Source organism: Bacillus sp. FSL W7-1354 (assembly GCF_038002405.1).
Classification (GTDB): Bacteria; Bacillota; Bacilli; order Bacillales; family Bacillaceae; genus Bacillus; species Bacillus paralicheniformis.
Map to the genome: position 1 here is coordinate 454,437 of NZ_JBBOCL010000001.1, position 114,811 is coordinate 569,247.

117 protein-coding genes, 6 riboswitches and 1 other annotated feature (2 of these 124 only partly in view) are annotated in these 114,811 nt (G+C 46.3%); of the genes, 83 read left to right on the forward strand and 34 right to left on the reverse strand.

Annotation, left to right across the window (positions count from 1 at the left end; translation table 11 throughout):
- The 10 genes from MKZ04_RS02450 to MKZ04_RS02495 form a co-directional block, all read left to right on the forward strand.
- Positions 1–57 carry the 3' portion of a rhamnogalacturonan lyase gene (locus MKZ04_RS02450; protein ID WP_035338902.1) on the forward strand. The gene continues 1,812 nt to the left of window position 1, outside the view, so 57 of the gene's 1,869 nt are visible here — the last part of the coding sequence; its start codon lies off the left edge, out of view; the stop codon is at positions 55–57.
- A gap of 20 nt (positions 58–77) precedes the next feature.
- Positions 78–1,709 (forward strand): rhamnogalacturonan acetylesterase, encoded by a 1,632-nt coding sequence (locus tag MKZ04_RS02455; protein ID WP_230368371.1) that lies wholly within the window; start codon positions 78–80, stop codon positions 1,707–1,709.
- Between the two features lie 67 nt (positions 1,710–1,776).
- A complete protein-coding gene (locus tag MKZ04_RS02460) occupies positions 1,777–3,663 on the forward strand; it encodes a rhamnogalacturonan lyase (protein WP_033155142.1) in 1,887 nt (628 codons plus the stop codon).
- Between the two features lie 122 nt (positions 3,664–3,785).
- A complete protein-coding gene (gene mgrA / locus MKZ04_RS02465; protein ID WP_020451066.1) occupies positions 3,786–4,778 on the forward strand; it encodes an L-glyceraldehyde 3-phosphate reductase in 993 nt (330 codons plus the stop codon).
- A 15-nt stretch (positions 4,779–4,793) separates the two neighbouring features.
- A complete protein-coding gene (locus MKZ04_RS02470; RefSeq protein ID WP_023856752.1) occupies positions 4,794–5,438 on the forward strand; it encodes a rhamnogalacturonan acetylesterase in 645 nt (214 codons plus the stop codon).
- Complete coding sequence (locus MKZ04_RS02475; RefSeq protein WP_033155141.1) at positions 5,435–7,432, forward strand: beta-galactosidase; 1,998 nt, start codon at positions 5,435–5,437, stop codon at positions 7,430–7,432. The genes MKZ04_RS02470 and MKZ04_RS02475 overlap by 4 nt, the downstream gene beginning before the upstream one ends.
- 178 nt (positions 7,433–7,610) lie before the next feature.
- Positions 7,611–10,202: an exo-rhamnogalacturonan lyase family protein gene (locus MKZ04_RS02480; protein WP_341045228.1), complete on the forward strand. Its 2,592-nt coding sequence runs from the start codon at positions 7,611–7,613 to the stop codon at positions 10,200–10,202.
- An 86-nt stretch (positions 10,203–10,288) separates the two neighbouring features.
- Positions 10,289–11,812, forward strand: coding sequence for an extracellular solute-binding protein (locus MKZ04_RS02485; RefSeq protein WP_033155140.1), 1,524 nt, complete (start codon positions 10,289–10,291; stop codon positions 11,810–11,812).
- Positions 11,813–11,853: 41 nt separating this feature from the next.
- Positions 11,854–12,807 (forward strand): ABC transporter permease, encoded by a 954-nt coding sequence (locus tag MKZ04_RS02490; RefSeq protein WP_020451071.1) that lies wholly within the window; start codon positions 11,854–11,856, stop codon positions 12,805–12,807.
- Between the two features lie 18 nt (positions 12,808–12,825).
- The gene (locus MKZ04_RS02495; protein WP_020451072.1) at positions 12,826–13,710 is read left to right on the forward strand and encodes a carbohydrate ABC transporter permease; all 885 of its coding nucleotides are present in this window, start codon (positions 12,826–12,828) and stop codon (positions 13,708–13,710) included.
- 36 nt (positions 13,711–13,746) lie between these two features.
- Here MKZ04_RS02495 and MKZ04_RS02500 read toward each other — a convergent pair whose 3' ends face one another.
- Positions 13,747–15,075, reverse strand: coding sequence for an APC family permease (locus tag MKZ04_RS02500; protein WP_341045231.1), 1,329 nt, complete (start codon positions 15,073–15,075; stop codon positions 13,747–13,749).
- Between the two features lie 319 nt (positions 15,076–15,394).
- Between MKZ04_RS02500 and MKZ04_RS02505 the strand changes: the two genes are divergently transcribed.
- Positions 15,395–16,348: a ring-cleaving dioxygenase gene (locus MKZ04_RS02505; protein ID WP_262723395.1), complete on the forward strand. Its 954-nt coding sequence runs from the start codon at positions 15,395–15,397 to the stop codon at positions 16,346–16,348.
- Between the two features lie 82 nt (positions 16,349–16,430).
- On the opposite strand, the gene MKZ04_RS02510 is transcribed toward MKZ04_RS02505, so the two are convergent.
- Entirely contained in the window at positions 16,431–17,735 is a 1,305-nt protein-coding gene (locus MKZ04_RS02510; protein ID WP_025812040.1) for a S1C family serine protease, read from the reverse strand.
- A gap of 158 nt (positions 17,736–17,893) precedes the next feature.
- Here MKZ04_RS02510 and proG point away from each other — a divergent pair, with 158 nt between their 5' ends.
- The 11 genes from proG to MKZ04_RS02565 all read left to right on the forward strand — a co-directional run bounded on the left by proG (position 17,894) and on the right by MKZ04_RS02565 (position 30,137).
- On the forward strand, positions 17,894–18,706 hold the full coding sequence (gene proG, locus MKZ04_RS02515; RefSeq protein WP_341045233.1) for a pyrroline-5-carboxylate reductase ProG: 813 nt from the start codon (positions 17,894–17,896) through the stop codon (positions 18,704–18,706).
- Positions 18,707–18,924: 218 nt separating this feature from the next.
- Positions 18,925–19,749: a M55 family metallopeptidase gene (locus MKZ04_RS02520; protein ID WP_195257748.1), complete on the forward strand. Its 825-nt coding sequence runs from the start codon at positions 18,925–18,927 to the stop codon at positions 19,747–19,749.
- Between the two features lie 15 nt (positions 19,750–19,764).
- Positions 19,765–20,691 carry an ABC transporter permease gene (locus tag MKZ04_RS02525; protein WP_101560769.1) on the forward strand — a complete coding sequence of 309 codons (927 nt, stop codon included), beginning with the start codon at positions 19,765–19,767 and terminating at the stop codon, positions 20,689–20,691.
- Between the two features lie 4 nt (positions 20,692–20,695).
- Positions 20,696–21,655 carry an ABC transporter permease gene (locus MKZ04_RS02530; RefSeq protein WP_023856764.1) on the forward strand — a complete coding sequence of 320 codons (960 nt, stop codon included), beginning with the start codon at positions 20,696–20,698 and terminating at the stop codon, positions 21,653–21,655.
- 7 nt (positions 21,656–21,662) lie between these two features.
- A complete protein-coding gene (locus MKZ04_RS02535) occupies positions 21,663–22,661 on the forward strand; it encodes an ABC transporter ATP-binding protein (protein WP_341045239.1) in 999 nt (332 codons plus the stop codon).
- Positions 22,662–22,692: 31 nt separating this feature from the next.
- Positions 22,693–24,318 carry a peptide ABC transporter substrate-binding protein gene (locus MKZ04_RS02540; protein ID WP_341045241.1) on the forward strand — a complete coding sequence of 542 codons (1,626 nt, stop codon included), beginning with the start codon at positions 22,693–22,695 and terminating at the stop codon, positions 24,316–24,318.
- Positions 24,319–24,391: 73 nt separating this feature from the next.
- The gene (locus tag MKZ04_RS02545) at positions 24,392–25,324 is read left to right on the forward strand and encodes a S66 peptidase family protein (RefSeq protein ID WP_223254842.1); all 933 of its coding nucleotides are present in this window, start codon (positions 24,392–24,394) and stop codon (positions 25,322–25,324) included.
- Positions 25,325–25,342: 18 nt separating this feature from the next.
- The gene (locus MKZ04_RS02550) at positions 25,343–26,422 is read left to right on the forward strand and encodes a mandelate racemase/muconate lactonizing enzyme family protein (protein WP_341045243.1); all 1,080 of its coding nucleotides are present in this window, start codon (positions 25,343–25,345) and stop codon (positions 26,420–26,422) included.
- Between the two features lie 14 nt (positions 26,423–26,436).
- Positions 26,437–27,324, forward strand: a complete 888-nt coding sequence (locus tag MKZ04_RS02555; RefSeq protein ID WP_059231328.1) for a C40 family peptidase — start codon at positions 26,437–26,439, stop codon at positions 27,322–27,324.
- Positions 27,325–27,343: 19 nt separating this feature from the next.
- Entirely contained in the window at positions 27,344–28,357 is a 1,014-nt protein-coding gene (locus MKZ04_RS02560) for an ABC transporter ATP-binding protein (protein ID WP_105979000.1), read from the forward strand.
- 64 nt (positions 28,358–28,421) lie between these two features.
- Positions 28,422–30,137 carry a patatin-like phospholipase family protein gene (locus MKZ04_RS02565; RefSeq protein WP_165389268.1) on the forward strand — a complete coding sequence of 572 codons (1,716 nt, stop codon included), beginning with the start codon at positions 28,422–28,424 and terminating at the stop codon, positions 30,135–30,137.
- Between the two features lie 28 nt (positions 30,138–30,165).
- Here the strand turns inward: MKZ04_RS02565 and MKZ04_RS02570 are convergent, their stop codons facing one another.
- Complete coding sequence (locus MKZ04_RS02570; RefSeq protein ID WP_101560773.1) at positions 30,166–31,032, reverse strand: dimethylarginine dimethylaminohydrolase family protein; 867 nt, start codon at positions 31,030–31,032, stop codon at positions 30,166–30,168.
- 190 nt (positions 31,033–31,222) lie between these two features.
- On the opposite strand from MKZ04_RS02570, the gene MKZ04_RS02575 reads away from it, so the two are divergent.
- The 13 genes from MKZ04_RS02575 (at position 31,223) to MKZ04_RS02635 (ending at position 41,525) form a co-directional block, all read left to right on the forward strand.
- Positions 31,223–31,741, forward strand: coding sequence for an acyl-CoA thioesterase (locus MKZ04_RS02575; protein ID WP_023856769.1), 519 nt, complete (start codon positions 31,223–31,225; stop codon positions 31,739–31,741).
- 118 nt (positions 31,742–31,859) lie between these two features.
- The gene (locus MKZ04_RS02580; RefSeq protein WP_003180966.1) at positions 31,860–32,594 is read left to right on the forward strand and encodes a DUF421 domain-containing protein; all 735 of its coding nucleotides are present in this window, start codon (positions 31,860–31,862) and stop codon (positions 32,592–32,594) included.
- A gap of 208 nt (positions 32,595–32,802) precedes the next feature.
- A complete protein-coding gene (locus MKZ04_RS02585) occupies positions 32,803–34,110 on the forward strand; it encodes a pectate lyase family protein (protein ID WP_075212746.1) in 1,308 nt (435 codons plus the stop codon).
- 115 nt (positions 34,111–34,225) lie between these two features.
- Complete coding sequence (locus tag MKZ04_RS02590; RefSeq protein ID WP_020451091.1) at positions 34,226–34,558, forward strand: PadR family transcriptional regulator; 333 nt, start codon at positions 34,226–34,228, stop codon at positions 34,556–34,558.
- 4 nt (positions 34,559–34,562) lie between these two features.
- Positions 34,563–35,312 carry a DUF1129 domain-containing protein gene (locus MKZ04_RS02595; protein WP_020451092.1) on the forward strand — a complete coding sequence of 250 codons (750 nt, stop codon included), beginning with the start codon at positions 34,563–34,565 and terminating at the stop codon, positions 35,310–35,312.
- A gap of 92 nt (positions 35,313–35,404) precedes the next feature.
- Complete coding sequence (locus MKZ04_RS02600) at positions 35,405–35,905, forward strand: small multi-drug export protein (RefSeq protein ID WP_026579828.1); 501 nt, start codon at positions 35,405–35,407, stop codon at positions 35,903–35,905.
- 4 nt (positions 35,906–35,909) lie between these two features.
- Complete coding sequence (locus MKZ04_RS02605) at positions 35,910–36,431, forward strand: DinB family protein (protein WP_020451094.1); 522 nt, start codon at positions 35,910–35,912, stop codon at positions 36,429–36,431.
- 46 nt (positions 36,432–36,477) lie between these two features.
- A riboswitch (guanidine-I (ykkC/yxkD leader) is annotated at positions 36,478–36,580 on the forward strand.
- A 59-nt stretch (positions 36,581–36,639) separates the two neighbouring features.
- Complete coding sequence (locus MKZ04_RS02610) at positions 36,640–36,969, forward strand: DMT family transporter (protein WP_020451095.1); 330 nt, start codon at positions 36,640–36,642, stop codon at positions 36,967–36,969.
- Entirely contained in the window at positions 36,969–37,283 is a 315-nt protein-coding gene (locus MKZ04_RS02615) for a DMT family transporter (RefSeq protein WP_020451096.1), read from the forward strand. Before MKZ04_RS02610 ends, MKZ04_RS02615 begins: the two co-directional genes overlap by 1 nt.
- A 113-nt stretch (positions 37,284–37,396) precedes the next feature.
- On the forward strand, positions 37,397–38,299 hold the full coding sequence (gene purU / locus MKZ04_RS02620; protein ID WP_096748029.1) for a formyltetrahydrofolate deformylase: 903 nt from the start codon (positions 37,397–37,399) through the stop codon (positions 38,297–38,299).
- Positions 38,300–38,354: 55 nt separating this feature from the next.
- Positions 38,355–38,573, forward strand: a binding site (T-box leader).
- A gap of 59 nt (positions 38,574–38,632) precedes the next feature.
- Complete coding sequence (gene proB, locus MKZ04_RS02625; protein ID WP_025812022.1) at positions 38,633–39,730, forward strand: glutamate 5-kinase; 1,098 nt, start codon at positions 38,633–38,635, stop codon at positions 39,728–39,730.
- 12 nt (positions 39,731–39,742) lie between these two features.
- The gene (locus MKZ04_RS02630) at positions 39,743–40,990 is read left to right on the forward strand and encodes a glutamate-5-semialdehyde dehydrogenase (RefSeq protein WP_025812019.1); all 1,248 of its coding nucleotides are present in this window, start codon (positions 39,743–39,745) and stop codon (positions 40,988–40,990) included.
- 109 nt (positions 40,991–41,099) lie between these two features.
- Positions 41,100–41,525: an organic hydroperoxide resistance protein gene (locus tag MKZ04_RS02635; protein ID WP_031305104.1), complete on the forward strand. Its 426-nt coding sequence runs from the start codon at positions 41,100–41,102 to the stop codon at positions 41,523–41,525.
- Between the two features lie 41 nt (positions 41,526–41,566).
- On the opposite strand, the gene MKZ04_RS02640 is transcribed toward MKZ04_RS02635, so the two are convergent.
- Entirely contained in the window at positions 41,567–42,019 is a 453-nt protein-coding gene (locus MKZ04_RS02640; protein WP_020451102.1) for a MarR family winged helix-turn-helix transcriptional regulator, read from the reverse strand.
- A gap of 160 nt (positions 42,020–42,179) precedes the next feature.
- Between MKZ04_RS02640 and MKZ04_RS02645 the strand changes: the two genes are divergently transcribed.
- Both MKZ04_RS02645 and MKZ04_RS02650 read left to right on the forward strand, forming a co-directional pair.
- On the forward strand, positions 42,180–42,593 hold the full coding sequence (locus MKZ04_RS02645; RefSeq protein WP_020451103.1) for an organic hydroperoxide resistance protein: 414 nt from the start codon (positions 42,180–42,182) through the stop codon (positions 42,591–42,593).
- 71 nt (positions 42,594–42,664) lie between these two features.
- Positions 42,665–43,327 carry a hypothetical protein gene (locus MKZ04_RS02650; protein ID WP_035338883.1) on the forward strand — a complete coding sequence of 221 codons (663 nt, stop codon included), beginning with the start codon at positions 42,665–42,667 and terminating at the stop codon, positions 43,325–43,327.
- Between the two features lie 33 nt (positions 43,328–43,360).
- On the opposite strand, the gene MKZ04_RS02655 is transcribed toward MKZ04_RS02650, so the two are convergent.
- Positions 43,361–43,831 carry a nucleoside deaminase gene (locus MKZ04_RS02655; RefSeq protein WP_075213195.1) on the reverse strand — a complete coding sequence of 157 codons (471 nt, stop codon included), beginning with the start codon at positions 43,829–43,831 and terminating at the stop codon, positions 43,361–43,363.
- A 146-nt stretch (positions 43,832–43,977) separates the two neighbouring features.
- On the opposite strand from MKZ04_RS02655, the gene MKZ04_RS02660 reads away from it, so the two are divergent.
- Positions 43,978–44,610 (forward strand): histidine phosphatase family protein, encoded by a 633-nt coding sequence (locus MKZ04_RS02660; protein WP_075213196.1) that lies wholly within the window; start codon positions 43,978–43,980, stop codon positions 44,608–44,610.
- Positions 44,611–44,770: 160 nt separating this feature from the next.
- On the opposite strand, the gene MKZ04_RS02665 is transcribed toward MKZ04_RS02660, so the two are convergent.
- From MKZ04_RS02665 to MKZ04_RS02680, 4 genes are all read right to left on the reverse strand, one after another.
- On the reverse strand, positions 44,771–45,484 hold the full coding sequence (locus tag MKZ04_RS02665; RefSeq protein ID WP_075213197.1) for a hypothetical protein: 714 nt from the start codon (positions 45,482–45,484) through the stop codon (positions 44,771–44,773).
- Positions 45,481–45,795: a DUF5082 domain-containing protein gene (locus MKZ04_RS02670; RefSeq protein ID WP_075213198.1), complete on the reverse strand. Its 315-nt coding sequence runs from the start codon at positions 45,793–45,795 to the stop codon at positions 45,481–45,483. The genes MKZ04_RS02665 and MKZ04_RS02670 overlap by 4 nt, the downstream gene beginning before the upstream one ends.
- 207 nt (positions 45,796–46,002) lie before the next feature.
- On the reverse strand, positions 46,003–48,291 hold the full coding sequence (gene metE, locus MKZ04_RS02675) for a 5-methyltetrahydropteroyltriglutamate--homocysteine S-methyltransferase (RefSeq protein ID WP_341045251.1): 2,289 nt from the start codon (positions 48,289–48,291) through the stop codon (positions 46,003–46,005).
- 149 nt (positions 48,292–48,440) lie between these two features.
- A riboswitch (cobalamin riboswitch) is annotated at positions 48,441–48,629 on the reverse strand.
- A 130-nt stretch (positions 48,630–48,759) separates the two neighbouring features.
- A complete protein-coding gene (locus MKZ04_RS02680; protein WP_023856779.1) occupies positions 48,760–49,713 on the reverse strand; it encodes a S8 family peptidase in 954 nt (317 codons plus the stop codon).
- 292 nt (positions 49,714–50,005) lie between these two features.
- On the opposite strand from MKZ04_RS02680, the gene MKZ04_RS02685 reads away from it, so the two are divergent.
- From MKZ04_RS02685 to MKZ04_RS02695, 3 genes are all read left to right on the forward strand, one after another.
- Positions 50,006–50,161, forward strand: coding sequence for a transcriptional regulator SplA domain-containing protein (locus tag MKZ04_RS02685; RefSeq protein ID WP_020451111.1), 156 nt, complete (start codon positions 50,006–50,008; stop codon positions 50,159–50,161).
- Positions 50,162–50,300: 139 nt separating this feature from the next.
- Positions 50,301–50,465: riboswitch (M-box (ykoK) riboswitch) on the forward strand.
- Between the two features lie 248 nt (positions 50,466–50,713).
- Positions 50,714–52,069: a magnesium transporter gene (mgtE, locus tag MKZ04_RS02690; protein ID WP_020451112.1), complete on the forward strand. Its 1,356-nt coding sequence runs from the start codon at positions 50,714–50,716 to the stop codon at positions 52,067–52,069.
- Between the two features lie 91 nt (positions 52,070–52,160).
- Positions 52,161–52,568: a hypothetical protein gene (locus tag MKZ04_RS02695; protein ID WP_341045252.1), complete on the forward strand. Its 408-nt coding sequence runs from the start codon at positions 52,161–52,163 to the stop codon at positions 52,566–52,568.
- A 30-nt stretch (positions 52,569–52,598) separates the two neighbouring features.
- Here MKZ04_RS02695 and MKZ04_RS02700 read toward each other — a convergent pair whose 3' ends face one another.
- Positions 52,599–52,931, reverse strand: a complete 333-nt coding sequence (locus MKZ04_RS02700) for a MerR family transcriptional regulator (RefSeq protein WP_020451114.1) — start codon at positions 52,929–52,931, stop codon at positions 52,599–52,601.
- Between the two features lie 191 nt (positions 52,932–53,122).
- Here MKZ04_RS02700 and MKZ04_RS02705 point away from each other — a divergent pair, with 191 nt between their 5' ends.
- The 3 genes from MKZ04_RS02705 to MKZ04_RS02715 all read left to right on the forward strand — a co-directional run bounded on the left by MKZ04_RS02705 (position 53,123) and on the right by MKZ04_RS02715 (position 54,197).
- Entirely contained in the window at positions 53,123–53,278 is a 156-nt protein-coding gene (locus MKZ04_RS02705) for a hypothetical protein (RefSeq protein ID WP_020451115.1), read from the forward strand.
- Between the two features lie 104 nt (positions 53,279–53,382).
- Entirely contained in the window at positions 53,383–53,562 is a 180-nt protein-coding gene (locus MKZ04_RS02710) for a hypothetical protein (protein WP_020451116.1), read from the forward strand.
- 173 nt (positions 53,563–53,735) lie between these two features.
- Positions 53,736–54,197: a MarR family winged helix-turn-helix transcriptional regulator gene (locus MKZ04_RS02715; RefSeq protein ID WP_020451117.1), complete on the forward strand. Its 462-nt coding sequence runs from the start codon at positions 53,736–53,738 to the stop codon at positions 54,195–54,197.
- Between the two features lie 5 nt (positions 54,198–54,202).
- Here MKZ04_RS02715 and MKZ04_RS02720 read toward each other — a convergent pair whose 3' ends face one another.
- The 3 genes from MKZ04_RS02720 to MKZ04_RS02730 all read right to left on the reverse strand — a co-directional run bounded on the left by MKZ04_RS02720 (position 54,203) and on the right by MKZ04_RS02730 (position 58,730).
- Positions 54,203–56,053: a DNA ligase D gene (locus tag MKZ04_RS02720; protein ID WP_341045255.1), complete on the reverse strand. Its 1,851-nt coding sequence runs from the start codon at positions 56,051–56,053 to the stop codon at positions 54,203–54,205.
- A 3-nt stretch (positions 56,054–56,056) separates the two neighbouring features.
- A complete protein-coding gene (gene ku / locus MKZ04_RS02725) occupies positions 56,057–56,929 on the reverse strand; it encodes a non-homologous end joining protein Ku (protein ID WP_026579818.1) in 873 nt (290 codons plus the stop codon).
- Positions 56,930–57,077: 148 nt separating this feature from the next.
- Positions 57,078–58,730, reverse strand: a complete 1,653-nt coding sequence (locus MKZ04_RS02730; RefSeq protein WP_149169429.1) for a sensor domain-containing diguanylate cyclase — start codon at positions 58,728–58,730, stop codon at positions 57,078–57,080.
- A 288-nt stretch (positions 58,731–59,018) separates the two neighbouring features.
- Here MKZ04_RS02730 and MKZ04_RS02735 point away from each other — a divergent pair, with 288 nt between their 5' ends.
- The 4 genes from MKZ04_RS02735 (at position 59,019) to MKZ04_RS02750 (ending at position 62,838) form a co-directional block, all read left to right on the forward strand.
- The gene (locus MKZ04_RS02735; RefSeq protein ID WP_149169430.1) at positions 59,019–59,660 is read left to right on the forward strand and encodes a DedA family protein; all 642 of its coding nucleotides are present in this window, start codon (positions 59,019–59,021) and stop codon (positions 59,658–59,660) included.
- 272 nt (positions 59,661–59,932) lie between these two features.
- Positions 59,933–60,700 (forward strand): TerC family protein, encoded by a 768-nt coding sequence (locus MKZ04_RS02740; RefSeq protein ID WP_020451122.1) that lies wholly within the window; start codon positions 59,933–59,935, stop codon positions 60,698–60,700.
- A gap of 294 nt (positions 60,701–60,994) precedes the next feature.
- Positions 60,995–61,753 (forward strand): RNA polymerase sigma factor SigI, encoded by a 759-nt coding sequence (sigI, locus tag MKZ04_RS02745; protein ID WP_023856784.1) that lies wholly within the window; start codon positions 60,995–60,997, stop codon positions 61,751–61,753.
- Complete coding sequence (locus tag MKZ04_RS02750; RefSeq protein ID WP_023856785.1) at positions 61,750–62,838, forward strand: anti-sigma-I factor RsgI family protein; 1,089 nt, start codon at positions 61,750–61,752, stop codon at positions 62,836–62,838. The genes sigI and MKZ04_RS02750 overlap by 4 nt, the downstream gene beginning before the upstream one ends.
- 12 nt (positions 62,839–62,850) lie before the next feature.
- Here the strand turns inward: MKZ04_RS02750 and MKZ04_RS02755 are convergent, their stop codons facing one another.
- Both MKZ04_RS02755 and MKZ04_RS02760 read right to left on the reverse strand, forming a co-directional pair.
- A complete protein-coding gene (locus MKZ04_RS02755) occupies positions 62,851–63,048 on the reverse strand; it encodes an alpha/beta-type small acid-soluble spore protein (protein ID WP_020451125.1) in 198 nt (65 codons plus the stop codon).
- Between the two features lie 130 nt (positions 63,049–63,178).
- Positions 63,179–63,898: a DUF1836 domain-containing protein gene (locus tag MKZ04_RS02760; RefSeq protein WP_341045261.1), complete on the reverse strand. Its 720-nt coding sequence runs from the start codon at positions 63,896–63,898 to the stop codon at positions 63,179–63,181.
- Between the two features lie 141 nt (positions 63,899–64,039).
- Here MKZ04_RS02760 and htpX point away from each other — a divergent pair, with 141 nt between their 5' ends.
- From htpX to MKZ04_RS02785, 5 genes are all read left to right on the forward strand, one after another.
- Positions 64,040–64,933, forward strand: coding sequence for a protease HtpX (gene htpX, locus MKZ04_RS02765; protein ID WP_020451127.1), 894 nt, complete (start codon positions 64,040–64,042; stop codon positions 64,931–64,933).
- A 148-nt stretch (positions 64,934–65,081) separates the two neighbouring features.
- Positions 65,082–66,431 (forward strand): TrkH family potassium uptake protein, encoded by a 1,350-nt coding sequence (locus tag MKZ04_RS02770; protein ID WP_020451128.1) that lies wholly within the window; start codon positions 65,082–65,084, stop codon positions 66,429–66,431.
- Between the two features lie 111 nt (positions 66,432–66,542).
- Positions 66,543–68,543, forward strand: coding sequence for a penicillin-binding transpeptidase domain-containing protein (locus MKZ04_RS02775; protein ID WP_341045263.1), 2,001 nt, complete (start codon positions 66,543–66,545; stop codon positions 68,541–68,543).
- 47 nt (positions 68,544–68,590) lie between these two features.
- Positions 68,591–68,806 (forward strand): hypothetical protein, encoded by a 216-nt coding sequence (locus MKZ04_RS02780; protein WP_023856450.1) that lies wholly within the window; start codon positions 68,591–68,593, stop codon positions 68,804–68,806.
- Positions 68,803–68,985, forward strand: a complete 183-nt coding sequence (locus MKZ04_RS02785; RefSeq protein ID WP_020451131.1) for a hypothetical protein — start codon at positions 68,803–68,805, stop codon at positions 68,983–68,985. The genes MKZ04_RS02780 and MKZ04_RS02785 overlap by 4 nt, the downstream gene beginning before the upstream one ends.
- Positions 68,986–69,247: 262 nt before the next feature.
- On the opposite strand, the gene MKZ04_RS02790 is transcribed toward MKZ04_RS02785, so the two are convergent.
- Positions 69,248–70,273: an acyltransferase family protein gene (locus tag MKZ04_RS02790; RefSeq protein WP_025810280.1), complete on the reverse strand. Its 1,026-nt coding sequence runs from the start codon at positions 70,271–70,273 to the stop codon at positions 69,248–69,250.
- Positions 70,274–70,582: 309 nt separating this feature from the next.
- Between MKZ04_RS02790 and MKZ04_RS02795 the strand changes: the two genes are divergently transcribed.
- From MKZ04_RS02795 to MKZ04_RS02805, 3 genes are all read left to right on the forward strand, one after another.
- Positions 70,583–72,793: a PAS domain-containing sensor histidine kinase gene (locus tag MKZ04_RS02795; protein ID WP_020451133.1), complete on the forward strand. Its 2,211-nt coding sequence runs from the start codon at positions 70,583–70,585 to the stop codon at positions 72,791–72,793.
- Positions 72,794–72,800: 7 nt separating this feature from the next.
- A complete protein-coding gene (locus MKZ04_RS02800; RefSeq protein ID WP_020451134.1) occupies positions 72,801–73,298 on the forward strand; it encodes a methylated-DNA--[protein]-cysteine S-methyltransferase in 498 nt (165 codons plus the stop codon).
- Between the two features lie 91 nt (positions 73,299–73,389).
- Entirely contained in the window at positions 73,390–73,503 is a 114-nt protein-coding gene (locus MKZ04_RS02805) for a hypothetical protein (RefSeq protein WP_023857319.1), read from the forward strand.
- A 6-nt stretch (positions 73,504–73,509) separates the two neighbouring features.
- On the opposite strand, the gene mtnA is transcribed toward MKZ04_RS02805, so the two are convergent.
- From mtnA to MKZ04_RS02820, 3 genes are all read right to left on the reverse strand, one after another.
- Entirely contained in the window at positions 73,510–74,571 is a 1,062-nt protein-coding gene (gene mtnA / locus MKZ04_RS02810) for an S-methyl-5-thioribose-1-phosphate isomerase (RefSeq protein ID WP_026579811.1), read from the reverse strand.
- 5 nt (positions 74,572–74,576) lie between these two features.
- On the reverse strand, positions 74,577–75,773 hold the full coding sequence (gene mtnK, locus MKZ04_RS02815) for an S-methyl-5-thioribose kinase (protein WP_096748035.1): 1,197 nt from the start codon (positions 75,771–75,773) through the stop codon (positions 74,577–74,579).
- A gap of 82 nt (positions 75,774–75,855) precedes the next feature.
- Positions 75,856–75,999: riboswitch (SAM riboswitch) on the reverse strand.
- A gap of 83 nt (positions 76,000–76,082) precedes the next feature.
- Positions 76,083–76,862, reverse strand: a complete 780-nt coding sequence (locus MKZ04_RS02820; protein WP_020451137.1) for a carbon-nitrogen family hydrolase — start codon at positions 76,860–76,862, stop codon at positions 76,083–76,085.
- A gap of 95 nt (positions 76,863–76,957) precedes the next feature.
- Between MKZ04_RS02820 and MKZ04_RS02825 the strand changes: the two genes are divergently transcribed.
- From MKZ04_RS02825 to MKZ04_RS02845, 5 genes are all read left to right on the forward strand, one after another.
- Positions 76,958–78,148 carry a pyridoxal phosphate-dependent aminotransferase gene (locus tag MKZ04_RS02825; RefSeq protein ID WP_096748036.1) on the forward strand — a complete coding sequence of 397 codons (1,191 nt, stop codon included), beginning with the start codon at positions 76,958–76,960 and terminating at the stop codon, positions 78,146–78,148.
- 49 nt (positions 78,149–78,197) lie between these two features.
- Positions 78,198–78,297, forward strand: a riboswitch (SAM riboswitch).
- A gap of 83 nt (positions 78,298–78,380) precedes the next feature.
- Entirely contained in the window at positions 78,381–79,598 is a 1,218-nt protein-coding gene (mtnW, locus tag MKZ04_RS02830) for a 2,3-diketo-5-methylthiopentyl-1-phosphate enolase (protein WP_256163703.1), read from the forward strand.
- Positions 79,595–80,293, forward strand: coding sequence for a 2-hydroxy-3-keto-5-methylthiopentenyl-1-phosphate phosphatase (gene mtnX, locus MKZ04_RS02835; protein ID WP_161513166.1), 699 nt, complete (start codon positions 79,595–79,597; stop codon positions 80,291–80,293). The genes mtnW and mtnX overlap by 4 nt, the downstream gene beginning before the upstream one ends.
- Complete coding sequence (locus MKZ04_RS02840; protein WP_341045267.1) at positions 80,254–80,880, forward strand: methylthioribulose 1-phosphate dehydratase; 627 nt, start codon at positions 80,254–80,256, stop codon at positions 80,878–80,880. Before mtnX ends, MKZ04_RS02840 begins: the two co-directional genes overlap by 40 nt.
- A gap of 15 nt (positions 80,881–80,895) precedes the next feature.
- Positions 80,896–81,432, forward strand: a complete 537-nt coding sequence (locus MKZ04_RS02845; protein ID WP_020451142.1) for a 1,2-dihydroxy-3-keto-5-methylthiopentene dioxygenase — start codon at positions 80,896–80,898, stop codon at positions 81,430–81,432.
- A gap of 27 nt (positions 81,433–81,459) precedes the next feature.
- Here MKZ04_RS02845 and fosB read toward each other — a convergent pair whose 3' ends face one another.
- Together fosB and MKZ04_RS02855 are read right to left on the reverse strand one after the other, a co-directional pair.
- Positions 81,460–81,924, reverse strand: a complete 465-nt coding sequence (gene fosB / locus MKZ04_RS02850; RefSeq protein ID WP_026579806.1) for a metallothiol transferase FosB — start codon at positions 81,922–81,924, stop codon at positions 81,460–81,462.
- Positions 81,911–82,228, reverse strand: a complete 318-nt coding sequence (locus tag MKZ04_RS02855) for a YkvA family protein (RefSeq protein WP_023857313.1) — start codon at positions 82,226–82,228, stop codon at positions 81,911–81,913. The genes fosB and MKZ04_RS02855 overlap by 14 nt, the downstream gene beginning before the upstream one ends.
- A gap of 218 nt (positions 82,229–82,446) precedes the next feature.
- On the opposite strand from MKZ04_RS02855, the gene MKZ04_RS02860 reads away from it, so the two are divergent.
- The gene (locus MKZ04_RS02860; RefSeq protein WP_020451145.1) at positions 82,447–82,689 is read left to right on the forward strand and encodes an aspartyl-phosphate phosphatase Spo0E family protein; all 243 of its coding nucleotides are present in this window, start codon (positions 82,447–82,449) and stop codon (positions 82,687–82,689) included.
- Positions 82,690–82,747: 58 nt separating this feature from the next.
- Here MKZ04_RS02860 and MKZ04_RS02865 read toward each other — a convergent pair whose 3' ends face one another.
- A complete protein-coding gene (locus tag MKZ04_RS02865) occupies positions 82,748–84,259 on the reverse strand; it encodes a PAS domain-containing sensor histidine kinase (protein ID WP_020451146.1) in 1,512 nt (503 codons plus the stop codon).
- 237 nt (positions 84,260–84,496) lie between these two features.
- Between MKZ04_RS02865 and MKZ04_RS02870 the strand changes: the two genes are divergently transcribed.
- A complete protein-coding gene (locus MKZ04_RS02870; protein WP_020451147.1) occupies positions 84,497–84,952 on the forward strand; it encodes a MarR family winged helix-turn-helix transcriptional regulator in 456 nt (151 codons plus the stop codon).
- A gap of 23 nt (positions 84,953–84,975) precedes the next feature.
- Here the strand turns inward: MKZ04_RS02870 and motB are convergent, their stop codons facing one another.
- The 3 genes from motB to MKZ04_RS02885 all read right to left on the reverse strand — a co-directional run bounded on the left by motB (position 84,976) and on the right by MKZ04_RS02885 (position 88,846).
- The gene (motB, locus tag MKZ04_RS02875) at positions 84,976–85,755 is read right to left on the reverse strand and encodes a flagellar motor protein MotB (RefSeq protein ID WP_328066564.1); all 780 of its coding nucleotides are present in this window, start codon (positions 85,753–85,755) and stop codon (positions 84,976–84,978) included.
- Positions 85,748–86,551: a flagellar motor stator protein MotA gene (motA, locus tag MKZ04_RS02880; RefSeq protein ID WP_065644013.1), complete on the reverse strand. Its 804-nt coding sequence runs from the start codon at positions 86,549–86,551 to the stop codon at positions 85,748–85,750. The genes motB and motA overlap by 8 nt, the downstream gene beginning before the upstream one ends.
- A 198-nt stretch (positions 86,552–86,749) precedes the next feature.
- On the reverse strand, positions 86,750–88,846 hold the full coding sequence (locus MKZ04_RS02885) for an ATP-dependent Clp protease ATP-binding subunit (protein ID WP_341045270.1): 2,097 nt from the start codon (positions 88,844–88,846) through the stop codon (positions 86,750–86,752).
- A 220-nt stretch (positions 88,847–89,066) separates the two neighbouring features.
- Here MKZ04_RS02885 and MKZ04_RS02890 point away from each other — a divergent pair, with 220 nt between their 5' ends.
- The 5 genes from MKZ04_RS02890 (at position 89,067) to queF (ending at position 92,714) form a co-directional block, all read left to right on the forward strand.
- Positions 89,067–90,104 (forward strand): YkvI family membrane protein, encoded by a 1,038-nt coding sequence (locus tag MKZ04_RS02890; RefSeq protein WP_020451151.1) that lies wholly within the window; start codon positions 89,067–89,069, stop codon positions 90,102–90,104.
- 81 nt (positions 90,105–90,185) lie between these two features.
- Positions 90,186–90,230: riboswitch (PreQ1 riboswitch) on the forward strand.
- A 138-nt stretch (positions 90,231–90,368) separates the two neighbouring features.
- The gene (gene queC / locus MKZ04_RS02895) at positions 90,369–91,028 is read left to right on the forward strand and encodes a 7-cyano-7-deazaguanine synthase QueC (protein ID WP_020451152.1); all 660 of its coding nucleotides are present in this window, start codon (positions 90,369–90,371) and stop codon (positions 91,026–91,028) included.
- 2 nt (positions 91,029–91,030) lie between these two features.
- Positions 91,031–91,471: a 6-carboxytetrahydropterin synthase QueD gene (gene queD / locus MKZ04_RS02900; protein WP_023857309.1), complete on the forward strand. Its 441-nt coding sequence runs from the start codon at positions 91,031–91,033 to the stop codon at positions 91,469–91,471.
- On the forward strand, positions 91,464–92,195 hold the full coding sequence (queE, locus tag MKZ04_RS02905) for a 7-carboxy-7-deazaguanine synthase QueE (RefSeq protein ID WP_075213208.1): 732 nt from the start codon (positions 91,464–91,466) through the stop codon (positions 92,193–92,195). The genes queD and queE overlap by 8 nt, the downstream gene beginning before the upstream one ends.
- Before the next feature lie 21 nt (positions 92,196–92,216).
- Positions 92,217–92,714, forward strand: a complete 498-nt coding sequence (queF, locus tag MKZ04_RS02910; RefSeq protein ID WP_009328607.1) for a preQ(1) synthase — start codon at positions 92,217–92,219, stop codon at positions 92,712–92,714.
- Between the two features lie 655 nt (positions 92,715–93,369).
- Here queF and MKZ04_RS02915 read toward each other — a convergent pair.
- Together MKZ04_RS02915 and MKZ04_RS02920 are read right to left on the reverse strand one after the other, a co-directional pair.
- Positions 93,370–93,495 (reverse strand): hypothetical protein, encoded by a 126-nt coding sequence (locus MKZ04_RS02915; RefSeq protein WP_023857307.1) that lies wholly within the window; start codon positions 93,493–93,495, stop codon positions 93,370–93,372.
- Positions 93,485–94,615, reverse strand: coding sequence for a response regulator aspartate phosphatase (locus tag MKZ04_RS02920; RefSeq protein WP_020451157.1), 1,131 nt, complete (start codon positions 94,613–94,615; stop codon positions 93,485–93,487). The genes MKZ04_RS02915 and MKZ04_RS02920 overlap by 11 nt, the downstream gene beginning before the upstream one ends.
- 63 nt (positions 94,616–94,678) lie before the next feature.
- Here MKZ04_RS02920 and MKZ04_RS02925 point away from each other — a divergent pair, with 63 nt between their 5' ends.
- The gene (locus tag MKZ04_RS02925; RefSeq protein ID WP_020451158.1) at positions 94,679–94,825 is read left to right on the forward strand and encodes a hypothetical protein; all 147 of its coding nucleotides are present in this window, start codon (positions 94,679–94,681) and stop codon (positions 94,823–94,825) included.
- 295 nt (positions 94,826–95,120) lie between these two features.
- Here the strand turns inward: MKZ04_RS02925 and MKZ04_RS02930 are convergent, their stop codons facing one another.
- The 5 genes from MKZ04_RS02930 to MKZ04_RS02950 form a co-directional block, all read right to left on the reverse strand.
- On the reverse strand, positions 95,121–95,912 hold the full coding sequence (locus tag MKZ04_RS02930) for a DUF817 domain-containing protein (protein ID WP_023857306.1): 792 nt from the start codon (positions 95,910–95,912) through the stop codon (positions 95,121–95,123).
- A 110-nt stretch (positions 95,913–96,022) separates the two neighbouring features.
- Positions 96,023–96,244 (reverse strand): helix-turn-helix domain-containing protein, encoded by a 222-nt coding sequence (locus tag MKZ04_RS02935; protein ID WP_020451161.1) that lies wholly within the window; start codon positions 96,242–96,244, stop codon positions 96,023–96,025.
- 10 nt (positions 96,245–96,254) lie between these two features.
- On the reverse strand, positions 96,255–96,737 hold the full coding sequence (locus tag MKZ04_RS02940) for a DUF2975 domain-containing protein (protein WP_020451162.1): 483 nt from the start codon (positions 96,735–96,737) through the stop codon (positions 96,255–96,257).
- 555 nt (positions 96,738–97,292) lie between these two features.
- The gene (locus MKZ04_RS02945) at positions 97,293–97,625 is read right to left on the reverse strand and encodes a hypothetical protein (RefSeq protein WP_020451163.1); all 333 of its coding nucleotides are present in this window, start codon (positions 97,623–97,625) and stop codon (positions 97,293–97,295) included.
- A gap of 11 nt (positions 97,626–97,636) precedes the next feature.
- Positions 97,637–99,064, reverse strand: coding sequence for a phage hydrolase (locus tag MKZ04_RS02950; protein WP_020451164.1), 1,428 nt, complete (start codon positions 99,062–99,064; stop codon positions 97,637–97,639).
- Between the two features lie 50 nt (positions 99,065–99,114).
- Here MKZ04_RS02950 and MKZ04_RS02955 point away from each other — a divergent pair, with 50 nt between their 5' ends.
- The 3 genes from MKZ04_RS02955 (at position 99,115) to MKZ04_RS02965 (ending at position 101,562) form a co-directional block, all read left to right on the forward strand.
- Positions 99,115–99,459, forward strand: a complete 345-nt coding sequence (locus tag MKZ04_RS02955; RefSeq protein WP_023857304.1) for a DUF1433 domain-containing protein — start codon at positions 99,115–99,117, stop codon at positions 99,457–99,459.
- 526 nt (positions 99,460–99,985) lie between these two features.
- The gene (locus tag MKZ04_RS02960; RefSeq protein WP_020451166.1) at positions 99,986–100,339 is read left to right on the forward strand and encodes a hypothetical protein; all 354 of its coding nucleotides are present in this window, start codon (positions 99,986–99,988) and stop codon (positions 100,337–100,339) included.
- Between the two features lie 368 nt (positions 100,340–100,707).
- On the forward strand, positions 100,708–101,562 hold the full coding sequence (locus MKZ04_RS02965; RefSeq protein ID WP_020451167.1) for a DUF1672 family protein: 855 nt from the start codon (positions 100,708–100,710) through the stop codon (positions 101,560–101,562).
- A 316-nt stretch (positions 101,563–101,878) separates the two neighbouring features.
- Here the strand turns inward: MKZ04_RS02965 and MKZ04_RS02970 are convergent, their stop codons facing one another.
- A complete protein-coding gene (locus MKZ04_RS02970) occupies positions 101,879–102,067 on the reverse strand; it encodes a YkvS family protein (RefSeq protein ID WP_003181225.1) in 189 nt (62 codons plus the stop codon).
- A gap of 142 nt (positions 102,068–102,209) precedes the next feature.
- Here MKZ04_RS02970 and MKZ04_RS02975 point away from each other — a divergent pair, with 142 nt between their 5' ends.
- From MKZ04_RS02975 to MKZ04_RS03000, 6 genes are all read left to right on the forward strand, one after another.
- On the forward strand, positions 102,210–102,428 hold the full coding sequence (locus MKZ04_RS02975) for a hypothetical protein (protein ID WP_371268714.1): 219 nt from the start codon (positions 102,210–102,212) through the stop codon (positions 102,426–102,428).
- A 229-nt stretch (positions 102,429–102,657) separates the two neighbouring features.
- Positions 102,658–103,266 (forward strand): cell wall hydrolase, encoded by a 609-nt coding sequence (locus tag MKZ04_RS02980; RefSeq protein WP_020451169.1) that lies wholly within the window; start codon positions 102,658–102,660, stop codon positions 103,264–103,266.
- A 179-nt stretch (positions 103,267–103,445) separates the two neighbouring features.
- Positions 103,446–104,786 (forward strand): polysaccharide biosynthesis protein, encoded by a 1,341-nt coding sequence (locus tag MKZ04_RS02985; protein ID WP_020451170.1) that lies wholly within the window; start codon positions 103,446–103,448, stop codon positions 104,784–104,786.
- Positions 104,787–104,849: 63 nt separating this feature from the next.
- Complete coding sequence (stoA, locus tag MKZ04_RS02990; protein WP_023857302.1) at positions 104,850–105,341, forward strand: endospore biogenesis thiol-disulfide oxidoreductase StoA; 492 nt, start codon at positions 104,850–104,852, stop codon at positions 105,339–105,341.
- A gap of 255 nt (positions 105,342–105,596) precedes the next feature.
- Positions 105,597–107,504 carry a heavy metal translocating P-type ATPase gene (locus MKZ04_RS02995; protein ID WP_020451172.1) on the forward strand — a complete coding sequence of 636 codons (1,908 nt, stop codon included), beginning with the start codon at positions 105,597–105,599 and terminating at the stop codon, positions 107,502–107,504.
- Positions 107,505–107,708: 204 nt separating this feature from the next.
- On the forward strand, positions 107,709–108,803 hold the full coding sequence (locus MKZ04_RS03000) for a M24 family metallopeptidase (RefSeq protein ID WP_023857301.1): 1,095 nt from the start codon (positions 107,709–107,711) through the stop codon (positions 108,801–108,803).
- 70 nt (positions 108,804–108,873) lie between these two features.
- On the opposite strand, the gene MKZ04_RS03005 is transcribed toward MKZ04_RS03000, so the two are convergent.
- Positions 108,874–109,008 carry a hypothetical protein gene (locus MKZ04_RS03005; RefSeq protein ID WP_003181237.1) on the reverse strand — a complete coding sequence of 45 codons (135 nt, stop codon included), beginning with the start codon at positions 109,006–109,008 and terminating at the stop codon, positions 108,874–108,876.
- Positions 109,009–109,481: 473 nt separating this feature from the next.
- Between MKZ04_RS03005 and MKZ04_RS03010 the strand changes: the two genes are divergently transcribed.
- From MKZ04_RS03010 to MKZ04_RS03030, 5 genes are all read left to right on the forward strand, one after another.
- On the forward strand, positions 109,482–110,207 hold the full coding sequence (locus MKZ04_RS03010; RefSeq protein ID WP_023857300.1) for an NPP1 family protein: 726 nt from the start codon (positions 109,482–109,484) through the stop codon (positions 110,205–110,207).
- Between the two features lie 211 nt (positions 110,208–110,418).
- The gene (locus MKZ04_RS03015) at positions 110,419–111,390 is read left to right on the forward strand and encodes a LacI family DNA-binding transcriptional regulator (RefSeq protein WP_020451175.1); all 972 of its coding nucleotides are present in this window, start codon (positions 110,419–110,421) and stop codon (positions 111,388–111,390) included.
- Between the two features lie 137 nt (positions 111,391–111,527).
- Positions 111,528–112,373, forward strand: coding sequence for a glucose PTS transporter transcription antiterminator GlcT (gene glcT, locus MKZ04_RS03020; RefSeq protein ID WP_003181243.1), 846 nt, complete (start codon positions 111,528–111,530; stop codon positions 112,371–112,373).
- Between the two features lie 223 nt (positions 112,374–112,596).
- Positions 112,597–114,693 (forward strand): glucose-specific PTS transporter subunit IIBC, encoded by a 2,097-nt coding sequence (gene ptsG / locus MKZ04_RS03025; protein WP_020451176.1) that lies wholly within the window; start codon positions 112,597–112,599, stop codon positions 114,691–114,693.
- A gap of 100 nt (positions 114,694–114,793) precedes the next feature.
- Positions 114,794–114,811: the 5' end (the start) of a phosphocarrier protein HPr gene (locus tag MKZ04_RS03030; protein WP_003181247.1), read on the forward strand. It continues 249 nt past the right edge of the window; only the first 18 of its 267 coding nucleotides appear in the window; its start codon is at positions 114,794–114,796; its stop codon lies beyond the right edge, outside the window.

The following is a 114,811-nucleotide window of genomic DNA, read 5'->3' on the forward strand; positions in this document are numbered from 1 at the left end:
TTTTATTTAGGCGAAGGCATGCAGACACCTGAGAAGCCGAACATTTATACACGCTGATGGAAAAGGGGAGCTGCATAATGAAGCGATATGTTCGTTGCGTATGGGCCATCCTTCTCCTTTTCTTCTTCAGCACGGGGATTGAGGGACCTGCGCAGCCGAAAGCCGCTGCCGCACATCACAGTCAGGATCTTTTTCTGTTCGATTTTGGAAAAGGTCCCGCTGAGAAGGATTATGTGAAAGTGAACGAGGCCTCCGCGTATCAAAATGGTAAAGGCTACGGGTTTTCACGGGCAGGGAACGCTGTGTGCAAAAAGACGCAAAAAAAAGAAGCGCTCAAGAAAGACTATTGTGTCGTGAACCGGACGGCTTTTCTGGCGGTTCTTTCTCCTGGCGAATACCGCGTAACCGTATTTGCCTCATCCCGCGGTGAATTGAAGCTTTATGCCGAAGGAGAGGAAATGGGAACGATCCCGGCCGGAGCAAAGGGAAGTTCAGCCGAAAAAGCGTTCACCGTTACGGTGGAAGACGGGCGTCTCGATTTGGAGTGGAAAGGACCTCAGCCAAAAGTGTATGCCGTCGAAATTTCGAAGGTGTATCGGTTTGATTTCGGTGACGGGCCTCTTGCTTCGGGCTTTATTCCGATAGACGCGCAATCGGCTTATACCCCTTTAAAAGGCTACGGATTTGACGACACAACAAAGGTGACTTGTACGGACCGCGGTATCGCCGATCCGCTTCGTTCAGACTTTTGCATACCGGATGGAACGGCGTTTACGGTCGATTTGCCTGACGGTCAATATCATGTCCGGCTGATAACCGGAGATGCCCGAGCAAAAACGAACATGGACGTACGGGCAAATGGCATGATTCAGCTCTATTCATTTGGAGCGGAAGCGGGCGGATACAACGAAAAAACGTTTCCGATTCATATTTCCGGCGGCCGCCTTTCCATTCAAGCCTTAGCAGCGAGAACAGCGCCGCGCCTCAATGCGCTGGTCTTGACGAAGACGGCTTATCATGTAACGGATGACAAGACGACGGTTTTTCTGGCGGGAGATTCCACGGTTTCCGATTATGAACCAGGTTATGCGCCGATGGCAGGCTGGGGGCAATTTTTAGGCGGCTATTTCTCGGATGAAATTGTCATCGACAACCAGGCGAAACGCGCGAGAAGCGCGAAAAGTTTTGTGGATGAACGGTCGCTGGATACGATTTTAAACCGGATGAAACGGGGCGATTATTTGTTGATTCAGTTCGGCATCAATGACGCCGGGCAAGATCCGGCCCGTCATACAGATCCGTATACGACATTTCAGGAATACTTGAGAACCTACATTAACAAAGCCCGCGAAAAAGGAGGACGGCCTGTGCTCGTCACTTCTCAAAGTAAACGAACCTATGATGAAAAGGGCGTTTTTTACAACAGCATCGGAGAATATCCGAACGCAATGAGACAGCTCGGACGGGAAATGAACGTTCCGGTGCTCGATTTAAATAAAAAGAGCATTGATTATTACAACGAGATCGGCGTTGAAGCGACTAAAAACGTATTTATGTTTTTAGAGCCGGGAGAAAGCCCGAATTATCCAGACGGAATCCAGGACAGGGTGCATGTTCACGAGTTCGGCGCCAACCAATTGGCAAGGCTCGTAACAGAAGAAATCGCCGATATGAACATGTATCCGCTGAAACATTCGCTCAAGAAATAAGGTGTCGGGAGAGCCGGTCTCCGGTTCTCCCGTTCGCCATTCCATACCGTAAAGGGGAGAGAGGACGATGGGAGAAAAAGACGTACATGCAGCAGCTGAACGCGTTCGGCCGGTGAAATCGACGGCAAAACCGAGGCAAATGGAACGCTTGAACCGCGGACTTGTGGCCGTAAAAACAAAAAAAGGGGTTTTTCTCAGCTGGCGGCTCTTAGGAACAGATCCGGAAGAAACGGCTTTCAACCTATATCGCAACGGTCACAGAATCAACTCAACACCCGTTTCATCATCGACCAACTTTCTTGATAAACACGGAAACGGAGAATCTGTCTATTATGTGACAAAGGTTCTCGGAGATCAGGAAGTCGAGCAGTCGCACAAAACAGCTGTCTGGCAGAAGCCGTACTTGGATGTTCCGTTAAACAAGCCTGACGGCGGGACAACTCCTGACGGCGTACAGTATACGTACAGCGCCAATGACGCGAGCATCGGAGATCTCGACGGCGACGGAGAATACGAAATTGTGCTCAAATGGGACCCGTCCAATTCGAAAGATAATGCACACAACGGCTATACCGGAGAAGTCATCATCGATGCATATAAGCTTGATGGGACATTCATGTGGAGGATTCATCTCGGGAAAAACATCCGCGCGGGCGCCCATTATACGCAATTGATGGTCTATGATCTTGACGGCGACGGGAAAGCGGAAATCGCCATGAAGACAGCTGACGGAACGGTTGACGGAACCGGTCGGGTGATTGGCGATCCTGCTGCCGATTACAGAAATGAAAATGGACGAATTTTGGACGGGCCTGAATATTTGTCGATTTTTCACGGGGAAACGGGAAGGGAATTGGCAACCGTGGATTACGATCCGCCGCGGGGCAGGCTTGAGGATTGGGGAGACAGATACGGCAACCGCATGGATCGATTTTTGGCAGGCATCGCCTATTTGGACGGTGAAAGGCCGAGTCTTGTTATGGCGCGCGGCTATTACACAAGAACGGTGCTTGCCGCTTACAACTTCCGGGACGGCAAGCTGACCAAGCTATGGACATTTGACAGCGACAAGCCCGGAAACGAAGGTTATGCAGGGCAGGGAAACCATAGTCTGAGCGTCGCGGATGTCGACGATGACGGGAAAGATGAGATCGTCTACGGTGCGATGGCCGTGGATCATGATGGAACAGGGCTTTATACGACAGGGCTTGGGCACGGTGACGCCATGCATGTGAGCGATCTTGACCCGGATCGACCCGGGCTGGAAGTCTTCCAAGTGCATGAAGACCCGCGCCTTCCGTACGGTCTCTCATTTCGCGATGCGGGTACAGGGGAGATCCTCTGGGGAGTGCCGGCCGATACAGATGTTGGGCGGGGAATGGCCGCGCATATCGATCCCCGCTATAAAGGCTCGCTTGTCTGGGCGATCGATCCCCCGGGTAATGAAGGGAAATCATACGGCCTCTATACGAGTAAGGGAGAAAAGCTCAGCGACGCCGCTCCGGCTTCGGCCAATTTTGCGATTTGGTGGGACGGCGATCTTCTCCGCGAGCTGCTTGACCACGATTGGAAAGAACCCGCCGGCATCCCGAAAATTGATAAATGGGACTATCACAGCGGCAGGCTGGTCAATCTGCTCACTGCTGACGGAACGCTGTCTAACAATTGGACGAAAGGGACGCCCGTGCTTCAGGCCAATCTATTCGGCGATTGGCGCGAAGATGTCGTATTCCGCACCACGCGAAGCGATGCTCTGCGAATATACACAACGACCGAGCTGACTGAACATCGTTTCTATACGTTCATGCACGATCCCGTCTACCGCTTGGGGGTAGCCTGGCAAAATGTCGCTTACAATCAGCCGCCTCACCCCGGATTTTATTTGGGAACCGGAATGGACAAGCCGCCCCGGCCGAATATTTATACCGCTCCCTGTAAGAGACATGAAGAGTGACAGAGATCGCCGGTTCATTCAGGTTTATTAAATATACAAAAAAGTATGATTGTAATCTCACAGCCTGTTCCCATAAAATGAATGGTAAGCGATTTCATTCCAAAATGAAAAGAGGGATTCATATGGAGTATCAGGCGAGTGATACACGCTATGAAAATATGAAATACAACCGCTGCGGGCATTCAGGTTTAAAACTGCCTGCTTTGTCTTTAGGGCTTTGGCATCATTTCGGAGAAGCCAATTCGTTTCAAAATGCCAAAGCACTGTTAAGAAAAGCATTCGATCTGGGAATCACCCACTTTGACTTGGCGAATAATTATGGTCCGCCCCCCGGTTCTGCCGAAGAAACTTTCGGAAAAGCGCTGAAAACCGATTTTGCCCGCTACCGTGATGAAATGGTCATCAGCACGAAAGCCGGCTATACGATGTGGCCCGGACCATACGGCGATTGGGGGTCAAAAAAGTACCTCGTCGCAAGCCTTGATCAAAGTTTAAAACGAATGGGCATAGATTATGTCGATATATTTTATTCGCACCGCCCTGATCCCCATACACCGCTGGAAGAGACGATGGGAGCGCTCGCCCATATCATCAGGCAAGGAAAAGCTTTATATGTCGGTCTGTCGAACTACAGCGCCGAACAGACCGAAAAGGCGGCCGATATTTTGCAAGAATACGGGGTTCCGCTCCTCATCCATCAGCCCAAATATTCAATGTTCCACAGAGAACCGGAAAACGGCCTGCTGCAAGTGCTGCAGAAAAAAGGAGCCGGGGCGATCGCGTTTACACCTCTTGCTCAAGGGCTTTTATCAACGAAATATTTGACTGGGATTCCCGCCGGGTCAAGAGCCGCAGATGTGAACAGTCCGTTTTTGCAGGCCGAGAGCATCACAGAAGACGTGCTCGGCAAAGTCCGCAAGCTGAATCAAGTGGCGGCCGAACGCGGCCAATCCCTGCCGCAAATGGCGATAGCCTGGCTTTTAAAAAATCCGCGCGTCACCTCGGTGCTGATCGGTGCAAGCAAAACCGAACAGATCGAAGAAAATGCCGCTGCTCTTAAGTCCGCTCGATTCTCAGCTGAAGAGCTCGACACAATTGATAAAATTCTTTCATAAAAAGGAGTGGTCGTGATGACAATCAGCATCTATCTGGCCGGCGATTCGACCGTGCAAAATTATAAGGCGGATTCGCCTCAAGGAGGCTGGGGCGAATTTCTCCAGTCTTATGTATCCGGAAATGTACAGGTGATCAACCGGGCCATCGGGGGCCGAAGTTCAAAAACGTTCGTTGAAGAAGGAAGGCTTGCATCGATTTTAGATGTAATCAAACAGAACGATTGGCTGTTCGTTCAGATGGGGCACAATGACGCGTCGAAAGACAAACCAGAACGCTATACTGAGCCGTATACAACGTATAAACAATACTTGAAAATGTACGTCGACGGCGCGCGTCAAAAAGGAGCTTCGCCGCTTCTCATCACGCCTGTCGCAAGGCTCCATTACAAGGACGGCGTCTTTTTGAACGATTTCCCGGACTACTGCATCGCGATGAAGCAGGTGGCAAGTGAAGAAAACGTCCGCTTGATCGATTTAATGGACAAAAGCCTGCAGCATTTTGCAGAAAAAGGGTACAGCGAGGTATTTAAATATTTTATGATCTCGGAAAATGTCAACGACTACACACATTTTACGAAAAAAGGGGCCCGGGAAATGGCGAAGCTTGTCTCTATCGGCATTCGAGAGCTCGGTCTGCCGTTTGTTAAAGAGACGGTATGAAGATGAACGGAAAACTGTACCACGGCGCTTGCTTTTATCCCGAATTATGGGATGAGGACGTGCTGGATGAAGATATCTGGATGATGAAGCGAGCAGGGATTAATGTCGTCAGAATCGGGGAGTTTGCCTGGTCAAGGATGGAGCCGGAAGAAGGAAGGATCGATGTCGGATTTTTTGCCGGCGTCATCCGAAAGCTCCACGATAACAAAATTGAAACGGTCATGTGCACACCGACTGCGACACCGCCGATCTGGCTGACCCACGGGCATCCGGAAAGAATGCATGTGAATGAAAAAGGAGAGACGATGGGACACGGTTCGAGGCAGCATGCCTGCACAAACCATCCGTATTTTAGAGAGCGGGCCCGCCTGATCATCAAACATATCGCCAAAGAGCTCGGAGAACTGCCGGGATTGATCGGGTGGCAGCTTGACAATGAATTCAAATGCCATGTCGCAGAATGCATGTGTGAAACGTGCAACACATTATGGCACAAATGGCTGGAAGACCGCTATCAGACGATTGACCGTCTGAATGAGGCTTGGGGTACAGGCGTATGGAGCGAAACGTATCAGCGCTTCGAGCAAGTTCCGCAGCCCGGACCGACCCCGTTTTTGCACAATTCTTCTTTAAGGACGATGTATCAGCTGTTTTCGATGGACAAGATTTCTGAATTTGCGCGTGAGCAGGCTGAGGTGATCAGAACATATTCCAACGCCCCGATCACCCATAACAGCAGCGTCATGTTCGGCGTTGATCATGAAGATCTTTTCAAGAGCCTTGATTTCGCCTCGTTTGATACGTACGCCAGCCAGGAAAACAGTGACGCCTTTTTGTTTAATTGTGATTTATGGAGAAACATTAAAAAAGGACGGCCGTTCTGGATAATGGAAACGAGCCCTTCCTACAGCGCTTCGCTTGAAAGCTATGCCGTGCCTCATCAAAACGGCTATTTGAAGGCTGAAGCGGTCTCTTCTTATGCTCTTGGCGGAGCCGCGTTCTGCTATTGGCTGTGGCGTCAGCAGAGAGCCGGATCTGAACAGCCGCATGGATCAGTGATCAGCGCATGGGGGGAGCCTGATGTGGGATATGATCATGTGCTCGAAGTCGAGCAGGCGAGACGGGAGGTTGAGCACATCATGCTGGCGACGGACCCTTTGCAGGCTGAAACAGCCGTCGTCTATTCGGATCGTGCAAAGGTGTTTTTGAAAACGGAGCCACATCGGGGTCTTCACTACAGAACACTGATCACCGAGTTTTATAACCGATTGTTAAAGATGGGCATTCACAGAGATGTCATTCTTGAAGGGAGCTCGCTTGACGGCTATAAACTGCTGTTTACGCCGTTTATTCACTATCTTCCGCCTGCGTTTATCAAAAAAGCCGAAGCCTTTGCACAAAGTGGCGGCATTTGGATTGCGGGTCCGCTGACGGGCGGAAGAACAGAAAATCATACGGTTCACACTGATTGCGGATTAGGGGAGTTGGAAAAAAGTTCCGGAGTCAAAACGCTTTATACATTTCCGATGGATGAGCGGAACTCGAGTGGAGCGGCGTTTGGCGTAAAGGCGCCGCTGAGTCTGTGGAGCGCTGTTTTTAAAGCCGGCGGCACCGAGGCTGTCGGGATAATTGAAAAAGGCCCGGCGTCAGGAAAAGCGTTCATCACAGAGCATAAATGCGGAAAAGGAAAAATCGTCATGCTCGGGTCGATGCCGGCAGGCGAAGCGGGTGACATCATGATGAAAAAGCTGATCAGTCATTACGCAGAAGAAGCGGGTGTTACACAGAAAACCGATGCCACTCCCGGAACAGTCGTCGCGCCCCGGAAAGGAGCAGACGGTCTTGTCTGGGTCGTGATCAATATGGACGGCAAAGGAGGCGCAGTGACACTTGACGGAAACGGAACCGATTTATTGTCCGACAGGCCCGTATCCGGACGCGTGACACTCGGCCCGCACGAATACCGCGTGGTTTTGTTTTCAGAGAATAAATGAATCGCCGCAGGCGCTTGCCCGCGGCTTTTTTGTTTCGTTTTGCTAAAAAAGGGATGATGCCTGCAAAAAAAGGAGCAGACACCTCTCCAATATAAGCAAAAAAGGAATATTGACGGTCAAAAGGCTAAACAGGAAAATATTCACTGACCAATCGGTTAAACAGAAAGGAGGAACACTTATGAAAGCACAGACTGAACTAAAATGGCTGAATAGGGCGCCTGCCGCGTTCGGCGGGGTGACCTGGGGAGTTCCTTGGGCAAAAGGAGTGCTGCAAAAAGGAGAGACGGTCGCCATTGCTTCGAAAAACGCCCCGTGTTTGCAAACATGGCCGCTCGCGTATTGGCCTGACGGCTCGCTTAAATGGACGGGGCATGCCGCAGTCTTCCCTAAAGAAAGCGGTAGCCGATTTACATTGAAAAAAGGGGGGGCCGGCGTCCCTAAAACCGTCATGAATGTCAGAGAGCAGAAAGATGAAATCACGGTGAATACGGGCGCGATAGTCTGCAGGCTTGGAAAATCGGGGACGGAACTCATCCGTTCGATTTCCATTTCCGGGGAAATGATGGCGAAAGAAGGGCGGCTCATCGCTTTAAAAGAAAAAAGAAGCGGCTCAGATTCACAATGCATGTATCATATTGAACGGTTTGAGAGCATGATCAAACGTACGGCAATCGAACAAAACGGTCCGGTTAAGACAGTCGTCAAGATTGAAGGCGTCCACCTCGGCGGAGGCATCGATGTTTGGCTCCCTTTTACCGTCAGGCTGTCTTTCTATGCCGGTGATCCGTCCATCCGGATCGTGCACACGATCTTCATCGACTGTGAAGCAGAAACAGAATGGATCAAAGGACTCGGTTTCGAGATGAGCGCGGTTTTGAGCGGAGCGCCGAGAAACAGGCATATCCGCTATGCGGCCGACGGAGGGATTTACGGAGAGGCTTCTCAGCTGCTTGTGACGAGAAGATTCAATGAAACAAACGGACTCTATGAACGACAGATTGCGGGACAGCCTGTACCGGAAAAGTCGGCAGTCGTGCGCGATGCCGAGAGAAACGCCGTCTGGAACGATTTCAAGCTCATCCAGGATTCCCCTGTTCACTGGCGCTTAAAAAAGCGAACCGGCAAAGGCTGCGCCTGGGTGGACGCGATTCATGGGGAGAGAGCGAAAGGGCTGATGTATGCAGGCGGGGAAAACGGCGGCATCGCACTCGGGCTCAGGAACTTCTTTGAAAAATATCCGTCATCGCTTGAAGCGAAAGGACTTGCCGGCGGGGAAACGAAATTGGCGGTATGGTTTTGGCCTCCTGAAGCTGAAGCGATGGATTTCCGTCATTATTCAAAAGACACTCATGTTGAAAGCGCATATGAAGGGTTTGCCGAAATGAGGTCAACGGCCGTCGGCATTGCCAATACGAACGAAGTCAGCCTCGCCTGTTTTGCAAATCCGCCGAGCGATGAAGAGCTGAATAGAGCGGCGGACGAATGGCAAAATCCCCCGCTGCTTATTTGTGAGCCTGACTATTATTATCACACCCGCGCGCTGGGCGTTTGGAGCCTGAAAGATAAACGGCACCCGCTCTCGGCTGTGCTTGAAGATCAGCTTGACGAGGCTCTCAAGTTTTACATGAACGAAGTCGATCAGCGGAGCTGGTACGGCTATTGGCATTACGGTGATGTGATGCATACGTACGATGCCGTCCGGCATGTATGGCGGTACGACCTTGGCGGCTATGCATGGCAAAATACGGAACTCGTTCCGAACCTCTGGCTTTGGCAGTCTTTTTTCAGATCCGGTACGGAAGACATCTTCAGAATGGCGGAAGCGATGACCCGTCACACTAGCGAAGTCGACTGCTATCATTTCGGGGAGTATAAAGGCCTCGGTTCAAGGCACAATGTCCTCCATTGGGGCTGCGGGTGCAAGGAAGCGAGAATCAGCATGGCCGGCCTTCATAAGCCTTATTACTTTTTGACGGCGGACGAGAGAACGGGAGACGTGTTATCTGAAGTAAAAGATGCCGATCGAGCGCTTGAGACGCTTGATCCGATGAGAGCTTATTATCCGGAAAAAGAGTTTCCCGCCCACGCAAGAGTAGGCCCCGACTGGGCGGCGTTCTGTTCCAACTGGCTGACGGAATGGGAGCGGACAGGCGATGAAGCGTACCTTGATAAAATCAAACGGGGGATCGGCCGGCTTAAAGCGCTGCCGCTTCGTCTGTTGTCCGGACCGACTTTCGGATACGATCCTGAAGCTTCAGATCTGCTTCATATGGGGGACGGGAATCATGGCGGCTATCATATGGTCATCGCCTTCGGCGCTCCGCAAACATGGATGGAGCTTGCAGAACTGCTTGAGGATGTGGAATGGAAGGAGATGCTAGGGGAATTCGGCGAATTTTATTTGCTGACTGATGAAGAAAAGCGCAAAAGGAGCGGCGGGAAGCTTCACGATGATTTATTTCACTGGCCGATGTTCTCCGCTGCCATGGCCGCTTACGCTGCCCGGCTCCGCCAAGACCGGAAGCTCGCCGAACAAGTGTGGCGCCTGTTGCTCGATGAAAAACAAAGCCATACACCGCTGCCGATCACTCCAAAACAAATCCATGCCTGGAAAACGATCACGGAAATTCCCTGGGTTACAACAAACTGCGTCTCACAATGGTGCCTAAACTTGATAGCCGTGCTCGAGCTGCTTAAAGATATGCCGCCTGATCTGGACATGCAAGAAAAGATCATCAAGGCAATGAAAGAACATCCCGCTCGCACATGAAGGCAAAAAATGAAGGTTGTTGGAAAAATGTAAGCGCTTTAAATTTAAGTGGAACAATTGAGACGATCAAAAGGGGGAATTGTACAATGGCAAGACTGAAGCTGAAGGGAAACAAATGGCTCGCTGCACCCGCTGTTTTTTTGCTCTTGATGGGGTGCAGCGCAAATGAGACGGCCAATCAAGACGGGAAAGGAAAAGAAAAGGATGCCATTCATATTATGGCTCCGCTCCTGTCGCCGGAAAGTCCGGGAGAAAACAGCCCGTCTTTAAAAGCGCTCGAAACATACACGAAAAAACAAATCAAAGTGACATGGGTTCCGAACTCTTCCTATAATGATAAATTCAACATCGTCATGGCCTCGGGAGATTTGCCGCAAGCCATCGTCGTCACGGACAAGTCCCCGGGGTTTATCAAGTCTGTCAAATCAGGTGCGTTTTGGGAGCTTTCACCTTATTTAAAAGACTACCCGAACCTCGGAAAGGCCGATAAAAAAGTGATGAAGAACAGTTCCATCAACGGCGAGATTTACGGTATTTACAGGGCGAGGGACCTGATCCGCGCTTCGATCATCATCAGAACGGACTGGCTCGAAAATGTCGGTCTGGAGATGCCGAAAACAATCGACGAATTTTACGACGTGCTGAAAGCGTTTAAAGAAAAAGACCCCGATGGAAACGGGAAAGACGATACGTACGGCATGGTGGTGCCGAAATGGATGGGGCTTGGCAACGGGAGCCCGTGGGATATTATGCAGACGTGGTTCGGCGCACCAAACCGCTACGGAATAGACGAAAAAGGTGAACTCATTCCGGACTTCACGACAGAAGAGTATATGGAAGCGCTGCGGTTTTTCAAAAAGCTGTATGATGAGGGACTGATCAATAAAGACTTCGCCGTCATGGATTCAGCGAAGTGGAACGATCCAATCGTCAAAGGAAAAGCGGGTGTCATCGTCGATACAGGTTCGCGGGCCTCACAAATTCAAAGCGCAATGGAAGAAGCAGATCCCGCTAACAAGGATGTGATCGACGTCACCGGAACGGTCAAAGGCCCGAAAGGAACGTATACATTCCCGACATCGGGATACGCCGGAATGATTGCCATTCCGAAAGCGAGCGTCAAAACGGAAAAAGAATTGAAAGAAGTGCTCAGCTTCCTGGATAAAATGAACGATGAAGAGGCACAAATTATTGCCAACAACGGTATAAAAGGGCGCAACTATAAGCTTGAGAACGGAACGTACACGTCCCTTGAAAAAAATAATAAAAAACTGCTTTATGAGCACGAAGGTCTTGCGCAGTTCAGCATGGGCATTCCCGAACAAAGATACCATGTGGAAAAACAAGAATCAAAGCTGTTCAAACACCGTGAACAGATTCTCAAAGAAGGGGAAAAAATCGCCGTATTCAATCCGGCTGAATCGCTCGTTTCAGATGTTTACACCCAAAAAGGGGCACAGCTTGACAATATCATTCTCGATGCCAAAACACAGTTTATCATCGGCGACATCGATGAAAAAGGCTTTCAAGATGCCGTGAAGCTTTGGTATAAAAGCGGTGGTGAAGATTTGATGAAAGAACTGAACAAACGCTACAAGGAGACGAAATAGCTCAGATCTTCAACCAGTATACGAAAGGGGGGATGCAGCACGTGGAAATCACCGCTAAAACAGGGAAAACCGCTGTTGAGACAGAAAAGAAACCGACTGGGCTGCAAGCTGTAAAACGGGATAAATGGCTTTATCTTCTGCTTGTTCCCGGTGTTTTATATTTTCTCATATTTAAATATTGGCCGATGTGGGGCGTGTTCATTGCTTTTAAAGATTATTCGCCTTATCTCGGATTTTGGCAGAGCGAATGGGTCGGGTTCGAGTATTTTAAAGATTTCTTTATGAACCCTGACTTTTTCCGCCTGCTCCGCAACACGCTCATGCTCGCCGCTCTCGATTTGATTTTTGCATTTCCGGCTCCGCTGATTGTCGCACTCATGCTGAATGAACTGCGACATGCCATCTATAAACGGTGCATTCAGACGTTTATATATGTTCCGCATTTCGTCTCATGGACGATCGTCGTCAGCATGACATTTGTCTTTTTTACAGTTGATACGGGCGTGATGAATAAAATGCTGCAAAGCATAACGGGCAAAGAGATTGCATTTCTCTCGGATCCCGAATGGTTCAGGCCGATGATTGTGCTGCAAAGCATATGGAAGGAGACGGGCTGGGGAACGATCCTGTTTCTGGCGGCGCTCGCTTCGGTTGACCAGGAGCAGTATGAAGCGGCAGTGATGGACGGGGCAGGCAGATTAAGGAGAATGTGGCACATTACCCTTCCGGCCATCAGAAGCACGATCGTCGTGCTTCTCATCTTAAGAATCGGCAGTTTTTTAAACATCGGCTTTGAACAGATTTTTTTAATGACCAACTCTTTAAACCGGAGCGTGGCTGAAATTTTTGACACGTATGTCTATGTTGTCGGAATTACGCAAGGCGCATACAGCTATAGTACGGCAGTCGGGCTTTTTAAATCGGTTGTCGGAATCATTCTGATATTCGGCGCCAATTATATCGCGAAAAAGTTTGACCAGGACGGTCTGTTTTAATGAATGGAGGTGAAAAGGATGTCCGGTGCGGAAACGATCCATAACACAAAAGCGGGGCGGGTATTCGATTGGTTTAATGTACTCTTTCTCGGCTGCTGCGGGCTGATAACCGTCTTGCCTTTTCTGTATATTATCGCGGGATCTTTTGCAACGGAGGCCGAGCTGGCGGAAAAGAGCTTCTTTATCTTTCCTGAGACATTCTCGCTTGACGCGTACCGCTATATTTTTTCAACGCCGACATTTATCAGGAGCATGGGGGTGTCTGTGTTCATTACGGTTGTGGGAACGATTGTCCAGCTCTTTTTTACATTTACGATGGCCTATCCTCTTGCGAAACGGCACATTAAGGGAAGAAACCTGCTTTTGAATCTCGTTATTTTTGCGATGCTTTTCAGCGGGGGAATGATTCCGACGTATATTGTCGTCAAATCACTGGGACTGCTCGATTCGTACTGGGCGCTAATATTGCCGATGGCGATTAATCCGTTCAATCTTATTATTATTAAAAACTTTTTTCAGCAGCTTCCGAAAGAACTTGAGGAGTCGGCAAAGATTGACGGCTGTTCAGAAATCGGCGTGTTCTTAAGGATCGCGCTGCCGCTGTCAAAGCCGATTATTGCAACTTTTGCGCTGTTTTATGCGGTCGGCATTTGGAACGACTTTTTCCATGCTTTGCTGTACATCAATGACAGCGCGAAATGGCCGCTGCAAATGGTGCTGCGCCAAGTGACGATTCTTTCGGATCTGACAGGGACGACGAATGATATGATGGAAACGGTGCCGCCTGAACAATCGATTAAACTGGCTGTTATCGTCATTGCGACGCTGCCGATTTTAGCCGTGTACCCGTTTTTGCAGAAGCATTTTGCCAAAGGCATTCTGATCGGGTCTGTGAAGGGATAAAAAAACCGCCTGGCTCATGAGCCGGCGGCTTACGGCTCAGGCGGCTGAGCCGTTTTTATTTCTTTTTTTCATCCAAAAATAAACCGGGAGACCGACGAGGCCGATCAAAATTGACCACAGGCAGCTGTAAAAGTCAGTGATAAGCGTGCTGATAAGAACAAACAATGACCCGAGAATAGCCGCAACAGGCAGGTAAGGGTAGAGCGGCACGCTGTAAGCTCTCCCTTGGCCGTTCTTCCGTCTCCGCAAAATAAATACCGCGAAAAACGCCATGACATAGAAGATGTAAATCATAAAAATCGAAACCTCTGACAGCTTTTCCGGATTGCTGATGATCATTAAGATGACAGCGAACATCATCTGGACGATGACCGCGATCCAAGGCGTATGGAATGCCGGATGAACATGCGAGATCCAGCGGGAGAACGGAAGCTGTTTTTTCTCAGCCATCGCAAAGATCACGCGCGGAAAAGACAGAACTTTTCCGTTTAAGCAGCCGAAGATGCTGACGATAATTCCGATGGAGATCAGCTTGCCGCCGATCGGTCCGAACAGCATTGTAGCGGCTGTGCTTGTCGCATTTTCACCAAGCTTGACAATCTGATCGGCAGGAAGAATGTGAAGCAGCGCCAAGTTAATGAACAGGTAGCAGGCTGTGACGATCAGTATCCCGCCTGTCATCGCTTTCGGGAGCACTTTTTCCGGGTTCTTCATTTCTCCGCCGAGTGCCGCAAGAAGGATCCAGCCGTCATACGCGAAGAGCGTCGCCAATACCGCCGCTCCGAAGTTTTGGCTGGCGATGCTCTCCGTAACTGTACTGAAAATATGTTCATTGCCATGCCATAGACCGAACACAATGATACATACAATGGGAATCAGCTTTCCGATCGTTGTGACCGTCTGTACCGCTCCGCCGTATTTTGTTCCGACGATGTTGACGATGCATAAAAAGGCGACGGTGATAATGCCGATGAGTGCAGTCCATGATTTATCCCAGGAAAACAAGTTGGCCACTAGCGAGCCGAAATATAATCCGAGTGCGCCGATGATGGCCGGTCCGTAGATGATAATCTGCACCCAGCCGCATAAGAACCCCCAGAACTCGCCGTAAATTTCTTCAAGATATGTGTAAAGCCCGCCCGTTTTCGGAATTTGAGCGCCCAGTTCGGCGATTGTCAGCCCGCCTGCTAGCGTCAAAATTCCGCCAAGGAGCCAGGCGAAAAGAGCAATTTGTGCGTTTCCGGAATAGGAAAGCACGCTGCCGGGCTTCATAAACACGCCGGAACCGATGATCGTTCCAATCACAAGAGATAGCGCAAATAACAAGCCTATCTCTTTTTTTAGTCCGTTTGCTTCTGCATTCATTGCGATGCCTCCCATTGATGTAATCTCTTTTATAGAAAACTATTTTTATATTGTAATACCTTTTTTAAAAAAGAAAAATTAAATAAATTTTCAGATTTTCGCATTTTTTGTGTATGTTAAACATTTTAAGGTCGTAAAACCCGAAGGGGGCAGGAATAACCGAACCTTTTTAAGTCATTTCGGAGTTATTGTTAGTTTTTTAGGAGCAGACAGGAAAGAAGGTCCTGTAAGACGGTTTGGTTGACTTTTCAAATCAAATCGCCTATTTTTGAGAAAGAAGAAATCTCGAATTCGAGATATTTAATGAGGAGATGATAGAATGAACGTAAATGGCATCCACCACGTATCTGCTTTAACTGCCAACGCTCAACATAATCTGGATTTCTATGTCAAAGGGCTTGGCATGAAACTGATAAAAAAATCAGTCAATCAGGATGAGCCGACGATGTATCATTTGTTTTACGGTGATGAAGTTGCGTCGCCTGGTTCAGATTTGACATTTTTCGAGATTCCGATGCTTGCCCGGAGGCGGGAAGGGACGAACTGCATTTCGTCCGTATCACTTCGGGTTCCCGGTGAACAAGCACTCGAATTTTGGAAGAAGCGGCTTTATGAGCTCGGCGCAGAGACTTACGGCATCGAGACGCGTGCGGGGCGGAGCGTTCTCCGCTTTTTAGACCATGAAGGACAGAACATGATGCTTGTGGCTGATGAAAAGGGAAAAGATCATGGAGTGCCTGTGAAAAACGGCGTCATTCCTGAGGAGGTCGCGATCAGGGGGCTCGGCCCGGTCGAATTGACTGTCAAGGACGCCGGTCCGACAGCTGCGGTGCTGACCGATATTCTCGGCTTTCATAAAATCGGTGAGGAACAGGCTGATGAAACCGGCCGTACGCTTCACATTTTTGAATCGGGTGAAGGAGGAGCAGGCGCGGAGGTGCATGTGAAAGAGTCAGATGACGGCAGAAGAGAGCGTCCCGGGAGAGGAAGCGTCCATCATGTCGCATTCCGCGTCAAAGATGAAGAAGAACTTAAGCGGTGGCATGAGATAATCAGTGAGAACGGCTTTTCGAATTCAGGGATTGTGGAGCGCTATTATTTTAAGGCGCTGTATTTCAGAGAACCGAACGGCATACTTTTTGAACTGTCGACTGACGGGCCTGGCTTTGCCGTTGATGAATCGATCGATGAGCTCGGCCGAAGCCTTGCGCTGCCGCCGTACCTGGAACATCGGCGGAAAGAGATTGAAGCGCGGCTGAAACCGATTCAATAGAAAACGAGGTCCCGAAAAGGACCTCGTTTTTTTATATAAAAGGCATCCGGCGCAGCCGACAGCCTAAAAGGGGGGCATGCTGTTAAGATGATGCGGATTCTTTTTGGTCAAGCGTCATTTGTTTTGTCATTGTTTTGCCGTTTCGAATGAGGGTAACCTTTACCGTATCCCCGATTTTTGCATCGTTGTAAAGAAGGTTGCGCAGCGCGCTTCCCGTATCGGTTTCTTTTCCGTTAAAGCTGATGATGACATCGTTCTCTTTAAGGCCCGCTTTATCAGCAGGGGAGCCTGAAGCGACCTGGCGGATGTAGACGCCTTTGTTTAACTGGCTGCCGCTTAATCCGAGGGTGCCTGTTTGATAGTTTTCCGGCACCTGCTCAAGATCCATCATGCCGATTCCGATAAACGGACGCTCAATTTTTCCTTTAGACATCAGCTCTTCTGCAATCGGTTTGACATCATTGCTTGGAATCGCAAATCCGATGCCTTCCACTCCGCTTTCACTGATTTTCATACTGTTGATGCCGATCACTTCTCCCTTTGTATTCAAAAGGGCGCCTCCGCTGTTGCCGGGATTGATGGCCGCGTCTGTTTGAATGACGTTCATCTCGGTTTGGCCTGCGGACGTATCAACGGAAACGGTCCGATCAACACCGCTGATGATGCCTTGCGTCACCGTGCGGGACAGATCTTTGCCGAGCGGATTTCCGATTGCAATGACCGATTCACCCGCTTTCAAGCTTGAAGAATCGCCGAAAGATGCGACTTTTTCGACGTGTTCAGCGGAAATTTCAACAACGGCAAGGTCTGTCAAGGAATCGCTGCCCAGCAATTTTCCTTCCACTTCTTTGCCGTTTGACAGGGAAACCGTCAATTTAGATGCGCCTTCGACAACGTGGTTATTTGTAATAATGTATGCTTTGCCGTTTGCTTTTTTATAAATGACACCTGAGCCTGTGCCTGTTTCTTGTTCGCTTGAACTGCTGTTGTTGCTGTTGCTTTCAAACCCAAACATACCGCTCTCCGTTTGTTTTTGATAGTTTGAAATACCGACGATGGCGGGAGATACATTTTCCACCATTGTTGAAATGTCAGACGAATTGGTGCTGGACAATTTTTCGGTATTCGCTTTATTGGAAGAAGCCGATGAGTTCGCAGTCTCATTAGTTTGTGTTTGGACAGATGTATTGGCCGTTTCGTCTTTGCTATGCTGGTATGTCGTGACACCGAGAACGAGGCTTCCCCCGATGATGCCGCTGAGGATCGGCGTCATCCATGAGAGTCTCCGCTTTTGCTGTTCTGCTTTTTTTATCGCCTGGTCGGGCTTTTGATCGGAGACGATGAGTTCGTTTTTCGTTTCAAGCTGATCTTCTCTATTATATTCCATCATTTTCACGCTCCTATTGTTATCATATCCTTTGATGCCTCAATCATAATCAAAGACTGTGGGATAAACATGAAAACATTGTGGGAAATTGTCAAAGAAAAAGGATAGAATAAATAGGGTGCTATTTATAATATGACATGTCAGAGGTGTTCTAAACGTTGAAAAAGATTGGATTTATCGGATACGGAAGCATGGCACAGATGATTGCAGTGAAACTGCTTGATCAGGAGAAAATCAGCGATGACATGGTGGTCGTCAGCTCAAGGAATGATGGGAAAACAGGGGAGCTGAGAAAACTTTACCCGAATGTCGCCTGTCAATCAGCCGAAGAGCTCGCCGAACAGTGCGGCCTGATCTTCATCTGTGTACCGCCGATGGCGGTAAAGGAAACGCTTGTGAACATACAGCCGTTTCTTCAGGAGGATGTCCACATTGTTTCGATTGCCGCGGGGGTCGAGCTTGACCGGCTTCACGACTGGACAAGCGGACAGGTGACGAGATACATTCCGACCCTCACATCTGAAGCCGGGATCGGTGTTTCGCTTGTTGTCCACGGCGAGCGGGTTGCTGAGGCGGACAAAAGCCGGCTGGAAGAATATCTTTCCGTTTTCAGCACAGTCAAACAGATACATGAGAGAGATATTGACGCTGCGAGTAATTTAACAAGCTCTTCACCAGGGTTCATCGCTTCGATCTTTGAAGAATTTGCTCAAGCTGCCGTCAGAAACAGCAGTCTTACGAAAGAAGACGCGTTTCAATTTCTGATTCATTCATTGCTGGGAACGGGCAAGCTGTTAATGGAAAAAGACATGACGTTTGCACAAACGCTTGATCGGGTGGCGACAAAAGGCGGCATAACCGGAGAAGGGGCGGAGGTCATTCAAAATGCCATGCCGGAAGTCTTTGACGAGCTGTTTGCCAGAACGATGAAGAAGTATGAAGACATTAAAGACGCTGTCCGCCGGCAGTGAACTGCGGCATTTATCGACATATCCGGACATCCCAAAGCTGCCTGATCAGGCAGCTTTTTTATTTGCATTCGACAACATTCATCAAAATTCCAATTTTATATTAAATTTCTAAAATTACCAATGGTTATTGCATTTCTATTAAAATTCTAATATAATTTGTTAGAATATTCCCAAAATAATAAAAAATTTGAGACGTTTTTCATAAGGGGTGGTTTTTTGTGAAGCTGTATATGTCTGTTGATATGGAGGGAATTTCCGGACTTCCGGATGATACGTTCGTCGATTCAAGCAAGCTGAACTATGAGAGAGGCCGGAAGATCATGACGGACGAGGCCAATCATGTGATTGACGAAGCGTTCAAAAGCGGATGCAGAGAGGTGCTTGTCAATGACAGCCACTCTAAAATGAACAATCTGTTAATTGAGCGGCTCCATCCTGAAGCGCTGCTCATTTCGGGAGATGTCAAACCGTTTTCGATGGTCCAGGGACTTGACGATACATGCGATGGTGCCGTGTTCGTCGGCTACCATGCGAGAGCATCGATGAGAGGCGTGATGTCTCACAGCATGATTTTCGGCGTCAGACATTTTTACATAAACGATCAGGCGGTGGGCGAGCTGGGGTTCAACGCTTATGTTGCCGGTTATTACGGCGTCCCGGTTATCATGGTTGCCGGTGACAGCGAGGCGGCAGCTGAGGCGGAGGAACTGATTCCGAACGTAACGACAGCGGCCGTCAAGGAAACGATATCCCGTTCGGCGGTCAAATGCCTGACGCCGGAGAAAGCGGGGCAGCTATTAAGAGAGCGGACGGCATATGCGATTCAAAACCGCGGTCAAGTCAAGCCGCTCACGCCTCCGGACAGGCCGGTGCTGCGGATTGAGTTTGCCAATTACGGGCAAGCCGAGTGGGCGAGTCTGATGCCGGGTGCTGAAATCGAACGGCAAACGACGACTGTCCGCTATCAAGCGAAAGACATTCTTGAAGCCTATCAAGCGATGCTTGTCATGACCGAGCTTGCGATGAGAACAACATTCTCCTAGGAAGGTGGGATGAAAATGGCGGGTTACATCATGAAGCGGCTTCTGTCGATGCTGGCGACCATTTTGGTGATCACGACATTGACCTTTGTGATGATGAAAGTGATTCCGGGCTCTCCCTTCAATGAAGAAAGAAACACGAATGAAGCGGTTCAGCGCAACCTTGAGGCTTACTATCAGCTTGATGAGCCTCTCTTTGTTCAATATTTGTATTATGTCAAGTCGATCGTTACCTTTGATTTCGGGCCGTCGATCAAGCAGCCTTCACAAAGCGTGAACGATTTGCTGTCAAGAGGGTTCCCTGTTTCATTTGAGCTGGGGATGACAGCGCTGATTATGGCGGTCATTTCCGGGATCGCACTCGGAATCTTTGCCGCACTGCGGCAAAACGGCGTCATCGATTATATAGCGATGACCATTGCCGTTCTCGGCATTTCGGTTCCCAACTTTATTATGGCGACTTTGCTGATACAGCAATTCGCCGTCAATTGGAACATATTCCCTCCATCGACATGGACGAGCCCGCTTCATATGGTGCTTCCGACTGCAGCTTTGGCAATGGGGCCGCTGGCGATTATCGCCAGGCTGACCCGTTCCAGCATGATTGAAGTGCTGACACAGGATTATATCCGAACGGCCCGGGCTAAAGGGCTTTCCCCTTTTAAAATTGTTATGAAGCACGCCCTGAAAAACGCCCTTATGCCAGTCGTAACGATTCTCGGGACGCTTACCGCTTCGATTTTAACGGGCAGCTTCGTCATCGAAAAAATCTTTGCGATTCCGGGCATGGGAAAATATTTTGTTGAAAGCATCAACTCCCGCGATTACCCCGTGATTATGGGCACCACCGTTTTTTACAGCATCATCCTCATCATCATGTTGTTTCTTGTCGACATGGCCTACGGAATCCTGGATCCGCGTATTAAACTGCATAAGAAAGGGTGAGCATATGAGCCTTCCAGTCCGCACAGAAAACGAAGCGTCTTCAGCCAGTGATATCCCTGTTGAATGGTTTGCCCCGCTGAAACAAAAGCAGGATGAGCGTGAATCCGTTGCAAGGCCGAGCCTGTCATACTGGCAGAACGCCTGGCGGATTTTAAGAAAAAACAAGCTGGCGATGGCGGGATTGGGCGTGTTAATCTTCCTGTTCATCATGGCTGTACTCGGACCGGTTCTTTCTCCGCACAGCGTCACCCAGCAGACGCTTTCCGAGCAAAACCTGCCTCCGTCGATGGAGCATTGGTTCGGAACCGATGAGCTCGGCCGCGATGTGTTTACAAGAACGTGGTATGGAGCGAGGATTTCACTGTTTGTCGGCGTGATGGCGGCTTTGATCGATTTTGCAATCGGCGTCATCTATGGCGGTATCTCCGGCTATAAGGGCGGCAAAACAGACCATGTCATGATGCGGGTCATCGAAGTGCTGCATGGACTGCCTTATTTATTGGTCGTCATTCTTCTCATGGTCATGATGGGGCCTGGACTCGGGACGATCATCGTTGCGCTGACTGTCACCGGCTGGGTCGGCATGGCGCGGATCGTCAGGGGTCAGGTTTTGAAGGTGAAGCATGATGAGCATGTTCTCGCATCCAAAACCTTCGGAGCGAAAACGGTAAGGATCATCAGGCGGAATCTCCTTCCGAACATGATGGGAGCGATCATCGTCCAGATGACCTTGACGGTGCCGTCGGCCATTTTTGCCGAAGCATTTCTCAGTTTCCTCGGTTTGGGCATTCAAGCCCCGTTTGCGAGCTGGGGTGTCATGGCGAACGACGGCCTTCCGGTGATCTTATCGGGACACTGGTGGCGGCTGTTTTTTCCTGCTTTCTTTATTTCATTAACAATGTTCGCTTTTAATGTCGTTGGAGACGGACTGCAGGATGCGTTAGATCCGAAGCTGAGGAGGTAATGTGTTTTTGCGGAAAAAAGTATTGGAAGTCGAGAATCTGCATGTTTCATTTACGACATACGGCGGCACGGTCAAAGCCGTCCGCGGCGTGAGCTTTGAGTTATATGAGGGGGAGACGTTTGCGATTGTCGGTGAGTCGGGATGCGGAAAAAGCGTGACATCGCAAAGCATCATGCAGCTTTTGCCGAAGTTTTCGGCAACGATCACAGACGGTGCGGTCCGCTTTAAGGGAAAAGACTTGCGCCATCTGTCCGAAAAAGAGATGAGAAAGATCAGAGGGGCCGAAATCTCAATGATCTTCCAGGATCCGATGACAGCCCTGAATCCGACCTTGACCGTCGGAGACCAGTTGACAGAAGCGCTTTTGGAACATCGGCCCGTGTCTAAAACAGACGCTCGAAAAGCGGTCATTTCGATGCTTGAGCTCGTCGGGATTCCGAATCCGAAAGAGCGTTTGAGGCAGTATCCGCATCAATTCAGCGGCGGGATGAGGCAACGGATCGTGATCGCCATGGCGCTCATCTGTGAACCGGAGATTCTGATTGCGGATGAACCGACGACCGCGCTCGATGTTACCATTCAGGCGCAAATTCTTGAGCTGTTTAAAGACATTCAGCGGAAAACCGGTGTATCCATCATTTTAATCACCCATGATTTAGGTGTAGTCGCACAGACGGCGGACAGAATCGCCGTGATGTACGCTGGGAAAATAGCGGAAACGGGAGCGAGGAGGGATATTTTTTACCGTCCGCAGCATCCGTATACAAAAGGCTTGCTGCATTCCGTTCCGAGGCTTGACCTCGAAGGTGCGGATCTCGTTCCGATTGACGGGACGCCGCCAGATTTGTTTTCTCCGCCTGAAGGGTGTCCGTTTACGGCGCGCTGTTCCTATGCAATGGAAGTATGCGGCAAGGTTTATCCTGCCGTTGCAGAAGTCTCGGCGGGGCATCGTGTGTGCTGCTGGCTTCAGGATGAAAGGGCGAAACGGGCTCTGCTGACAACATAATCATGAAATCGATTTTCAATGGGGGGATTTGATGAAAAGGCTAGCGAGCGTATTGGCTGCCGCAGTTGCGGTCATTCTGCTGTTCGGATGTACGGCAAATGAACAGGCTGGGCAGGAAACGAAGAAGAAAGCGAAAGAAACGGCTGGAGAACAAGTCCTGAGGCTGAACAATGAAAATGAACCGACATCTTTCGATCCGCCGATCGGCTTTAATAATGTCTCATGGCAGGCGCTGAACAATCTGATGGAAGGTTTGACTAGGCTTGGCGCAGACCATGAACCGGAAGCGGCGTCCGCCGAAAAGTGGAACATTTCCGAATATGGGAAGACATATACTTTTACAATCCGTGATGATGCCAAATGGTCGAACGGAGACCCTTTAACCGCTGGGGATTTTGAATATGCGTGGAAGCGTCTGCTCGATCCGAAAACGGGCTCTTCCGCCGCGTTTTTAGGCTACTTTATCGAAGGCGGCGAGGCCTTTAACAGCGGAAAAGGTGCGAAGGATGATGTCAAAGTCAAAGCGGAGGATGAAAAAACGCTTAAGGTGACACTCGAAAGTCCGCAGCAGTCGTTTTTAAGCATTGTAGCCAATCCGGCTTTTTTCCCGGTTCCTCAGAAAATCGCCGAAAAAAATCCGAAATGGCATGAAGAAGCTGCTACATTTGTCGGCAACGGTCCGTTTAAACTGACAGAATGGAAGCATGATGAAAGCTTTACGATGGTAAAGAGCGATACGTATTGGGACCGGGATACTGTGAAGCTTGATAAAGTGACATGGGCGATGGTCGATGACAGAAATACCGACTACCAAATGTTCGAGTCGAATGAGCTCGATACGGCTTATGTCCCGGCTGAAATGAGCGAGAAGCTGATAGGTTCTGACGAGGTGAAGGTGTTCGATCAGGCAGGTCTTTACTATTACAGATTCAATGTCAATAAAGAACCGTTCCAGAATGAAAAGATCAGAAAAGCGTTTGCGATGGCCGTCGATCAGCAGGAAATCGTCGATTATGTCACAAAAAATGGTGAAAAACCGGCCCGCGGGTTTGTGTCTTCGGGAATCAAAGGGCCGAACGGCAAGGATTTTCGCGAGGAAGGCGGCGATTTGCTCAAATATGACGCCGATGAAGCGAAACAGCTGCTCGAAAAAGGCATGAAGGAAGAAAACTACGAAAAGCTGCCCGCCGTTACGCTGACATACAGCACAAAACCGGAGCATAAAAAAATGGCGGAAGCGATTCAGCAGAAGCTGAAAAGTACGCTCGGCGTCGATGTGAAGCTCGCCAATATGGAATGGAATACATTCCTTGAAGAACAGAAGGCGCTCAAATTTCAATTTTCCCAAAGCTCTTTTCTGGCTGATTATGCGGATCCGATCAACTTCCTGGAAAGCTTTCAAACGGGTAACGCAATGAACAGAACCGGCTGGAGCAATTCAGAGTATGACGAACTGATCAAGGCGGCGAAAAATGAAGCTGATGAAGAAAAACGCACAGAGCTGCTGCATCAGGCTGAAGAACTGCTGTTTGAAGGGATGCCGATCATACCGATCCACTTCTATAATCAAGTCCATTTGGAAAAGGAGAATGTGAAAGGCATCGTCCGTCATCCGGTCGGCTACATTGAACTGAAATGGGCCGAAAAAACGTCATGATCAAACTTGTCCGTCTGCCACTTTCTTTGCGCACGCCACCGCACAGAGGCGGGCGGACTTTTCATAAAGGGGGATGTCTCAGTTGAATATTGCGCCTCAAAGATTAATGCAGGGAGATACAGTCGGTGTGATTGCGCCGGCCAGTCCGCCCGTCCCCGAAAAGCTTGACCGCGCCGTCCGGTTTTTAAAAGAACTCGGGCTTGAAGTCAAAGTGGGACGTTCAGCCATTGAAAGACACGGCTATTTGGCGGGGAACGATGAAGAGCGCTTGGAGGATCTGCACGACATGTTTGAAGACCGTTCGGTCAAAGCTGTCATCTGTGCCTGCGGAGGTTACGGCACGGCGAGGATTGCCGAGAACATTGACTACCGACTCATCAAAAGCCGCCCGAAAATTTTTTGGGGCTATTCAGACATCACTTTTTTACATACAGCGATCAGGCAAAACACCGGACTTATTACATTTCACGGTCCGATGCTCAGTTCGGATATCGGCAATAAAGACGTGCATCCGCTCACCCGGCGCTCTTTCCGGCAGCTGTTTCAAAAAATGACGCTCACCTATACAGAGGAGCTGTCGCCTTTGGAAACGCTCGGAAACGGTGCGGCGAAAGGGGAGCTTGTCGGCGGAAACCTCGCTCTTCTGGTGACGACGCTCGGTACGCCTTATGAAATTGATACGAAAGGAAAGCTTTTGTTTATCGAGGATGTCGATGAAGAGCCTTACCGAATTGACCGGATGCTGAATCAATTGAAAATGGCCGGGAAATTATCGGACGCCGTCGGCATCCTGCTGTGCGATTTTCATAACTGCTCCCCGAAAAAACGCGGTGAGTCACTTACATTAAAAGAAGTTTTCCAAGATTATATCGCCGCTGCAGGAAAACCGGCGCTGTCAGGCTTTAACATCGGCCATTGTTCACCGAATATCGCCGTTCCGGTGGGGGCGCAAGCCGTCCTTGACGCCGACAAAAAACAGCTTACGATCGATCCGGGAATTTCTTGATGGAAAAAGGAGGCTGCTATGAAGATTGCCGAAATGACGACAAACCGTATCGCCGTGCCGCTGAAAAAACCGTTTAAAACAGCGCTTCGAACTGTCCGCACAGCGGAAGCCGTCATTGTCAAATTAACGGCTGAAAACGGGATGACAGGCTGGGGCGAAGCGCCTCCGACTGCCGTTATTACCGGTGAGACGCTTGACAGTATTGAGGGGGCAGTCAACACGATATTCGCACCGGCGCTCTCCGGGCGCAACTTGCGAATGGCGGAGGCGATATTTCATGACATCGACAAGCTGATTGTTGGAAATACAAGCGCAAAGGCCGCTGTAGAAACAGCCGTCTACGATTGCTTGGCGCAGCTTTGCGGTCTTCCCCTGTATCAATTGCTGGGCGGATACAGGCGGGAGATCGAGACGGATTTTACTGTCAGCGTCAATGACCCGGAAGAAATGGGGAAAGACGCGGCCCGTTATGTAAAAGATGGGTTTCGTACGCTCAAAATTAAAGTAGGAAAAAACGATATGGCAACAGACCTCGAACGGATCAGGGAAATCCGCAAACAAGCGGGGGGCGCTGTCCGGATCCGCGTGGACGCCAATCAAGGCTGGACGGCGAAACAGGCTGTCAAAGCCATTCGGAAAATGGAGGATGAGGGGCTTTCGATCGAGCTTGTCGAACAGCCGGTTCACCGATGCGATCTCGAAGGCTTGAAACAGGTGACAGATGCCGTCGATACGCCGATTATGGCGGACGAAAGCGTGTTTACCCCAAGGGATGCTTTTCACGTACTGAAAACGAGAAGCGCCGATCTCATCAATATTAAACTGATGAAAGCGGGCGGCATCCGCCAGGCGTTGAAAATCAACGCCATGGCAGAAGCGTGCGGAGTGGAATGCATGGCCGGAAGCATGATCGAAACAAGGGTCGGCATCACAGCAGCCGTCCACTTCGCAGCAAGCCAGAAAAATGTGACAAAATTCGATTTTGATGCGCCGCTCATGCTGAAGAAGGATATTGTTGAAGGCGGCATCCGCTATCATGGAGGAACGATCACGATACCGGATGCTCCCGGACTCGGTATCACGAAAGTCAACCATTGAGAGGGGGAAGACGAATGAGCCTTTATACGACAACCGTCTCGGTCGCCAACGTCTGGACCAGTCCGGAAGCACCGCGCCGCATTGACCGGTTGATGCTGGCAAATCCCGTACATGTAAGAAGCTGGCTTGACGCAATGTCCTTCGATGAGCGTCTTGAGCTGTGTACGGCAAACCTTGTTCAAACACAGGTGCTTTTCGGAGAAGATGTGCAGCTTATAAAAGAGCGGGAAGGCTGGGCTTTCGTCATCATTCCCGGGCAGCCGTCTGCAAAAGACGAACGCGGCTACCCGGGCTGGATACCAAAGGAATGCCTGGCCGAAAAAAGCCCGGCGAAGTCTGAGACAAGCGCCGTCATTCAAAAACCGACGGCTTTTCTATATGATGACAAGAAAATGAAAGTTCTTGAGCTGAGCTTTCTCACTAAGCTGCCCGTTTTGTCTTCGGACGGCATTTGGTTTGAGGTTGATACACCGCTCGGACGCAGATGGCTGAAAAAAGAAGATGCGGATATCGAAACACCTGTAAAAGGCAGTGGAGACGACATCGTTCAAACCGGTGAGGCGTTTTTGAACCTGCCCTATCTTTGGGGAGGAATGAGCGGTTTTGGCTACGATTGCTCAGGATTTGTCTTCAATATGCTGAAGGCGAACGGCTGCTCAGCGCCGCGCGATGCCGGCGATCAGGCGAACAGCGGAAAAGAGGTGTCCTTCAGCAGCCCGAAGCGGGGCGATCTACTGTTTTTCGCATATGAAGAAGGCAAAGGGCGGGTTCACCATGTCGGCATTTACTGCGGAAACGGAGAGATGCTGCACTCTCCAAAAACGGGAAAATCGATTGAGGTCATACCTCTTAAAGGCACAATTTATGAAAAAGAGCTGTGTGCCATCAGGCGCTATTTTTAATTAAAACGGGGGGATTGGCATGCAAACCGGCGCTTTATTGAAAGTAAGCCGTCTCAAAATGCACTTTGACGCCGGAAGGGGCAAAACGGTCAAAGCGGTCGACGGCATTTCATTTGATATTAAAGAAGGAGAGACGTTCGGACTCGTCGGAGAATCGGGCTGCGGCAAGTCGACTTCCGGAAGGGTGCTGATGCGCCTTTATCAGCCGACAGAGGGCGAGGTTACATATCGGGGAAAAAACATCCACAATTTGAGCGATGATGAATCATTCCAGTACAACCGCAAAATTCAAATGATTTTTCAAGACCCCTATGCTTCACTAAATCCGAGGCTAACGGTCAGGGAGATTATGACAGAGCCCATGGAAATCCACGGCCTGTACGGAGGGAAAAAGGCGCGTCTTGAAAAAGCGGACGAGCTTCTGGAAGCAGTCGGCCTGCACAAAAGCTTTGCCAATCGCTATCCCCATGAGTTCAGCGGCGGACAGAGGCAAAGAATCGGCATCGCCAGGGCGCTTGCGCTTGAGCCTGAATTTATCGTTGCTGATGAGCCGATATCCGCACTTGATGTCTCCGTCCAGGCGCAAGTCGTCAACCTTTTGAAAAAGCTGCAAAAGGAAAAAGGGCTCACGTTTTTATTTATCGCCCACGATCTTTCCATGGTGAAGCACATCAGCGACCGGATCGGCGTCATGTATCTCGGGCACATGGTCGAGATCACCGACAGCGGCCGGCTTTATCAAGAACCGCTGCATCCTTACACCCAGGCGCTTTTATCGGCTATCCCGATTCCCGATCCGGATGTGGAAGATAAGCGGAAACGAATCATACTGAAAGGCGAGCTGCCAAGTCCGATCGATCCGCCGAGCGGCTGCGTTTTCAGAACGAGATGTCCCGCCGCGACGGACATTTGCACCGCCAAAAAACCGCTCTTAAAAGAAGCCGATGACGGTCATTTTGTCGCCTGCCATCTGTATGACGGCGACGCGAGAAAAGAGGACGACGGCCTGAAGGTGACGCTGCAGGCGAGGTGAAGCAAATCCCAGCATAATTCGTGCTCTCTATAAGAATAATAACAATCAAAAAGGAGACATGAAGATGCTGGAAGATAAGACGTATAAACTGGGTTTGGCTCTCTCCGGCGGCGGATTTCGCGCCGGATTTTTTCATATTGGAGTTTTGTCAAGGATGGCTGATATAGGCCTGCTTCGTCACGTTGACTTGATTTCAGCAGTTTCAGGAGGGTCAATCATCGGTACACTGTACTACCTGCGTTTAAAAAAGCTGTATGAAAGTAAAAAAGGAGCTGAAGTAAAAGATGAAGATTATCAAAATATGATGGTCGAGATACAAAACGATTTTCTCAGAGCAGTCCAGTGCAACATCAGACTTCGCACCTTTACTAACCCTTTGAAAAACTTGAAAATGTGTTTGCCAAACTACTCGCGCAGCGACTATGCAGGCGAACTTTTTGAAAAATTCATGTTCAAACCAGTGGGTGCGTTTTGCGAATGCAAGCGATGTATCTACATGCACGATTTAACAATAAACACGACTATAAAAAATGCGAAAATTCCCAAGCTATTGATGAATGCCACTGTTTTAAATAACGGCCATAATTGGGTATTTACCAATTCGGGAATGGGGGAAATCGATAGGGATAAAAGTCTTTTGTTTGTTGATGGAAATTTCAAATTGGAACGTGTCAAATCCTATCAAGACTTATGTAAAAGTAACTGTCATTCACGGTGTGAAGAACAAAATAAACGGAAACGCGGACCATGCAAGCATAGTTGTTTCAGGCTGGGCCATGCTGTTGCTGCCTCAGCAAGCGTCCCTGGAGTCTTTGTCCCCCTTGCCATCAGTGATCTTTATGAGGAAGGCATTCGGGTGCAGCTTGCTGATGGGGGTGTTCATGATAACCAAGGGATTAGTACTCTGTTGAGTGAGAGACCTAAGTGCACTCATTTTATTATTAGTGACGCGTCTAAGCAAATGGAAAGCGAAAAAGAACCGTCCACGCATATCCCTGGAGTTGTGGGGCGAAGCGCCAGCATTCTCGCCGATCTGGTGAGGGAAAAACAGATTTCAGGCCATATGAAAAAATACCATCGCACGACAGCATTGTTGCACTTGAAAAAGCGGCTGTCAATTGACTCGATCCCGATCAAAAATCAAGAAAGACAAGGCTGCTCGTTTAAAGGGCCTTACCACACATACGGTGTCAACGAAGAAGTTCAAAACCTGCTTTCAAAAGTCCGGACAGATCTTGACTCTTTTTCTGAAGTCGAAGCCTACTCATTAATGCTTGACGGGTACAAAATGAGCGAGTACGAGTTTAAGCGATCCCAAATAAAGGATCTTGCCGCGAAGTCTCCTATAAAACCAAAGAATTACCGCTTTTTCGAAATAGATAGCTGGCTTACGGCAGAAGAGATTCATCCATATTATAAAAGGCTTTTAACAGCTTCAAGCAAAACGTTGTTTAAACCTTTTAGAATAAACAGAGGTCTGGGAAATATCGGCATTTTAGTTGCGGTATTTATAGGAATAATGCTTATGCCTGACATCGAGATTCCTTCTAATATATCCTTGCCAACAGTGCTTTTCATTTTGCCAATTTTGTATGTACTTCTTTTAAAAGCAATATATACCGGTCGACTCAGAAACCCTGCAATCAAAATTTTATTTAAAATTGTTCCTGCGGTATTGATCGCTTTAACGGGATTTATCTTTGTGAATATGTACCTTCTAGTGTTTGATAAGCTCTTCTTATACTTTGGCAGTATGCAAAAGTTAAAAAGAAAAGCGTAAAAAAAGAGCCTTCATTCTGAGGCTCTTTTTACGTACAGCTACGCTCAATCGGCAATGTACAGCATCTGAAAGACCCGCCGGATTTTATGATCTCGGATAAGTCGATTTCGATGACCGTATAGCCCCTTTTTCTGAGCTCCTGATTTACGTGGCGGTTAACAGGCAGGCTGATCACGGTTTTATTGCCGATGGACAGAACGTTTGTACCGAGTTGGAACTGTTCATCATCCGTAATTTCGATCATCTCATAGCGTTTTTTCAAGACGTCGTATTCTCTTTCTCCTAAGGCTTTTGGATAGACAAGCGCTTCTGTCGGCGAAAGAATGTTGAAGACGCAATCCAGATGAAGGAACGTTTCTTCAAACGGAACCGGTATGACTTCATAAGAGGGAAGCCTGCGCTTCAGTTCTTGGACGGCCGAGAACGTCGTTCTGTGGCTGATACCGGCATATATGGTATTTTGGTCGACGAGGATGTCGCCGCCTTCGATTTGATAGCCTTCATTAAATGCGGCCCAGGAGATCTGTTCTTTTGCCAGCCATTCCTGCAGGACGTTTTCTTCGCCCTGGCGGATGTCGGCTGATAGCTGCGCGGAAAACACAGTGTCTCCGATCGTAAACCCGATATCGCGCGTGAAAACCTGTTCCGGAAATTGGCTTAAAGCAGGCAGAATCACGACTTCAATACCCCGGCTCTCCAATTCTTTTATCAATGTATGATGCTGGCGGACGGCCAGCGTTTTATCGATATTATCTTTTTGAAAATACTTTTGTGTTTCATTGATCACTTCTGCAATCTCCATATATTCCGGTCTGCATAACACCACTTTTTTTAAGACGTCGTATTCGCTTGTACAGCCCGCCCCGCGGTTTTTTTTCGATAATGCTGAGTCCATTTTGATTCCCCCGTCCTCTCTTTAGTCATTTCATTATTCCCTTCCCGCAGCGAGAAATAAACCTTTTAGCCAGAAAATCTGACAGTCAGCCGGATAAAAAAGTTTAGACAAATGAATTCTAATAGTGTTTAATATAGAAAAAATCCACTTTACAAACGCATCTTAGTAGACATCAAAGGAGTAATGGATGATGAATGGACCTGAAAAGAGATACTGCAAAGAATCAAAAGTTGTCAAAACAAGCAGGGTATTTCCGCTTGATACGAACAATCACAACACCTTGTTCGGCGGCAAGCTGATGAGCTATATCGACGATATCGCTTCGATTTCGGCAGCGAGACACTCGAGGTGTGAAACCGTGACAGCTTCCATGGATTCCGTCGATTTTCTCGAACCGATCCGCCAGGAGGATTCAGTCTGCCTTGAATCTTATGTGACATGGGTCGGCAGAACGTCAATGGAGGTATTCGTCAAAGTCATTAAAGAGCATTTGCTGACAGGCGAACGAAAGCTTGCGGCGACATCCTTTTTAACCTTCGTGGCGCTTGATCAGGACGGCAATCCTCAGGCCGTTCCCCAAGTTGTACCGCAGTCTGAAGAAGAAATCATGCTGCACCAGACCGCCCGGCAGCGCGCCGAAGAACGGAAAAACCATCGCAAACACAGCAAAGCGCTGGCCCAGGCGCTGGCTGTTGACAAACCTTGGTAAACATACGAACAAAACCCCGGCTCAGGTATCAGTTGCAGGGGTTTTGCTGTGTCATGAATACACAAACCAATATTTGTTCAAAATAAATGACAAAAAACGGAAAGAAGTTTTGGGTGAAATGCTTGAATTTGTATGGACTTTTTTAGCCAAGCCTGCTTTAGTGTTCTCTATAGCTTATATTCTTTTTCGAATCGCAGGGAAGAAAGCCGTTTCGCAAATGACGAACTTCGACCTTTTGCTGACATTTGCGATCGGAACGATCATCAGCGAACCGATTCTTACTTCTAAAATTTCAATGTCCATTTATTACGCACTTACCTTTCTGATCTTCTATTTGTTGATTGAAAAGCTGTCATTACACAATAAATGGCGCTGGTTTCTTGTCGTCAGTCCGACCGTGCTGATCCGAAACGGCAATATTGATGAAGGGGGATTAAAAAGAGAGCGGCTGACCGTCAATGAACTGCTCGGCAAATTGCGCGAAAAAGGCTATGCCGATCCGAAAGATATCGACATCGCCCTGATTGAAGAATCGGGCCAGATCAGCGTGATTCCCAAATCGGAAGCGAGGCCTGTACAGCCGCGGGACCTCAGCTTGGAGACGAAGCGGAATTTCGTGCCGATTCCGCTTATTTTAGACGGCGAAATCATCGAACACAATTTAAAATACTTGAAAAAAACGAAAGAATGGCTGTTTCAAAAATTAGAGGATAAAGGGATTGAGCAAGCGATGCTGCCAACCATTACGCTCGGCACCTTGAACGAAAAAAATGAAATTATGATTGATAGGGAAGATCCCGGCAGCCCGTTAACTGATGATCCATATCTTTATAAACCGGGGCAAGACCATTAATTTTCGCCGAATAGGCGATTTTTTTATTTTGTACTATTTCAGAAAAATATTAAGAGTCTGTTCTTTTCTTCATCCGTAAAATGAAACAGGGCATTTGTCACGAAAGTTGAAAATGGTGTCACAAAAAATAGGAGGAAAATATGTTGTTTTCTGTATTTTTATAGCATATATTAGTTTTTGTGAAAAATTTTGATGGTAGGTGCAATTGATGAAAAGGTTTTTTAGTGTAATGATTTTGGGCGCCCTGCTGCTGCTCGGCACTTCTGTGCCAATCGAAGCGGCAGACTACGGACGCGACGTCCTCGGCTCAAAAGACGGCTGGGGCGCTTATGGAAAAGGAACGACCGGAGGCGCTGACGCTTCTTCTGATCAGGTATATACGGTCAAAAACCGCAAGCAGCTTGTTGAGGCATTAGGGGGAGACAATAAAAAGAACAGCGAAAATGATACGCCGAAGATCATCTATGTGAAGGGAACAATCAATCTTAGTGTTGATGATGACAACAATCCTTTAGGCTATGAAGATTATAAAGACCCTGAATATTCGATCGAAGCGTATCTCAAAGCTTATGATCCGAAGAAATGGGGGAAAAAGGAGCCGTCAGGAAAGCTTGAAGAGGCAAGGCTCCGCTCCAAAGACAATCAGAGGGAGCGTGTCTTGATCAGAGTCGGTTCAAACACGACGATAATCGGGCTCGGAGATGATGCGAAAATCGTCGGCGGAGGCCTTTATGTCAAAAACGCGGAAAACATCATTATCCGCAATATCGAATTCGAAAACGCGTACGATTTCTTCCCTGGCTGGGATCCGACGGATGGGAGCAGCGGAAACTGGAATTCAGAATATGACAACCTGCTGATTGAAATGTCCAAAAATATTTGGATCGACCACTGCTCATTCAATGACGGAGATCAGCCTGATGAGCTGACCGAAACGTATTTCGGGCGTGAATTCCAGCATCACGACGGACTGCTGGATATCAAAAAGCAGTCGGATTTTATTACGGTATCCTACAGCATATTTTCAGGACATTCTAAAAACACGATTATCGGATCAAGCGACAGCTACAAAGCAGACAACGGTCATTTAAGGGTGACATTCCACCACAATCTCTACGAAAATATAAAAGAGCGGGCACCGCGCGTCCGCTACGGAAAAGTGCACATTTACAACAACTATTTTAAAAGCACGAAAGACAGCTACAATTATTCATGGGGTGTAGGCTATTCTTCAAAAATTTATGCTGAGGACAACTACTTCGACCTGCCGGAAGGAACGAAGCCTCAAAAATTGATGAAGGTCTTTAAAGGTGACGCTTTATATGAAAAAGATACGGTCGTAAACAACCAAAAAAGCGTCGCAAAAATCGATGTTGTCAGCACATACAACCAAGCAAACCATGCGTCTGTCAAAAAATCGGCCGGCTGGAAGCCGACGCTGTTTGAAAAAATCGACGACGCAGAAGATGTGCCGACAATCGTTGAAGCGCAGGCAGGCGCAGGAAAACTGAAGTAATATACGCAAAGCGGACATGGTGTCCGCTTTTTTTGTTCGGGTATCTTGCAATACAAAATACCATATGTTATGATTCATCTATCTTGTATTGCAAGATACATAAAAGAGGTGGCTTATGAGTTCAACGCAAATGCTGAAAGGGATTTTAGAAGGATGTCTGCTTGCTGTCATATCCGAAGGGGAGATATACGGCTATGAAATGACAAAGGTGCTTGCGGGATATGGTTTTTCGGATATCAGCGAAGGAAGCATCTATCCGATTCTCCTGCGCATGCAAAAGGAAAAATGGGTGGAGACCGAACTAAAACGGTCGGCGAGCGGCCCGAAGAGAAAATATTACAGACTGACGCCCCTTGGCGAAGCGGAGCTTCGATCGTTCATCGGGCGTTGGAAGGCATTATCCGGGAACGTCAATGCGCTGCTCGAAAAAAAACTGAAGGAGAAGTGAAATCGTGCTATCAAAAGACATGCAAAACGTATTGGACGACATGAGATTGTATTTAATGTCTGTAGGAAAAAGCGACAAAGAAATCGAAGGAATCATGAATGAGCTGACTGTTCATGCCTTGGAAGGGGAAAAGGAAGGAAAAACCGTCCGGCAAATTTTTGGGGATTCTCCCAAGTCATATGTTCAAGCGCTGTCAAAAGAGCTTTCATCAAGGCCGGGGGAGATCGCCAAGTTGTTCTTTGCCATTTTGATCGGCGCGATATCCTATTTTATATTCAGTGACGCCGTGAACGACAGCCTCAATTATTCGGTCTATGTACTGGCAGGCTATCCGCTTTATATTTTGCTGGCAGCGGCTATGTTACCGCTGTTGGGCCGCGTTTCAGCGTTTAAAGGGAAGAAAACGGCCTTCATGTATACGGTGATGTACACCGCTTTGACGTTTTTTCCGATTTTGGCGATTATTTTTATTGATCGGCAATTCGGGACACCTATTCTTTCGTTTGACGGGGGAAGCCGCTGGCTGATTATGGCTCTGTCGTTTCTCGTGATCGTACTTTTGTCTTTCAGGTTGAAAGCTGCAGCATTGTCCATATTGCCGCTGCTTTTAGCCGGAACGCATTTTTTGTTTCAGTATATGAAGTGGGATTCAGCCGGAGCCATGCTGGCAGAAACTTATATTCCCTATATCGGGCTGCTGCTCGTCATGTTCATTGAGACAAAGCGTGCCAAAAATACGGCTCAATATGAATGAAATACGGAAGAGCATGATATTTTTTAAGGTAAAGACTCTTGCCTTTTGGCGATCACAATGTTTATGATCAGAGCATGAAAGGTGGCCGATATATGGATATGATGTGGGGCTATGTACTCGTCTTTATTTTGGCTGCGATTCCGTGGTTTGAAGTGATCGGTGTCGTGCCGCTAGCGATCGTTGCCGGGCTTAAACCGGTTCCGTCCGCTATTATCGCACTATTCGGAAATCTGTTAACTGTACTGCTGCTTATTTTTTTAATTGACAAAGTGAAGGCGTGGCTTGAAAGAAAACGCGGGGAGCGGGGAACGGAGACCGATAAGCTCTCAAAAAGGAAAAGCAGAGCGAAAAAAATATGGCTGACCTACGGCATCCCTGGCCTTTCTTTCGTCGGACCTTTCTTTATCGGCTCCCACTTAACCGCGTTTATGTGCATGGGCTTCGGGGCCAAGCGAAGGCAAACGGCGCTCTGGATGACGGGGAGTCTCACGGTATGGACAGCGGTGTCGGCTGTCGCTGCCTACTACGGTTTCAGTTTCCTCGCTCCTGAAAATGAAGGGCTGCTGAAAAATATCTTTAAACAAGAGGAGTGAAGTTATGCCGTTTTTAAAGGATTTATCTCCAGTTGAAGAGATGGCGCCGACAGTCGGGGTGCTTTTTTCGGCGGTCAATGAAAACATCGAACGGCTGAAATCAATCGTCTCCGGCATCAGCAGGGAGGAGCTGGAATATAAAGGGGAGCATGGCGACAAAAACAGCATCGCCCAGCTGATCTATCATTTAATCAATGTCGATATTCGCTGGGTATACAGGCTGAAGGGAAGCGAATTTCCCAGAGAGCTGGAAGAGAAATACGGGCCGATGACAGATGAAAACGGACGTTTGCCGGAGGTAAAAGGCTTACCCTTATCCGTGTTAATCGAGTGGTATGACGAGGTGCTGGAGATGTTGAAACGCACCGTTAAAGGCTTCTCGGAAACAGACTTGTTGAAGAAGGTTCCGTATGAGGGAGGGTTTTCGACCATCCGCTGGGGAATCTGGCATATGTCTGATCATAACCGCTATCACCAAGCGCATATCCAGGCCTGCTTAGGGGAGTACCGCAAGCAAAACAGTTGATTTTTTCGAATGATTTGGTATGATGCTAATTAGCAAACTTCATAGCGTTAAAGTTTTCTAGGGTTCCGCACATTCGGATGTGGTCTGGTCCGAGAGAAAACACATATGATTTGTTCATATGCACACGGAGGGATAAAAGCCCGGGAGTATCGTTTTCATCGATAACCCGGGTTTTTTCTTTTGCTGAAAATGAATTGGAGGGATTTTGATGAGATGGGGCAGTGTCATACTTGCAGCCTTGTTTGAAATTGGCTGGGTCATGGGGCTGAAACACGCTGATTCGGCTCTTGAATGGATCGGCACGGCGGCCGCCGTCGCGATGAGCTTTTATATACTGGTGAAGGCGGGAGAGAAGCTGCCGGTCGGAACCGTGTATGCCGTATTTACCGGTCTCGGCACAGCGGGAACGGTCGTCTGCGAAATCGTCTTGTTTCATGAGCCGGCAAATATCGCCAAGCTTGCTCTGATCGGTGTTTTGCTATGCGGCGTGATCGGCTTGAAGCTTGTAACAAATGAGGAGAAAGGGGAGGCGTCATAATGGAATGGATCTGCCTCATCGCCGCCGGTATACTGGAAATGCTCGGCGTGACGATGATGAACCAGTTTCATAAAGACAAGCGGCTGAGATGGATCTTATTGTTGATCATCGGTTTTGCCGCTTCGTTTTTCTTGCTATCCCTTGCGATGGAGACGCTGCCGATGGGAACGGCGTATGCAGTTTGGACAGGGATCGGCACGGTTGGAGGTGCGCTTGTCGGCATCCTGTTTTACGGAGAGCCGAAAGACGGAAAACGCATCTTTTTCATCGCGCTCATTTTGGGATCAGCCGTCGGACTCAAACTGATAAGCTAGCGTCCGGCCCGTGCACTTTATGGCAAATGGGCGTCCGTAAATTGATTTTTCAATAAACTCCAGTATAATGAAAAGATAGTTTACGAATTACAAGCAAAGAGGGTTTTACGAAAATGAATGCATATATGAAACAGCAGTTATCGCAATATCAGGAAATCAATAACGATAAGGTCCGCCTTCTGGTCAGCTGTCCGGATCAGCCTGGAATCGTCGCCGCCGTTTCTTCCTTTTTATTTGAAAATGGCGCGAATATTATTGAATCGAGCCAGTATACGACAGACCCTGAAGGAGGCCGGTTCTTTCTGCGGATTGAGTTTGAAGCCGAAGGCATCCGCAAAAAGATCGAACAGATGAAAGCGACATTCGCCACTGTGGCGGAGTCCTTCCAACTGACGTGGAGCATGAATTTGGCGAGCGAGCTGAAACGCGTCGCTATCTTCGTTTCAAAAGAGCTTCACTGCTTGCATGAACTGCTGTGGGAGTGGCAGAGCGGCAATTTGATGGCGGAAATTGCAGCGGTTATCAGCAATCATGAAGATGCAAGAGAAACCGTTGAATCGCTGAATATTCCGTTCCTTTACATGAAAGCGAACAAAGACATCCGTGAGGAAGTGGAAAAACAGCAGCTGAAATGGCTTGAAGAGTACCGTGCGGATGTCATCGTTCTCGCCCGCTACATGCAGATTTTAACGCCTGATTTTGTCTCGGCTCATCCAAACAAAATCATTAATATTCACCACTCATTCCTGCCGGCTTTTATCGGAGCGAATCCGTATAAACGGGCATATGAAAGAGGCGTTAAACTGATCGGAGCAACATCGCATTATGTGACAAACGAATTGGATGAAGGACCGATCATCGAACAGGATATCGAACGGGTCGACCACAGAGACAATGTGGAAGCATTGAAAAACATCGGCCGCACGATTGAGAGAAGCGTTTTGGCAAGAGCGGTCAAATGGCACTTGGAAGACCGGATTATCGTGCATGGAAACAAGACGATCGTCTTTAATTAAATTGTTTGATCTCCCTCTTGACAGAGGCGTTTTTCCTAGGCATAATAATAAAAAATCACGAGCGTTGAAGAGGGCCAGTAAGCAGTTCTTTCTGTGAAAGAGAGTGAAATGGCATGCTGAAACATTTCACCACATGAAACCTGCTGAACCTGCCTCGGAGTCTCAGGGGGAAAACCTGGGCGCATACCCTGGCGTTAAAGGGGAAAGAGGAGTGCGCTTTTTTCTCGCGCATTCAATGAAGGTGGTACCGCGGAAAGCTCTTTTCGTCCTTTTATTTGGACGAAAAGGGCTTTTTCTGTTGGCTTCTGCCAGATCATCTCGGAGGGAAAAAACGTGAAAAAACAACGGATTGTCATTAAAATCGGAAGCAGTTCATTAACCAATTCGAAAGGCAGCATCGATGAGGCGAAGATCAATGACCATGTTCGGGCGATAGCTGCTCTGAAAAAAGAAGGCCACGACGTCATCTTTATTTCGTCCGGCGCTGTCGCTGCGGGATTTTTACAGCTCGGCTATCCCGCGAGGCCTGTCACGCTAAAGGGGAAACAGGCTGCAGCGGCCGTCGGCCAGAGCTTGTTAATGCAGACATACATCAAGCATTTTGCAGACCGCGATATCAAGCCTGCGCAAATTTTATTGACAAGAAACGATTTTGCCAAACGGGAACGGTATCGAAATGCATATGCGACCATTATGGAACTGATTGAACGGGGGCTTGTCCCGATTATTAATGAAAATGATTCGGTATCTGTTGAAGAATTGACGTTTGGGGACAATGACATGCTATCCGCCCTGGTGAGCGGACTGATTCATGCCGACAAACTCATCATTTTAACGGATATTAACGGCCTCTATGATTCGAATCCGAATGAACATCCTGATGCCCGCCGTTTTGATTACATTCCCGAAATTACGGACGAACTTTTGGGCTGCGCCGCATCCGCCGGTTCAAAAGTGGGGACGGGCGGAATGAAGTCGAAGCTTTTGGCGGCAAAAACCGCTCTTTCACTCGGCGTCAATGTTTTCATAGGCGCCGGAGAGGGAGATGATAAGCTGATTCAGATTTTAAAAGGAAACGGGGACGGCACCTATATCGGCCAATCCGACCTGTCTTCCGTCAACAATCATAGACAGTGGATCGCTTTTCACTCTCCTGTCTCAGGGAAGATTACCGTTGATGAGGGGGCTGAGCTGGCGATTATCGAAAATGGCGGCAGCTTGCTGCCGGCCGGCGTAACAGCAATATCCGGGGATTTTCCGAAAGGGGCGGTTGTCGAAGTTTACGGACCGAACGGCTTGGCCGGAAAAGGCCAAACGCTGTACTCCGCAGCAGAACTTGAAGAGGTGAAAGGGAAACGAAGCGATGAGTTCCATCATGAAGAAGGGATAGAAGTCATCCATCGAAATGATTGGGTAAGTATTAAAGAATAAGGGGATGAAAGAATGAGCGAAGTGATTGAAAAAGCAAAAAAGGCTAAAGTCGCAAAAGAAGAACTGGTTCATCAGCCGACTGCAAAGAAAAATGAGGCGCTTTCCTTCATCGCCGAGGCGCTCCGCTTTAAGCAAGATGAGATATTGGCAGAAAACGAGAAAGATATCGTTCGCGGCAAAGAAAAAGGCTTTTCACCTGCGCTGCTTGACCGACTTGCCTTAACGCCGGAGAGACTGAATGATATGGCAGACGCCGTCATGCTGCTCATCAAGCTTGAAGATCCTGTGGGGGAAACGCTTGAAACGATCCGCAAAGACAACGGGCTTTTCATTGAAAATGTCAGGGTTCCGCTCGGAGTCGTCGGCATGATCTACGAGGCCCGGCCGAATGTAACGGTCGACGCCGCGACCCTCTGTTTGAAAACGGGAAATGCCGTCATCCTGCGGGGCAGTTCATCAGCCATCAACAGCAATCAAGCGCTCGTCCGCGTAATCAGAGAAGCGCTCGAACAATCTGCGCTTCCGCAGGATGCCGTTCAGCTCATTGAAGATACAAGCAGGGAAGCGGCAAAACAGCTGTTCACTTTAAACGACGGCTTGGATGTTCTGATTCCGCGAGGAGGAAAAAACCTCATTGATATGGTGGTGCGGGAATCCACAGTACCTGTCCTTGAAACAGGCGCGGGAAACTGTCACATATTCATTGATGAATCGGCTCGGTCCGACATGGCCGAGCAGGTTGTAATCAATGCCAAAACGCAGCGTCCTTCTGTCTGCAATGCGATTGAAACGGTGCTTATCCATAAAGACTGGGCGAAAGAGCATACGACAGCGCTGCTTCAAAAGCTTGAAGAAGCAGGCGTTGAAATCAGGGGAGACGAAGCTGTATGCGCGCTGCTGCCATCTGCGGTTCCTGCTCGCGAGACCGACTGGGAAACCGAGTTTCTTGCGCCGGTTGTCAGCATCAAAATTGTCGCCGGAATCGATGAAGCCATCCGGCACATCAGGCAGTACGGCACGCGTCATTCGGAAGCGATTCTGACTGAAAATCAGGAAAACGCCCGGTTTTTCTTAACGTCTGTTGACGCTGCAGCGGTTTACCACAATGCTTCCACGCGTTTTACGGACGGCTTTGAATTCGGCTATGGCGCCGAAATCGGCATCAGCACGCAAAAGCTTCATGCAAGGGGGCCGATGGGCCTTAAAGCGCTGACTTCTTCTAAATATATCATTAAAGGAAACGGGCAAATCCGGATATGAAAGTGAAACATCCTGTCTTGACATGCAGACAGGATGTTTTTTTGTTGCGTTTTCGCATTCAATTTTATAAAATTTAATTGTGCACAATATAAATTAAAGGAGACGATAAATCATGAAACCGCTATTTACCTCGCAAGCTACTGCCAAAGGCGGCAGAGACGGACAAGTCACCTCATCTGACCGCGTCCTTGAACTGGAGCTGGCCATGCCGGGAACACCAAAAGCCAAGAAGAACGAAAATGCCACCAATCCGGAGCAGCTGTTTGCTGCCGGATATGCGGCATGCTTTGACAGTGCATTGCAATTGACCGCCCAAAAAGCGCGTCTTCGAATGGAGACAGAGGTGACGGCAAACGTCAGCCTTCTGAAAGATGAAGCAGATGGAGGCTATAAGCTCAGTGTCACGCTGCAAGTAAAAGGAACCGACGTTGAACAGTCGGAGCTCGAAAAACTCGTTCATCAAGCTCATACCGTTTGTCCGTATTCAAAAGCGATTTCCGGAAATGTTGATGTCAGCCTTGAAGTCATTTCTTAAAAAAAAGGCGCCTTCATATCGAAGGCGCCTTTTTGCTGTCTTTACAGCGCATCTGTTTTTTTCGTCAATGAAGCCAGAAGGGATTCAAGCGTTTGTTTCAAGTTCTTCAGTTCGCCAGCCGACAGATCGGTCTGGGCGATCATGTGTTGCGGAATGCTGCTCGCTTTTTCCTGAAGTGCCTGGCCGCCTGCTGTCAGTCTGACGACCACAGACCGTTCATCTTCAGGTGACCGCTCCCTTGTTAAAAGCCCGTGCTGCTCCATCCTCTTCAGCATCGGCGTCAGTGTGCCGGAATCGAGATAAAGGAGCTTGCCCATTGTTTTGACGTTTAATTCCCCGTGCTCCCATAATAAAAGGAGTGCGAGGTACTGCGGATACGTAATATTGAGTTTATCAAGCAGCGGCTTGTAAAGCTTCGTCATTTCACGCGAACTGGCATAAAGGAGAAAACAAAGCTGTCTGTCAAGCCTCATATGTTCAAATTCGTTTGTCATCGTTTCACCAACTCTTTTTTATGTTCCTTTTTATTGTATAAGATTTTTCGTTTTTTTCCCATTGTTCTGCAGAAAACCCGAAAAAACAAAAACGGATGTTTAAAAAACTCATTTTGTGAAATATAAAGAGTAGAGGAAAAAAACGTAAGGAGGAATCAGGATGACTGCATTATTTACAGCAAAAGTCACGGCAAAAGGCGGAAGATCAGGACATGTCACATCAGATGACGGGGTTTTGGATCACAACATTGTCATGCCAAATGAAAAAAAAGAAGGCGAATCAGGGACAAATCCTGAACAGCTCTTTGCGGCGGGATACGCGGCGTGCTTCGGCGGCGCATTGGAGCATGTCGCAAAACAAAAAGGCATTAACATCGATTCTGAGGTTGAGGGCCATGTGAGCTTGCTGAAGGATGAGAGTGACGGCGGTTTTAAAATCGGCGTCAAGCTGATCGTCACCTCAGGCGGGGTAGACAAAGAAAAAGCGAAAGAGCTGGTCGAAGCCGCTCATGACTTTTGCCCTTATTCAAAAGCGACGAGAGGAAATATCGACGTCAGCCTTGAAGTAAAATAAACAAACGGGAAAGATGAAAACGAGAAAGCAAACAAAGCTTGTTTGCTTTCTTTTTTAGAAAGGAGCAGCAAATGGCATATCTTAAAAAAGCGCTTGTATTCGCCGTGCTCTCTGCCGCCTTCGTCCTTGTAGGATGCGGAACCGGAGCGAAGGAGAACAACGGAAATCAACCCTCGGCTGATACGGCCAAACAGAAAGCGCCTGATTTGAAAACATATTCTCTTGACAAAAATATTCGGTCTGAAGAAGATTTTGATTTGATAGGCAAGTATGTTCATGCCGAAGACGACCAAATCACGCTCGAAATAAAGGATAAGGAACTGATTGTACCGAAAAGCAGCCGTTTTCACAGCGAAGAAGACCATGATGACTTAATCGGGAAGCTTGTGAAGGTAGAGGTGGACGGAAAAACGCAAGAAGCCGAAGAAGCCGAGCTCATGCCGCAGTCAAAAGCCGACCAAAACGGCGTATATGAACAGGAGAATGACGGCAGCCGAAAAATCATTGCCGCGTTTGTCAGCGAATCGGAACAAAACATTACAATCAAAACAAAAGCAGGGGAAAAAACTTATCAGAAAACAGCCGATTTTGAGAGGGATGTCGCCGAAGCACCTGAAAAACTGAAAGGGAAAATCGTCAGGCTTGAAATTGAAAAGGATGGAAAGGCGGAAAGCCTTGATTTGGAATCTGAAGATCAAAAGCTTGAATGGTATGAGCCGTCAGCTTCAAAATGAAAAAGCTTCCTTCATCAGGAAGCTTTCTTTATTTTAATATTCCACTTTTTGATCGGTCGTTTCCCACGTGAGAAAGGGTTCAAGCTTTGCTTGAAGGTTCATTTTATAAAAAGGAATTGTCCGTTCGCTTTGCGTTTTTGTGATTTCTTCATAAATAAAAGAATCGTCAAAACCGGCCGATGCGGCATCTGAATGCTGAGCGGCGAAGTAAACTTCCTTCGGTCTTGCCCAGTAGATGGCTCCCAGGCACATTGGGCACGGTTCACAGCTTGTATAAAGAATGCAGTCGTTCAGCTGATAATCGCCAAGTGCTTCACAGGCGAGCCGAATAGCCGTTACCTCAGCATGCGCGGTGGGATCATTGCTTGTTGTGACATTGTTTTTTCCCTCGGCAATAATTTGGCCGTCTTTGACAATCACAGCGCCAAAAGGTCCGCCCGTGCCGCTTTTCACGCTCTCCACTGCAAGGTCGATTGCGCGCTGCAAAAATGCTTCATGATTCATTTCTGTATCCTCCTTGGTTGTCTTGCCTTCTTATTATAGCTGATGAATCTTGTAAAATAAACACGCATCAGAATATTCAGTATGTTTGATTTCGAACGGACCATCGCATACAATGAATGCTAGAATGATGAACGGAGGATGATGTTTTGCTTACATTGTATATTGCAAGACACGGTCAGACGGAATGGAATATTGAAAAAAGAATGCAAGGCTGGGAAGACTCCAATTTAACGGCTTTGGGGCTGGCAAATGCAAACGCCCTCGGCGAACGGCTGAAAGATGTTCAATTCCAAGCCGCATATTCCAGTCCAAGCGGCCGGGCTGTTGATTCTGCGCGGGCTATGCTGCAGAACCGCAGTGTTCCCTTTATAACAGACGACAGATTAAAAGAAATCTCGATCGGCCGCTGGGAAGGAAAAACGTATGATGAGATCGAACAAAGCGATCCTGACTTGCTGGAAGCGTATTTTAATGCGCCTGAAACATACATGCCTGATGAAGGGGAGAGCTTTTACGATTTTGAAAGACGGGTCAGCCGGGTGTATGAATTCATTCTCCGCCGCCATCGGGAAGGCAATGTCCTCATTGTCAGCCATTCCGTGTTTATTTTGATGCTTTTGAATCTGTTAAAAAAGAGGCCGGTCAGTGAGCTATGGAACTCCAGCTATGTTCATGACACAGCTCTTGCAGTTGTAACAGTTTCTGATGATGGAAGGGTCACAATCGAAAGAGAAGGAGACGGAAAACATAGAGTAGAAGCAAAGAATGCCACCTGGTAGGCATGCCAAAAAGCCTGATTTCAACAATCAGGCTTTTAGCGTGTCGACAAACCCTTGCAGGCCTGCAAAGGCGGTGCTCACAGGATCGGCGGCAAACCATCCAGGCGTCCTGCCTGACCGCCGCTGTCATCATATCCTGTGAAAGTCCGCTCCGAGCCTCTTAGCCGGAATACATTTTGGCACTGAAGCTGTGAAGCGTGGCAGCGGAAATCGTTTTGTTTTTTGAAAGACAAACGGTTTTGATATCTGCCGCATCTGCTTCCGCTTTTTTTCCGAAAAGGAAGACCGTAAGAGAAAGCGGGCCTTTTGCGATTTGCTGATACGCCAGAAGGCAAAGGTTGTCGGCGATTGTGCGGCTGATCATGCGGCGTGCTGACCACAGCTGCTGCTGTCCTTCTTCATCTAACTGAATATATGCTGCGGCTCGTTTTTTCGTAAAGAGTCCTGACAGGCCGTTTTGTTTGATCTGCTTCATGAGAGCGAGCGGTTCAGACAGCGGCGGCGCGGTCAGTCTGTAACTGTCAGGGGAACATTTGGCCGCAGCCAAAAAAGACATGATCGGCAGGTAGCCTGCCAGACGCCCGCCGCTCTGGAAGAGCTTCTCTGCAAGCATTTGATCGGTCTTTTTCATGCGGATTTCTGTAAAGTGCAGAAGATGCTGCAAATCATCGAGCGTGTGTAAAAATCCATTGAGTTCATGTTCCATTTCGGATTGCGCCTGATCGATCCCGTATGTCCTTGCTGTTTTCACGCTGGAGAAAAGAACATGAAAATGGCGGTTCAAAAGGTTTATTAAATCGCTGATTCGCTGGTGGGAATAGCGAAATTGGCGGGCGAGCGCGTGCAGATCATTGATGTTCAGCCGGATCGTCATGTCAGCTCCTCGGCTTTCAGCTGAAGCCGCTCAATTTCTTCGGACGCCTGCTCCTTAATGTCCCTCAGCCTGTCATACACGCGCGATTCCGCCCGGTCAAGATCGTCCAAAAGTGCGTCATACATTTCGCGCGCCTGTCCGCGCCATCCGTTGATATACATTTGGTGTGCTTTTAAAATAGAAGAACTTTCCTGCCTCAGCTCGTCAATGGCGGCAGTCACTTCTTTTACGTATAGCTGAAGAGAGTGAATGTCTTCCTGATATATTTTTCGTTTGATTTTTCGTTCTAACGCTATTCCATCGTCAATCACTACATATTTTCCTTCCCTTCCATCATCTACTACAAATATGTTAAAAGAAAAGGATACGGAAGGAAATCGTACGAATGAATCAAAAGTCTTAATGATTTTTGGGCGGACATACCTTATATAACGGTTCTTTCGGCCTAAAAAGGGCTGAGGACATGAAAAGAGCCGCCCGTGTGAACAGGCGGCGTTTGTGTTGGATTTTTTGTGGAATTAAACAGTCTGAGCGAGTTTGCCTCTTGCTTGTTTGGCTGCTTCAACCATATGTTTAAGCGCTGCGATCGTTTCTTCAGGCTGTCTCGTTTTTAAACCGCAGTCAGGGTTTACCCAGAAGCGGTCAGCCGGGCAGACTTTCAGCGCGTCTTCTATAATCGTGAGCATTTCATCGCTGGAAGGGACGCGGGGACTGTGAATATCATAGACGCCAAGCCCGAGTCCTTTCAGGTAAGGATGCTGTTCCAGATAATCAAGGAATCCGCCGTGGCTTCTGCTGTGCTCGATCGTAATGACGTCTGCGTCAAGATCTTCGATCGTGTCTACAATATCTTCAAAGTTGCTGTAGCACATATGCGTATGGATTTGCGTCGTATCTTCTACTGATGAAGTGGACAGTCTGAACGCTTCGGCAGCCCATTTAAGGTACTCGTCCCAATCCCGTTCTTTAAGCGGCAGGCCTTCTCTCAAGGCGGGTTCATCGACCTGGATGATTTGAATGCCTGCTTTTTCGAGCGCTTCAACCTCTTTGCGGAGAGCTTGGGCGATTTGGAAGGCAATCTCTTTTCTCGGCAGATCATAGCGGGCAAAGGACCAGTTTAAAATCGTAACAGGACCTGTCAGCATGCCCTTGACTTTCTTCGAGGTCAAGGATTGGGCGTAAACTGTTTCTTTTACCGTCATCGGCTCTTTAAACTCGACATCTCCGTAGATGACCGGCGGACGGACGCAGCGGGAACCGTATGACTGAACCCAGGCGTATTTGGTAAAGGCGAATCCTCCGAGCTTTTCACCGAAATATTCAACCATGTCTGTCCGTTCGAATTCTCCGTGAACGAGAACGTCAAGTCCGAGGTCTTCCTGAATGTCAATCCATTTCTTTGTTTCTTTCTGAATAAATGCTTCATACTGCTCGTCAGACCATTCTTTTTTTCGCCATTTTTGCCGCGCGCTCCGCACTTCCGCCGTCTGCGGGAAGCTGCCGATCGTCGTTGTCGGCAATAGAGGAAGTCCGAGAGATTCATTTTGGATCCGCAGTCTTTCTTCAAAAGCTGTCGGGCGTTTAAAGTCTTCCTCGGTCAGCTTGTCTATTTCTTCGGCAAAGGCCGAATTTGTCGCTGCACCGTATTGTTTGAGAGCTTGAAGGTGCCCGTGAGCTTCATCGATTTCCGTTTGGATGGCCGCTTTTCCGGAAACAAGTCCGTTCTTCAGCAGTGTAAGCTCCAGAAGCTTTTCTTTTGCAAAAGATAAACCGTTCAAGAGATCATCGGCAAGCTGCTCGTCCGGGTGTTTTGCGACAGGGACGTGAAGCAGGCTGTTTGAAGGCTGAATCCAGACTTCGTCAACACCCGCACTCTGGATCAGCTCAAGCGTCAGATCCAGGCGTTCTTCGAGATTGGCTTTCCAAATGTTGCGCCCGTCTAAAATACCGGCGGCAAGGACTTTGCCTTTAGGAAAACCGTGCGCTTTTAAATGCTCGAAGTTTTTCCCTTTATCATGAACAAAATCAAGACCAATCCCGGCGACAGGAAACGATATCAGCTCTTCATAAGCGTCAACCGAATCAAAATAGGTTTGCAGAAGGATATTCACTCCAGGGACTTCCTCTGTAATCGTCTGATAGATTTCTTTGACTGCAGCCGCTTCTTCATGTGAAGCCGTCACTAGAGCGGGCTCGTCGATTTGCACCCATTTGCCGCCTTCCTGCTCAAGCTCTTTCAGAACTTGGATGTAAAGAGGCGTCATTTGGCTATAAATATCTTTGATATCTTGTTGTTCATAGCCTTTTGCAAGGGCTACGAAAGTGTAAAGGCCGAGTATGACGGGCTTCGTTTCTGTTCCCAATGCTGCTTTTGCTCTTTTATAATCTTCAAGCGGTTTGTTTCTCGTCACGCGGTATTGTGCGCCTTTTTCAAATTCAGGCACAATATAATGGTAGTTTGTGTTAAACCATTTTGTCATTTCACACGATACAGCATCTTTCGTGCCTCTCGCCATTGCGAAATAAGTATCTAACGGATCATGTACATCCTTGAATCTTTTTGGAATCCAGTTGAACATCACCGCCGTGTCAAGAACGTGGTCGTACAGGGTAAAGTCGGAAACCGGTATGATATCGATTTGCTGATCAAGCTGGGTCTGGAGGGCTGCTAAAAATTGTTCGTCCATTTCTTTTAAAAAGGTCTCACGGTCTGTGTTTCCTTTCCAATAAGCCTCAAGCGATTTTTTCCATTCTCTGTTCAAGCCGATTCTTGGAAATCCCAAGCTACTCGTTTTTACATTTGTCATTCTGGTCTCCTCCTTTTAGTGTTCAATAAAAAAAGACACTCACACTTCGGACAATGAGAAGGTGAATGCCTGAAAACAGCATTTTGCGAACGAGAAATAAACGTAGCGATTGTTACGTCAACTCGAACACCTCCTATCGACCGTAGGTTGATGGTGCGTCAGAACAGGCAGGTCTCCTGGCTCATGAATCGACGGTTATTTCCCCCTTCCCGTATAGAAACAGTGGGTTTTATGAAATAACCTCCTCATTCACAGTGGCGGGACCGCGTCGGATTTTCACCAAACTTCCCTTTTAAAATCTAACCTCGTTAGATTACCATGTTCCCGGCGATGAAATTGTTTAGTAGATTATATACCGTCACGATCTTTTAGTCAAAATAATTTTTGAATTCTTGCAATTAAAAAGATTCGGCCTTATCGATAGCCATGAAAAAGGCCGCCGACATTGTCGGCAGCCTCCTTAGGCTGTTAAAGGGAAAGAAGTTTTGCTTCGCCGGCTTTTTCCGCCAGTACCTCCGGCGCCGACAAATATAAGAATCCATTGCCGATCAGCGCTTTTGAGTAATCAAGAGGAAGCGTGCGGCGGATTAACTGAGCATACAGTTCCGGTTCTGTCAGCTTCCGTTTAAACGCCTCTTCTTCAGCTGACTTGATGAGAGCGAGCGCGCCGCTGACGTGCGGTGTGGCCATCGATGTTCCCGTCAGCTTTCCGTATTGATGATCGGGCAATGTAGAGAGGATTTCTTCTCCTGGTGCAACGAGGTCAATTTCTTTGTTCGCATTTGAGAATTCGGAAGACTCCCGCGTCAATGACACAGACCCGACAGCGATGACTTCGTTGTATGCAGCAGGGTATGAGTACTCCTCTGTACGGTCATTGCCGTCGCCTTCGTTTCCGGCGGCGCAGACGACGAGCACTCCGTTTTTCACGGCGTTTGTCACCGCTTCTTTCAATTCCGGAACGTCGGCAGGTCCGCCGAGCGACATTGAAATGATATCGGCTTTTTGTTCGACGGCGTAGTTGATCCCGTTGATGATCCATTCATAATCGCCGCTGCCGTCTTCACCGCCGAGCACCTTGACGATTAATAGGTTCGCTTCAGGTGCCACGCCGGAGATGCCGCCGTTTTGATCGTTTGCGGCAATCGTACCCGCCACATGGGTGCCATGTCCATTATAATCATGAAATTGATCTTCTTTTCCATTGTCATCATCAGTAAAGTTTCTGCCTCCGATGATTCGGTCTGCCAAATCGGGATGGGTTGCGTCACAGCCTGTATCAAGCACTGCGACAGTGATATCTTTTCCTTTAAAACCTTGTGACCACAGCTCCGGTGCCTTAATCGCATCGATTCCTTCCGGCAATTCGTTCACGTCCATCAGCTTTGTGTCAGTGACATAAGGAATTAATCGCATTTGCATTTCAAAGCCCTCCCTGTTATATGCTGCTTTAGATGGGTTACAAGGTGCGTGATTTTATTGTAAAACATTCACTTTGTTAAAAAAAGGTTCATTTGTATGAATTTTATGAAAAGTTAAAAAATATAGATAATAGAGGAGAAAAGTCGAATAACTGCGAACAATGCTGGAATTGTAAGCGAAAAGACCTGTGAAATCGGCGAAAGGGCGAGAGAATCACTATATATATGAGATTTCGCTTCATCATATTATCCCGGCAAAAGGATATCCTATTATAAAAAGGAGTTGATACAGGGTGAAAGAACAAGAAAACGAAAAAAGAGACGAATTGTCAATCGAGCAGGCGGAGTTTGTGCCGCATCCAAAATATGAAGGAGAATACGCGCTTTTGCTGCACGAAAACTATCACCTGCTGTCAAAGGACGACCTTGAACAGGATAGCGAAAAGTAAGAACGGAGCTCGGCATCTCGGCGAAAGAGCTGGTTTAATTTTGGCGAAAAAGGGAATCAACCATAATAGAGAGCATTAAGTTTGCTTTTCTTATTGACAGTTATCCTTTTTTTCTGTAATCTCATTGTGTCCGGTAAATACAGCTCTTCGTTAGGTGAGGCTCCTGTATGGAGATACGCTGCTGCCCAAAAATGTCCAAAGACGCCAATGGGTCAACAGAAATCATCGATCTAAGGTGATTTTTAATGCAGCTGGCATGCTGCCTATGCCATACAGTGCTAAAGCTCTACGATGGAAGGCGTTAGGGTTTTATTTTGTATGGCTTTTAACACCTTCATTTCAATGAAATAGGTGTTTTTTTATTTTTTGAGGAAAGTGAACTTTCCGTATTAAACAAGGAGGTGGAAGTATGGATTCTCCCCATTCGAGGCGGTTTAATCATACGAGAAATATTTTACAGCATCACACATTGATTGATGAGGAGATCCTTATACTTCACCCCTTTTGCTATGGTGATATAAGGATCTCCTGAAAAGGGAGGTACAGATTGCCATGGTAAAAAACATGACATATGATGAACTGATTTTACGCATTATTATTTTACTGAGAGACGGAAAACGAAAAGAGTTTCAAAACGTTTTAGAGGAACTGCAGCCTTATGATATGGCGATTCTGTTTAAGGAAATGCCCGAAAAGCACCGCGGCCGGTATCTGTCTTTTTTAACGGTTGAAGACATTACCGATCTCATGGGCGAACTGGACAGAGAAGAGCAGCTTGTCGTTCTGAACAAGGTCGGCAAGGAAAAGGCGATCCATGTAATGAATAAAATGGACAACGACGACCTTGCCGCGCTCTTCGAGGAAATGGACTCAGAGCTGAAAGACCAGCTTCTTTCCAGTATGGAAGCGGAAGAATCTGAAGCGGTCCGCGTTCTGATGAACTACCCGCCTGAAACAGCGGGAAGAATCATGACAAACCGCTATGTCTGGATTCCGCAGCATTACACGGTAAAAGAAGCGGTTGTCAAGCTGAAAAGCTTTGCGGAAATCGCGGAGTCGATCAACTATTTATACGTTATCAATGAACAAAAGCAGCTTGTCGGGGTTATCTCATACCGGGATCTCATTTTGGCAGAACCCGATGAGAAGGTTCAGGAATTAATGTTTACAAGGGTCATCTCGGCGGACGCTCTTCAAGATCAGGAAGAAGTCGCAAGGCTCATTGAGCGGTACGACTTTCTGGCGATTCCCGTTGTAGAAAAAAACCATGAGCTTGTCGGGATCGTAACGGTCGATGACATTATTGACATCGTCATCCAAGAAGCGAATGAAGACTACGAAAAATTTGCTGCATCAGGTAAAGCAATCACGTTTGATACAAAATCGTATGTCGCTGCATATCGACGTTTGCCGTGGCTGATCTTGCTTCTGTTCATCGGTTTGATCTCAGGCAGCATCATGAGCTATTTTGAAGACACACTGCAGCAGGTTGTCGCATTGGCCTTTTTTATGCCGATGATTGCAGGAATGACGGGTAACACCGGAACGCAGTCTCTCGCTGTCGTCATCAGAGGGCTGTCAAAAGAAGAACTCAATAAAAAAACGATTTTCCGCTTGATTTTCCGGGAGCTCAAGGCCGGCATTATTATCGGCGTTGTTTGTGCGGTCGTGATTACAGGAATCGCGATTGTATGGCAGGGGAATCTGCTGCTCGGATTTGTGGTAGGGACTTCGCTCTTTGCCACACTGATCATCGGAACGATGGCGGGAACGATCGTCCCGATCATCCTTCACAAGTGCAACGTCGACCCTGCGATTGCATCGGGTCCGCTGATCACAACTTTAAATGACATTTTGTCACTGCTGATCTACTTCGGTATTGCAACTGCATTCATTCATTCACTGTAAGACAGCAGCCCTCCTTTTTTAGGGAGGGTTTTTTGCTTGCCAGAATCCGTAAAAGCCTATATATTTTAGGCAGAGATCAGGGGGGATTGGTATGAGAAGATTTGCAGCTGTGCTGATTTGTTTAGCCGTTGCAATGGTTGCTGCCGGCTGTCAGAATGAAGATGAAGGAAAAGACAGGCGGCTCGTCGCAGTCGAGGGTATGCTTGAGGCGATATTGAACGATGATGTGTCAAAGATGAAGCGGTTGTACGTGGAGGGCGCAATCCCCTCTCCGGAAACAATCCTGGAAAACAAACAGAAATGGGGAATTTCCGGGCTTCGTGCTGATGATTTTCAAATTTCTGAAGCGAGCATCCATGTGTTTCATGCCGCTTACAAGATGGAAAATACCGGTCAGCCCGGAACGATCGCGTTTCGGATACGCAATGATCCAGATAAAGGCGTTATGATTGATTTCATCGGATACATAAAGGAAACGAAACAGCAGGAAAACAGGTGACGAATCATCCGGAGGGTATGATTCGTTTTTTTAGCGGTTTTTGTATTTAAAATGAGCGTTAAGCTGTCCTTCGAGCATTTTCTTTCTGAGCTGCTGGTCGTTTTTCAGTCTCTGTTCTTTTTTGCGCATATCTTTGAGGATTTCTGCCGTCTGAACACCGTCTTCCCGCTTGTTTGCGATTTCCATCAGCCGTTCGACGTCAGCAAAGGAATACTTGCGCGTGCCTCTTGAAGAGCGCTGCGGATAGATCAGCTTGCGTTCTTCGTAATAGCGGATCTGCCTGACCGACAAACCCGTCAGCTCGCTGACAATGCCAATAGAAATCACTTTTTTATCTTTATAAGAAAGATCTTCGACTGTCATTTTCCCACCCCTAAGATGACTTTTTTTGTATTATATAAGAAAACGCGCGAAAAAACCTGATGTTTGTTAGAAAATCTAACATTGTTGAAAAACTTTTAAAAAAATCGCGGAAGAAAAGTTTACAGGAACCATGCAAGGGGTAAAAGTGTTTTGTATGCTGTAGATACAGACTGATGAGGGGGAATCATTGGATGAAGGAACACAAAGCGGTCTCACTCGCCAAAGAAATCGTTGCTTTAGACATTAAAAGAGACGAATTGCTCGAGACATTAATGAATCTTGCCGGAAAGGATGCGTTTCCGCTGCTGAGGGCGGTGCAGAACGGCTTTTATCAAAAGTCCTCTTAAATCCGGAAGTGGGAGTGAAAGCAAACTTTACACGGCCTTAAAGCCTGGTTAATAAATAAGGTCTATTCTTATATTACAACACACGAAAATGAAAGGAGAAGATCATGAGCAGGTTGTTAAAAAACGCTTTGGAAAAGGAAAGAAACCATTACTCAAAAAAACTGAGCTCACTCGGTGAGTATAATCAGGATGTTTTGCAGAGGATGACGATTACGGAGCTCAGAAAAGAATATTTTTATTTTTTCCGGAAAAATAAAGCCCGTGTTCAAAATCGGCCATTTTGAAAAAACGGGCTTCTTTTTAATATCTTAAAAAAAATAAGCAGGAGTTTTCTTTCGAATCACGAAAATATATACTTATAGAATATGGGAAAAGCATGACCCTTTCTTTTTCTACATTTGTAAGGGTTTTCATTTCCCGGGTTCATTTTAAGAAAATAGTATAAGAGGTAGATGATATGAGACTTTCGTTTAATGAGGAAGAAGTTCACCGTGCTATGTCGCTGTACAAGGTTTTTGCCAGGGCTTTTAAAAGCGTTTCAGAACATAGTATTCGGGACAGCAAGGAACACGGCTTTAATCCTACAGAATTTGCTGTATTGGAGCTTTTGTATACGAGGGGAGCCCAAAAGCTGCAGCAAATCGGCTCGAGGCTGCTCCTTGTAAGCGGAAACGTAACCTATGTGATCGACAAATTGGAAAAAAACGGTTTCATCAAACGAGAGCAGGACCCGAAAGATAAACGGTCTGTCTATGCGAATTTGACAGAGAAGGGAAAGGCATATCTCGATGAGATTTATCCGATCCACTCCCTGAGAATTGCGCGGGCTTTTTCAGGCTTGACAAAAGAGGAACAGGAGCAGCTGATGGCCCTTTTAAAAAAAGCCGGAATCCACAGCCAGCATCTATTGTTTCGCTGAAAAAGTCAGTTTTCCGAACGGTCAATTTCTTTTAAGTGATCGAGAATAGCTTTGATCTGTTTGTCTTGGGGCTGTCTGAAGAAGCTTTCGAAAGGGCATCCGAGCTCTTTTGTGCGTTTGATGACAGCCTCCATCGTAAAATTTGAGGGTGCCAAGTCTGAATGGACTTCATCCCAAAACAGTGGTGCGGCCACTGTGCCAATCTCATTGCCTCTTGTGGAATACGGGCAGATGATCGTTTTTCCCGGAGCGTGCTGCACATAATCAATATAGAGTTTTCCGCCCCTGTTTTTAATCAGGCGTTCGGTTGTGAACAGATCGGGAAAAAGTGAGACGCAATAAGAAGCCGCAAAGCTTGTGAAAAGGCGGGTTTCTTCATAAGTAAAGGCGTTTTTTGAAATCGGAATATAGATTTGTATCCCTTTATTTCCCGACAGCTTTGGAAAAGACAAGAGGCCAAGCTGTTCAAATAAACGGCGCAATTCATTCGCGGCTCTGACGGCCAGTGGAAACTCCGACCTTGAAGGCGGATCGAGATCGAAAACGATTTCGGTCGGACGGGTCGTATCCGCTGTTTGAAAAGGGATATGGAACTCCAGCGCAAGCTGATTGGCAAGCCACAGCAGAACTGAATAATCGCTGCAGATGATATGCTCGTGCTCGTCATCCCGAATGGACGTGATAAATTCGGGTGCGTAGTCGGGCTTGTTTTTTTGAAAAAAAGATTCTCCGCCGGAACCGTGCGGATAACGGATAACGGTAAGCGCCCGATTGTCGAGAAACGGAAGCAGAAAATCGCCGATTTCATTCAGATATCCGATGTAATCCGCTTTTGTTTTATTGCTTTTAGGAAAGATGACTTTATCAAGGCTTGTCAGCTGCAAATCGGGGTGGACGTTTCTTGAATGAAGCAGCAGGCGCTTGTAAGTACAATCTTCCCAAGCCATGTCAAATTCAAAAGAAACAAACGACACCTCGCGCAATGTCCCGTAATGAATCGTTAAATAATGGACCGTCATGCAAATCGACGGATCTATGGTATATTCGCCGGGCTTTGTTTCGGTTCCGTACTGCTTGACGATTGAAAGAATGGCGTTTCTTTCCTGTTCTCCGAGTCCGTGGGAAACCAAACCGACTTCTTTGATTTGACCGCGGTCATAGACGGCGATTGTCAAATAACGGTTTGCCATGTTGTAGCCTGTCATAAATACAGCTGCTTTTTTGTAGTTTTTGAGCTTGAGCCATTCGGCTGTTTTTTTATTTTCAGCCCAGCGGCTGTCTTTTTTCTTCGCAACAATTCCCTCGCCGTCAAACCTTTTAACAGCATTCCATAGAGCATGGAAATCTGAAGTGTCAGGGATGTATTGAATTCGTGCGTGAGCCATCGGCTCGGGAGCCATCGGCAAGCCGAGTTCTTTCATCAGGTCGGAAAGCACGCGTTTTCGTTCGGTATAGGGGAGTGAGGTTAAACTTTCTCCTTTAAAGACCAGTAAATCAAAAGCGAGGTAATGACACGGTTTCTTCGCGGCAGCTTGTTCAATCAACTCGGCCTTTTTGCTTAACCCTCTTTTTTGGACGTATTCAAACCGGGAACGAAAACGGTTTGTCAACGACACAATTTCCCCGTCAATCGTGATTGGCAAGTGTTCTTTGAGATTTTCGATCATGCTTTTTGCAAATTCCGTAATTTCCGGAAATGTGTTTTCGAGCGGCTGCGCGTTTCTGCTGATGAGCGAAACGTCGCCGGCCGCAGAAATTTTTAAAAGCCCCCGATACCCGTCATACTTGGCTTCATACCGCCAATTGCCGCCTGAAGGAGCGGATGTGGTCAACACGGGCTGCATCGTAATTCCCATTTTTTATTTTGCCTCTGAAGCTTTTTTGCGCGACGTTTTTTTCTTTTTTTCCCCGGTTCCTTTTGCAACAGGCGTTTTTGCCGCTTCCCGGTCAGGCGCTTTTGTCCGTTCGATGCTGGCTTGGAGAGCGCTCACGAGATCGATGACATCCTCGCGCGGAGCGGCGGCTCCGGCATTTGGTGTGACACCCTCATTATGATCGATTTTCTCTTTGATTTTATCCATCAGCGCAAGTCTGTACGTATCTTCATATTGTTCAGGCGCAAATGTCGTCGTCAGCTCGTCTATTAGTGAAATCGCGGTTTGCAGCTCTTTTTCGTTGACCGCGGTTTCCTCCGGAACACCGGGTACGTGGGCCGCGTTTCGGACTTCATCAGGGTAGTGGATAGACTCCATTAAAATGCAGTTCTCGTAGACGCGAAGAATGGCGAGCTGTTTTTTGGAGCGGATGGTCATATGGGCGATTCCGATCTTTTCTGTTTTTCTGAGCGCTTCGCGCAAAAGTGAGTATGCTTTTACACCGTTATCTCCCGGTCCGACGAAATATGAACGGTTGAAATAGATGGGGTCGATTTCCTTTAGCTGGACAAAATCAACAATTTCGACAGCTTTGTCTTCCTGCTCTTCTTTGAGCTGTTTCAGCTCATCGTCCGATAAGACGACGTATTTGCCTTTAACATATTCGTAGCCTTTGACGATGTCGTCGGGCGCGATTTCCTGGTGGCAGTTTGTGCACTTTTTCTCATACTGAATCGGGGCGCGGCATTCTTTATGAAGCGACCTTAATTTAATATCCTTATCCTCTGTCGCTGCGAACAGTTTAATGGGGATATTGACAAGGCCGAAGCTGATTGAGCCTTTCCACATCGTATGCATCGGTTCGGTTCAACTCCTTTTCTTTTATTGATGCCTCTCTGCAGATTGTTTCATGAATAGCAACTTATGGATAACAGCGCGAAAAAAAAGCATCCAGGCTTCGGCCCGGATGCTTGCGGCGATACAGTGATTTGCTTGGGGAAAGCGCTTAGTTCGGCTCGGGTTCCTCCTGCAAAGACGGTCTGTTCTTTCTGGCGAGAGAAGAAGAAAAATATTGATATCTGCTTTTGCTTTTGTGCTTCGCGGCGTACATGGCCATGTCGGCTTTTCTCATCAGCTCATCACCGTCTGTTCCATCGGCCGGGGAAACGGCGATTCCGATGCTGACGGATGTTTTGAGGCGGTGCTCTTTAATGTGAAAAGGCGTTTCAAACTGACTGATCAATTGCCTGGTCAGCTGATCGGTTCCATGTAAAGGGGCGACAATGATAAATTCGTCACCGCCTAACCGGGCGATGAAGCCTTCATCAGGCACACAATGCGCCAAACGCTGTGCTGCTGCCACCAGCAGCAGATCTCCGACGTCGTGGCCAAGGGCGTCATTAAACACTTTGAAACGGTTTAAATCCAAAAACAATACGGCCGTCCCCGTCTTCTGCCGCTCCAGAGCATTTGCGAGATGGTCGACTGCATACCGTCTGTTTGGCAAATCTGTCAACGCGTCATAGTGAGCCATTCTATGGATTTTGCGTTCTGCTTCACGCTGGTTTGTCATATCTTTACAAATGACATAAATGCTGTCAAGCTGCTTTCTGACGTACACCGGTATCAGCGTCACATTTACATCAAAACGCTTTTCAGCTATTTCGATTTCCGTGTCGCGGTTGAGGGCCTGTTTTTCATTTTGGACCTGAAGAAACCAGTTGAGCAGTCTGTCATGATCCTCCTGTCGAAAAAACGAAGACAGGCGCTTAGGCTCAACTCCCATTTTTTCAAGAAGGCTGTATCCCGATGAATTGGCGGAAAGCATTTTGCCTTCAAGCGAAAACACGTAGATCGGATCAATGTTGTGGTTAATTAAGGACTGGAACCGTTCCTCATTATCTTTGATTTTCTCGATATGAAACAGCAGACGCTTGTCAGTGAAGGCGCCGAAAATCAAGAAGCATTGAAGCATCAGGCTGACAAGTACGATCATAATGCCCAGTTCAATTGCATCGATTCCTTCGCGGCCTGTATCACGGCCGTCAGTCATGAAAAGCGTAGCTGCTGCCATTCCTGTATAGTGCATGCCGGAAATGGCGCCGCCCATTAAAAGCGCGCTTCCGATTTTAATGAACAAGATCCGAAAGGAGCCGGTTTTTTTGGCGAATACCACTGACAGTTTTAAGGCAGCGAAGGAGGCGAAAATGGCGATTGCAAAAGAGGCGGCATAAAGAACGGGATGATAGACGATTGTCATATTCTCCATCGCCTCCATCCCGAGAAAATGCATGGATGCGATCGCACTTCCCATTGCAAGGGAGCCCGCCGCCAGTCTTGCATTCGTCGGTTCTTTTCCATTCACAACATAAAATGAAATGAGCGAGCCTGCGAAAGCGGCAACAATCGAAAGCAAGACGAATCTCAAATCGTATTTCATTTCTTCGGCTGTCTGAAATGACAGCATCCCGATAAAGTGCATAGACCAGATACCAAGCCCCATCGTGAGGGATCCGGCCAAAAGCCATCCGATATTTTTCCTGCCCTTTGTATGGACGACCCGTTCCGATAAATCAAGGGCTGTGTATGCTGCCAAAACCGCAGTGATATAGGATAAAAGAACGAACCATCCATTATATTCACCAAAAACTTCTGTCACTTTCTTCTCCGCCTTTTTGTACTATGATGAAAAATCTGAATTTCTATACTGTATTATGAAAGGCCAGACTGCCGTACTCTTAACCGTTGACATAAAAAAGCGGCAATAGCGCTACATCCGGTATAATTCGTGAATTATACTATATATAATGAAATTCGCCAATAAAAAATGATATCCTTCTGCTCTTTCTAAGGAGGACTTCCCATTTTGCTCTTCAATTTTCCTGAATTGTGTTAAAATCGTTTTTGTACGTTCTTTGGAACTTGAAATTATCAATCGTCAAAGGTTGTGGTCAATATCGAGGAGTTTATTTTATCATTGGCTGAGGCGTTTAAGAGCCTCTCGTATTTAGGGATTTTTCTGGCGCTGTGCATCGAATTCGTGCCGGCTGAAATCGTTCTGCCGCTTGCCGGCTACTGGGTGTATCAAGGCGATATGTTCCTGATCGGGGTCGTTGCCGCAGGTTCACTGGGAGGTGTCGCAGGTCCGCTGACGCTTTACTGGCTCGGGAGGTACGGGGGGCGGCCGTTTTTGGAGCGCTACGGCAAATACTTCTTCATTAAGCCTGAAGCGCTCGAAAAATCGGACAGGTTTTTTGAAAAGCACGGGGGGTTTGTCGCATTCAGCGGCCGGTTTATACCGGGCATCAGAACGCTGATTTCCATTCCATGCGGACTCGCTAGAATGAACGTGTGGGTGTTTTGTATTTATACATTCCTTGCGATCACGCCGATTACGTTCGTCTATGTCTATTTAGGCTTTTACCTCGGCGAAAACTGGAGCAAAGTCGGCAGCCTATTGGACGGATACCTTCTTCCGGTCGGCATCGGATTCATCGTTTTGTTCGTTCTTTACCTTTGGGTGAAAGGCAGGCGGAAGAAAGTCAAATCGCAAAGCGTTTCAACTTTTTTAAATAAAAATAAGGATTGACAGCCGGGCGCATATGAGGTTAATATTATCTTATAATTCAATATTTTCTTTTATCCCAAAGGGGAGTAGCGTCCGGATGTTAAAACCGGAAACAAAGTCGTCAGTTCATGGATGTTCATCCATCGGCTTTGTTGGCATGATTTAATCAATGATAACCATGTCTAGCAAGACCTTTGCCTAATGTTGGCAGAGGTCTTTTTTGTTTTCTGAAAATACCCTGCTGCATTAGCGGGAATAAGAGAAAGAGACAATCACTTAGGAGGAATTATAAAATGGATGCAGCATTATTACTTGAATATGGTTGGGTTCTTCTCATCCTAGTCGGGCTGGAAGGTATTTTGGCCGCGGACAATGCCCTCGTCATGGCGGTCATGGTTAAACACTTGCCTGAAAAAGACAGAAAAAAAGCGCTCTTCTACGGGTTGGCCGGCGCGTTTGTGATGAGGTTCGGCGCTTTGTTTGCGATCTCTTTTCTTGTCAACGTCTGGCAGGTGCAGGCGATCGGCGCCGTCTATCTGCTTTACATCTCCATTCACCATATTTTGAAAACCCATGTTTTCAAAAAGGACGAAAAGGTGAAAGAGTCGAAGCAAAGCGGTTTTTGGCCGACGGTTATCAAAGTTGAGCTGGCGGACATCGCGTTTGCCGTCGACTCGATTTTGGCGGCGGTTGCGCTGGCTGTCACACTTCCGGCAACGAACCTGCCGCAAATCGGCGGACTTGACGGCGGACAGTTCATGGTGATTTTAGCCGGTGGGATTATCGGACTGATTATTATGCGTTTTGCTGCAAGTCAATTTGTGAACTTGTTAAAGAAACGTCCGAGCCTGGAAACGGCTGCTTTTTTGATTGTCGGCTGGGTTGGTGTGAAACTGACGCTCTATACGCTCGCACACCCGCAAATCAACATCGTCTCTGAACATTTTATTCATTCAGGTACTTGGAAGTTCATCTTCTGGGCGGTGCTGATCGCCATTGCGCTCGGGGGATGGTTTATGACAAATCCGAACAAACACGAGAATAAAGCTGCAGAGGAGTAAACAGCTTTCGCCAGACTGCCGGTATTCATCGGCGGTCTTTTTTGTTTGCCCGCACTGGGAAGCACCAGGGATGATTGCCCTAGTCCAACCGAAATAAGATTTCATTTTATTAACAGGCGTGTTACAAAAACGGCGGGAAAACCCCCTTAATCGTCAAACAGATCACGAATTGTTCTAGGAGATCAAACAAATCATTGTCACAATTGAAAAATTAGAAATGAATACCGCGTTTTCTCCTTTGCGAATCCCTATCAAATTAGCTATCATTAATGAGTAGTATAGGGAGGAACTGAGGTGAAACCAGTGCTTAGCCTTTTGTTTAAGACAGGAAAAAAGAAACAACAATCATTAGAAGAGTCTGTAATAAGCATACAAAAAGGAAATCAGCAGTTGCAAAACGAGCTTATCCATCAGTATAAGCCTTTTGTGGCTAAAACGGTTTCATCCGTGTGCAAACGATATATAGATGAAAAAGATGATGAATTCAGCATCGGCTTGATTGCATTCAATGAAGCCATTGAAAAATATTCTTCAGATAAAGGAAATTCTCTGCTGGCATTTGCAGAGCTGATCATTAAGCGCAAAGTCATTGATTATATCAGAAAAGAAGCGAGAAATGCCCAGAATATCAATATGGACATGCAAGAAGGAGAAGAACAGGAATCCTCTCAAAGCATGATTGAAGCGGAGCTTTCCATTCATGAATTCAACCGCATGCTCGAACAGGAGCAGAGGCGGGAGGAGATTTTCCATTTTAAAGAAAGGCTTAAAAGTTTTGGCCTGTCTTTTTCCGATTTGCTGGAGCATTCGCCGAAACATACGGATGCAAGGCAAAACGCCATCAAAGTGGCATATACGCTAGTCGAACATGAAGAGTTAAAAAAGATCTTGTTTGAAAAAAAGCAGCTTCCCGTCAAACAGCTTGAAAAGCTGGTGGCTGTCAGCAGAAAAACCGTAGAGAGAAACCGCAAATATATCATTGCTATGGCGATCATTATAACGGGCGATTATGTTTACCTTAAAGATTATCTAAAAGGGGTGCTCAATTCATGAGAAGAGGAATTATTGTAGAAAAAAATAAAAAATTCGTCACATTGCTAACCCCTGACGGACAATTTTTAAAAGCAAAGAGCACAGAGGAAGATTATGAAATCGGTCAGGAAATTGCTTTTCCCGCGGAGACGAGAATGTCGAGGAAGCGTGCGGGCTTTTTTGATCTGCTTTCGCTCCGTCCGCTGAAAGCAGGCGTTTTTTCAATCGCGGCGATCATGCTGCTCGCTTTCATGATCATCCCTGATGTTTTAAACAATAAAGCATACGCCTATATGACGATCGATATCAATCCAAGCTTTGAATTGACACTCAACAAAAACTGTGAAGTTATCGATTTGGTGCCGCTGAACGAGGATGGGAAGGACTTAATGAACAGTATAGAAAATTGGGAAAAGTCTGACTTTAAAGAAGTGATCAGTGAAATTGTCGAAGACAGCGATAAGAGCGGTTATGTCACCGAATCAAAAGAAGTGCTTATCGCCACCGTATATGAAAACAATAAAGATGACACATATAAGGCGACGGTAAAAAGCGAAATCGATCATGTAGCGAAAAAATACGAGCAGCAGAACTATAAGATGGAAGCGGTGGAATCAGACCTTGATACGCGTGCAAAAGCACAAAAAGAAGGCATCTCAACAGGCCGTTATATCCGTTCCCACAAAGATGAATTAGAAGACAAAAACAAAGATGATGACAATGAAGATAACAAAGATGATCAAAATCAGGGAGAAGATACAGGAGAAAAAGAGAAAGCTGTGAAAGAAGAAGATCAGCCGGAACAACATACGGATGATGAAGAATCAGATACGGAAGATCATCCGGACGGCGAAAAACCTTCAGATCAAGATCACTCTCAATCTGATCAAGAAATGGAAAAAGAAAAGGAGTCAAAATCCCCTAATACCGAAAACCCTCAAGAACATAACCATAATGACAAAGACGGTCAGCAGTCGGAGGAAGGAACGCAGAGAAGCGGTTCCGGCACAAATCAAGAGAGCCCTAAAACTCCTTATCAAAAGGAGAAAAAACCTTCTGACCAAACAAATCAACAAGAATATCCGCCGAGCGGGCCCGGCGAATAAACCATAGGGTATTTATTTGTCAGTATGCCCATTCATTTGAGCTTGTGCCTGCTGTACAAGTCGTTTTGTCATTTCCCCGCCTACAGACCCGTTTGAGCGAGCGACCGAGTCCGAGCCGAGCTGGACGCCGAACTCCTGGGCGATTTCATATTTGAACTGGTCTAAAACCTGCTCCGCCCCGGGAACGACGAGTTTATTCGTTCTTGCCATGATTCTCAACTCCTTTTTCAATTGGTACTGCTTGTTTAGTTTGAAATGGACTGAGGCTTTTTATGCTGGCAATTGTTGAAGGTGTAAAAAAACGCCTGGCTCAATAGCCAGGCGCACCGGTCAGCGGCGATTACTTCATACCATATTTTAAGAAGACGCTGTCAATCATGGAATGGGCGGTCGCCTGTATGTGCGAAGCGATAACGGATAGCACAGTGACAGCGGTGATATCTCTCACTTTGTTCCATTCGGGATCGGCCAGATCTTGATAAAAACCGCGGAGCTGTCCAGTCTGCTCGATGACGATTTTTTCGAGCGCCGATTCATTCAGCGTATAGTCTTTGATCCGGTACACATAATCGAGAACCCGCGCATACCCTTCATAAAAGCGCAGCGGACTCACCACATCATCTGAGCGGTCTGTAATCGTATTAAAAACCGTTGTTAAGATTGGACGGATCGTTTCGAAGTCATAAACCGATTTTAAGTCTCGTACAATGAGAAGGATGACGGCTTGGTCGATGGAATATTTTTTGCTGAGTTCCGGATGTCCCATCAAATCTTTTATATCGCGTTTGATCCAGTTTTGGATGGCTGTCGATTTTAAGGATGTCAGTTCGCACAAATTTCCAAGTTCAACAATTTCATTTGTGGAAAGCCCGTGTTCCGTTTTTGGCTTTTTTCGTTCGTACCGGACAATGAATTCGGGGATGTCCAAATTGTCTTCCGGCTCATCGTGCGCCAAATCGGCCGATCTCAAAAGAATCGCAAGCGGACTGACATCCAGCTGCCCTTTTAAAGCGTACATCAGTTTGGCCATTTCCAGGCGAGTCAGTTTAAAAGGTTTCATCATTCCACCTCATTATGTATTAAAATGAAATAGCAAACAATATAAACATTATCTTACGTCTTATCACTTGCATTTTCAATTCTATGCCGTATAATTTTATTATACGAGTTCATTTGATCTTATTATAACATGGAGGTAATCATGGGAAAAAGAATCTTTCTCTTTCTTTTATCGAACATTTTAGTTATTACGACGATCGGTATTGTGCTGTCCATTATCGGTTCGCTGACAGGCGTAGGCACGTATTTCACGGCTGGCGGCGGCATCGATATTGTTGCGCTTCTCGTATTCAGTGCGGTTGTCGGCTTTGTCGGCTCCTTTATGTCGCTTTTGATGTCAAGATGGATGGCGAAAATGGCGATGGGCGTTCAGGTGCTGAATCCTGATAAGCAAACGCTCAGCTACGAAGAGCAGCAGCTCGTTGACCGGGTATATAAGCTGTCCCGCGCCGCCGGACTGACAAAGATGCCTGAAGTCGGCATCTACAATTCACGCGAAGTGAATGCCTTTGCGACAGGGCCGTCCAAAAACCGCTCGCTTGTCGCTGTATCGACGGGTCTTCTTCAGGAAATGGATGACGACGCAGTGGAAGGCGTTCTTGCTCACGAAGTCGCGCATATTGCAAACGGCGATATGGTAACGATGACGCTCCTTCAGGGAATCGTCAACACGTTTGTTGTTTTCTTCGCCCGGATTGCGGCATGGGCTGTTTCACGCGTTGTCCGTGAAGAGCTGGCGCCGATCGTTCACTTTATCGCGGTCATCGTATTCCAAATCGTGTTTTCCATTCTCGGAAGCCTTGTCGTGTTTGCGTACTCCCGCCACCGCGAATATCATGCGGATAGAGGAGGAGCAGACCTTGCAGGCAAGGATAAGATGATTCACGCGCTCCGCTCGCTTGAGCAGTACACTTCAAGAGTCAAAGAAGAGCAGGCATCTGTTGCCACTTTGAAAATCAACGGGAAAAAGCACACATCGCTTTTCTCAACACACCCTGATTTAAGCGACAGAATCCGCCGTCTGGAAGCAAAATAATCAATATGCAAACCCCCTTTTTCAAGGGGGTTTGCTTTTTAAATTTAAAAATCGAAAATCGGCTGTACATAAGAGCATGTTTCCTTTAAAATGGAACACGTTATACACAAGAAGCGCAACTTTTGAATATTGAAAAGAAGGAACGATTATGAAGGTTTTATTGAAAAAACTACTGCGCGTGCTGTCTCCTGTACAGCTGATCGCGCTCTATTATTTTTTGGCGGTGACGGTTTCCGTTATATTATTAAGTCTGCCCGTTGCACACAAGAATGATGTGGAATGGTCATTTATCGATGCCCTTTTTACTGCGGTGAGCGCAGTGAGTGTAACCGGTTTGACGGTTGTTGATACAGCTGATACATTCAGCACAGCCGGAATATGGATTTTGGCGTTTGTTCTGCAGTTTGGCGGGATCGGTGTGATGGCGCTCGGAACATTCGTCTGGCTGATTTTTGGCAAGCGGATCGGTTTGAAAGAGCGCCGGCTGATTATGACCGATCAAAATCAATCCAACTTATCGGGCCTTGTCAAGCTGATGAAGCACGTGCTCGGCTTGATCCTGCTGATCGAACTGTTTGGCGGGCTGATTCTCGGAACTTATTTCTTAAAGTACTTTGAGACACCTGGAGAAGCCTTTATGCACGGATTTTTTACAAGCATCAGTGCAACGACCAACGGAGGTTTCGACATTACAGGCAACTCGCTGATTCCGTTTCAGCATGATTATTTCGTTCAGTTTATCGTGATTATGCTGATCATTCTTGGAGCGATCGGCTTTCCGGTCCTCATCGAGGTAAAGGATTTTCTGCTCAGCAAAGAGCGCAAATTCACTTTCAGCCTGTTTACCAAACTGACATCAGTCACTTTTTTCCTTTTAGTGATTGGAGGCGCGATCGGCATATTCGCCACGGAAGCGCGCTTTGCCTTTTCAGGAAAATCGTGGCACGAAGTCATATTCTATTCGCTGTTCCAGTCGACGACGACCAGGAGCGGCGGACTCGCGACGATCGACATCAGCCAATTCACGCATACGACCATTTTGTTTATGTGCATGCTCATGTTCATCGGCGCTTCGCCAAGCTCTGTCGGCGGGGGCATCCGGACAACGACCTTTGCCTTAAACCTGTTGGCGCTGTATCACTTCGCGCGGGGAAATAAATCGGTGAAGATTTTCAAACGTGAACTGCACCAGGCGGACTTAATGAAGTCATTGATTGTGACGCTGATGGCGGTTATTCTCGTTTTCGGCTCGACACTCATTTTGACAATGACGGAAAAACATTCTTTGCTTGAACTGCTGTTTGAAGTGTGTTCCGCCTTCGGTACGACCGGCTTGTCGATGGGCATTACTTCAGATTTGAGCACGATTGGCAAAAGTGTCATCATCCTTCTGATGTTCATCGGCCGAATCGGCATTGTCACGCTGCTTTATTTATTCGGCAGAAAAGAAATCGAAGCGAACTACCATTATCCAAAGGAAAGAATAATTATCGGATAAGAAAGACAGTTTAGTTAAACTGTCTTTTTTTATGATCATAAAGTCGGTCGCTGTATTTATTTGTATGATATAATGCTTAAATGGCGGATTGAAAAAAAGGGGGAAGCAACGATGAAAATGAGAGTCATCCATTTGTTTATAGCCGCCGGATTTCTATTGCTCGCCGGAGCCTGTTCTAACGAGCCGACAGCAAAAGAAAGCATGGATCAATATGTAGACAAATGGAACGATCAAAAATTTGAAGAAATGTATGAACAGCTGTCGGCTGAAGCGCAAAAATCGATTTCAAAAGACGATTTCATCAAGCGCAATCAATCCATTTATGAACAGATCGGAGTTTCCGATTTGAAGGTTTCAGCAGTCGATAACGATGAAGATGAAAAAAATAAAGAGAAAAAAGATGCAGTGACAATACCGTATAAAGTCAGCATGAATACATTGGCCGGCCCCGTTTCTTTTGAAGGGAAGGCAAAGCTTGTCAAAGAAAAAAAAGACGGTGACACGTCATGGAAAGTCAACTGGAACCCATCCTTTATTTTTTCACAGCTGAAGGAAGGGGAGACCATCCGGATTACCGCCAAGGAACCAGCGAGAGGCATCATTTATGACAGAAACGGAAAGAAACTCGCTACGAATGCGACAGTGCCTGAAATCGGCGTCGTTCCGGGGCAGCTCGGAGATGAGAAAGATGGTGTCATCAAAAAGCTCGCGAACATGCTTGACATGGAAAAAGAAGACATCGAAAAACAGCTGTCCGCAAGCTGGGTGACGGACGAATCATTCGTTCCCTTGAAAAAAGTGAAGCCTGGTAGCACAGAGCTTCTTAAAAAAGCGACCTCTCTTCCCGGGGTTTTGAAACAAGACACGCAATCAAGATACTATCCTTACGGTGAAAAAGCCGCACATCTTACCGGTTACATACGGCCGATTACTGAAGAGGAATTAAAGCAGAATAAAGAAGGCTACAGCGAGCATTCACTGCTCGGAATCGTCGGTCTCGAACACATTTATGAAAAAGAACTCAGAGGAGAAATCGGCTGGACGATTTCGATTCCTGAATCAAACGCGACGGTTGCCTCAAAGGATGCAAAAGACGGAAAAGACATCCATACCACGATCGATATCAACAAACAGGAAGAACTGTACAACCAGTTAAAAGATGACTCCGGTGCTGCCGTTGCGTTAGAGCCGCAGACTGGAGAAACGTTGGCGCTTGTCAGCGCGCCTTCATACGATCCGAACGGTTTTTTGTTTGGCTGGAAAAAAGGAGAATGGGAAAAACTCAACAAAGATGCGTCTGCGCCATTCACCTCTAAATTTAATAAAACCTATGCTCCGGGTTCAACGATCAAACCGATCACGGCTTCAATCGGTCTGAAAAATGACGCGATCAAAGCGGATGAACCTAAGAAGATCGAAGGGAAGGAATGGCAGAAAGATTCGTCATGGGGCGGATATAAAGTCACACGGGTTTCCGATCGATTAAGCGATGTCAACCTGGAAAACGCGCTGATCACTTCCGACAACATTTATTTCGCGCAGACCGCCCTTGACACAGGGAAGGATCAATTTGTCGAAGGCCTGAAATCATTCGGCTTCGAGGAAAAACTTGATTATGAATTCCCGACGAAGTCTTCCTCCATATCAAACGAAGGAATCGACTCGGATATTCTCCTTGCCGATTCAGGATACGGACAGGGGCAAATGCTGATGTCGCCGATACACCTCGCGGCAAGCTATACGCCTTTCTTGAACGACGGTAATCTGATCAAGCCGCACCTGATCAAAAAGGACGGCGAAGAGAAAGAAATATGGCATAAAAACGTACTGCCCACAGGCGGAGCAGAAGCGATTACAAAAGGATTGAAAGGCGTTGTAGAAGACCCTCGCGGCTCGGCTTACAAGCCGGTTGTCAAAGGGCTCACGATCGCAGGGAAAACGGGAACGGCCGAGCTGAAAACGAAGAAAGACGAAAAAGGTAAAGAAAACGGCTGGTTCACCGCTTATGATTACAAAAACAAAAACCTTTTAATCACGATGATGATCGAGGATGTGTCAGATCGCGGCGGCAGCTCATATGTCGTCAATAAAGTGAAAAAAGTGTTTAAATAAGCACCCTTCAGGGTGCTTATTTTTTTGCCGAAAACTGGATGTGTGGAATGTACGGAAACGGAAAGGATATGGATGAAACGACAAAAGAAAGGAATGTCATCATGAAAAGAAAAGTTGCCAGAAATGAAGCGGCTCTTAACAATAAAACGCCTGCTGAAAGCATGCATGATCATCAATACATGACCCAATATGATGCCGAAAACGGAGACAGGGGCGCCAACCGCAACTCGAAACAAGGGAAGCAGGGAGAATCGCGCCAATGAAAAAACATCAAAAAAGCAAGGATATGCAAAACCATAAAAAACCGATGAATCCAGATGTGCTTCAAGAGGAATTTTCAAACGAACTGGGCGATGTCAACGCCTTTAAATTGATTGATGTGATCGAGAACAATAAAAAAAAGAACAAAAAGGCGGACGGACAGCAGCGGGATAAAGATTAAAACTGCGGATCAAACGAGAAAGGTGCAAATCGGAAACGATTTGCACCTTCCAGCGTGTCGCCAAACCCTCGCATTCGTTGTCAGGCCTGCGCGTCGGTGCTCACGAATTCTAACATTCGCTCCGCTCCGATGCTCGGCCTTCCTAGACTGCAAGGGTTTTCAATCACGCTGATGGGATGAAAAAATTGCAAAACAAAAAAGCTGTTTTGCGATTTTTTCAACAATCTGAAAGGTCCAAATCGGAAACGATTTGGACCTTCATTTATTTTAAATAAGGGTTATATCCGTTGTCTTTTTTCAACATCCTCATTAAATTCGTCATTTTCAATTCGATGAACGGCTGGGCGACCGTTTTCACAAATCCGCTTGATAAGCAGAAGGTTAAAATCGCCGTGGCGATGATTAATAGCGTCAGACTTTGATAATCGGCAAGCCATTCTTCCGCTCCCGTTTTTCTGAACGACTTGATGATAAAGCCGTGCAGCAGATAGACATAAAATGTGCGCGTTCCCCACAGGGTAAAGAAATACCGCCTTTCAGGCACAAGCGCCATGAACGCGAACGTTGAAGCGAACGTGATGACGAGGAGCGCCACTCGGTTTAACCCGCTTTTTATCCCGACATCGCCGAATTCCGAATAGGGTTTGGACCCGAACAGCCAGGAGTAATCGAAGTCTACAAAAAAGTAGAAAACGAACGTTGCTGCTAAAACGGCTAGAGCGGCCTGCTTGCCTTTCCAGCCTCTCAGTATTTTAAAATGGTCTTTTTGCAAATAATAGCCCGCCAAAAAGACCGGGAAGAAAACAAACGTGCGGGACAGGCTGAGCGTGTTGCTGATCAAGTCGATATATCCGACAAGAACGGCGATCGCAAAGCTTGCGGCAAACGCCCATTTCGCCGGCAGTTTTGTGAATGGAAACAACAGGATATTCCAAAAGAACAGGCTCAGCAAAAACCAAAGCGACCATTGCGGTTCAATCGGATTTGCGGCCGTTAAGCTTTGATCATCGATAAAGGAATAAAACAGCGTATAGATTCCCTGGAAAATCAAATAAGGAACAATCAGCTTCCAGGCGATTTTTTTGACATAGCCGTGGCGGTTGAACCCTTTTGCAAAATAGCCTGATATGAGAATAAAAGCAGGCATATGAAACGTGTAAATAAATTTATAAATATGAAGCAGAGCATCATTATCATGAATATAGGACCTGATTATATGTCCGAATACGACGAGAAAAATTAATAGGAATTTTGCATTGTCGAAATAGCTGTCGCGCGAAGTCGCCATAACATCACCCTTTCACAAACATTTTCAGGAGACGCCGGTGCGGGAAGCGTCTGAACCCCGGAACATTCTTTCCGGAATGACGTCTTCCACCAGTCTGGCCTCATTTTAAAATTTTAAAATAGAAAGCATGTGTTTTCCTATGCATTAAGTCTTATTGTTAGGTCGATGTAATTGAACAGTAAGGAACTTTTATATCGTCATCTTCCTGTAAAATAGGCGGAAAGGTTGTAAAAGTTCGAAACAAATGAAGGAAGATTTTCCGGTTTGTAGAATAATTGGAGGACAGGTTTTCAAGAAGGAGTGTAATAAATGGAGGAAACTCTTGATTTGAATGAATCCTTAAATCTGCAAAACCAGCTGAACAGACTGAAGAAAGAGAACGCCAAGCTGAAAGCGGATTTGTATCAGTATGAGCTGCTGTTTAACGGGACGCTGGACGCTATTTTTATATTGGATAAACAGATGAACATCATCCAGGCGAATGATGCCGCCTGCAAAATTCTGCAAAGCCAAAAAAAGAATTTGCTGGACCGGTCGGCGCTCGACTTCCTGCACGCCGTCCCGCCGGATGAACTGAACCAGAGCATTCAACGCTTTTTGGAGCGGGGATATGCGAAAAAAGAAGTGGCCATCAGGCTTGACAACGGATCTGTCAAATATATCGAGTTTACTGCAAGCAAAGGAATCGGTGAAGACTGCTATTTTGTCGTCATGAGGGACATTTCATCGAAAAAAATATTGGAGCGGGAGCGCACCATTAATGAAAAGCTGTTTAAAGATTTGTTTCACCGCGCGGTTGAAGGAATCGTCATCTTTGATAAACAAGGCTGTTTCATCGATGCGAACCATTCGTTTTGCCAGAGCTTCGAAATTGAAAAAACAGAGCTTTCAAAACTGAAGCTGTCTCAATTCGTATCCCCTGAAAACAAGGGGCGGCTCGATAAAATCTGGAATGCTCTTTTCAGAAGAGGGAAAGCAAAAGGGGAGCTTCCTGTCCGGCTCAGATCAGGAGAAGACCGGCTGTTTGAGCTTACGATAACCTCGAACATTTTAAACGGCTTTTACATGTCGATTATGAGGGATATTACCGAGAAGCGCTCGATGGAAAAACAGCTGTTTAAAAGCGAAGAACGCTTTAGAGAAGTCTTTGAAAATGCGATGGATGCCATTATACTGATGAATAACGACGGCCGCATCGTCAAAGCGAACCAGTCGGCCTGCAAAATCTTCGAACTGCCGATGGAACAGCTTCTCAACAAGAAGATGACCGATTTTATTGATCAAACCGATCAGAGGTACCATGCCATTCAAAAGCAGTATGATCAAAAAGGGGAAATCCGGGCGGAACTGCTGTTTCGTATGGCAAACGGACAATATAAAGAGCTTGAGTTCACGTCAAAACGGATCATGTTCGACAGCCAGGACCTAACCATTTTAAGAAATGTCAGCGACAGAAAACGAATGGAACAAGAATTGCGGGAAAGCGAATTGAAGTTCAGAAAAGTATTCAACGGATCAATGGACGGAATCGTTCTTTTCAACAACCAGTACGACATTATCGATGCGAACCCCCTTGCCGGAAAAATTCTCAGCACCCCTCTTGAACAGCTGAAAACGTCCAATCTACTTGATGTCATCTCCGGCTATCATATAGAAAACGCAGCTTCTCCCGCTAAAACGATTTCCTTAGAAGAAATGGACAATGACATCCCATTCCTGCTGAGCGACCAAAAACGGATTCTTGAATTTTCATTTAAAAGAAATATCATTCAAAATATGAACTTGGCGATGCTCAGAGACGTGACAGAACGAAAAGAGCTTGAAGAGCGGCTCCGCAAGTCTGATACCCTTCACGTCGTCGGCGAACTCGCAGCCGGAATTGCCCATGAAATCCGCAACCCGATGACGGCGCTAAAGGGATTTATCCAACTGCTGAAAGGCAGCATCCAAAATGAGGATCACGCGCTTTACTTTAATGTCATCACATCAGAACTCAAAAGGATTGAATCGATTATTACGGAGTTTCTCATCCTTGCAAAACCGCAGGCGATTATGTATGAAGAAAAAAATATCGTCAAAATCATGCAGGACACAATGGATTTGCTGCACGCACAGGCAAACCTTGACAACGTTCAGATGCATCTGAAGTGCGAAGGCGGCATTCCGCTGATTTATTGCGAGCCGAATCAGCTGAAACAGGTATTTATCAACATTTTGAAAAATGCGATTGAAGTGATGCCTGACGGAGGCAACGTATATGTGTCGATCAAACCGAAAGGAGACGACCATATCATTATCTCGCTTGCTGACGAAGGAATCGGCATGACAGAAGACAAATTGAAGAGGCTCGGCGAACCTTTTTACACGACAAAAGAACGGGGCACTGGACTCGGGCTCATGGTCAGTTATAAAATTATTGAAGAGCATAATGGAAAAATCGAAGTTGAAAGTGAAGAAGGGAGAGGCACGACATTCCATCTGACTCTCCCGATCAGACAGCATCATGAGGAGGAGGCTTAATCGCATCGTGGGCTTTTATATTGAAATGACCTCGCCTTTTGGACAAGCTTACATTGTCGAGGAAAATCACCACATTACACATTTGCTATTTGAAAAAGATGAACTAAAACAGCTCCAGCAAGACGGCTTGGAGCTTCGCCGGACCGAAACGGAATTGTTGAAGGAGGCAAAGCGCCAGCTCGAAGAATATTTCAGGGGGGAGCGGAAGACGTTCACCCTTCCTCTCCGCCAGGATGGAACCCCGTTTCAGAAAAAAGTGTGGGAGGCGCTGCAGTTGATCCCGTACGGTGAATCACGGAGCTATTTAGATATCGCGTGCGCCGTCGGGAATCCGAAAGCGGTTCGCGCAATCGGCCAGGCCAATAAAAGAAATGCGCTGCCGATTTTGATCCCGTGCCACCGTGTCATCGGCAAAAATCGTTCTTTAACGGGGTACTCCGGAAATGAAACGGATAAAAAAGCGGTGCTGCTCGACATCGAAAATATTGCGTATAAGGGAAAATAATATACGAGCACGCCGTTTCTTTTTTTCGTCAGCGACATATAATTTTATTAAGTTAAAAATGTTGGTCTTGGTAAAAAAGGAGGACGAATAAGTGAAAACGAACCGCCCGAACAAAATAGCAGGATACGCGGAATTGTTCGTCAAGCTGCACGTGTTGACCGAAGAGCAGAAGAAAGACATCATCAAATCGATTAAAATCCGCTAAAGCGGCCTAAGTAAGGGCTTCAGCGGAAAACAGCGCTTCAATTTCTTCTTCAAACCTGTCTGTGATAATCCCTTTTTCCGTAATGATGCCAGAGATTAAATCGTGCGGCGTGATATCAAAAGCAGGGTTGAACACTGGCACCTCTTGCGGAGCTATTTGCGTTCCGTTTATCAGCCTGACTTCATCCGGATCGCGTTCTTCAATCGGAATGTCGTCGCCGCATGAAATCGAAACATCAAAAGTTGACAGGGGAGCGGCGATAAAAAACGGGATTTGAAAGGCTTTGGCGAGGATTGCCAAGCCATATGTTCCGATTTTATTGGCTGTATCTCCGTTTCTCGCGATCCTGTCCGCTCCGACAATGACGGCTGAAATGTTTTTTTCTTTCATCGTATGGGCAGCCATGCTGTCTGTAATCAGCGTCACGTCAATTCCCCCCTGCATAAGCTCCCACGCCGTCAGGCGCGCCCCTTGCAGGACAGGCCTCGTTTCACAGGCATAAATATGAAGGTCGAGGTCCTTTGTTTTGGCAAGATAAAACGGGGAAAGGGCCGTACCGTACCTGCTTGTCGCAATCGAGCCGGCGTTGCAGATGGTCATGATGCTGTCACCCGATTTGAACAAATGCAGTGCATTCTGTCCGATTTGCCGGCACGTTTCTTCGTCTTCAACCTGGATCTGAATAGCTTCATGGATCAGATTTGTTTTTGCTTCATTGACCGATTTTGCGTCCTCCGCACTTTTTACCAGCCGATTGAGAGCCCAGGATAAATTGACGGCTGTCGGCCTTGCCTGATTGAGTTCATCTTTGATTTTTCCGAGTTCCACCAGAAACGCGGAAACGTCAGATGTATCGATGCTTTGTGCGCAAAGGGCGAGTCCGAAGGCGGCTGTAATGCCGATGGCAGGTGCCCCCCTCACTTTCAGCGTTTGAATCGCATCATAGACGTCTTCTTTTGTTGTGAGGTGCAGGTATTCCGTCTTTTCGGGAAGCTTTTGCTGGTTCAGAATTTTTACCGATGCTTCTTCCCATTCGACAGAGCGGGGCACCGCAAATTGTTCAGGCATGTCATTCACTCCTTAAGCGCGTTCCGAAACGCTTCAATCAAGTCTTTTGGCGTCCGGAAACCGCTGCGTTTTTCTATGAATGCTGCGCCTATTTTAAGGGCGAGCTTTTTTTGGCTGATTCTCCGGGAAAACGGAACGATTGTTTCAAGGTCCGCCACATGGGCAAGGCCGATCGTCCGGCGGATCATTTCGCAGCCGGCAAAGCCTGCTGCGTCTTCAAACGCCTGCTTCAGAACTGATTCAAGGCGTCCTTTCTCATTTTTGCAAGCGTCAAGAGCATCGTTTTCCCATGCTTCGCTGAATGTCCGGCTGAACGTATGCCAGACGGTCTCGACATGGCGGTATAAAGGAGCCCGCCTGTTTTCTTCGCGGGAAAGCGCGTGCAGCAGCAGGTTGGCGATAAACTGTCCAATGTCAAACCCGATCGGGCCGAAAAACGCAAATTCAGGGTCGATGATTTTCGTTTCGGCTTCTTCACTTGCGAAAATGCTGCCTGTATGAAGGTCGCCGTGGATCAGCGTTTCCTCTGCAGACAAAAAGCGCTGTTTTAGTTTTGCCACTTCAATTTTTAATGCTTCATTGCGCCAAAGATCTTCCGCTTCATCGCGAAGCTCTTCTTCGAAATCGTTTGTCTCATGATCAAAGAAAGGGTCTGTGAACACAAGGCTTTCTGTAATATCGCACAGATCCGGATTCGTAAACTGCTTCACAAGCCGCCCTTTAACTGTTGGGTCAAGTGCATATTCAGACGAGTAAAAATGTGTTTTTCCAAGGAATTCTCCGATGTCTTCCGACAGGTGGGGATAATCCTTCCCGTCAATCAGTCCTTTTCTGGCGATTTCCAAGTGAGAAAGGTCTTCCAATACGGTAACGGCAAGCTCGGTGTCAGAATAGTACACGTTCGGGACAAGGTGCGGGACATGCTCGGCTTGGCGGATCAGCGCACTGCTTTCGATTCTCGCCCTGTCAAGCGACAGCGGCCAGCTTTCGCCGACGACTTTCGCATAAGGCACCGCCTGTTTGATGATCAGCCCTTTTTGCTGCTCTTTGTCATACACGCGGAAGACCAAATTCAAGTTTCCGTCCCCGATCTCCTGGCATGTCAGGGTGCTTTTGCTTGGAAAAAGCCCGAGGCGGACGGCCAGCGCGGCCGCGGAGCTTTCGGTCAAAGTTTCGTATGCTGCGGTTTTCGTTACGGTCATGTGTGATTCCCCCTAAATGTCGTTAACAATAAAAAAGCCTCTTTCTCATCGAGAGAAAGAGGCTGATTTGTCGCGTTCGCCTCTCTTATCTCTCAGAATTCAAAGTCTGATGGAATTAGCACCGTGCCCTAGCGGCGCAGAATTTCGCGCCCCATTTCACAATGGTATTACGGTCGGTTGCTGTTGGGGTCATTAGGCCAGTCCTTCACCCAACTCTCGATAAGAGAAATCAATATAAAATTTTGAAATTTCAGTTCGGTCAGTTGCTGAAAATGTTACCAGCATCTCAGTTTTCTTGTCAACACTTTTTTAATATAAATCTCTGCGAATGTCCTCAAAAACCGGAATTTGCCCCCGCGCTTTTTCAATGTCCCCGAGGTTGATTTCGGTCCTGATGACGGCTTCACCGCTCCCTGCTTCAGCGAGGGTGCGGCCGAGCGGATCAATGATGATGCTGTGGCCCGCAAATTCGTTTGCCGGGTCACTTCCCGCTCGGTTGCAGGCTGCGACAAAGCACTGATTTTCAATCGCTCTGGCTTTTAAAAGGCTTTGCCAGTGATCGAGGCGGGCGAGCGGCCATTCCGCCGATACAAAGATGATGCCCGCACCTTCCTTCGTATGTTTTCTGATCCATTCCGGGAAACGGATGTCGTAGCAGATAAACCCCGCAGCCGGGATCCCTTCAAGCTCGAAGCTCCCGTCGCCTGAGCCCGCTGACAAATAGAGGTGTTCGTCCATCAGCTGGAAAAGGTGAGCTTTGCTGTATTCTTTGATCAAATGTCCGTTTTTGTCTGCGATGTACATGATATTGTACACACCGCTTTTTTTCTTAACGGCGACAGAGCCGCATATGATATGGACACGGTTTGCTTTTGCCGTTTCCTGCAGCCATCTCTTCGTTTGCCTGCCTTCTTCATCTGCGATGGAGCCGAGATTTTTTAAATCATAACCCGTCGTCCACAGCTCGGGAAGGAGAAGAACATCCGCTTTTCGGCTTTCCTGTTCGATCAGCTGCTCCGCTTTTTTAAAATTTTCAGAAGGATTGCCGTATGCGATATCGAATTGCAGACATGAAATTGTCAGCTTCAATCTGGATCACCTCATTTTTTTCTTTACATTTTACATTTAACAATATATGATGATGGACTATCATTTCAAGAATTTTTCAAAAGCGGGTGAATCATATGAAATTTGAGCTTTCAGATGTGCTGAAACAGCTGCCTGAGCAGTTTTTCGCTTCCTTGGTGAAAAAGGTGAATGAAAAAATCGCCGCCGGCCATGATGTGATCAATCTCGGCCAGGGGAATCCCGATCAGCCGACACCTGATCACATCGTTGATACAATGGCGCAAGCCGTTCGCAACCCTGAAAACCATCAGTATTCCTCCTTTCGCGGCAGCCGTTCACTCAAGGAGGCGGCAGCCGCGTTCTATCGAAGGGAATACGGTGTAGAGCTCGATCCCGAACGCGAAGTCGCTGTATTGTTCGGCGGAAAAGCCGGTCTTGTCGAGCTTCCGCAATGTTTGTTAAATCCGGGGGATGCCGTGCTCGTTCCCGATCCCGGCTATCCCGACTACTGGTCGGGCGTTGAGCTGGCAAGAGCGAACATGGAAACGATGCCGCTTACAGCGGGCAATCAGTTTCTGCCTGACTACAGCCGGATTCCGAAGGAAGTGAAAGAAAAAGCGAAGCTCATGTATTTAAATTATCCAAACAATCCAACCGGTGCCCAAGCCACGCCTGTTTTTTTCGAAGAGACTGTCCGGTTTGCCAAGTCGAACGGAATTTGCGTCGTCCACGATTTTGCCTACGGTGCGATCGGCTACGACGGCAAGAGGCCTGTCAGCTTTCTCGAAACGGAGGGGGCAAAAGACACAGGAATCGAAATTTACACGCTTTCCAAAACGTATAATATGGCTGGATGGCGGGTCGGGTTTGCAGTTGGCAACGCCTCTGTGATCGAAGCGCTGAACCTTTATCAGGACCATATGTATGTCAGCCTTTTTAAAGCGGTTCAAGACGCCGCGGCAGTCGCGCTTCTATCAGACCAAGCGTGTGTCAAGGAGCAAAATGAGCGCTACGAAAAAAGGCGGGATGTATGGATTCGTGCGGTCCGCGAAATCGGTTGGCACGCGGATGCTCCGCAAGGTTCTTTTTTCGCCTGGATGCCTGTCCCTGACGGGTATACATCTGAGGCTTTTTCCGATCTGCTTCTCGAAAAAGCGAATGTCGTCACAGCGCCCGGCATCGGCTTCGGCAAATACGGAGAAGGCTATGTGAGAGTCGGCCTCTTGACAAGCGAAGAGCGGCTCCGGGAAGCGGCTTCGCGCATTGCCAAGCTGAATATATTCAAAAAGACCGGCCACAGTCATTGACAACCGGGAAAAACGATGGGATAATTCAAAATAATTTATAAAATCAATATTCTTATCAAGAGCAGGCAGAGGGACAAGCCCGATGAAGCCCGGCAACCGACTTTTTAAGCACGGTGCTAATTCTTGCAGCTGACGCTGAGAGATAAGGATTCGAACCTGAAATGCGAAACCTCTTTTAGCTAAAGCAGCAAAAGAGGTTTTTTATATGCATGAAGCAGGAAGGAGCTACAGAATGAGTGAACTTTTGGCAACATATGTTTTGACAGATCAAGGATGTGACGCAGAAAAGCGGGCCGAGCAAATCGCGATCGGACTGACGGTCGGGTCGTGGACAGATCTGCCGCTCTTAAAGCAGGAACAGCTGAAAAAGCATAAAGGACGCGTCGTCAAGGTCGAAGAAACAGAAAGCGCGCTGGGGGAAAAACAGGCAACGGTCACCATCGCTTATCCGGAAGCCAATTTTACAAGCGACATTCCCGCTGTGCTGACGACCGTTTTTGGAAAGCTGTCTCTCGACGGAAAAATCAAATTGGCGGATTTGGAGTTTTCGCAGTCTTTTAAACAATCATTGCCGGGTCCGAAATTCGGCGTATACGGGATCCGGAAAAAAATCGGCGAATTTGAAAGGCCTCTCTTGATGAGCATTTTTAAAGGCGTCATCGGCCGCGATATGGAAGACTTGAAGGAACAGCTCAGACAGCAGGCGCTCGGCGGAGTGGATTTGATCAAGGACGATGAAATCTTATTCGAAACAGGCAGTGCCCCCTTTGAAAAACGAATCACGGAAGGAAAAAAAGTGCTTGAGGCAGCTTTTGAAGAAACAGGGCGCAAAACGCTGTATGCCGTCAACCTGACGGGCAGGACAATGGAGCTGAAATCGAAGGCGAGAAAAGCAGCCGAGCTCGGAGCCGATGTGTTGCTGCTGAATGTGTTTGCCTACGGGCTCGATGTTTTGCAAAGCCTTGCGGAAGACGACGACATCCCGCTGCCGATCATGGCGCACCCGGCAGTAAGCGGCGCACTCACTTCGTCGCCGCATTACGGTTTTTCCCATTCGCTCTTGCTCGGCAAGCTCAACCGGTATGCGGGTGCTGATTTCAGCCTGTTCCCTTCACCGTACGGAAGCGTTGCTCTGCCGAAGCGGGATGCGCTTGCCATATATGATGAATGCACGAAGGAAGACGTTTTTAAACCGACATTCGCCGTCCCGTCGGCCGGTATTCACCCCGGCATGGTGCCGCTCTTGATGAAAGACTTCGGCATTGACCATATCATCAACGCAGGCGGGGGGATTCACGGTCATCCAAACGGAGCGGCAGGCGGAGGAAGAGCGTTTCGGGCGATCATTGATGCCGTCCTGGAAGCGGAGCCAGTCGAAGAAAAAGCAAAGCGTTCTCCCGATTTGAAGCTCGCCCTTGAAAAATGGGGAAGGGTTGAGGTTTCCGTATGAGGCAGCCGCTTATCATTTGCGATTTTGACGGAACCATTACAACAAACGACAACATCATCAGCATTATGAAACAATTTGCTCCAGAAGAGTGGCTCGCTTTAAAAGACGGGGTTCTGTCCAGGGACATATCGATTAAGGACGGGGTCGGCAAAATGTTTCAATTGCTGCCGACAAGCCTGAAAGAAGACATTATGGAATATGTAATGAAACAAGCCGAGATCCGCCCCGGGTTTACAGAGTTTGTCTCTTTCCTGGATGAGCAGGGTCTTCCGTTTTACGTCGTGAGCGGAGGGATGGACTTTTTCGTCTATCCACTGCTTGAAGGCATTGTCGAAAAGGAACGCATTTACTGCAATGAGGCCGGCTTTTCAGGGCGCAATATCGAGATCCGCTGGCCGTATCCGTGTGACGGCAGCTGCGGAAATGAATGCGGCTGCTGCAAGCCTTCTATCATCCGCCGGCTGAAAGGCTGGGACGATTTTGTTGTCATGATTGGGGACTCTGTTACAGATGTTGAAGCTGCCAAATGTTCCGACTTGTGCATCGCGCGCGATTATTTGCTGCGGGAATGTGAGGGACTCGGCCTGAAGCATGCGGGATTCGGCGATTTCCGTGATGTAAAGCGAATACTTGAAGAGACCGCGGAGGTGAAAGAATGGACCCTGAGCAAAAATGGCACGAACTTGCCGAGGTAAAAAAAGAGCTTGCGGAAAGGGATTGGTTCCCTGCGACAAGCGGCAATCTGTCAATCAAAGTATCAGAAGACCCGCTGCGATTTCTCATCACAGCAAGCGGAAAAGATAAGCGAAAAGCATCCGCGGAGGATTTTCTGCTGGCGGACGAAGAGGGGAGACCGGCGGAGACCGGACATACGCTGAAACCGTCGGCGGAGACGCTGCTGCACACCCGTGTCTATCAAAATACAAACGCGGGCTGCTGTCTTCACGTCCATACGATTGACAACAATGTCATCTCAGAGCTTTACGCAAAAGAAAAGCAAGCGACATTCAGAGGCCAGGAAATCATAAAGGCGCTCGGTCTTTGGGAGGAAAATGCGGAGGTTACGATCCCGATTATCGAAAACAGCGCTCATATTCCGGATTTGGCGGCGGATTTTGCCGGACACCTTTCAGGCGATTCAGGGGCAGTGCTGATTCGCAGCCACGGCATTACCGTCTGGGGAAAAACGGCATTTGAGACAAAGCGGATGCTTGAAGCGTATGAATTCCTGTTCAGCTGGCATTTAAAACTGAAAGTTTTGCAGGCTTACCACGTTAATTAAAAAGGGGGAGAAAGCATGGCGACAATTCGAATCCATGATGAACAAAACACGACCATTGAAAAGCAGGAAGAAGTAGAACAATTTCTAAAGGGGCAGGAGGTCATTTATGAAAAATGGGATATCACAAAGCTGCCGGCCGGCTTAAAAGAAAAATACGATTTGACTGATGAAGAGAAACAGGAGATTTTAGACGTCTTTGCCGCTGAAATCAAAGACATTTCAGAACGCCGCGGCTATAAAGCGAGCGATGTCATCTCGCTTTCCGACCAAAATCCGAAACTCGATGAGCTCTTGAAAAATTTCAAACAGGAACATCATCATACAGACGATGAAGTCAGATTTATCGTCAGCGGCCACGGCATCTTTGCGATAGAAGGAAAAGACGGCACATTTTTTGATGTCCTCTTAAATCCGGGAGATTTGATCTCCGTTCCTGAAAACACCCGCCATTATTTCACGCTTCAGGAAGACCGAAAAGTCGTGGCTGTCAGAATCTTTGTGACGACAGAGGGCTGGGTGCCGATTTATGAGAAAGAGAGTGTGAGCCGATAATGAAAAAGCGTCCGTGTGGACGCTTTTTTATTTGTTTCTGTCATAAAGGGCCTTGATGTGGCCTTCATGAAAGGAGAGATGCTGTTTTTCATTTTGATAGTATTGAAGACGGTCAAATACAGAGCCGGTGTGAAGCTCGAACTTATGGCCGTCCGGATCTGAGAAATAAATTGAATCTTTGTCGCCTTCATGCCGTTTTCTGCCCTTTAGCACGTTTACACCTAAATCGCATAATTTCTTTTCCCAGAACGGCAAATCTTCCTGTTGAATCGAAAAGGCGATATGGGTGTAAGAGTCATGGATTTCCTGTCTCTTAATGTCTTTCTCTTCGTTTAATGCGAGCCAGATGCCGTTCAGGTCAAAATAAGCGGTTTTCTCGGCCTTTACGAGCCACTTGGCATCAAACACCTTTTCATAGAATGAAATAGAGACGGACAGGTCAGAGACTGAAAACAAGAGATGATTGATACCGAGAATATTATTGTTTGCCATTGCCGTTTATTCCTCCCGTTAGATGTATTTCAAATCCGTCCAGCTCTTTGGTGATTTGCCTGAATAGAAAAGCGAGCACAGCCGCGTCATCAAGCCAGCCGACACCTGCGAGAACATCGGGAATCAAATCGATCGGAGACAGCACATAAATCAATGCCAGCGCGGCCAGTAAAATCGTTTTTTTCGGGAATAAGGGGAAGTCTCCCTTTCTCCAGGCTCTAAATGCCTTGAAAAACAATAAGAGGCCTGAATACGCTTCTTTCACGGCAAAGATGGTTCGGAGCCTTGACACTGGTTTTTTCATCATTTAGACCTCCTTCTATCCTCATGAACTCTTTTAAAGGTGTTTGCCGTATTTCATCGAGGGGTATTACACCTTTAATTCCACAATTCTATTATACTCGATTTCAAAATAATTTTTTGAGAAATAGGTTTACAAAATAAGTATAATCTGTAATAATGCTCAAGTACGCAAAATCTGGATGGTTCTAAGAAACGATATGTCGGTAAGGGGTGAAGCGTATGCAAAATTATGTTGAAAAAGAAGCATTGCTCGTTTCCATCAGCAAGAAGCGGCAAATGATGGTTGAAGCCGCTGAAATCTATGGATTTACAGGGGATGAAACGATCAGGCGGAGCCAGGAGCTGGATCAATTAATTTATGAATATCAAAAACTGTCTATGAATGAAAATGCGTCGGACCATCTGCTGCAGGATTTTTTAGGCTGCATCGACTGTCTGACCGTTGAAAAATATACGGCATAGTGACTGAACGAAAAAGAGCTGCCGTGAAAGGCAGGCTCTTTGCAGGAACGGGGAAGCCTCAGTCAACCTGTTCCTTTGAAGTCGGCAGCGTAATCGTTACAGTCGTTCCTTTATGCTGTTCGCTTTCGATCTGAATGGTTCCCCCGTACATGGAAATGATGCGCTTGCACACGACAAGGCCGAGTCCGGTTCCCTTTTCCTTTGACGTGACAAAAGGCTGGAAAATACTCTCCATCATTTCTTTTGGAATGCCTTCTCCGATATCCTTCACAATAATTTGCGCCTTCTCTTGATGATGTTCGATTTGAATGAGCAGCTTTCCGCCGTTTTTCATCGATTCAAGAGCATTTTTGGCGACGTTCAAGACAACCTGCTTAATATGATCTTTTTTACAATACACATAAGCCGGGTCTTCTCCACAGTCTTGAAATTCCACTTCCACATTATATAAATTTGCCTCAGAATGAATAATCGGCATGATTTCGTCAATCATTTCATTCATGGCGTTAAGCTGCCACTGCTCTGCCGTCGGCTTTCCGAGCACGAGAAACTCGCTGACAATCTGGTTGATCCTCCGGATTTCCTGGTCGATGATTGAGAAATACATTTGATCTTCTTTTGATTGATATTTTTTTTGCAGGAGCTGGATAAAGCCGCTGATACCTGTCAGCGGGTTTCTGATTTCATGAGCGGTGCTCGCTGCCAGGGTGCCGATTAATTCGAGCTTCTGGGCTTCATTTTGGGCGCGCTCCTGCTTGGTCCGCCGCTTCAGCAGCACATACTGGAGCATGAGGAACATAATATTCAGCAGAATGAAAATACTTAAAAATGACAGCAGAAGACTGTGAACGATTTCATCAAGCTGGACCGGTTCCGGATAAACTTCAAGCTTCCAGTCGATCTGATCCAAAAAAGCATCGACGGTGCCGCCGTCCGGCTTCTCAGGAGGAGAATGGCCTGCTGTAAAGACAATCTGATTCTTCTGGTTGAGAATTTTGATATAAAGCTCAGGGCTCAGGACGTTCATGATATTTTTCAGATAATCGACGCGGATCGAAGCCAGCAGAAAATTTGTCGTTCTGCCTTCGCTGTCATAGACAGGAGTAAAAATATTCAGCTCCAGCCTGTCCGACACTGTATGTATATCGTCTGTGATCACGGATTTCTTTGATTTTTCCGCTTTTTGCAGAATGTTCTTGTATGAAACCTTCTTTTTTTCTTTGACGGGAGACGTGCTTACCATGACATCGCCGTCTTTATTTAAAAGGTATAAAGCCGAAAAACGCGGTTCTTTTTTATACGTTTCCGTCAGGATTCGTTTGATATGCTGCTCATTAACAGGGTGGTTGAGGGCCGTGGCAAGGGAGCTGAGCCTTGCTTCTGTTTCGCCGATCAGGTAGTTGATTTGGTTGCGGTGAATATTGAGCATGAGAGTCGCAGTCTGACGGTGCTTTTCAGTGATATTTTCTCGTTCTTGTTCGTATACAAAAAAGCTTATAATGAAGGCGGGGATCATCACCAAGATCAAATAAAGCCTGACTTTCTTCCATAGATTTTTCAAATTGCGCATATTTTTACTCTCTCCCAATCGATACAGGAATAGGGGTATTATATCACTAGTGAGAGCCGATTTATAGAAAAGATAACCAATACCGTGAAAATAGGACACAATACCGGGGAATTTCCGGATATATCTATTTGATGTTCGATTCCTACTCATCATAACATGGTTTGAATGTTAACAGTTGACATTTTCCTCATAGTTTATTAATGTTTTCCTGTAGTTGTTTCTTTGGAGATGAGAGATATGAGTAATAGAGAACAGGAACAGTCCTTGAAATTATTTATTGTATTATCTCGAGCGTACAGATCCATTAATGATCATATGAATAAACATATTCATCATCATGGTCTGAATCCAACCGAGTTTGCCGTTTTAGAACTCCTCTATCATAAAGGGGATCAGCCCCTTCAGCAAATAGGGGATAAGATTCTTCTGGCGAGCGGGAGTATTACATATGTGGTTGACAAGCTTGAGCAAAAGGAGCTGATCGCGAGAAGAGCCTGTGCGACCGACCGCAGGGTGACCTATGCGCAAATTACAGATAAAGGCACCAAGCTCCTGGAGAAGATTTTTCCGGGTCATGCAGAAGAGCTTCACCACATGATCAGCGTGTTAAGCGATGAGGAGAAAGAAGCCTGCATCGAAATGCTGAAAAAAGTCGGACTGAACGCAAGAAATATTTATAAGGGCAAAGAATAAGGAAGCTGCCAAAAGGCAGCTTCCTATTCTTTTTTATTCAAGTTTTCCTGGCCGATCGGCAGGATGAGGATTTCAACGCGTCTGTTTTTCCTTCTTCCTTGTTCGGTGTCATTTGAAGCGATCGGTTTAAATTCTCCGTAGCCTTTCGCGCTGAATATCTTGGCGTCAAGCTTGGGATTTTCGATTAAAAGCCCCATGAAATTGACTGCCCGCATCACGCTTAAATGCCAATTTGATTTAAATTGAGAATTTCGAATCGGCACATTGTCCGTATGTCCGCTGATTACGATATTGCGGGGCGGATTCAAGACGAGAAGGTCGGATACTTCCTTGGCCAGCGGAATGTCCTGCTGGCGGATCTCCGCTTTTCCGGAATCAAAAAAGATATTATCCTCGATGGAAAGGAGGAGGCCTTCGTCTGTCAGCTTCGTATTGACCTGTTTTTCAAGACTTTTCTCTTTAATAAACCGGTTGACCTGCTCCTGAATTTTTTTCAGCGACTGCTTGTCTTTTTCTTTTTGATCTTGAGAGAGATCTTTTGCTTGGTCAGGGCTTTTTCCATCTTCGGTTGTGCTCGTTTTCGGCTCGGTGAAGCTGGAATAATCCATCATTCCTGTTCCGCCGGTAAATACGGCATTGAATGATTTAGACAGCATATCGAACTTCTTGGCGTCGATCGAGCTCATGGCAAACAGTACGATGAACAAGGCCAAAAGCAGTGTCAGCAGGTCGGCATATGGGATGAGCCAAGACTCATCCACGTGTTCTTCATGGTCTTTTTTGTGCTTCTTTTTTCTAGCCATTGTTGCTGTCTCCTTTGTCTCCTTCTGGGATGACGATGCTGGAGCGTTCGCTTGGAGAGACATACATCAAAAGCTTTTGTTCAATGACTTTTGGCGCTTGGCCTTCCAAGATCGAAAGGATGCCTTCAATCATGACTTCGCGGACTTTGACTTCCTGTTTGGATTTCCGCTTTAATTTATTGGCAAAAGGATGCCATAGTACATATCCGGTGAAGATCCCGAGAAGGGTCGCGACAAAAGCGGCGCTGATCGCATGTCCAAGCGCTTCAGTGTCGCTCATATCCGCAAGCGCTGCGATCAGTCCGACAACAGCGCCCAAAACGCCGAGTGTCGGCGCGTATGTGCCCGCCTGGGTAAAAATGCCCGCTCCGACTTGATGTCTTTCTTCCATTGCTTCAACTTCTTCAGTTAAAACGTCCCTGATAAATTCGGCACTTTGGCCGTCTACTGCCATGCTCATGCCGTTTTTCAAAAATTCATCATCGATCTCATTCAAATTTGCTTCCAAAGCGAGAAGTCCTTCACGTCTTGCGATTTGTGCCCACTCGGAAAACATCGGGATCAATTCGTTGATTTCGATCATCTTCTTCTCTTTGAACAAGATGCCGAAGAGTTTGGGAACCTTTTTGATCTCGCGGATTGGAAAAGCGATCACAACTGCTGCGATTGTACCGACAAGGATGATCAGCCATGCCGCGGGATTGACGAGAACGGAAGGGCTGACACCTTTCATGACCATGCCGACACCTACTCCGATGATAGCTAAGATGATTCCAATTAACGATGTTTTGTCCATTTTTTCACCAATTCCTTTAACTAACTTTTCTATCGTTAATATCGGTGTTGCGTGATAGGAACTTTAGGGTGTTTCTTAAATTGTTTCAAAATCATGGTGAAAAGGGACTTTAGGGTTATTTAATGTTAAAAAATAGAATTTTTGTGATTCTTACGTTGTATGTAAAGCGGCCTCCGCAATTGGAGGCCGTTATGTGTGTTATGCGGTTGGTTTCACCAAGATTTCATCGTTTTCAACGATAACCGCAAAACCGTTAATGTGTTCTTCTTCAAGCAGCAGATCGGTCATTTGATCTTCGACTGCTGTTTGAATGGTTCGTCTTAATGGGCGGGCGCCGAAGGCCGGATGGTATCCGATTTCAGCAATTTTTTCTTTTGCTTCATCTGAAACTTCAAGCGTCATGTTTTGCTCTTTTAACGTTTCTTCAAGCTCTTCCAGCAAGAGAGTGACGATCTTGACCAGATCTTCTTTTTCGAGCGGCTGGAACTCGATGATGCTGTCAAATCTGTTCAGGAATTCCGGCTTAAAGTAGCTGCTTAGGGAATCGATCATTGATTGTTCGCCCATTACTTGTTCTTCCCGGTTAAAACCGACGGTTGTCCGCTTTTCAGATACTCCGGCATTGCTTGTCATAATGATGACGGTATCTTTAAAGCTGACCGTCCGTCCCTGGCTGTCTGTCAGACGTCCGTCTTCCATGATTTGCAGGAACATGTGCTGAACATCGGGATGGGCTTTTTCGATTTCATCAAGCAAAACGATGCTGTACGGGTTCCTCCGGACTTTTTCGGTGAGCTGTCCGGCTTCTTCGTGGCCGACATATCCAGGAGGTGAACCGATCAGCTTCGATACGGCGTGTTTTTCCATGTATTCGCTCATATCGAGGCGGATGACGGCATCCTTCGTGCCGAACAGTTCTTCCGCAAGCCTTTTAGAAAGTTCTGTTTTACCGACACCTGTCGGGCCGACGAACAGGAATGAACCGACTGGCCTGTTTTTTGATTTCAGGCCGGCGCGGCTTCTTTTGACGGCTTTTGCCACTTTTTTTACGGCTTCTTTTTGACCGATCACGCGGCTTGAAAGGTTTGCTTCAAGCTCTTTCATTTTCTTCTGATCGTCGTGCTTAAGCTTGCCGACCGGAATGCCGGTTTTTTGTTCGATGATCGCTTGAATGTCTTCAGCTTTAACGGTTGCCCGTTTTTCTTCCGCATGGTTTTCCATTTTTTTGTGCAGTGCTTCTTCTTCATCGCGGAGCTTTGCTGCAAGCTCATAGTTTTCTTCCTGCAGCGCTTTAGCTTTTTCCGCTTCGATTTCTTTCAGGCGTTGGGAAGCTTGTTCACCGCTGACCGTGTCGATTTTCAAGTTCGCTTTTGAACCGGCTTCATCCAAAAGGTCGATCGCCTTATCGGGAAGATGACGGTCCTGAATATAGCGGCTAGACAGAACGACGCAGGCTTTGATCGCTTCATCCGTGTAAGTTACATCATGATACGCTTCGTATTTTTCTTTCAGCCCGTTTAAAATCGCCGCGGTCTGCTCAATTGTCGGTTCATGCACCATGATCGGCTGGAAGCGCCGCTCTAATGCTGCATCTTTTTCGATTTGGCGATATTCTTTCAACGTCGTCGCGCCGATGACTTGCAGTTCGCCTCTGGCAAGCGCAGGTTTTAAAATGTTGCCGGCGTCCATGGAGCCTTCGGCAGAGCCTGCTCCGACAAGAAGGTGAATTTCGTCAATAAACAAGACCGCGTTTTTGCGTTCTTTCAGCTCTTTCATCAGCTGTTTCATTCTTTCTTCAAATTGTCCTCTGATGCCGGTGTTTGCTACGAGGGAAGCGACATCAAGCAGGTAGAGTTCTTTGTTTTTCAATTTATTTGGAACATCGCCTTCGGCGATTTTGAGAGCAAGTCCTTCAGCAACGGCTGTTTTACCAACGCCCGGTTCACCGATTAAGACAGGGTTGTTTTTATTTCTGCGGTTTAAGATCTCGATTACACGGGCCACTTCATCATCGCGGCCGATCACCGGATCGAGCAAGCCTGTCTTTGCGGCATTCGTTAAGTTGACGGCAAGTTCATCGAGCAAGCCTTTTTTGGCAGCGGTTTGCGTCTGCGCTTGTGATGGCTGGCTGAAGAAAGAACCTCCTCCGCCAAAAAAATGATTTCCTGAAAACATAGAAGGCTGAGTCAGCTCTTTATAGCAGTCTTCACATAAATCCATTTGCTTTTTTGTAAAGTTGATTTGCATGTTCAGGCGAATCGTCGCCTCATTTTTTTGACAATGTTGACAACGCATTTGCCAAAACCCCCTTTATTGTATTTGACCTTTTTTGACCAATTGACTTTGAAAAAATGGTCTGTAGTTTGACCATTTCTGACTATTAGTATACATTGACCTTCTTTGACTTTCAAGTTCTATGCTTTTTCTTTTTTGTTCCTGAGTGAGAAGTTGTCCTTCTTTTTAAAGGACATGGCTCATATGGTGTAGAAAGGGAATTCGTTTACGGAGGAGTCGTATGAGTCAATCACATGGATCAGCCTTTCAGCTGGCATTTGTTTATGTAGGAACGGTCGTCGGAGCCGGATTTGCAACTGGAAGAGAAATCGTCGAGTTTTTTTTAAGATTCGGCTGGCCGGGATTAGCCGGAATTTTGATCAGCGGACTGATGTTTACATTTCTCGGCGCAAAAATGATGCTGATTGCGGTCAGAATCAATGCCAAATCTTATCAGGAGCTGAATCAATATTTATTCGGCCATACGCTCGGGAAATTTGTCAATGTCTTCATGCTCGTGATTTTGCTCGGTGTGACGTCTGTCATGCTGTCCGGAGCGGGGGCGATATTTGAGGAACAGCTCGGCTTTTCAAACCAAGCGGGGATGATTGCGACGATTGCCTTGAGTCTGTTTGTCATGATGAAGGGCGTTAAAGGGATATTCGGCGTCAATGTCATTGTCGTTCCGCTGCTGCTTCTGTTCACAGTCATCGTCCTGTTTGATTCGTTTATTTTCAGAGGGCCGGAGATCCACAATTTGGCGGCATTCTCGGCGGCAAAACCCGATTGGATTTTATCCGCTGTTTCGTACGGCGCTTTTAATTTGTCGCTCGCACAGGCGGTTCTCGTGCCGATCGCTTCTGAACTGAAATCTGAACGGCTCATTATAAAAGGAGCATTAATCGGAGGGTGTCTGCTTACCCTTGTGTTGATCGCGAGCTTTCTGTCTCTTTCAACATTGCCTGATGTCCTGTTATACGAAGTTCCGATGGCACAGGTTGTATTCATTGTCCAGCATTCTGTCCATATCATCTATCTGTTTATCATTTTCGGGGAAGTCTTCACATCGGTCATCGGCAATTTATATGGTCTTGAAAAGCAGATTAATGAATATCTTCATATGAAAAGCCTGTATGTATTTATGTTCATCCTGCTGACAATCTACTTGACGGGACAAATCGGCTACGGAAAGCTGATATCGACCATTTATCCTTTGTTCGGCCAGCTGAGCCTCGTCTTTATATTCTTTTTGATCGTCAAAAGGGTGCCTGAGCGTTGAATGGCAGGCATTGCACTTGGCGAAACGTGCGATTTGTGATAAGATGGCGAAGGAAAATTGAAACAAAATCCGCTTGAAACTGCGGGAGAGGTTCTAGCAAAACCCTCTATAAAAAACTAAGGAAAGCTGTATCCTTGGGGTATGGCCTTTTTTATTGTTTTTTTGCTAGAACACTTTTCTCACAGAGAAAGGTGTTTTTTCGTTTAGATATCAATGAATCTCTTCTTTTATGAAATACTGACGAAAAGCGGAGAAGGAGGAATTATGAAACAGGAAAAAGCGATCGTCGTATTCAGCGGCGGTCAGGACAGTACGACTTGCCTTTTGTGGGCGCTTCGGCAATTTCAGGAGGTGGAAGCGGTCACCTTCCAATATAATCAGCGGCACCGAGAGGAAATCGAAGTCGCGAAAAAGATCGCTGAAAAGCTTGGCGTCAAGCATCACCTTCTTGATATGGAACTGTTAAATCAGCTCGCGCCGAATGCTTTGACAAGGGATGATATCGAGATTGAGGCGAAAGAAGGCGAACTTCCGTCCACTTTTGTTCCGGGACGCAACCTCGTGTTTTTATCGTTCGCTTCGATCCTCGCCTACCAGGTCGGCGCGCGGCACATCATAACAGGTGTATGCGAGACGGATTTCAGCGGCTATCCGGATTGCCGGGATGAGTTCGTCAAATCCTGCAATGTCACTGTCAACTTGGCGATGGAGCGCCCGTTTGTCATCCACACGCCGCTGATGTGGCTGAACAAGGCGGAAACGTGGGAGCTCGCCGATGAGCTTGATGCGCTTGATTTCGTGAAAAACGAGACGCTGACGTGCTACAACGGAATCATTGCCGACGGCTGCGGCGAATGCCCGGCCTGCAAGCTTCGGGCGAATGGCTACAATGAATATATGAAAATGAAAAAGGAGCGAGCTTAACAGTGCTTACACAAATTTACCCGCAACCAAGCCATCCTTACTCTTTTGAACTAAATAAAGATATGCAGATGTCAGCCGCGCATTTTATTCCGAGAGAGGATGCGGGCGCATGCAGCAGAGTCCACGGCCATACGTATACAATCAATATCACGATTGCCGGGGATGAATTGAATGAATCAGGATTCCTTGTCAACTTCAGCACCATTAAAAAATTGATCCACGGGGAATACGATCATACGCTTTTAAATGACCATCAGGAATTTTCGGGTGAAAGCGCGGATCGGATCCCTTCGACAGAAGTGGTGGCGAAAACGATTTACGATAAAACAGAGGCTTATTTGAAAGATCTCAAAAACCGTCCGCATTGCGTTCAGGTGTTTGTCAGGGAAACGCCGACAAGCTATGTCGTCTACCGTCCGAAACCGGGTGTTCATAATGGCTAAGCCGATTCCCGTACTTGAAATTTTCGGTCCGACGGTTCAGGGAGAGGGGATGGTCATAGGGCAAAAAACGATGTTTGTCAGAACAGCCGGCTGCGACTATTCGTGCAGCTGGTGCGATTCAGCTTTTACCTGGGACGGTTCGGCGAAAAAAGACATCAAATGGATGACCGCGGAAGAAGTATACGAATCTCTTAAAGACATCGGCGGAAACGCCTTCTCGCACGTTACGATTTCAGGAGGCAACCCGGCGCTTTTAAAACAGCTGGACGGACTGATTTCCCTTTTAAAAGAAAACGGTATACGGACAGCGCTTGAGACGCAAGGGACGTTTTATCAAGACTGGTTTGCCGGAATCGATGATTTAACAATTTCGCCAAAGCCGCCGAGCTCCAATATGAAAACCGATTTTAACAAGCTTGATCATATTGTTGAAAAACTGAAAGAGCACGGCCGGGCGGCAGCGGCAAGTTTGAAGGTCGTCATATTCACGGCGGAAGACCTTCAATTTGCAAAGCAAGTTCACCAGCGTTATCCTGATGTCCCGTTCTTTCTCCAAGTCGGAAATGACGACGTTCATACAGAAGACCAAGTGCGGCTCGTCGAACGGCTGCTTCAAAAGTATGAACAGCTGGTAGAAGCGGTCACGCGCGACCCTGAATTGAACCGCGTCCGCGTTCTCCCGCAGCTCCACACCCTGATCTGGGGTAACAAACGAGGCGTTTGATTGAAGAAAGGAAGATGAATGATGACCACAAGAAAAGATTCAGAACTCGAAGGCGTAACCCTTCTTGGAAATCAAGGCACCAATTATTTGTTTGACTATTCTCCGGAAGTGCTTGAGTCTTTCCCGAATAAACACGAAAACAGGGACTACTTCGTGAAATTCAACTGCCCTGAATTCACATCCCTGTGCCCGAAAACCGGACAGCCCGATTTTGCTACGATCTATATCAGCTACATCCCTGATAAAAAAATGGTAGAAAGCAAGTCTTTGAAACTGTATCTCTTCAGTTTCCGAAATCACGGCGATTTTCACGAAGACTGCATGAACATCATCATGAACGATTTAATTGAGCTGATGGACCCGCGCTACATCGAAGTCTGGGGCAAATTCACCCCGAGAGGCGGAATCTCGATCGACCCGTACACAAACTACGGCAAGCCCGGTACAAAGTATGAAAAAATGGCCGAGTATCGGATGATGAATCATGATCTGTATCCGGAGACGATTGATAATCGGTAAGAGGTGCATCGCTGTGTGACCGAGACGCGTATTGTTACGCGTCTTTTTTGTTCGAAATTTCCACGAACAATTACAGCGTATTGGTCGAATGCTAGTCCGGGTATATGAAATACGATTCGAATTGTTAATTGAAGGGTAAAGAGGAGGAAACTTCGTCGTCACTCGCCTCGTTAACGTCTCCGCTTGTCAGTTCGTCGTTAACTGCGAATGCTCTAGCGTTCGGTATTTATCTGTTTTTAGTCTTGTTTGTTCATTAATTCGTGAAAAAATATAGCTTTGTCCTCCTGTTAAAAAGATGTTTTCTGTTTTTTTCTTTAAACATAAAAATTTAGTTATTCTGACTTTGAGGAGGGGATGGGAGGTATATACAGGAGAGACGAAGAGCGGCGATTAAAACATAGTGTCAAGAGCATGTCTCATTCTGACGTTTACACACAAATATGTAACGTGAAGATGTTGGAGAGCTTACGAAAGAAGCAATCGATCGTTATAGACGGGAGGAGCGTTGAAGTATTTGTAAAGGAAGGTTGGCACTGAGTCGGAATGGTATACGATAATCTTACCGTATTTTATCGACAGCTGATAAGAAGTTTATTACGATGTTTAACGTTAAGAAACTGTAGACATGAAAAAGCGCCCCAATGCGGGGCGTTTCTTACGTTTGCTTGCGGGTAGCGATTTGATATACGCCGTCAGATTGGTCGGTTGCTGAAACAACGCTAATGCCCATCGTTAATATCGCGGCGGCTAAAATGGGAATAACGAGCTTTTTAATACTCATATAAACACTCCCCTTTTTTAATTTGTGTTTGCGCATACATCATTTTTTGAAGGAACTCGATTGAGTTTCTGTGGTCTTTTCTTTCAAGGTATTGGTTGGAGACTTCAAGCGAAAGCTCTTCTATGTATGCAAATATTTTATTCTCCTCCAAGTATTTAAATACCTCTAAAATCTCTTCTTTATTCACAGAATAGATATATAAGGCCTCAAGATATTCAAATAGGGAAGTGAATAGGGTATCATTGAATTTTCGAGCCGTTTGTTTGCCAATACGAAATATCTCGATTGCGCGCTCGTAGTTTTTCTGCTTAAAAAGAAGTTGAGTGAAGTAATACAATGATTGTGGTAGGTTGTTATATTCTTCTTTTAGGTTAATCTCTACGGCTTTTTCAGCATATTCAACCGCTGTATCAATGTCCCCCATACATTCATGACAATCGGCTATATTGAAATAGGCAGAACTAATAAGTCTTTTATTGTTAATCTCTATCGCTAATTCGAGTGCGTTTTCCAGGTGGGGTAAGGCTTTGTCGTGGCACATTAAATCGTCATAGTTACCCGCGATTACAAATAAACATTGGATTTTACGGACTTTGTAGAGTTCGTGATTATTATATATTTTAAAGGCTCTTAATATATGATACATGGACACATGCGTCTGTTTCATGATGTAGTACGCTTCAGCCATTTTAAAGTGAAACTCGGCTTGTTCTATAACATCAGTAATGATAGATAGCTGCTTTTCTGCATTTCGATAAAACTCTATCGCTTTGATGTACTGTTTTTTCTCGAATTCATACATGCCCCTAAAGAAAAATGAGTAGTAACTAAGGAGGCCATTTAAATCTCTTCGAGGCTCCTCGATTTGGGCCAACAATTCGTGTATTGATTGTCCTTGTTTTCTTTTGTTAGTAGGTTCTAAATATTCTAACATTAATTGATGTCTAAAACACATCAACTGATAGTAAAGGAGTAAGTCCTGATCCTCTTCCATTTGATTAATTTCTTTCTCTACTTCTTCTTTTAAAGCCTCTGCATCCGGTACACTAAACTCTCTTATCATTTTATACCATTCGTGGATTTTCACTCCGACTTTTGACGAGGGTATTAACTGTTTCACTTTCACCTCTCCCTTTTTATTTCCTTTTTGTAAATATATTACTATACTTAGGGAGATAATAGGTTGAAAAATGAAAAAATTTTCGGCATACCGCAATTAAAGCAATACAAAAAGACGCCTGTTAAGGCGCCTGAATTCTATATGCTCTTATTTATGCCACATTTGCAGCATCCGAAGGTAAATTTCGTCCTTCACCGGGCTCTTGAATAGCGGATAATCGCAGTTGTCTCACCGGCCATAAAGACCGTCCGGTTATTCCTTATAATCGTATACCACTGTAATATCATATCCTTTTATTTCGTAATCCATTCGCCAACGATCTCCAACTAATAGGATACGTAAGAGGACGGAGGATTCAACGTTTTCTCCAGGAAAATGAATCTTGGTGATCAAGCCTTATGACCTACTAAAGGAGTAATTCGATATGTGAATGATCAGCTTAAAGAAAATTTTTTATTGATGTCTGCAACAGGTCCCATAGCTCTTTGATACCCTTTAAAATAAGTTATAAAAATTGACCGGCATCCACTCTAGTGGAATCTTTCTCCTTAACCAGTTTTAATGTGGCCACGATTAGAAAGCTGACAATCACTAGTAAGAGCCATGAACTCACTTTTCCTAGATGAACGAGACTCCACGCGCTGGTTTGGTTTGGATATGTCCAGGCTCCAAAAAACGTTGCGATATTTTCGGCTATCCATATAAAAAATCCGATGAGCACAAAAGAAAGTGCGAGCGGCATACGGTAACGAATTCCATTAACCTCGTATATGACCCATGATTTCCAAAAGACAATTACTACAAGTCCAGATAACCAAAAGCGGACGTCAATCCAATAATGATGGAGGAAAAAATTCAAATAAATCGCAGCGGCAAGAGGTACAACGACGAAAAACGGCGGCCACTTAACCAGTTCAACCTTAAGCCTCCTCCACGCCTGGCAAAGATAACTGGCGACACTTGCATACATAAAGCCGCTATATAAAGGCACTCCAAAGATTTTGGAGTAACCTTCCTCTGGATAAGACCAGGAGCCCATTTGCACCTTGAAAAGTTCAAGAGCTAGTCCAATAAGGTGGAACAATGTGATCACCTTTAGTTCATCCCTTGTTTCAAGCCCGGAATACACCATCCACCACTGCATGAGAAGGCAGATGATGAGCAGCCAGTCATACCGCGGCAGGAAGGGAAGAGGGATGATTTGTGTAATTGCCAAAGAGGCAAAAATAACGACAGGAAATAAACATGACAAGGACTGCTCCCAACCAAAACGAACGAGTTGATTTAGTGCTCTCATCATGTGTGCCTCCGAAGTTTTTTTCTGAATATATGCGAGGCCAGCTTAGTATTGCAGCTAAACAGATTTACGGGTATGCGCATAAGATCACCGCCGAATAGGCTAAATTTTTAATCATGGGTGTCTTCATCACTTCGGTATTCCAAAATATCTCCGGGTTGACATTCTAAAGCCTTGCAAATCGCCTCTAAAGTTGATAATCGAATAGCCTTTGCCTTTCCGTTTTTTAATATAGAAAGATTCGCCATTGTGATTCCAACCCTCTCAGAAAGTTCCGTTACGCTCATTTTTCTTTTAGCAAGCATCACGTCAATATTGATAATAATTGCCATTGTTTTCACCTCAGACTGTTAAATCATTTTCTGATTTTATATCAATCGCTTCTTGCAATAGCCTTTGGAGAACAGCAGCAAAGACGGCGATAACCATTGAAGCAAAAATAAGGACCAGTCCGATTAGTATGATGCCAGGAGCGTCGTCCATCTCCGCGATGAGATAGAAGAGCGGCATGCCTGCCGCTAATAAAATACTGATGGTGATTGCACAGTATTTTATATTCTTTAAAGCCCGTACAGACAATTTCGAGAAAGCTTTATTGTGGTCAATATAGCTTAAAAGTTTAAAGGCTTGATACAGAGCAAAGTAAAAAGGTATCGCCGCTGCATACAAATCGATATAAACGAGATATTTCAGATAAGAAATATCTGGATACAAATCAGCTGCAAAATTCGCTATCTTCGGCACGAAAAATATGCACAAAGCAAGAACTGGGATTCCAATAAGAATAACAGCCATCTTTAAAAAGAGTGTTGATCCACGTTTCATAAAGAGCACCTCACTTATTTTGTCGATTTGAATTTAACACATTATTTATCGTTTTACAATAAAAAATTATTGATAAAGGTGATTTTGTTGTTGTTATGGTATGATATCTTTTTGATTTTAGACAAGCGTTTATAAAGCTATGCAAAGAAATACGTCAGCGGAGTATACATCACCTCTTTTGGACCTTTGCGGCTTCCGCCAAACGAAAAGATCAAGCTTAAAGCGTCTTTCGAACGATAGCTTATATGAACGCAGGTTCGAGACAGTCAATGGATTGAAAAACGCTGGTTATGCGATAGTTAACCGGAACTCAGCAGAACCATATCGTCAAATAAATCCTAGGGTGAAAAAGCTCAAACGTACCATAAAGGAATATGTGTCAACAAGGAGACAATAAAACAGCTACCGATTGGCATGTCTTTGCCCATAACGTGAAGACTCGGGTTGAAGTCGAGGAGTTATTTGAGGTGAAGACCGAAGACGATTAGTGTGGTGAAAACAGAAAAGAGAATGTTGTTAGATTTAAATAAAAATAAGACGCCAATTAAGGCGCCTTCATCTCGTCTTAAATCCATTCACAAAACTTTCTCCGTCCTGCTCCGTGTTAATAAGCTGCTGGGCGCTTTGGCTGATTCGTTGAGCAAGCGCCTCTTGCGCTTTTCCTTCAAAGCTGTAGAGAAGCGATGAATAGACGCTGTTCATTTCTTTTTGTATATCGTCTATCTTAAACTTCGGTCTTAGTGTCGTTTTAATGCCTTCAAGCTTCGTTGCGGCTGATACCCTCATGCCCGTTTTCAGCATTTGAAGCTGATTGCGCCGTATGAGGAGCGTATCTTCTTGATCACCGTTTAAGTTGTTGAGTGAGGCTAGTTTATTGAAATTTTCCATTATGTCATCTCCTAAAGCTTAAGCCAGTTTGCCAGCATTTTATCTTTTGATTTAAAATCTTTTGCGATCTGAGCAAGGTGCCTGCTGATGTCTTCTAAATCTGAAATCGTATTTTGTAATGAGGCGATGTACGCTTTTTCGGCATGAACATCGTAAAAGAGCGGATTGCCTTTTTTGTCAAACGACTGCGCCAGGTTTTTCAGCGTATTGTTTACATCTTCGAGTGTCAGCTTGTCGTATAAACCGTGGCCGACTTGACGGTAGGTATCGTGTTTCAGGTCGTTGATTTCGGCGTCGTGTTCCTGATAAGCGTTTTCGGCTTCGCGTTTCATCGTCCGCAGATCGTTGATCATCGCATTTACTTTTTGCGCGAGCTGTTTGGCAACGGCGGGTGTTACTTTAATTGCGCCACTTCCGGATGCAACTTCCGGTGGGAGCATCGCTTTTAAATTTTTGTCATAAATGAGCTCATCGCCCTCTATATTTTGAACGTTGCCGTTTTCGTCGAAGGTGAAGTTATTACTTCCGACCCAATGCGTATCAGGCATTCCTAAGATTGCGGTCTGAAAGAAATACCCAGCGTTTTGCCCGATTTGTTGGAATACATCGCCCTGCATTCTCGCCTCGCGCACCGCATTTGATAATTCAGGGTCCTTCGTATAAATTGTCGTACCGTTGTGCCGGTCATACTCGTTCCACCAGCCGGCCCCGACCATATCATCCGGGTTGATAATCGATTTTATGGATCGGTCATATTCACCGTTATTAATTTTTTTTTGCTGCTCCGCAGAGTGTAGGTGGACGATTGAAGGGCTGTTAAACGCTACGGCATAGACATTATTGTTGACCGCACTGTATTCAGCTTCTGCGCCGCCGAGAGAATGTCCGGTTGTTGAAATGACCGTCGAGGTGCCTTTATACTTTTGTTTAACTTCCCGCACCAGATTGTCAGCTTGCCCGATTTGGGACGTTTTCGTAATTAACTTGTAGTTACCGGTGCTAAGCATCGAGTCTTGTGTCGGAGTTCCGTTATATTTTCCGAGTGTTTTAGAAGTATCTTTCGCATCTTTTTCGACTATGTAGTGTTCCTTCTTTTTCGGGTCAATTCCCATTACAACGTTCCCGCCGTCAGCGTCAATAACATCTTGGAAGAATTGGTTCTTAGGATCTGTTCCCGCGAAGGCTACGACGACGTTTTTTGGTGTGTCAGGTTTAACCCATTTACCGTCCTTTTTCTTCGCTTGAACAAATACATACGCGTCGAGTCCGGTGTCAGAGTCCCTTTTAATTTTATCAACGTAATAAGCCTTATTTGATTTACTCTCTATAGGTGTTCTATCCTTGAAAGCTTCTTTCATTTTATTGCTACTATATGTGTTTTGGCTAAGAAAATAATAATCCTTATCTGTTAAATTAGGAATATCGCTCTTTTTATTCATGTACATAACCCCGCAAACTATGTAAAATGTTATGAGGAAAGGATGGTTTTATGAAAAAATACATAATTATCCTTCTTGCTCTGGTCATTATAACATTTGGAGGAATATTTATGAAGCAACAAAATGATAACAGAGAGAAAGAAGAGCTTTATAATTTGGCTAAGGAAAGAATGACAGACTTTATTAAAACGAATTATGAGGACATTAAGTCAATTGATTATTCTGATGACTACGAAGTGAACCCAATGGGCGGAATTGATATTAAAGGGTATCTAAATGGTGATAAGCAAAAGAAAATATGGGGTATTTATGATAAGTCAAATGACGAAGTAGGGTCCTTCACAGTCGATGCTGAAAGAAAGCCCGAATGTAAAGATAAAATTTGCGATTATTAATAAAAGGTCCGACTCGATTGAGCGGGCTTTTTTCTATTTTTATCTCACGTTTGTTTAACTAATCAGTTTTATTACCCCTGATAATAAATAATGTTGTGATATCATTTCTAGTATTTGTTTTAAACCTACCGTAAAGCATTACATCGTTACAGGCATGAAGGGTGAGCTTTACCCGGTGGAAAAAGAGATTTTCGAAGAGATTTACGAGAAAGTTAGCGAATGACTGAGGAGCCAAATAAACGGTGCCCGTTAAACTCAGATCCCTGAGAAATCTATATTAATTTTTGATGAACCTGTCGTGATATTTCCCTAATGAGGATGTCGATATTAGTCCGTCATAGATGTTTTGGGTACGCCATAAAAGAAAAGATTGCGGATATTAAAGAACCCTTTTAAAATGAGTGAACCTTTTTCCTTACTTCTACAACGTTCCCATGAATAGCCGGAACGATTTAGCTCAGCTCAATCTTGTGAGGAAGGGTATACTTTAGAAAAAGCTTAATATACTGAGGTGAATATTGAAAATATGGATTCGGCATTGAATAATTTAATCATCAGTTGCCATTACGCTTTATTGGGGGCAATTCCATACAAATTAAGGGGACTCGCAGTCAAGTTAGAAAATGAAACGTTATACTGGAAAGGCTATTTTAACGGGGAACCGACAGACGATGAAATAGAAATGCTGAGCGTAGCTTGTACAGAGGTACTTGCTGACTTTCCACATATTAAGGACTGTGAAGAAGAGTATATCAATCATAAGTTTCCTTTAAAAATGGATAAATTACAGTTTTGGGCATTTTTAAGATGGGAAGACAACGAGCATGATGAAATAGGCTGTAAAACACTTTATTATAATTTGTTACGGAGTTTGGTGTGAAGTGTAATAAACGAAAGGTGAATTCATTTTAAGATTATAGGGATTAAAGCTTTAATATGATAGTTGGTTATCGGGAAACCACTTTCAAAAACGCACAAGTTCACAATAATAAAAAGATATTCATGTTGATTAGGCGTGCATCATTGCACGTCTATTCTTTTTGGAAAGAACTTTTACCTAGAACTAAAGAACTCAAAAAGCGAGAATGACACAAATTTTATTAGTTCTATTGTCTTATTTTTTATGCATAATACCAAAAATACACTTCAAATGATTTATAATGAAGCGTGCCTAATAATTAGCAAACATGGAACGTGATTCAATAAAAACGTATAAGGTTATTGCAGTATGAACTGGAGGATACAGTTTTGAAATATAAAAAAGCAGCAGCGCTTGGAATTGGTTTACTTTTATTTATAGGCGGATGTCAGAACAGAGAGGAGTCTGACATTAGCGTCCAAGATTACACAGGACAAGATTTTCATATTCAGAGCAGGGGTTATCAGAAAGAAACCGCTGAGATCGCGGAAGCGCATCGAGATGAGGTTGAAAAAACCGTAAAAGATTATTTCTTGGATCAATATAGAACAAAGGTAAAAGTCCATAACATTGTCGGAGGGCATGGATTTGTTACTGTGTATGCTGAATCGGTCGGAAAATTGCATTTCTACACAAGTGCAAAAATTAAAATTGATTTGGACAAGAAAGAGGTGCAGACTGACGCGATCCGTTCATCGGAGTTGGACGTGAAAGACTCGATTACAAGCGCGATATACGCATTGGCTTTTGAAGACGAATTTGCCGCGCTAGATTACTATTTAGAGAAGCTAACAGAAGAAGAGCCGATTGTAGGCAAAACGCAGGCAGCCGTTGATAACACAAGCGGTAAGGGATATCAGACGCCTTATTATGCTGTTTCTTTAACTGCTGATTGGAAGGATGACCTTTATTCAGCATATTTAGAAAACCCGAAAAGAAGCAAACAAGACTGGCAGGAAAAATTAGAAGATGAAGAAATCACCCCAAAATCATGTGATATCAATATAAATTTATATATGAAAAAAGCACATACAAGGCCAAGTGAACGCATTTATAATCAAGTGGTGCAGGATATTGAAGACATGGAAGAGCTGGCACCAGGGACTTACAGCATTTACTTGAATGACAATAGAATCGATAAAAACTTAGGATTTAATCCAAGAAAAAGCACGCTTGGACGATAATGTCTTCCTAAACTGATCATGAAATTGAAAATGTACTGATACGGAGATCTATTTTAAAATAATGTTTTAAGGAGCCGGAAAGCGGTCGGGTATTTCATTTCATTCCGCACGGTCGCCGGTTTTTTCAGCTGTTCAATCAAAAAGCGGCATCGATTACGGCGCGGCGCGATGCTTCACAAACTTCTTCGGGACGATGCAGGGAACAGAGGAAAAAAACCGCCGGACCCGGGTGGCAGACGGTTTTTCCTTTTGCAGAAAAACTTGTGGAAATAAAGCTGCGTGGAAATCGTGAATATGTGCTGTAAAGGGCGGCTGATTAATGCAGGGAATCTTTAATAATTTTATAGTTTTTATGATTGACGACGGTTAAGGAGTCCAGTTCCAAGTCTCTGTAGTTTTCCATAATCGTAACATCGACGATCACAGAGTTTTCGTTTACTTTCTCTACGATTCCGGTGAGTCCGTTTTTAAATTCGATGACGTTCCCGACTTTTGCAATTTTCAAGTGACTTCCTCTCCTTTAAAGTAAATTAACCTATTGAAAGTATTTTGCAATATTTTCTTGGAGAAGTAAAGCAATTTGGGAAGCGGCATCACTATTGTTGTACCCGGTGTGACTTAATGTTATAGTTAATTAGTTAAAGATGATGAGAGAAAAGGGGAGAGAACAGGTGACAGAGCAAAATGCCATCGATCAGATCGAGCAATTAAGGTCAGGGAGCATTCATGAACTCCACGTAAAAAAAGAAGATTTTCTTTCTTTCAGAGCCATCTTAACAAAGCAGGAAGATTTTAAGCATTTTCGCGGCATTGCCCAGCATGGCGGAGATATTATATTTCAATATATGAAAGAGGCAAGAAGCTGAAAAAGGCTTTCTCAGACCGGCTGAGAAAGCTTTTTTTATTTGTGTGAAGCCATATGTTTCTGGAGATTTTGGTATTCTCTGCATGAAATCGTCCGGCCGTCTGCAATAATGTGACAACCGGACAGTTTGATGGAAGGGATGCCAACATTTTGGCAATGAAATCAGCGATTCGTCTTGTTAGTGTAAAACATATGTTTTTTTCGATGAAGATTTGACAAGGAGGAAGGAAATGAAATCGAAATTTGCTGCGCTAGCTGCGTTTTTAATCTGCATGCTGCCGGCAGCAAGAATCGAACATGCTCAAGCTGTCATGTTGTTCTCGAAAAAAGATAAACAGGAAATGGAACGGCTGATGGAAAGCCTTAAACAGGAAGAAAATCCTGCTTTTCAATTAACAGATGAAAAAAGCTTCATTGAAGCCGCGCATCTGCCGGCTGAAGAGGAGCAGGAAAAAGAAGAAGCTGATGAAGAGACGACGGATCTTTCACATAAAGAAAAAGATCTTTTATCAAGGCTTGTACATGCCGAAGCGAAAGGCGAGTCATTTGAAGGAAAAGTGGCTGTTGCCAATGTCGTCCTGAACCGGGTGGAAGACGGCCGATTTCCTGACAGCGTAAAAAGCGTGATCTATCAAAGAAACGCTTTTGAGCCCGTTCTAAACGGCAGCATCGAGAAAAAAGCAGACCGCGAATCAGTTGAAGCTGTGGAAGAAGCGGTAGATCAAAATAAAAAAGAAACAGACGCTTTATTTTTCTATAATCCCGACATCGCTTCTGATGACTGGATTAAAACAAGAAAAGTCGTGAAGCGCATCGGCAATCATGTCTTTGCGATCTAAAAAGCAGTCAGGGCCATCCGCCTTGACTGCTTTTTATATGCAATTCTTTCTCACTTTTCACCCCCCAAGAAAAAATTTGTTTTTGATACTTTATGAAAATCAATTTTCAATGAAAAAGAAAATAATTTTTAGACTTGTCTCATATGATGGGATAAACCCGTGAGACAAGGAGAGACCTCATGAACCGTTTTGTAAAAGGAATTGTTCTTCTTTCGCTAGCTGCTTTTTTTGCAGAATGTCTTGAATTTGTCATCAACATGATTCTTGCACGGGAGCTTGGCGAGCATGGCATGGGGCTCTACATGAGTGTTTTGCCTTCCATTTTTTTAGTTGTGGTGATTGCGAGCCTTGAGCTGCCTGTATCGATATCGAAGTTTATCGCCGAGTCCACCCCGAAGCTGCACGAAAGCATGCTGAAACATGCATTGCGGATGACTGCGGTCTGCACGGTTTTTTCCACGGCAGCTGCAGTGATCATTCTTCCATTTATTCCGGTTTTTGATTCTTACCACCCTCTGATCAGAGGGCTTGTGATCGGGATGATCCCTACGGTTGCCTTTACGTCGATCGCGAGAGGCTACTTCATGGGCGTTCAGCAAATGGGTAAAATCGCAACGGCGAATGCCCTGAAAAAAATCTTTCAGCTCATCGGCTTGTTTTTATTTTTTCAATGGTATTCCTTTGAATTGGATACTTCTCTTCTGATCTCGTTGTTTGTCCTTGTTGCAAGTGAAGTGGTCGTGTTTGTTTATCTGTTTTCTCAGTTTGTTTTGGTCAGGCGCGCCGCTCAAAAAGGGCAGCAGATCCACCTGCGGAGAAATGATGTTTTAAAGCGCCTGCTCACTGTTTCGATCCCGACGACAGGGCTGCGCGTTTTTCACGCTGTGACAAACGCAGTTGAACCTTTTTTGGTGAAGGGGACGCTGCTTGCCGCTGGCGTATCGAGAACATCGGCCATCGACCAGTTCGGCATGCTTTCGGGGGTGGCGATGACAATCGGCTTTTTTCCGGCTTTCATCGCCCATTCACTGATGGTCGTCATGATCCCGAGCATTTCCGAAAGCTACGCTTACGGACAATACGAAAGAGTGATCAAACGGATTAAACAGGCGATCTTCATCACGCTGTTTTACGGCATACCGTCCGTTATGGTGATGTATCACTTTGCAGAGCCGCTGACCCACTTATTTTTCGATTCGGTTAAGGCGTCGTTTTACCTGAAAATGCTGTGGCCGTATTTTTTATTTCACTTTTTTGCCATGCCGTTTCAGGCCTGTTTAATCGGAATGGGGTTGGCCAAAGATGCCTTTTATCATAATGTATGGGCCAGTGTTTTGTCGTTTTTGATGATGTATGTTCTCGGATCCATGCAGACATTGCAGATGACGGGGATCATCCTAGCGATGAATACCGGAATGATTTTGCTGACGGCGCTGCATTATGTGACGATTTGCAAAGAGCTGGGCGTCACGCTTTTTTTGACAAACAAATCCCGATCTCCGAGAATTGAAAGCCGCTGATTGACCCTCTTCATAGTTTTGGTTTTTGCGGGGAAGCTAATACTAAAAAGAAGGGGAGTTCATATGCGAAGAATCAGTCTTATTTATCCGCTCATCCTGGTGCTTTTTTTCGGAGCCTTCGTATTTCAGCCGCAGGCCTCTGCAAAACATGCTTCTCCGGCAGTCATGCAGATGAACACGGTGGAGGGGCAGCGCGTCGTCATTCCCGCCGAAGGCCAAAAGACGATCGTTCATTTTTGGACGACCTGGTGTCCGCCGTGCCGTGAAGAGCTTCCGCGATTCCAATCCTACTATGAAAGCAAGCAATCCGGAGTAAAGCTCGTGACCGTGAATCTGCTGAATGCCGAAAAAAACGAACAGAAGGTGAAACAGTTTATTAAAGCAAACAAGCTGACATTTCCGATCGTTTTTGACAAAAAGGGCGAAATGATGAAAGCCTACAATGTCATGACGATTCCAACAACATTTTTCTTTAACGAAAAAGGAGAGCTGGAGAAATCGGTTGTCGGACCCATTACTGTGGAACAAATGAAAGAATGGGCAGGGAAAAGCTGAGCCGGGGGTTCAGCTTTTTTTTGAAATCTAAATGATAATTAATATCATGAAGAAATTATAATAATTATTATTTGAAAACGTAGAAAGCCGTGCTATAATGAGAAATAGAAAAGGGTGTGTTCAATGGACAAGAAGCAGTCATACCCTTTATATAAATAAAATACTCCATGTTTATGCTGCCGATGAGGCGGCAATTTGTTTTTTAAGAAGGAAATTGACGATGAATTACATTCTCAATTAGGGAGGATATTGGAGATGCAATTAGAGATCGGGAAACAATCGCAGCAGAACCGTCACACGTTTCATTTTGAAAATTGGAGGCAGCACGGGGAATTGATTGCTGCGCTTTTGTCGGGTTTGTTGATTCTTGCAGGCTGGCTGTTGTCCGGCAATAAAACATTGTCCGTTGTTCTGTTTATTTTAGCTTTTTGTATCGGCGGCTTTGCCAAAGCGAAAGAAGGCATACAAGAAACGTTGGCGGAAAAAACGCTGAATGTTGAACTTCTGATGATTTTTGCGGCGGTCGGGTCAGCGCTGATCGGCTACTGGGCTGAAGGGGCCGTGTTAATTTTTATCTTTTCTCTCAGCGGGGCGCTTGAAACGTATACATTAAATAAAAGCAAACGCGATTTGACATCTCTGATGAAATTGGAGCCGGAGGAAGCCGTTTTGCTCGAAGAAGAAAGAACAAGAACCGTGGCGGCGGCCGATCTTCAAGCGGGCGACCTCATTCTTATTAAACCCGGGGAACGCATTGCGGCAGACGGGGAGATCGAATCGGGAAGAACGAGTATCGACGAATCGGCACTAACGGGTGAATCAATCCCCGCGGAAAAAACCCTCGGAGACGCGGTTTTTGCGGGTACAGTCAATTTGAGCGGATCGCTCACCGTCCGTGTCACAAAGACAAATGAAGATTCGTTGTTCAAAAAGATCATTCGGCTCGTTGAGTCTGCACAAAACAGTGTTTCGCCGTCACAGGCGTTTATTGAGCGGTTTGAAAATATTTATGTTAAAGGGGTTTTGCTTGCTGTCGGACTGCTGCTCTTTCTGCCACATTTTCTGCTTGGCTGGAGCTGGAGCGAGACATTTTACAGAGCGATGGTGTTCATGGTCGTCGCTTCGCCGTGTGCCCTTGTCGCTTCAATCATGCCTGCCGCGCTGTCTTTGATCTCGAATGGCGCAAGAAACGGCCTGCTTGTCAAAGGCAGTGTTTTTCTTGAAAAACTCGGCAACAGCAAAATCGTTGCATTGGATAAAACGGGAACGATTACGAACGGAAAGCCCGGCGTGGAAGATATGCTTTTAGCTGCTGATATCGAGGAGCGCGAATGCTTGGAGGCTGCTGCTGCGATTGAGAAGCAGTCAGGCCATCCGCTTGCCAAAGCGATTGTCGAGTATGCAGAAGCAAAAGGTATCGAGCTTCCCGCAAATGTGTCGATCGAGGAGACGTCAGGGTTTGGCGTTCAGGCTCGATATAATGGAGAGACATGGCTGATCGGCAAAGCCGGATTTGTCGGGGAAGAGGCAGCCGGGCAATTTCTCACGACGGCTGTTCAGGAGCTTGCCAAGCAGGGAAAAACAATTGTGTTCGTGAAAAAAGGCGAAAAAATCGCGGGGTGTTTTGCATTAAAAGACCAAATCAGACCGGAAGCTAAAGCGGTGATCGAAGAGCTGAATGCGCTTGGTGTTCAGACGGCAATGCTGACCGGGGACCAGCCTGAAACCGCAGCGGCCATCGCACGAGAAGCGGGCTTGAAAATCGTCGTTTCAGAATGCCTTCCTGACAGAAAAGTAGAGGAAGCGCAAAAGCTGAAAAAAACATACGGAACAATCGTTATGGTGGGAGACGGAATCAATGATGCACCGGCCCTTGCCGCCGCTGATGTGGGGATCGCAATGGGGGGAGGCACAGATGTCGCACTGGAAACAGCGGATGTTGTTTTAATGAAAAACGAATTGACAGGACTGACCAAAATGATTCGGCTCTCCCGGAAAATGAATACGATCATTAAACAAAACGTGATTTTCTCTCTTGGTGTGATCTGTCTTTTAATCTGCAGCAACTTTCTTCAAATTCTTGATCTGCCACTCGGTGTCATCGGACATGAAGGCAGCACGCTGCTTGTTATTTTAAACGGTCTCAGGCTGTTGAAATCCTAAATAAAGAAACGGCTGCATGCTAACGGCAGCCGTTTTTTCACATCAGAGGGCTGTTTGAGGAAGAGGCGGCAATAATCGAAGCGGGTGGCATCCCCACAATACATAAGCGGTGAGCAAGAGACGGGAAAAACTGATACAATGGATGTGATGCTTTTACATGTTAAATGTATGGTACGGAAACTGTCTCAAGGAGTGAAAAGGAGCATGGAAAGAATTAAACAAATCTCTTCCTGGCTGAAAGAAAAAAACATATCTTCGGCTTTTATTCATTCAAAAGAAAACGTATTTTATCTTACCGGCTTTTATACAGAACCGCACGAACGGCTGATGGGCGTTTTTATTTTTCAAGATGAAGAGCCGTTTTTTGTTTGTCCGCAAATGGAGGCCGGTCAGGCGAGAGCAGCCGGCTGGGCGTATGAGATCATCGGATACGGGGATCATCAAAACCCTTGGGAACTCATATCTTCAGCGCTTCAAAAGCGAAACAGCCAATGTTCAAAAGTGGCGGTTGAAAAAGAAACGCTTGCTCTGTCGCGCGCCGAAATGCTGCAGGCGGTCACAAGCGGTGCGGAGCTTGTCTCTGCGGAAGAAAGGCTGAACCAAATCCGCGTCATCAAAGACGAAAAAGAAATCAGCATCCTCCGTGAAGCGGCCAAGCTTGCCGATTACGGAGTCGAAGCAGGAGCCGCCGCATTAAAAGAGGGGATAGCGGAAATCGATGTCGTCGCTAAAATCGAGTATGAGCTGAAGAAAAAAGGAGTCCAGGGGATGTCGTTTTCCACAATGGTCCTTTTCGGAGAAAAGTCAGGACAGCCGCACGGAAACCCGGGCAGCCGCACGCTTAAGCCGGGCGATTTCGTCCTCTTTGATTTAGGCGTGATCATTGACGGATACTGCTCTGATATTACAAGAACGCTCGTGTATCAAAATGTGAGTGAAAAACAAAAAGAAATATATGATACGGTGCTTCAGGCCGAAACAGAGGCGCTTAAGATGAGTAAGCCCGGTGTCAGAATCGGCGATCTTGATTTAAAAGCGCGCGGTATCATCGAAAAAGCGGGCTATGGCGATTACTTTCCTCACCGTCTCGGGCATGGGCTCGGGATTTCGCCTCATGAATACCCGTCCATGAGCCATAACAATGATGAGCTTTTAAAACAAGGTATGGTATACACGATTGAACCCGGCATCTATGTGCCGGAAATCGGAGGGGTGCGCATCGAGGATGATGTACTTGTCACTGCCGATGGAGCAGAAGCGCTGACAAAGTATCCAAAAGAGCTGACTGTCATTTCATAAAAAACGGAACCCGCGCCCGCGCGCGGGTTCTTTTTTATGCTGACGTGAATCGTTTGTCTTATTACCCGCGTCAATCCTTTGAAATGAAAAAATCGTCAAAGGAACGGAATGGTTTGATCTCGTGTTTTTCTTTAAGCGGTTTCATCGCTGCTTTTGAAGACAGTACGATAACGATACATAATAGAATCAGAATGAAGATACCCATTTTTCTTCCCCTTTCTGGAATGAAAACGTGTTCAGCACCGGTGCTGCCTTCATTCTAAATTATGAAACGCTTTCCATATCAAGCCCTAAATTAATAAAAAACCCTGATGTCAGGGTTTTCAGGAATTTTGCCGAGCCGCTTAATATGATTGACGTTGAAAAAGTCTTCTGATGATCGTTTGATGAATGAATCTACAGCGCCTTTTTGTTTTTATTATGGGGATTTAGATTGATCAAAAGATAATCGGATTGCATCATTATTCTCATGTGAAAAATTTGTATACTAAGCTCAAAAGAAGGGAGGGATTAAATGGGACAAACGCTGACAAATTAAATCTGCCGCAGACAATTTCATCTCTCATCCAGATATTTCAGTCCCCGCAATGATTGCGGATTCACCCCCACACAAATAAGCGTTAAAAAACTTCTCTAATGATTTGAAGTCCATTATCTATGAAAGGAAGCTAGCAAAGAGTGAAAACATTAGGATATGTACTGTTTTTGTCGATATTTGCTTTTGTCAGTATCGTACCGGCAGCTGACGCGAAAGTGATTGATCATGACAAAGTGCAAGGCTTCAGTGAAGTAACCCCTGTGACGGTTTCTCAAAAAGCGGCCAAACGTTTTCAGCCTTATTTAAAGGTCGCAAGCGGCTGCGTGCCTTTTCCCGCAGTTGACGCACAAGGCAATACAAGCGGAGGCCTGGAGCCTACCGGAGCGCCCGAAGGACACTGCAGCAAAAGCGTGGGACAAGTGTACTCCCGCTCTGCATGGTACAATGGAGTATGGGCGATTATGTACGCATGGTATTTTCCTAAAGATTCACCTCTGCCTTTTAAAGCATTCGGCCATCGACATGACTGGGAAGGAATCGTCGTATGGATCGATAACCCGGCAAATCAAAATCCAAAAGTGTTTTCCATCGCTTATTCTCAGCACGGTAAATTTCAAAAAACAGCTCCAAACAACAAGATCATGGAAGGTGATCATCCGAAAATCCGCTATGATGCTCCTCAAGCACCGATTAACCACAGTTTATATGTGGACAGCGCAAAGGGCGGAACCCAGCCTCTCATCGGATGGGAAGATTTGACGCCCGCCGCAAGAAACGCATTGAACACGACGGATTTCGGAAGCGCAAACGTTCCTTTCAATGATCACAATTTCATGAATAACCTTGGAAAAGCATGGTTTAGATAAAAATATTTCGTGTATCGGCTGATTGTGAAATATTTTCATATCAGCCGGTTTTTTTCTCCGTACATCTTCTTCACTGTTTTCTTCATATTTATAGAACCCCGAAAAAAATTTCGAAAACGATCAAAATCCACGTCTCCAAGCGATATAATTTCTTTATGACGCGAAATGATCCGGCATGTATGAAAAGATTTGAAAGAAAGAAGGGAAACGAATGGCAAATATCAGGGAAATAGCTGAAACCGCAGGGGTTTCCATCACGACTGTTTCAAGGGTTCTCAACGGCCATCCGTATGTCAAAGAAGAAAAACGCCAAAAAGTTCTTGAGACGATTGAACGTCTCGAATATGCAAGGAATATGCATGCCGTTCATTTATCCAAAGGCTTTTCAAATATGATAGGTGTTGTGCTGCCGACCATCGGCCTCCCTTATTTCGGCGAGCTGCTGGAAGGAATCGCTGAAGAAGCTGCAAAGGAAGGCGTTCACTTTTCGCTTTATCAAACAAATTATCAATTGGAAAAAGAAATTTTTGCATTGGAGCAGCTGAAACAAAGACAGGTGGACGGCCTGATTTTCTGTTCAAAAGCGATGTCTGATGAAGCGCTTTTGGACTGGCATGAGACCGGTCCGTTCATTCTGTGCCAGGACTCAAGCGAACGGTATTTTTCAACGGTCAGCATTCCGCACAAAGATGCTTTCCGGTTAGGACTGGATTTTTTGATTGAAAAGGGGCACACAAAAATCGCCATTGGTTTGGCAAGGAAAAATGGCATGAACAGCCATTTTCGCCTTGAGGCATACAAGGAAGCTTTGGCCGCGATCGGGGAGCCTTACCGGGAAGAATGGGTATTCGAGCGGTCGCTGACGATAACCGACGGGCAAAAGCTGTTCTCTGAATGGAGAGAGATGGAGGAGAAGCCGACAGCTGTTTTTATCGCCAACGACCAAGTAACAGCTGGTATGTTTCTTGAAGCGCAGCGTCATCAGGTGGATATTCCCGGAAGCCTCGCCATTTTAAGCTGTGACAACCAGCCAATCAGTGAAGTGCTGGGCATTTCAACGATCAAAATTAATATAAAGGAAATGGGGAAGCATGCGTTTCGCCTTTTGCGAAAAAGAATCGGCGGTGCCGGCCCGGAAAAACAGACCGTTCCATACAAGCTGATCAAAAGGGCGACTGTGTAATGTAATCAAAACATCAATCATTTTCCAGACAGTGATCAAATTTCGACATTTTTCATCAAAAAGGTCAAAATAAATTGACGCGCTTTCATGAGTTTTGTACGATATGAGAGATTGATGACAAAAAGGAGCTGAGGATCGTGAACAGATCCTTTACCGTTGAAAAGGTACTCAACAACAACGTTTTAATCGCTCTCCATGATGATTACAGAGAAGTTGTCTTGATTGGCAAAGGAATCGGTTTTGGCAAAAAGCGCGGAGATCTTATCGAACATGAGAACTATGAAAAAATGTTTATCTTGGAAAATGATAAGGAACAATCGCAGTATAAGAAGCTCCTCACTTATGTCGATGAAAAAATGGTTGATATCGCCAATGATGTTATCTACCATATCGCGCAAAAAATCGGCCAGCCGCTGAACGAACACATTCATGTCGCGTTGACGGACCATATCGCATTTGCGGTTAAGCGCTTAGAAAAGGGATTTGATATGAAGAATCCGTTTTTGCTTGAGACGGAATCGCTTTATCCGAAGGAATACGAAGTCGCCAAAGAAGCCGTCGATATGATAAATGAAAAATCAGACATTCAGCTGCCTGAAGGCGAAATCGGGTTTATCGCACTTCATATCCACAGTGCGATGACGAACCGCCCGCTTTCTGAAGTCAATCAGCATTCCCAACTGATCTCCAGGCTTGTCCAGGTCATCGAGGATTCGTTCCAGATGCAGGTCAACAGGGAAAGTGTGAACTATTTGCGGCTGATCAGGCACTTGCGCTTTACGATCGACAGGATTAAACGGGACGAGCCGATTCAGGAGCCGGAAAAATTAATGTTATTGTTGAAAACGGAATATCCGCTGTGTTACAATACTGCTTGGAAGATGATCAAGATCTTGCAGCAAGCGCTCAAGAAACCGGTTCATGAGGCAGAAGCCGTTTATTTGACATTGCATTTGTACCGTTTAACTAATAAAATTTCATAACGCCTTTATAACGTGTTACTGATTCGATCAGGCATGAGTGAAAAAAGGGAAGAAATGAAGACGCTGTCTTTTGTTTCTTAGTGTACCCGCTTTCACCCATGCCTTTTTTGTCGTTCTAAAGGCGAAATGTAAACGGTTTATTTGGATGAAAAAGCAGTCTTTTGAACGAAGTTGTCATGAATTTTTGCTGTAAGGTCAAACTATCCTTAGAGGGGGTTAAAACATGTTTAAATCGCTATTTGGCGTTCTGCAAAAAATTGGACGGGCGCTGATGCTTCCTGTTGCGATCCTGCCGGCTGCAGGGATTCTGCTCGCGCTTGGTAATGCCATGCAAAATCCGCAGATGACAAAAGTCGCACCATTCTTAACGAACAGCACCGTTCAGCTTGTTGCGAAAGTGATGGAAAGTTCAGGTGACGTCGTGTTCACCAACTTGGCGCTCCTTTTCGCAGTCGGGGTTGCCATCGGTTTGGCTAACGGCGACGGTGTTGCCGGAATCGCCGCTATTATCGGATATCTTGTTATGAATGTCACGATGAGTGCAGTGCTTCTTCAAAACGGTTCGATTCCAAGCGACGCAGTTGAAAGAGCACAGTTCTTTACTCAAAACCATCCGGAATACACGACAATGCTCGGCATACCGACATTGGCAACGGGGGTATTCGGGGGTATTATTGTCGGTGTCCTGGCCGCTGCCATGTACAACCGATTCTACACAATCGAGCTTCCGCAGTATTTAGGATTCTTTGCCGGAAAGCGCTTTGTTCCGATCATTACATCGATTTGTGCATTGCTGCTGGGACTCGTCATGCTGTTTATCTGGCCGCCGATCCAAGGCGCGCTGAACAGCTTTTCGACAAACTTGCTTGCAGCAAATGAAGCGGTCGCAGCTCTCATTTTCGGAATGATTGAGCGGGCCCTCATCCCGTTCGGTCTGCACCATATTTTCTACTCGCCGTTCTGGTACGAGTTCTTCAGCTATACGAATCAGGCGGGAGAAATTGTCCGCGGTGACCAAAGAATTTTCATGGCGCAAATCAAAGACGGCGTCGATTTGACAGCGGGTACATTTATGACCGGTAAGTATCCGTTCATGATGTTCGGTCTTCCTGCGGCAGCGCTCGCTATTTATCATGAGGCAAAACCGCAGAACAAAAAGCTTGTTGCCGGTATTATGGGTTCAGCAGCATTGACATCATTCTTAACAGGGATCACTGAGCCGATCGAATTCTCATTCTTGTTCGTCGCTCCGATTCTGTTTGCGATTCACTGTGTGTTTGCCGGCCTGTCATTCATGATGATGGACATTTTAAATGTTAAGATCGGGATGACATTCTCCGGCGGTTTGATCGACTACTTCCTGTTCGGAATTCTGCCGAACCGTACAGCTTGGTGGCTTGTCATTCCTGTCGGTTTAGTCCTGGCTGTCGTCTACTACTTCGGATTCAGATTTGCCATCCGCAAGTTCAACTTGAAAACGCCTGGACGCGAAGATGCAGCTGCAGAATCCGCTGATGAAGGCAAAGAAGCAGCAGGAGATCTTCCTTATCAAATTCTAGAGGCGATGGGTGACCAAGAAAACATCAAACACCTTGACGCTTGTATCACAAGACTTCGCGTCACAGTCAACGATCAGAAGAAAGTTGACAAAGAGCGCTTGAAAAAACTCGGCGCATCCGGCGTGCTGGAAGTCGGCAATAACATCCAAGCGATTTTCGGACCAAGATCCGACAATTTAAAATCGCAAATGCAAGACATTATGTCAGGCCGCACGCCGCGTCCTGAAAAAGCACCAAACGCTGCCGAGGAAGTAGAGCAGCAAATCGAAGAAGTCATGGTCGAGCCTCTTCAAAATGAATCAGGTGAAGAAGTATTCGTTTCACCGCTTGCTGGTGAGCTTCATCCGATTACAGATGTTCCGGATCAAGTATTCTCCGGAAAAATGATGGGCGACGGATTCGCGATTCTTCCTGCAGAAGGCACAGTTGTGTCACCTGTAAGAGGGAAAGTGCTGAACGTGTTCCCGACAAAGCATGCGATCGGTCTGCAGTCTGACGGCGGCAGAGAAATTCTGATCCACTTTGGAATCGATACGGTCAGCCTGAAAGGTGAAGGCTTCACTGCATTTGTTTCTGAAGGTGACCGGGTTGAGCCGGGCCAGAAACTGCTTGAAGTCGACATTGAAAAAGTGAAGGACAGCGTACCTTCCCTGATGACGCCGATCGTGTTCACGAACCTTCAAGAAGGCGAAAGCGTGAGCTTAAAGGCAGAAGGCAATGTCAGCCTGACACAGGACGATATCGTCCGCGTTGAAAAATAAATTCACAAAATGGCCGTACTTGTCAGATGACATGTACGGCTGTATGATATAATATTGTGAATGTACTAAAAGCTTTAAATTAAAAGGAGATTGATAAAAAATGGCACAAAAAACGTTT

Coding starts and splice junctions, on each gene's coding strand:
- MKZ04_RS02455 (WP_230368371.1), top strand. CDS start 78: ATGAAGCGATATGTTCGTTGCGTATGGGCCATCCTTCTCCTTTTCTTC.
- MKZ04_RS02460 (WP_033155142.1), top strand. CDS start 1,777: ATGGGAGAAAAAGACGTACATGCAGCAGCTGAACGCGTTCGGCCGGTG.
- mgrA (WP_020451066.1), top strand. CDS start 3,786: ATGGAGTATCAGGCGAGTGATACACGCTATGAAAATATGAAATACAAC.
- MKZ04_RS02470 (WP_023856752.1), top strand. CDS start 4,794: ATGACAATCAGCATCTATCTGGCCGGCGATTCGACCGTGCAAAATTAT.
- MKZ04_RS02475 (WP_033155141.1), top strand. CDS start 5,435: ATGAAGATGAACGGAAAACTGTACCACGGCGCTTGCTTTTATCCCGAA.
- MKZ04_RS02480 (WP_341045228.1), top strand. CDS start 7,611: ATGAAAGCACAGACTGAACTAAAATGGCTGAATAGGGCGCCTGCCGCG.
- MKZ04_RS02485 (WP_033155140.1), top strand. CDS start 10,289: ATGGCAAGACTGAAGCTGAAGGGAAACAAATGGCTCGCTGCACCCGCT.
- MKZ04_RS02495 (WP_020451072.1), top strand. CDS start 12,826: ATGTCCGGTGCGGAAACGATCCATAACACAAAAGCGGGGCGGGTATTC.
- MKZ04_RS02500 (WP_341045231.1), bottom strand. CDS start 15,075: ATGAATGCAGAAGCAAACGGACTAAAAAAAGAGATAGGCTTGTTATTT.
- MKZ04_RS02505 (WP_262723395.1), top strand. CDS start 15,395: ATGAACGTAAATGGCATCCACCACGTATCTGCTTTAACTGCCAACGCT.
- MKZ04_RS02510 (WP_025812040.1), bottom strand. CDS start 17,735: ATGGAATATAATAGAGAAGATCAGCTTGAAACGAAAAACGAACTCATC.
- MKZ04_RS02525 (WP_101560769.1), top strand. CDS start 19,765: ATGGCGGGTTACATCATGAAGCGGCTTCTGTCGATGCTGGCGACCATT.
- MKZ04_RS02530 (WP_023856764.1), top strand. CDS start 20,696: ATGAGCCTTCCAGTCCGCACAGAAAACGAAGCGTCTTCAGCCAGTGAT.
- MKZ04_RS02540 (WP_341045241.1), top strand. CDS start 22,693: ATGAAAAGGCTAGCGAGCGTATTGGCTGCCGCAGTTGCGGTCATTCTG.
- MKZ04_RS02545 (WP_223254842.1), top strand. CDS start 24,392: ATGTCTCAGTTGAATATTGCGCCTCAAAGATTAATGCAGGGAGATACA.
- MKZ04_RS02550 (WP_341045243.1), top strand. CDS start 25,343: ATGAAGATTGCCGAAATGACGACAAACCGTATCGCCGTGCCGCTGAAA.
- MKZ04_RS02555 (WP_059231328.1), top strand. CDS start 26,437: ATGAGCCTTTATACGACAACCGTCTCGGTCGCCAACGTCTGGACCAGT.
- MKZ04_RS02560 (WP_105979000.1), top strand. CDS start 27,344: ATGCAAACCGGCGCTTTATTGAAAGTAAGCCGTCTCAAAATGCACTTT.
- MKZ04_RS02565 (WP_165389268.1), top strand. CDS start 28,422: ATGCTGGAAGATAAGACGTATAAACTGGGTTTGGCTCTCTCCGGCGGC.
- MKZ04_RS02570 (WP_101560773.1), bottom strand. CDS start 31,032: ATGGACTCAGCATTATCGAAAAAAAACCGCGGGGCGGGCTGTACAAGC.
- MKZ04_RS02575 (WP_023856769.1), top strand. CDS start 31,223: ATGAATGGACCTGAAAAGAGATACTGCAAAGAATCAAAAGTTGTCAAA.
- MKZ04_RS02580 (WP_003180966.1), top strand. CDS start 31,860: ATGCTTGAATTTGTATGGACTTTTTTAGCCAAGCCTGCTTTAGTGTTC.
- MKZ04_RS02585 (WP_075212746.1), top strand. CDS start 32,803: ATGAAAAGGTTTTTTAGTGTAATGATTTTGGGCGCCCTGCTGCTGCTC.
- MKZ04_RS02590 (WP_020451091.1), top strand. CDS start 34,226: ATGAGTTCAACGCAAATGCTGAAAGGGATTTTAGAAGGATGTCTGCTT.
- MKZ04_RS02600 (WP_026579828.1), top strand. CDS start 35,405: ATGGATATGATGTGGGGCTATGTACTCGTCTTTATTTTGGCTGCGATT.
- MKZ04_RS02605 (WP_020451094.1), top strand. CDS start 35,910: ATGCCGTTTTTAAAGGATTTATCTCCAGTTGAAGAGATGGCGCCGACA.
- MKZ04_RS02610 (WP_020451095.1), top strand. CDS start 36,640: ATGAGATGGGGCAGTGTCATACTTGCAGCCTTGTTTGAAATTGGCTGG.
- MKZ04_RS02615 (WP_020451096.1), top strand. CDS start 36,969: ATGGAATGGATCTGCCTCATCGCCGCCGGTATACTGGAAATGCTCGGC.
- purU (WP_096748029.1), top strand. CDS start 37,397: ATGAATGCATATATGAAACAGCAGTTATCGCAATATCAGGAAATCAAT.
- MKZ04_RS02630 (WP_025812019.1), top strand. CDS start 39,743: ATGAGCGAAGTGATTGAAAAAGCAAAAAAGGCTAAAGTCGCAAAAGAA.
- MKZ04_RS02640 (WP_020451102.1), bottom strand. CDS start 42,019: ATGACAAACGAATTTGAACATATGAGGCTTGACAGACAGCTTTGTTTT.
- MKZ04_RS02645 (WP_020451103.1), top strand. CDS start 42,180: ATGACTGCATTATTTACAGCAAAAGTCACGGCAAAAGGCGGAAGATCA.
- MKZ04_RS02650 (WP_035338883.1), top strand. CDS start 42,665: ATGGCATATCTTAAAAAAGCGCTTGTATTCGCCGTGCTCTCTGCCGCC.
- MKZ04_RS02655 (WP_075213195.1), bottom strand. CDS start 43,831: ATGAATCATGAAGCATTTTTGCAGCGCGCAATCGACCTTGCAGTGGAG.
- MKZ04_RS02665 (WP_075213197.1), bottom strand. CDS start 45,484: ATGACGATCCGGCTGAACATCAATGATCTGCACGCGCTCGCCCGCCAA.
- metE (WP_341045251.1), bottom strand. CDS start 48,291: ATGACAAATGTAAAAACGAGTAGCTTGGGATTTCCAAGAATCGGCTTG.
- MKZ04_RS02680 (WP_023856779.1), bottom strand. CDS start 49,713: ATGCAAATGCGATTAATTCCTTATGTCACTGACACAAAGCTGATGGAC.
- mgtE (WP_020451112.1), top strand. CDS start 50,714: ATGGTAAAAAACATGACATATGATGAACTGATTTTACGCATTATTATT.
- MKZ04_RS02695 (WP_341045252.1), top strand. CDS start 52,161: ATGAGAAGATTTGCAGCTGTGCTGATTTGTTTAGCCGTTGCAATGGTT.
- MKZ04_RS02700 (WP_020451114.1), bottom strand. CDS start 52,931: ATGACAGTCGAAGATCTTTCTTATAAAGATAAAAAAGTGATTTCTATT.
- MKZ04_RS02705 (WP_020451115.1), top strand. CDS start 53,123: ATGAAGGAACACAAAGCGGTCTCACTCGCCAAAGAAATCGTTGCTTTA.
- MKZ04_RS02710 (WP_020451116.1), top strand. CDS start 53,383: ATGAGCAGGTTGTTAAAAAACGCTTTGGAAAAGGAAAGAAACCATTAC.
- MKZ04_RS02715 (WP_020451117.1), top strand. CDS start 53,736: ATGAGACTTTCGTTTAATGAGGAAGAAGTTCACCGTGCTATGTCGCTG.
- MKZ04_RS02720 (WP_341045255.1), bottom strand. CDS start 56,053: ATGGGAATTACGATGCAGCCCGTGTTGACCACATCCGCTCCTTCAGGC.
- ku (WP_026579818.1), bottom strand. CDS start 56,929: ATGCATACGATGTGGAAAGGCTCAATCAGCTTCGGCCTTGTCAATATC.
- MKZ04_RS02740 (WP_020451122.1), top strand. CDS start 59,933: ATGGATGCAGCATTATTACTTGAATATGGTTGGGTTCTTCTCATCCTA.
- MKZ04_RS02750 (WP_023856785.1), top strand. CDS start 61,750: ATGAGAAGAGGAATTATTGTAGAAAAAAATAAAAAATTCGTCACATTG.
- MKZ04_RS02755 (WP_020451125.1), bottom strand. CDS start 63,048: ATGGCAAGAACGAATAAACTCGTCGTTCCCGGGGCGGAGCAGGTTTTA.
- MKZ04_RS02760 (WP_341045261.1), bottom strand. CDS start 63,898: ATGAAACCTTTTAAACTGACTCGCCTGGAAATGGCCAAACTGATGTAC.
- htpX (WP_020451127.1), top strand. CDS start 64,040: ATGGGAAAAAGAATCTTTCTCTTTCTTTTATCGAACATTTTAGTTATT.
- MKZ04_RS02770 (WP_020451128.1), top strand. CDS start 65,082: ATGAAGGTTTTATTGAAAAAACTACTGCGCGTGCTGTCTCCTGTACAG.
- MKZ04_RS02775 (WP_341045263.1), top strand. CDS start 66,543: ATGAAAATGAGAGTCATCCATTTGTTTATAGCCGCCGGATTTCTATTG.
- MKZ04_RS02780 (WP_023856450.1), top strand. CDS start 68,591: ATGTACGGAAACGGAAAGGATATGGATGAAACGACAAAAGAAAGGAAT.
- MKZ04_RS02785 (WP_020451131.1), top strand. CDS start 68,803: ATGAAAAAACATCAAAAAAGCAAGGATATGCAAAACCATAAAAAACCG.
- MKZ04_RS02790 (WP_025810280.1), bottom strand. CDS start 70,273: ATGGCGACTTCGCGCGACAGCTATTTCGACAATGCAAAATTCCTATTA.
- MKZ04_RS02795 (WP_020451133.1), top strand. CDS start 70,583: ATGGAGGAAACTCTTGATTTGAATGAATCCTTAAATCTGCAAAACCAG.
- mtnA (WP_026579811.1), bottom strand. CDS start 74,571: ATGCCTGAACAATTTGCGGTGCCCCGCTCTGTCGAATGGGAAGAAGCA.
- mtnK (WP_096748035.1), bottom strand. CDS start 75,773: ATGACCGTAACGAAAACCGCAGCATACGAAACTTTGACCGAAAGCTCC.
- MKZ04_RS02825 (WP_096748036.1), top strand. CDS start 76,958: ATGAAATTTGAGCTTTCAGATGTGCTGAAACAGCTGCCTGAGCAGTTT.
- mtnW (WP_256163703.1), top strand. CDS start 78,381: ATGAGTGAACTTTTGGCAACATATGTTTTGACAGATCAAGGATGTGAC.
- mtnX (WP_161513166.1), top strand. CDS start 79,595: ATGAGGCAGCCGCTTATCATTTGCGATTTTGACGGAACCATTACAACA.
- MKZ04_RS02840 (WP_341045267.1), top strand. CDS start 80,254: ATGGACCCTGAGCAAAAATGGCACGAACTTGCCGAGGTAAAAAAAGAG.
- MKZ04_RS02845 (WP_020451142.1), top strand. CDS start 80,896: ATGGCGACAATTCGAATCCATGATGAACAAAACACGACCATTGAAAAG.
- fosB (WP_026579806.1), bottom strand. CDS start 81,924: ATGGCAAACAATAATATTCTCGGTATCAATCATCTCTTGTTTTCAGTC.
- MKZ04_RS02855 (WP_023857313.1), bottom strand. CDS start 82,228: ATGAAAAAACCAGTGTCAAGGCTCCGAACCATCTTTGCCGTGAAAGAA.
- MKZ04_RS02860 (WP_020451145.1), top strand. CDS start 82,447: ATGCAAAATTATGTTGAAAAAGAAGCATTGCTCGTTTCCATCAGCAAG.
- MKZ04_RS02865 (WP_020451146.1), bottom strand. CDS start 84,259: ATGCGCAATTTGAAAAATCTATGGAAGAAAGTCAGGCTTTATTTGATC.
- MKZ04_RS02870 (WP_020451147.1), top strand. CDS start 84,497: ATGAGTAATAGAGAACAGGAACAGTCCTTGAAATTATTTATTGTATTA.
- motB (WP_328066564.1), bottom strand. CDS start 85,755: ATGGCTAGAAAAAAGAAGCACAAAAAAGACCATGAAGAACACGTGGAT.
- motA (WP_065644013.1), bottom strand. CDS start 86,551: ATGGACAAAACATCGTTAATTGGAATCATCTTAGCTATCATCGGAGTA.
- MKZ04_RS02885 (WP_341045270.1), bottom strand. CDS start 88,846: ATGCGTTGTCAACATTGTCAAAAAAATGAGGCGACGATTCGCCTGAAC.
- MKZ04_RS02890 (WP_020451151.1), top strand. CDS start 89,067: ATGAGTCAATCACATGGATCAGCCTTTCAGCTGGCATTTGTTTATGTA.
- queC (WP_020451152.1), top strand. CDS start 90,369: ATGAAACAGGAAAAAGCGATCGTCGTATTCAGCGGCGGTCAGGACAGT.
- queE (WP_075213208.1), top strand. CDS start 91,464: ATGGCTAAGCCGATTCCCGTACTTGAAATTTTCGGTCCGACGGTTCAG.
- queF (WP_009328607.1), top strand. CDS start 92,217: ATGACCACAAGAAAAGATTCAGAACTCGAAGGCGTAACCCTTCTTGGA.
- MKZ04_RS02915 (WP_023857307.1), bottom strand. CDS start 93,495: ATGAGTATTAAAAAGCTCGTTATTCCCATTTTAGCCGCCGCGATATTA.
- MKZ04_RS02930 (WP_023857306.1), bottom strand. CDS start 95,912: ATGAGAGCACTAAATCAACTCGTTCGTTTTGGTTGGGAGCAGTCCTTG.
- MKZ04_RS02935 (WP_020451161.1), bottom strand. CDS start 96,244: ATGGCAATTATTATCAATATTGACGTGATGCTTGCTAAAAGAAAAATG.
- MKZ04_RS02940 (WP_020451162.1), bottom strand. CDS start 96,737: ATGAAACGTGGATCAACACTCTTTTTAAAGATGGCTGTTATTCTTATT.
- MKZ04_RS02945 (WP_020451163.1), bottom strand. CDS start 97,625: ATGGAAAATTTCAATAAACTAGCCTCACTCAACAACTTAAACGGTGAT.
- MKZ04_RS02950 (WP_020451164.1), bottom strand. CDS start 99,064: ATGAATAAAAAGAGCGATATTCCTAATTTAACAGATAAGGATTATTAT.
- MKZ04_RS02955 (WP_023857304.1), top strand. CDS start 99,115: ATGAAAAAATACATAATTATCCTTCTTGCTCTGGTCATTATAACATTT.
- MKZ04_RS02960 (WP_020451166.1), top strand. CDS start 99,986: ATGGATTCGGCATTGAATAATTTAATCATCAGTTGCCATTACGCTTTA.
- MKZ04_RS02975 (WP_371268714.1), top strand. CDS start 102,210: ATGAGAGAAAAGGGGAGAGAACAGGTGACAGAGCAAAATGCCATCGAT.
- MKZ04_RS02980 (WP_020451169.1), top strand. CDS start 102,658: ATGAAATCGAAATTTGCTGCGCTAGCTGCGTTTTTAATCTGCATGCTG.
- MKZ04_RS02985 (WP_020451170.1), top strand. CDS start 103,446: ATGAACCGTTTTGTAAAAGGAATTGTTCTTCTTTCGCTAGCTGCTTTT.
- stoA (WP_023857302.1), top strand. CDS start 104,850: ATGCGAAGAATCAGTCTTATTTATCCGCTCATCCTGGTGCTTTTTTTC.
- MKZ04_RS02995 (WP_020451172.1), top strand. CDS start 105,597: ATGCAATTAGAGATCGGGAAACAATCGCAGCAGAACCGTCACACGTTT.
- MKZ04_RS03000 (WP_023857301.1), top strand. CDS start 107,709: ATGGAAAGAATTAAACAAATCTCTTCCTGGCTGAAAGAAAAAAACATA.
- MKZ04_RS03005 (WP_003181237.1), bottom strand. CDS start 109,008: ATGGGTATCTTCATTCTGATTCTATTATGTATCGTTATCGTACTGTCT.
- MKZ04_RS03015 (WP_020451175.1), top strand. CDS start 110,419: ATGGCAAATATCAGGGAAATAGCTGAAACCGCAGGGGTTTCCATCACG.
- ptsG (WP_020451176.1), top strand. CDS start 112,597: ATGTTTAAATCGCTATTTGGCGTTCTGCAAAAAATTGGACGGGCGCTG.